This is a genomic window from Pseudomonas sp. Pse79 (genome assembly GCF_024519615.1).
Lineage (GTDB): Bacteria > Pseudomonadota > Gammaproteobacteria > Pseudomonadales > Pseudomonadaceae > Aquipseudomonas > Aquipseudomonas veronii.
On the sequence record NZ_JALJRR010000005.1, the window covers coordinates 124,391 to 237,280 of the forward strand.

Annotated in this window: 106 protein-coding genes, 1 tRNA gene and 6 pseudogenes (1 of these 113 running past the window's edge); 46 read left to right on the forward strand and 67 right to left on the reverse strand. The window is 61.3% G+C overall.

Annotated elements, in window-relative coordinates:
* The 6 genes from NR164_RS08875 to NR164_RS08900 form a co-directional block, all read right to left on the reverse strand.
* Nucleotides 1-205, reverse strand: a 205-nt coding sequence (locus NR164_RS08875) for an Arm DNA-binding domain-containing protein (RefSeq protein ID WP_256822636.1), incomplete at its 3' end; no start/stop codon positions are given.
* 235 nt (nt 206-440) lie between these two features.
* Nucleotides 441-516, reverse strand: a tRNA-Gly gene (locus tag NR164_RS08880).
* Between the two features lie 63 nt (nt 517-579).
* Entirely contained in the window at nt 580-1,140 is a 561-nt protein-coding gene (pgsA, locus tag NR164_RS08885; protein ID WP_017847081.1) for a CDP-diacylglycerol--glycerol-3-phosphate 3-phosphatidyltransferase, read from the reverse strand.
* Between the two features lie 32 nt (nt 1,141-1,172).
* Nucleotides 1,173-2,996 (reverse strand): excinuclease ABC subunit UvrC, encoded by a 1,824-nt coding sequence (gene uvrC / locus NR164_RS08890; protein WP_017847080.1) that lies wholly within the window; start codon nt 2,994-2,996, stop codon nt 1,173-1,175.
* Nucleotide 2,997: 1 nt separating this feature from the next.
* Entirely contained in the window at nt 2,998-3,639 is a 642-nt protein-coding gene (uvrY, locus tag NR164_RS08895; protein WP_026140040.1) for a UvrY/SirA/GacA family response regulator transcription factor, read from the reverse strand.
* Nucleotides 3,640-3,804: 165 nt separating this feature from the next.
* Nucleotides 3,805-4,161, reverse strand: a complete 357-nt coding sequence (locus tag NR164_RS08900) for a helix-turn-helix domain-containing protein (protein WP_017847078.1) — start codon at nt 4,159-4,161, stop codon at nt 3,805-3,807.
* An 83-nt stretch (nt 4,162-4,244) separates the two neighbouring features.
* Here NR164_RS08900 and NR164_RS08905 point away from each other — a divergent pair, with 83 nt between their 5' ends.
* Nucleotides 4,245-4,484, forward strand: coding sequence for a DNA-binding protein (locus NR164_RS08905; RefSeq protein WP_046384003.1), 240 nt, complete (start codon nt 4,245-4,247; stop codon nt 4,482-4,484).
* Nucleotides 4,485-4,539: 55 nt separating this feature from the next.
* Here NR164_RS08905 and NR164_RS08910 read toward each other — a convergent pair whose 3' ends face one another.
* Both NR164_RS08910 and NR164_RS08915 read right to left on the reverse strand, forming a co-directional pair.
* Nucleotides 4,540-4,986: a GNAT family N-acetyltransferase gene (locus NR164_RS08910; RefSeq protein ID WP_046384004.1), complete on the reverse strand. Its 447-nt coding sequence runs from the start codon at nt 4,984-4,986 to the stop codon at nt 4,540-4,542.
* Between the two features lies 1 nt (nt 4,987).
* Nucleotides 4,988-5,755 carry a carbon-nitrogen hydrolase family protein gene (locus NR164_RS08915; protein WP_256822638.1) on the reverse strand — a complete coding sequence of 256 codons (768 nt, stop codon included), beginning with the start codon at nt 5,753-5,755 and terminating at the stop codon, nt 4,988-4,990.
* Between the two features lie 146 nt (nt 5,756-5,901).
* On the opposite strand from NR164_RS08915, the gene NR164_RS08920 reads away from it, so the two are divergent.
* A complete protein-coding gene (locus tag NR164_RS08920) occupies nt 5,902-6,036 on the forward strand; it encodes a hypothetical protein (protein ID WP_256350929.1) in 135 nt (44 codons plus the stop codon).
* Between the two features lie 338 nt (nt 6,037-6,374).
* On the forward strand, nt 6,375-7,451 hold the full coding sequence (locus tag NR164_RS08925) for a 3-deoxy-7-phosphoheptulonate synthase (RefSeq protein ID WP_046384006.1): 1,077 nt from the start codon (nt 6,375-6,377) through the stop codon (nt 7,449-7,451).
* A gap of 170 nt (nt 7,452-7,621) precedes the next feature.
* Here the strand turns inward: NR164_RS08925 and NR164_RS08930 are convergent, their stop codons facing one another.
* The 8 genes and pseudogenes from NR164_RS08930 to NR164_RS08965 form a co-directional block, all read right to left on the reverse strand.
* Nucleotides 7,622-8,044 (reverse strand): chemotaxis protein CheY, encoded by a 423-nt coding sequence (locus tag NR164_RS08930; RefSeq protein WP_177029747.1) that lies wholly within the window; start codon nt 8,042-8,044, stop codon nt 7,622-7,624.
* 134 nt (nt 8,045-8,178) lie between these two features.
* Nucleotides 8,179-11,796, reverse strand: coding sequence for a transporter substrate-binding domain-containing protein (locus NR164_RS08935; RefSeq protein WP_256822641.1), 3,618 nt, complete (start codon nt 11,794-11,796; stop codon nt 8,179-8,181).
* Nucleotide 11,797: 1 nt separating this feature from the next.
* Complete coding sequence (locus tag NR164_RS08940) at nt 11,798-12,424, reverse strand: response regulator transcription factor (protein WP_017847071.1); 627 nt, start codon at nt 12,422-12,424, stop codon at nt 11,798-11,800.
* 301 nt (nt 12,425-12,725) lie between these two features.
* Entirely contained in the window at nt 12,726-13,442 is a 717-nt protein-coding gene (locus tag NR164_RS08945) for an MgtC/SapB family protein (protein ID WP_017847070.1), read from the reverse strand.
* Between the two features lie 86 nt (nt 13,443-13,528).
* Nucleotides 13,529-16,234: a magnesium-translocating P-type ATPase gene (gene mgtA / locus NR164_RS08950; protein ID WP_046485891.1), complete on the reverse strand. Its 2,706-nt coding sequence runs from the start codon at nt 16,232-16,234 to the stop codon at nt 13,529-13,531.
* Nucleotides 16,235-16,801: 567 nt separating this feature from the next.
* Nucleotides 16,802-17,056 (reverse strand): annotated as a pseudogene (locus tag NR164_RS08955) (GNAT family N-acetyltransferase); the annotation flags it as partial.
* 3 nt (nt 17,057-17,059) lie between these two features.
* Nucleotides 17,060-17,404: an FKBP-type peptidyl-prolyl cis-trans isomerase gene (locus tag NR164_RS08960; protein WP_017847066.1), complete on the reverse strand. Its 345-nt coding sequence runs from the start codon at nt 17,402-17,404 to the stop codon at nt 17,060-17,062.
* Nucleotides 17,405-17,688: 284 nt separating this feature from the next.
* A complete protein-coding gene (locus NR164_RS08965; RefSeq protein WP_046384010.1) occupies nt 17,689-17,940 on the reverse strand; it encodes a hypothetical protein in 252 nt (83 codons plus the stop codon).
* 469 nt (nt 17,941-18,409) lie between these two features.
* Between NR164_RS08965 and NR164_RS08970 the strand changes: the two are divergent.
* Nucleotides 18,410-18,703, forward strand: a pseudogene (locus NR164_RS08970) (hydratase); the annotation flags it as partial.
* A gap of 12 nt (nt 18,704-18,715) precedes the next feature.
* On the opposite strand, the gene NR164_RS08975 reads toward NR164_RS08970, so the two are convergent.
* The gene (locus NR164_RS08975; protein ID WP_046384012.1) at nt 18,716-19,336 is read right to left on the reverse strand and encodes a transglycosylase SLT domain-containing protein; all 621 of its coding nucleotides are present in this window, start codon (nt 19,334-19,336) and stop codon (nt 18,716-18,718) included.
* 185 nt (nt 19,337-19,521) lie between these two features.
* Here NR164_RS08975 and NR164_RS08980 point away from each other — a divergent pair, with 185 nt between their 5' ends.
* On the forward strand, nt 19,522-21,018 hold the full coding sequence (locus NR164_RS08980; protein ID WP_046384013.1) for a helix-turn-helix transcriptional regulator: 1,497 nt from the start codon (nt 19,522-19,524) through the stop codon (nt 21,016-21,018).
* Nucleotides 21,019-21,148: 130 nt separating this feature from the next.
* The gene (locus tag NR164_RS08985; protein ID WP_017847058.1) at nt 21,149-21,421 is read left to right on the forward strand and encodes a DUF1652 domain-containing protein; all 273 of its coding nucleotides are present in this window, start codon (nt 21,149-21,151) and stop codon (nt 21,419-21,421) included.
* On the opposite strand, the gene NR164_RS08990 is transcribed toward NR164_RS08985, so the two are convergent.
* Nucleotides 21,384-22,577, reverse strand: coding sequence for an MFS transporter (locus tag NR164_RS08990; protein WP_079443312.1), 1,194 nt, complete (start codon nt 22,575-22,577; stop codon nt 21,384-21,386). The genes NR164_RS08985 and NR164_RS08990 overlap by 38 nt on opposite strands.
* Before the next feature lie 208 nt (nt 22,578-22,785).
* Here NR164_RS08990 and NR164_RS08995 point away from each other — a divergent pair, with 208 nt between their 5' ends.
* Genes NR164_RS08995 through NR164_RS09005 form a run of 3 tightly spaced genes read left to right on the forward strand, consistent with a single transcriptional unit; the run spans nt 22,786 to nt 25,817 of the window.
* Entirely contained in the window at nt 22,786-23,343 is a 558-nt protein-coding gene (locus NR164_RS08995) for a helix-turn-helix domain-containing protein (RefSeq protein WP_017847055.1), read from the forward strand.
* 11 nt (nt 23,344-23,354) lie between these two features.
* Nucleotides 23,355-24,701, forward strand: coding sequence for a glutamine synthetase family protein (locus NR164_RS09000; protein ID WP_256822643.1), 1,347 nt, complete (start codon nt 23,355-23,357; stop codon nt 24,699-24,701).
* A gap of 18 nt (nt 24,702-24,719) precedes the next feature.
* Entirely contained in the window at nt 24,720-25,817 is a 1,098-nt protein-coding gene (locus NR164_RS09005) for a DNA alkylation repair protein (RefSeq protein ID WP_177032214.1), read from the forward strand.
* 702 nt (nt 25,818-26,519) lie between these two features.
* Here NR164_RS09005 and NR164_RS09010 read toward each other — a convergent pair.
* Nucleotides 26,520-27,413, reverse strand: coding sequence for a LysR family transcriptional regulator (locus tag NR164_RS09010; protein WP_017847052.1), 894 nt, complete (start codon nt 27,411-27,413; stop codon nt 26,520-26,522).
* 129 nt (nt 27,414-27,542) lie between these two features.
* On the opposite strand from NR164_RS09010, the gene NR164_RS09015 reads away from it, so the two are divergent.
* The 6 genes from NR164_RS09015 (at nt 27,543) to NR164_RS09040 (ending at nt 35,338) form a co-directional block, all read left to right on the forward strand.
* Nucleotides 27,543-29,210, forward strand: coding sequence for a GMC family oxidoreductase (locus tag NR164_RS09015; protein WP_256822644.1), 1,668 nt, complete (start codon nt 27,543-27,545; stop codon nt 29,208-29,210).
* A 115-nt stretch (nt 29,211-29,325) separates the two neighbouring features.
* Entirely contained in the window at nt 29,326-30,948 is a 1,623-nt protein-coding gene (locus NR164_RS09020) for an MFS transporter (RefSeq protein ID WP_108525649.1), read from the forward strand.
* 166 nt (nt 30,949-31,114) lie between these two features.
* On the forward strand, nt 31,115-33,064 hold the full coding sequence (locus NR164_RS09025; protein ID WP_256822646.1) for a DNA topoisomerase III: 1,950 nt from the start codon (nt 31,115-31,117) through the stop codon (nt 33,062-33,064).
* A gap of 131 nt (nt 33,065-33,195) precedes the next feature.
* Nucleotides 33,196-33,636: a CBS domain-containing protein gene (locus NR164_RS09030; RefSeq protein ID WP_017847048.1), complete on the forward strand. Its 441-nt coding sequence runs from the start codon at nt 33,196-33,198 to the stop codon at nt 33,634-33,636.
* A gap of 8 nt (nt 33,637-33,644) precedes the next feature.
* The gene (locus tag NR164_RS09035; protein ID WP_046384020.1) at nt 33,645-34,490 is read left to right on the forward strand and encodes an NAD-dependent protein deacetylase; all 846 of its coding nucleotides are present in this window, start codon (nt 33,645-33,647) and stop codon (nt 34,488-34,490) included.
* A 518-nt stretch (nt 34,491-35,008) separates the two neighbouring features.
* Complete coding sequence (locus tag NR164_RS09040) at nt 35,009-35,338, forward strand: hypothetical protein (RefSeq protein WP_017847046.1); 330 nt, start codon at nt 35,009-35,011, stop codon at nt 35,336-35,338.
* Between the two features lie 57 nt (nt 35,339-35,395).
* Here NR164_RS09040 and NR164_RS09045 read toward each other — a convergent pair whose 3' ends face one another.
* A complete protein-coding gene (locus NR164_RS09045) occupies nt 35,396-36,298 on the reverse strand; it encodes a LysR family transcriptional regulator (RefSeq protein ID WP_256822647.1) in 903 nt (300 codons plus the stop codon).
* A gap of 133 nt (nt 36,299-36,431) precedes the next feature.
* Here NR164_RS09045 and NR164_RS09050 point away from each other — a divergent pair, with 133 nt between their 5' ends.
* Genes NR164_RS09050 through NR164_RS09060 form a run of 3 tightly spaced genes read left to right on the forward strand, consistent with a single transcriptional unit; the run spans nt 36,432 to nt 39,019 of the window.
* Nucleotides 36,432-37,130: a CoA transferase subunit A gene (locus NR164_RS09050; RefSeq protein ID WP_017847044.1), complete on the forward strand. Its 699-nt coding sequence runs from the start codon at nt 36,432-36,434 to the stop codon at nt 37,128-37,130.
* 36 nt (nt 37,131-37,166) lie between these two features.
* A complete protein-coding gene (locus tag NR164_RS09055; RefSeq protein ID WP_010566045.1) occupies nt 37,167-37,826 on the forward strand; it encodes a CoA transferase subunit B in 660 nt (219 codons plus the stop codon).
* Nucleotides 37,827-37,837: 11 nt separating this feature from the next.
* Nucleotides 37,838-39,019, forward strand: coding sequence for an acetyl-CoA C-acetyltransferase (locus tag NR164_RS09060; protein WP_046384023.1), 1,182 nt, complete (start codon nt 37,838-37,840; stop codon nt 39,017-39,019).
* 59 nt (nt 39,020-39,078) lie between these two features.
* Here NR164_RS09060 and NR164_RS09065 read toward each other — a convergent pair whose 3' ends face one another.
* Nucleotides 39,079-39,495 carry a PaaI family thioesterase gene (locus NR164_RS09065; RefSeq protein WP_079443303.1) on the reverse strand — a complete coding sequence of 139 codons (417 nt, stop codon included), beginning with the start codon at nt 39,493-39,495 and terminating at the stop codon, nt 39,079-39,081.
* Between the two features lie 126 nt (nt 39,496-39,621).
* Nucleotides 39,622-40,707 carry a DUF1615 domain-containing protein gene (locus tag NR164_RS09070; RefSeq protein WP_256822648.1) on the reverse strand — a complete coding sequence of 362 codons (1,086 nt, stop codon included), beginning with the start codon at nt 40,705-40,707 and terminating at the stop codon, nt 39,622-39,624.
* Between the two features lie 145 nt (nt 40,708-40,852).
* Between NR164_RS09070 and NR164_RS09075 the strand changes: the two genes are divergently transcribed.
* Nucleotides 40,853-41,467, forward strand: coding sequence for a LysE family translocator (locus tag NR164_RS09075; RefSeq protein WP_046384025.1), 615 nt, complete (start codon nt 40,853-40,855; stop codon nt 41,465-41,467).
* Nucleotides 41,468-41,522: 55 nt separating this feature from the next.
* Here the strand turns inward: NR164_RS09075 and hemB are convergent, their stop codons facing one another.
* The 3 genes from hemB to NR164_RS09090 form a co-directional block, all read right to left on the reverse strand.
* On the reverse strand, nt 41,523-42,497 hold the full coding sequence (gene hemB / locus NR164_RS09080) for a porphobilinogen synthase (protein WP_017847039.1): 975 nt from the start codon (nt 42,495-42,497) through the stop codon (nt 41,523-41,525).
* Between the two features lie 116 nt (nt 42,498-42,613).
* Nucleotides 42,614-43,456 carry a PhzF family phenazine biosynthesis protein gene (locus NR164_RS09085; RefSeq protein ID WP_046384026.1) on the reverse strand — a complete coding sequence of 281 codons (843 nt, stop codon included), beginning with the start codon at nt 43,454-43,456 and terminating at the stop codon, nt 42,614-42,616.
* Nucleotides 43,457-43,460: 4 nt separating this feature from the next.
* A complete protein-coding gene (locus NR164_RS09090) occupies nt 43,461-44,159 on the reverse strand; it encodes a glutathione S-transferase N-terminal domain-containing protein (RefSeq protein ID WP_046384027.1) in 699 nt (232 codons plus the stop codon).
* Nucleotides 44,160-44,407: 248 nt separating this feature from the next.
* Here NR164_RS09090 and NR164_RS09095 point away from each other — a divergent pair, with 248 nt between their 5' ends.
* Together NR164_RS09095 and NR164_RS09100 are read left to right on the forward strand one after the other, a co-directional pair.
* Nucleotides 44,408-45,109, forward strand: coding sequence for a hypothetical protein (locus NR164_RS09095; RefSeq protein ID WP_026140035.1), 702 nt, complete (start codon nt 44,408-44,410; stop codon nt 45,107-45,109).
* Nucleotides 45,110-45,167: 58 nt separating this feature from the next.
* The gene (locus tag NR164_RS09100) at nt 45,168-46,223 is read left to right on the forward strand and encodes a permease (protein ID WP_026140034.1); all 1,056 of its coding nucleotides are present in this window, start codon (nt 45,168-45,170) and stop codon (nt 46,221-46,223) included.
* Between the two features lie 38 nt (nt 46,224-46,261).
* Here NR164_RS09100 and mnmH read toward each other — a convergent pair whose 3' ends face one another.
* From mnmH to NR164_RS09120, 4 genes are all read right to left on the reverse strand, one after another.
* Nucleotides 46,262-47,365 carry a tRNA 2-selenouridine(34) synthase MnmH gene (mnmH, locus tag NR164_RS09105; RefSeq protein WP_256822650.1) on the reverse strand — a complete coding sequence of 368 codons (1,104 nt, stop codon included), beginning with the start codon at nt 47,363-47,365 and terminating at the stop codon, nt 46,262-46,264.
* A complete protein-coding gene (gene selD / locus NR164_RS09110; protein WP_057004903.1) occupies nt 47,365-48,399 on the reverse strand; it encodes a selenide, water dikinase SelD in 1,035 nt (344 codons plus the stop codon). The genes mnmH and selD overlap by 1 nt, the downstream gene beginning before the upstream one ends.
* Nucleotides 48,400-48,495: 96 nt before the next feature.
* Nucleotides 48,496-49,245, reverse strand: a complete 750-nt coding sequence (locus tag NR164_RS09115) for a TerC family protein (protein WP_017847032.1) — start codon at nt 49,243-49,245, stop codon at nt 48,496-48,498.
* A gap of 28 nt (nt 49,246-49,273) precedes the next feature.
* The gene (locus tag NR164_RS09120) at nt 49,274-49,525 is read right to left on the reverse strand and encodes a hypothetical protein (protein WP_017847031.1); all 252 of its coding nucleotides are present in this window, start codon (nt 49,523-49,525) and stop codon (nt 49,274-49,276) included.
* Between the two features lie 134 nt (nt 49,526-49,659).
* Between NR164_RS09120 and nhaR the strand changes: the two genes are divergently transcribed.
* Nucleotides 49,660-50,562, forward strand: coding sequence for a transcriptional activator NhaR (gene nhaR / locus NR164_RS09125; RefSeq protein WP_017847030.1), 903 nt, complete (start codon nt 49,660-49,662; stop codon nt 50,560-50,562).
* Nucleotides 50,563-50,566: 4 nt separating this feature from the next.
* Here nhaR and NR164_RS09130 read toward each other — a convergent pair whose 3' ends face one another.
* Entirely contained in the window at nt 50,567-51,721 is a 1,155-nt protein-coding gene (locus NR164_RS09130; protein ID WP_046483161.1) for an MFS transporter, read from the reverse strand.
* A gap of 230 nt (nt 51,722-51,951) precedes the next feature.
* Here NR164_RS09130 and sstT point away from each other — a divergent pair, with 230 nt between their 5' ends.
* Nucleotides 51,952-53,172: a serine/threonine transporter SstT gene (gene sstT / locus NR164_RS09135; RefSeq protein ID WP_256822651.1), complete on the forward strand. Its 1,221-nt coding sequence runs from the start codon at nt 51,952-51,954 to the stop codon at nt 53,170-53,172.
* A gap of 83 nt (nt 53,173-53,255) precedes the next feature.
* Here sstT and NR164_RS09140 read toward each other — a convergent pair whose 3' ends face one another.
* Complete coding sequence (locus tag NR164_RS09140; RefSeq protein WP_017847025.1) at nt 53,256-53,765, reverse strand: DUF1993 family protein; 510 nt, start codon at nt 53,763-53,765, stop codon at nt 53,256-53,258.
* Nucleotides 53,766-53,881: 116 nt separating this feature from the next.
* Here NR164_RS09140 and NR164_RS09145 point away from each other — a divergent pair, with 116 nt between their 5' ends.
* Nucleotides 53,882-54,532, forward strand: coding sequence for a YceH family protein (locus NR164_RS09145; RefSeq protein WP_017847024.1), 651 nt, complete (start codon nt 53,882-53,884; stop codon nt 54,530-54,532).
* 60 nt (nt 54,533-54,592) lie between these two features.
* Here the strand turns inward: NR164_RS09145 and NR164_RS09150 are convergent, their stop codons facing one another.
* Nucleotides 54,593-55,411 carry a shikimate 5-dehydrogenase gene (locus NR164_RS09150; protein ID WP_046384034.1) on the reverse strand — a complete coding sequence of 273 codons (819 nt, stop codon included), beginning with the start codon at nt 55,409-55,411 and terminating at the stop codon, nt 54,593-54,595.
* A 156-nt stretch (nt 55,412-55,567) separates the two neighbouring features.
* Between NR164_RS09150 and NR164_RS09155 the strand changes: the two genes are divergently transcribed.
* From NR164_RS09155 to NR164_RS09165, 3 genes are all read left to right on the forward strand, one after another.
* Nucleotides 55,568-55,921, forward strand: a complete 354-nt coding sequence (locus tag NR164_RS09155; RefSeq protein ID WP_046384035.1) for a hypothetical protein — start codon at nt 55,568-55,570, stop codon at nt 55,919-55,921.
* Nucleotides 55,922-56,166: 245 nt separating this feature from the next.
* Entirely contained in the window at nt 56,167-56,361 is a 195-nt protein-coding gene (locus tag NR164_RS09160) for a hypothetical protein (protein ID WP_017847021.1), read from the forward strand.
* A 91-nt stretch (nt 56,362-56,452) separates the two neighbouring features.
* The gene (locus NR164_RS09165) at nt 56,453-56,626 is read left to right on the forward strand and encodes a hypothetical protein (protein WP_046384036.1); all 174 of its coding nucleotides are present in this window, start codon (nt 56,453-56,455) and stop codon (nt 56,624-56,626) included.
* Nucleotides 56,627-56,629: 3 nt separating this feature from the next.
* On the opposite strand, the gene NR164_RS09170 is transcribed toward NR164_RS09165, so the two are convergent.
* Nucleotides 56,630-57,697: an AI-2E family transporter gene (locus tag NR164_RS09170; RefSeq protein WP_017847019.1), complete on the reverse strand. Its 1,068-nt coding sequence runs from the start codon at nt 57,695-57,697 to the stop codon at nt 56,630-56,632.
* Between the two features lie 160 nt (nt 57,698-57,857).
* On the opposite strand from NR164_RS09170, the gene yegQ reads away from it, so the two are divergent.
* Nucleotides 57,858-59,180, forward strand: coding sequence for a tRNA 5-hydroxyuridine modification protein YegQ (yegQ, locus tag NR164_RS09175; RefSeq protein WP_079443293.1), 1,323 nt, complete (start codon nt 57,858-57,860; stop codon nt 59,178-59,180).
* A 6-nt stretch (nt 59,181-59,186) separates the two neighbouring features.
* Here the strand turns inward: yegQ and NR164_RS30520 are convergent, their stop codons facing one another.
* The 3 genes and pseudogenes from NR164_RS30520 to NR164_RS09185 all read right to left on the reverse strand — a co-directional run bounded on the left by NR164_RS30520 (nt 59,187) and on the right by NR164_RS09185 (nt 62,258).
* Nucleotides 59,187-60,008 carry a methyl-accepting chemotaxis protein gene (locus NR164_RS30520; protein WP_370737509.1) on the reverse strand — a complete coding sequence of 274 codons (822 nt, stop codon included), beginning with the start codon at nt 60,006-60,008 and terminating at the stop codon, nt 59,187-59,189.
* A 36-nt stretch (nt 60,009-60,044) separates the two neighbouring features.
* Nucleotides 60,045-60,866 (reverse strand): annotated as a pseudogene (locus NR164_RS30525) (cache domain-containing protein); the annotation flags it as partial.
* Nucleotides 60,867-60,938: 72 nt separating this feature from the next.
* Nucleotides 60,939-62,258: a Na+/H+ antiporter family protein gene (locus tag NR164_RS09185; protein WP_164887027.1), complete on the reverse strand. Its 1,320-nt coding sequence runs from the start codon at nt 62,256-62,258 to the stop codon at nt 60,939-60,941.
* A 1,372-nt stretch (nt 62,259-63,630) separates the two neighbouring features.
* Between NR164_RS09185 and NR164_RS30530 the strand changes: the two are divergent.
* Nucleotides 63,631-63,777 (forward strand): annotated as a pseudogene (locus tag NR164_RS30530) (HAMP domain-containing protein); the annotation flags it as partial.
* Nucleotides 63,778-63,879: 102 nt separating this feature from the next.
* Entirely contained in the window at nt 63,880-64,635 is a 756-nt protein-coding gene (locus NR164_RS30535; protein ID WP_370737510.1) for a methyl-accepting chemotaxis protein, read from the forward strand.
* A 246-nt stretch (nt 64,636-64,881) separates the two neighbouring features.
* On the opposite strand, the gene NR164_RS09195 is transcribed toward NR164_RS30535, so the two are convergent.
* From NR164_RS09195 to NR164_RS09210, 4 genes are read right to left on the reverse strand one after another with little or no spacing between them, the layout of a single operon-like run.
* A complete protein-coding gene (locus NR164_RS09195; protein ID WP_256822654.1) occupies nt 64,882-66,195 on the reverse strand; it encodes a sensor histidine kinase in 1,314 nt (437 codons plus the stop codon).
* The gene (locus tag NR164_RS09200) at nt 66,192-66,860 is read right to left on the reverse strand and encodes a response regulator transcription factor (protein WP_046384042.1); all 669 of its coding nucleotides are present in this window, start codon (nt 66,858-66,860) and stop codon (nt 66,192-66,194) included. Before NR164_RS09200 ends, NR164_RS09195 begins: the two co-directional genes overlap by 4 nt.
* Nucleotides 66,860-67,171, reverse strand: coding sequence for a PepSY domain-containing protein (locus tag NR164_RS09205; protein ID WP_017847012.1), 312 nt, complete (start codon nt 67,169-67,171; stop codon nt 66,860-66,862). Before NR164_RS09205 ends, NR164_RS09200 begins: the two co-directional genes overlap by 1 nt.
* Nucleotides 67,171-67,473, reverse strand: a complete 303-nt coding sequence (locus NR164_RS09210; RefSeq protein WP_017847011.1) for a PepSY domain-containing protein — start codon at nt 67,471-67,473, stop codon at nt 67,171-67,173. The genes NR164_RS09205 and NR164_RS09210 overlap by 1 nt, the downstream gene beginning before the upstream one ends.
* Before the next feature lie 159 nt (nt 67,474-67,632).
* On the opposite strand from NR164_RS09210, the gene NR164_RS09215 reads away from it, so the two are divergent.
* The 6 genes from NR164_RS09215 to codA all read left to right on the forward strand — a co-directional run bounded on the left by NR164_RS09215 (nt 67,633) and on the right by codA (nt 73,726).
* Entirely contained in the window at nt 67,633-68,712 is a 1,080-nt protein-coding gene (locus NR164_RS09215; RefSeq protein WP_079443289.1) for a hypothetical protein, read from the forward strand.
* Between the two features lie 77 nt (nt 68,713-68,789).
* Nucleotides 68,790-69,146 (forward strand): 6-carboxytetrahydropterin synthase QueD, encoded by a 357-nt coding sequence (gene queD / locus NR164_RS09220; protein WP_017736453.1) that lies wholly within the window; start codon nt 68,790-68,792, stop codon nt 69,144-69,146.
* A gap of 31 nt (nt 69,147-69,177) precedes the next feature.
* Nucleotides 69,178-69,801, forward strand: coding sequence for an NUDIX hydrolase (locus tag NR164_RS09225; RefSeq protein ID WP_017847009.1), 624 nt, complete (start codon nt 69,178-69,180; stop codon nt 69,799-69,801).
* 191 nt (nt 69,802-69,992) lie between these two features.
* Nucleotides 69,993-71,261, forward strand: a complete 1,269-nt coding sequence (codB, locus tag NR164_RS09230; protein WP_256822655.1) for a cytosine permease — start codon at nt 69,993-69,995, stop codon at nt 71,259-71,261.
* Nucleotides 71,258-72,463, forward strand: coding sequence for a PucR family transcriptional regulator (locus tag NR164_RS09235; protein WP_046384045.1), 1,206 nt, complete (start codon nt 71,258-71,260; stop codon nt 72,461-72,463). Before codB ends, NR164_RS09235 begins: the two co-directional genes overlap by 4 nt.
* A 27-nt stretch (nt 72,464-72,490) precedes the next feature.
* A complete protein-coding gene (gene codA, locus NR164_RS09240; RefSeq protein ID WP_256822656.1) occupies nt 72,491-73,726 on the forward strand; it encodes a cytosine deaminase in 1,236 nt (411 codons plus the stop codon).
* Between the two features lie 43 nt (nt 73,727-73,769).
* Here the strand turns inward: codA and NR164_RS09245 are convergent, their stop codons facing one another.
* Complete coding sequence (locus tag NR164_RS09245) at nt 73,770-74,765, reverse strand: diaminopimelate epimerase (protein WP_256822657.1); 996 nt, start codon at nt 74,763-74,765, stop codon at nt 73,770-73,772.
* A 352-nt stretch (nt 74,766-75,117) separates the two neighbouring features.
* Here NR164_RS09245 and NR164_RS09250 point away from each other — a divergent pair, with 352 nt between their 5' ends.
* A complete protein-coding gene (locus NR164_RS09250; RefSeq protein WP_256822658.1) occupies nt 75,118-76,269 on the forward strand; it encodes an MFS transporter in 1,152 nt (383 codons plus the stop codon).
* 561 nt (nt 76,270-76,830) lie between these two features.
* On the opposite strand, the gene NR164_RS09255 is transcribed toward NR164_RS09250, so the two are convergent.
* From NR164_RS09255 to NR164_RS09320, 14 genes and pseudogenes are all read right to left on the reverse strand, one after another.
* Nucleotides 76,831-77,583, reverse strand: a complete 753-nt coding sequence (locus NR164_RS09255) for a hypothetical protein (protein ID WP_079443285.1) — start codon at nt 77,581-77,583, stop codon at nt 76,831-76,833.
* Between the two features lie 371 nt (nt 77,584-77,954).
* Nucleotides 77,955-79,025: a chemotaxis response regulator protein-glutamate methylesterase gene (locus NR164_RS09260; RefSeq protein ID WP_046384049.1), complete on the reverse strand. Its 1,071-nt coding sequence runs from the start codon at nt 79,023-79,025 to the stop codon at nt 77,955-77,957.
* A complete protein-coding gene (locus NR164_RS09265) occupies nt 79,022-79,543 on the reverse strand; it encodes a chemotaxis protein CheD (protein ID WP_046384050.1) in 522 nt (173 codons plus the stop codon). The genes NR164_RS09260 and NR164_RS09265 overlap by 4 nt, the downstream gene beginning before the upstream one ends.
* Complete coding sequence (locus NR164_RS09270) at nt 79,536-80,339, reverse strand: protein-glutamate O-methyltransferase CheR (protein ID WP_017847000.1); 804 nt, start codon at nt 80,337-80,339, stop codon at nt 79,536-79,538. The genes NR164_RS09265 and NR164_RS09270 overlap by 8 nt, the downstream gene beginning before the upstream one ends.
* A gap of 21 nt (nt 80,340-80,360) precedes the next feature.
* A complete protein-coding gene (locus tag NR164_RS09275) occupies nt 80,361-80,885 on the reverse strand; it encodes a chemotaxis protein CheW (protein WP_026140027.1) in 525 nt (174 codons plus the stop codon).
* 55 nt (nt 80,886-80,940) lie between these two features.
* The gene (locus tag NR164_RS09280) at nt 80,941-81,453 is read right to left on the reverse strand and encodes a chemotaxis protein CheW (protein ID WP_227778821.1); all 513 of its coding nucleotides are present in this window, start codon (nt 81,451-81,453) and stop codon (nt 80,941-80,943) included.
* A gap of 3 nt (nt 81,454-81,456) precedes the next feature.
* Nucleotides 81,457-82,296 (reverse strand): annotated as a pseudogene (locus tag NR164_RS09285) (methyl-accepting chemotaxis protein); the annotation flags it as partial.
* Nucleotides 82,297-82,356: 60 nt separating this feature from the next.
* A pseudogene (locus NR164_RS09290) lies at nt 82,357-83,874 on the reverse strand (MCP four helix bundle domain-containing protein); the annotation flags it as partial.
* Between the two features lie 25 nt (nt 83,875-83,899).
* A complete protein-coding gene (locus NR164_RS09295; protein ID WP_256822659.1) occupies nt 83,900-86,041 on the reverse strand; it encodes a chemotaxis protein CheA in 2,142 nt (713 codons plus the stop codon).
* A gap of 4 nt (nt 86,042-86,045) precedes the next feature.
* On the reverse strand, nt 86,046-86,363 hold the full coding sequence (locus NR164_RS09300; RefSeq protein WP_017846995.1) for a lipid asymmetry maintenance protein MlaB: 318 nt from the start codon (nt 86,361-86,363) through the stop codon (nt 86,046-86,048).
* A gap of 33 nt (nt 86,364-86,396) precedes the next feature.
* Entirely contained in the window at nt 86,397-86,765 is a 369-nt protein-coding gene (locus tag NR164_RS09305) for a response regulator (RefSeq protein ID WP_017846994.1), read from the reverse strand.
* Between the two features lie 13 nt (nt 86,766-86,778).
* The gene (locus NR164_RS09310) at nt 86,779-88,056 is read right to left on the reverse strand and encodes a methyl-accepting chemotaxis protein (protein ID WP_372340280.1); all 1,278 of its coding nucleotides are present in this window, start codon (nt 88,054-88,056) and stop codon (nt 86,779-86,781) included.
* Nucleotides 88,057-88,126: 70 nt separating this feature from the next.
* Entirely contained in the window at nt 88,127-88,756 is a 630-nt protein-coding gene (locus NR164_RS09315) for a response regulator transcription factor (RefSeq protein WP_017846992.1), read from the reverse strand.
* On the reverse strand, nt 88,756-91,653 hold the full coding sequence (locus NR164_RS09320) for a PAS domain S-box protein (RefSeq protein WP_256822660.1): 2,898 nt from the start codon (nt 91,651-91,653) through the stop codon (nt 88,756-88,758). Before NR164_RS09320 ends, NR164_RS09315 begins: the two co-directional genes overlap by 1 nt.
* 432 nt (nt 91,654-92,085) lie before the next feature.
* On the opposite strand from NR164_RS09320, the gene NR164_RS09325 reads away from it, so the two are divergent.
* The 4 genes from NR164_RS09325 (at nt 92,086) to NR164_RS09340 (ending at nt 96,343) form a co-directional block, all read left to right on the forward strand.
* On the forward strand, nt 92,086-92,709 hold the full coding sequence (locus tag NR164_RS09325; protein WP_256822661.1) for a hypothetical protein: 624 nt from the start codon (nt 92,086-92,088) through the stop codon (nt 92,707-92,709).
* A 574-nt stretch (nt 92,710-93,283) separates the two neighbouring features.
* The gene (locus NR164_RS09330) at nt 93,284-94,939 is read left to right on the forward strand and encodes a methyl-accepting chemotaxis protein (RefSeq protein WP_256822662.1); all 1,656 of its coding nucleotides are present in this window, start codon (nt 93,284-93,286) and stop codon (nt 94,937-94,939) included.
* A 42-nt stretch (nt 94,940-94,981) separates the two neighbouring features.
* Nucleotides 94,982-95,515 (forward strand): chemotaxis protein CheW, encoded by a 534-nt coding sequence (locus tag NR164_RS09335; protein WP_017846989.1) that lies wholly within the window; start codon nt 94,982-94,984, stop codon nt 95,513-95,515.
* Nucleotides 95,516-95,536: 21 nt separating this feature from the next.
* On the forward strand, nt 95,537-96,343 hold the full coding sequence (locus NR164_RS09340; protein WP_017846988.1) for a protein-glutamate O-methyltransferase CheR: 807 nt from the start codon (nt 95,537-95,539) through the stop codon (nt 96,341-96,343).
* A 21-nt stretch (nt 96,344-96,364) separates the two neighbouring features.
* On the opposite strand, the gene NR164_RS09345 is transcribed toward NR164_RS09340, so the two are convergent.
* The 9 genes from NR164_RS09345 to NR164_RS09385 all read right to left on the reverse strand — a co-directional run bounded on the left by NR164_RS09345 (nt 96,365) and on the right by NR164_RS09385 (nt 105,551).
* Complete coding sequence (locus NR164_RS09345) at nt 96,365-96,802, reverse strand: response regulator (protein ID WP_017846987.1); 438 nt, start codon at nt 96,800-96,802, stop codon at nt 96,365-96,367.
* 2 nt (nt 96,803-96,804) lie between these two features.
* The gene (locus NR164_RS09350; protein ID WP_017846986.1) at nt 96,805-98,133 is read right to left on the reverse strand and encodes an ATP-binding protein; all 1,329 of its coding nucleotides are present in this window, start codon (nt 98,131-98,133) and stop codon (nt 96,805-96,807) included.
* Between the two features lie 12 nt (nt 98,134-98,145).
* Entirely contained in the window at nt 98,146-98,757 is a 612-nt protein-coding gene (locus NR164_RS09355) for a chemotaxis protein CheC (protein WP_046384059.1), read from the reverse strand.
* Nucleotides 98,757-99,116 carry a response regulator gene (locus NR164_RS09360; protein ID WP_017846984.1) on the reverse strand — a complete coding sequence of 120 codons (360 nt, stop codon included), beginning with the start codon at nt 99,114-99,116 and terminating at the stop codon, nt 98,757-98,759. Before NR164_RS09360 ends, NR164_RS09355 begins: the two co-directional genes overlap by 1 nt.
* Before the next feature lie 251 nt (nt 99,117-99,367).
* On the reverse strand, nt 99,368-101,503 hold the full coding sequence (locus NR164_RS09365) for a TonB-dependent siderophore receptor (protein ID WP_256822663.1): 2,136 nt from the start codon (nt 101,501-101,503) through the stop codon (nt 99,368-99,370).
* 221 nt (nt 101,504-101,724) lie between these two features.
* A complete protein-coding gene (locus tag NR164_RS09370) occupies nt 101,725-102,573 on the reverse strand; it encodes an alpha/beta fold hydrolase (RefSeq protein ID WP_169881450.1) in 849 nt (282 codons plus the stop codon).
* A 34-nt stretch (nt 102,574-102,607) separates the two neighbouring features.
* The gene (locus NR164_RS09375) at nt 102,608-103,900 is read right to left on the reverse strand and encodes an FAD-binding oxidoreductase (protein WP_256822664.1); all 1,293 of its coding nucleotides are present in this window, start codon (nt 103,898-103,900) and stop codon (nt 102,608-102,610) included.
* Nucleotides 103,901-103,957: 57 nt separating this feature from the next.
* Entirely contained in the window at nt 103,958-104,380 is a 423-nt protein-coding gene (locus tag NR164_RS09380) for a RidA family protein (protein WP_017846980.1), read from the reverse strand.
* Between the two features lie 31 nt (nt 104,381-104,411).
* Nucleotides 104,412-105,551 carry a tyramine oxidase subunit B gene (locus NR164_RS09385; RefSeq protein ID WP_026140023.1) on the reverse strand — a complete coding sequence of 380 codons (1,140 nt, stop codon included), beginning with the start codon at nt 105,549-105,551 and terminating at the stop codon, nt 104,412-104,414.
* Between the two features lie 185 nt (nt 105,552-105,736).
* Between NR164_RS09385 and NR164_RS09390 the strand changes: the two genes are divergently transcribed.
* The 5 genes from NR164_RS09390 (at nt 105,737) to NR164_RS09410 (ending at nt 110,148) form a co-directional block, all read left to right on the forward strand.
* Nucleotides 105,737-106,564: a helix-turn-helix domain-containing protein gene (locus tag NR164_RS09390; RefSeq protein ID WP_026140022.1), complete on the forward strand. Its 828-nt coding sequence runs from the start codon at nt 105,737-105,739 to the stop codon at nt 106,562-106,564.
* Nucleotides 106,565-106,755: 191 nt separating this feature from the next.
* Nucleotides 106,756-107,484 (forward strand): response regulator, encoded by a 729-nt coding sequence (locus tag NR164_RS09395; protein ID WP_046384079.1) that lies wholly within the window; start codon nt 106,756-106,758, stop codon nt 107,482-107,484.
* Nucleotides 107,481-108,584 carry an ATP-binding protein gene (locus tag NR164_RS09400; protein WP_177032489.1) on the forward strand — a complete coding sequence of 368 codons (1,104 nt, stop codon included), beginning with the start codon at nt 107,481-107,483 and terminating at the stop codon, nt 108,582-108,584. The genes NR164_RS09395 and NR164_RS09400 overlap by 4 nt, the downstream gene beginning before the upstream one ends.
* A 293-nt stretch (nt 108,585-108,877) precedes the next feature.
* Complete coding sequence (locus NR164_RS09405) at nt 108,878-109,240, forward strand: hypothetical protein (RefSeq protein ID WP_017846975.1); 363 nt, start codon at nt 108,878-108,880, stop codon at nt 109,238-109,240.
* Nucleotides 109,228-110,148, forward strand: coding sequence for an ABC transporter six-transmembrane domain-containing protein (locus tag NR164_RS09410; RefSeq protein ID WP_046384082.1), 921 nt, complete (start codon nt 109,228-109,230; stop codon nt 110,146-110,148). The genes NR164_RS09405 and NR164_RS09410 overlap by 13 nt, the downstream gene beginning before the upstream one ends.
* Nucleotides 110,149-110,155: 7 nt before the next feature.
* Here the strand turns inward: NR164_RS09410 and NR164_RS09415 are convergent, their stop codons facing one another.
* The 3 genes from NR164_RS09415 to NR164_RS09425 form a co-directional block, all read right to left on the reverse strand.
* Nucleotides 110,156-111,097, reverse strand: coding sequence for a helix-turn-helix domain-containing protein (locus tag NR164_RS09415; RefSeq protein WP_046384083.1), 942 nt, complete (start codon nt 111,095-111,097; stop codon nt 110,156-110,158).
* 76 nt (nt 111,098-111,173) lie between these two features.
* Entirely contained in the window at nt 111,174-111,953 is a 780-nt protein-coding gene (locus tag NR164_RS09420; protein ID WP_256822665.1) for a 2-keto-4-pentenoate hydratase, read from the reverse strand.
* Nucleotides 111,950-112,890 carry the 3' portion of a bifunctional 3-(3-hydroxy-phenyl)propionate/3-hydroxycinnamic acid hydroxylase gene (locus NR164_RS09425; RefSeq protein WP_256822667.1) on the reverse strand. 667 nt of this gene lie beyond the right edge of the window, so only the last 941 of its 1,608 coding nucleotides appear in the window; the start codon falls outside the window, past its right edge; the stop codon is at nt 111,950-111,952. The genes NR164_RS09420 and NR164_RS09425 overlap by 4 nt, the downstream gene beginning before the upstream one ends.

The window sequence follows — 112,890 nt, forward strand, 5'->3', positions numbered from 1 at the left end:
CACGTCGCGCACGGGCTTCTTTGAGGCTGATTTGCGGATAACTACCGAGAGACATGCGCTTCTGCACGCCCGCCCAGCAGTATTGAAACTGCCAGATTTTCCCACCGCGGGCCGTCACGTTGAGCGCAAGCCCATCCGTGTCGCCTAGCGTGTAGTCATTGCCGGTGATTCGGGCTTGCCGAACGGTCGTATCCGAGAGTGCCATAGCGAGCTCCTGAACAGAGTCAGGAGCGGATGCTCGTCTCGCTATCCAAGCTGCTCCAGCAAAAAACCGATTCAGTGCATATCCAAATCCAAGATCCTCATTCGGGACTTAAATCGGGACTTAAAAGCACTGGACGGTGCTGGATGTCAGCGGTTCCCGCCGGAACGAAAAAAGGACCCGAAGGTCCTTGTTTCGATCGCTGACAGAATTCAGTGAAACTCTGTAGCGCTATGTTTGGAGCGGGAAACGAGACTCGAACTCGCGACCCCGACCTTGGCAAGGTCGTGCTCTACCAACTGAGCTATTCCCGCGTCTTGGTGAGGCGCATTCTATAGAATCCTCAGCACCCGTCAACCCCTTGATTCAAAAAAGTTTTATTTTTTTTCAACCGTGGTGCGCAGATGAGGCCAGGCAGCGCGTAAATACTGGAGCATGGACCACAGCGTCAGGCCGGCAGCGATGAGCAGCAAGGCGTAGCCCAGCAAGACCCAGAAGGAAAAGTCCGACGGGTTGGCCAGCAGGATCACCAACGCGAGCATTTGCGCGGCGGTTTTCCATTTGCCCATGTTCGACACGGCGACGTGGGCGCGGGCGCCGATTTCGGCCATCCATTCGCGCAGGGCCGAAACGACGATCTCGCGGCCGATGATCACCGCAGCCGGCAAGGTCAGCCACAGGTTGCCGTGTTCCTGCACCAGCAGCACCAGGGCCACGGCCACCATCAGTTTGTCGGCCACCGGGTCGAGGAACGCGCCGAACGGCGTGCTCTGTTCCAGGCGCCGGGCCAGGTAGCCGTCGAGCCAATCGGTGGCGGCCGCAACGGCGAACACCGAACTGGAGGCCATGTAGCTCCATTCGTAAGGCAAATAGAACAACAAAATGAAAATCGGAATAAGCAGGACGCGTAGAACGGTGATCAGATTAGGGATATTCATCGGCACAACTGGCTGCGAGGTGAGAAGGCATTCTACTCGCTGTGCAGATTTGCATAAATCAACTCAGCGAGCTTTTTACTGATACCGGGTGCTTTGGCTATTTCGTCAATGCTGGCACGGGAGAGCTCTTGCAAGCCACCAAAATGTTTAAGCAGGTCGCGTCGGCGTGTCGGGCCTACTCCGGCCACACCTTCCAGGGTTGAGGTTCGCCGGGTTTTGCCGCGACGGGCGCGATGGCCGGTAATGGCGAAACGGTGGGCTTCGTCGCGGATCTGTTGGATCAGGTGCAGCGCAGGCGAGTCGCCCTTCAACGTGAACTCATGGGCGGCATCATTCAAGTACAACGTCTCGAAGCCGGCCTTGCGCGTGGCGCCCTTGGCCACGCCGAGCAGGATCAGGTCGGGCACCGCCAGTTCGTTGAGCACGTCGCGAGCCATGGACAGCTGGCCCTTGCCGCCGTCCACCAGCAGGATATCGGGGAGCTTGCCCTCCCCCTCCTTCAATTTGCTGAAGCGGCGCGTCAAGGCCTGGTGCATGGCGGCGTAGTCGTCGCCGGCGGTGACGCCTTCGATGTTGTAGCGCCGGTAATCGGACTTGATCGGCCCCTCCGGCCCGAACACCACGCAGGACGCCACCGTGGCTTCGCCGCTGGAGTGGCTGATGTCGTAACACTCCAGGCGCTGGGGCGGTTCGTCCAGGTTGAGGACTTCGGCCAGGGCCTCGAAGCGCGCGGCCACGTGCTGTCGATTCGCCAGGCGCGCGCTCAGGGCCTGCTCGGCGTTGGTCACGGCCAGTTGCTGCCAGCGCGCCCGCGTGCCGCGCACGCGGTGGCTGATGTCCAGTTCACGGCCACGCAACGCGTGGATGGCCTCGATCAACGTCGGGAAGTCTTCATGCACCACGTTGACGATCAGTTCCGACGGCAAGTCGCGCTCGGGGCTGCTGACGTAATACTGGCCCAGGAACGCGGCCATGACTTCAGCGACCTCCTCGTCGATCCCGGTCTGCGGGAAGAAGTTCTTGCTGCCCAACACCCGACCGCCACGCACACTGATCAGGTGGACACAGGCGCCACCCGGGTTGACGAACGCAGCGATCACATCGACGTCGCCGGTTCCGCCTTCCATGCTTTGCTGGTCCTGCACACGCCGCAGCAGGGAGATCTGGTCGCGCAACTCGGCGGCTCGCTCGAAATCCAGGGTGCTCGCGGCTTGTTCCATGGCGCCGGAGAGTTCGTCGGTGAGGGCGTTGCTGCGCCCTTCGAGGAACATCACCGAATGGCGCACATCCTCGGCGTACTCCGCCGGTTCAACCAGGCCGACACAGGGTGCCTTGCAACGCTTGATCTGATATTGCAGGCACGGCCGGGTGCGGTTCTTGTAGAAGCTGTCTTCGCACTGCCGCACGAAAAAGGTCTTTTGCAGCAGGCTCAGGCTTTCGCGGATCGCACCGGCGCTGGGGTAAGGTCCGAAGTATTTGCCCTTCTGCTTCTTCGCGCCCCGATGAATACTCAGGCGTGGGAAGTCGCCGTCAGATAAAAACACGTAGGGGTAGGATTTATCGTCACGCAGCAGGATGTTGTAAGGCGGCCGCCATTCCTTGATCAGCGTCTGCTCAAGCAGCAGCGCCTCGGTTTCGTTGGCGGTGATGGTGGTTTCGACCTGGGCGATACGCGCCACCAGGGCCGCGGTTTTCGGCGCGAGGCCGGTCTTGCGGAAGTAGCTCGCCAGGCGGTTTTTCAGGTTCTTGGCTTTGCCCACATACAGCAGGCGCGCCTCGCTGTCGAACATGCGGTACACGCCGGGGCGGCCGCTGCAGGTCGAGAGAAAGGCACTCGGATCAAACGGTGTGGTCATGTCAGGCGCTGGCGTCCACCATGCCGTGGCGCACCGCGAGCAGGGTCAATTCAACATCACTGCTGATGGCGAGCTTCTCGAAAATGCGATAGCGGTAGGTGTTGACGGTCTTGGGGGACAGGCACAGCTTGTCGGAGATGGCCTGCACCTTCTGGCAGCCGACAATCATCAAGGCGATCTGGATTTCACGCTCCGACAGCACGTCAAACGGCGAATCGCTGGTGGGCTGGAAGGACTTGATCGCCAACTGCTGCGCGATCTGCGGGCTGATGTAGCGCTGGCCGGCAAATACCAGGCGAATGGCTTGTACCATCTCCGCCAGGCCTGCGCCCTTGGTCAGGTATCCCGCCGCCCCCGCCTGCAGCAGACGTGTAGGAAACGGGTCTTCTTCGCACACGGTGACCACCACGACTTTGATGTCCGGGTGGCTGCGCAACAATTTGGTAGTGGCGCCAAGGCCGCCGATCCCAGGCATCTTGACGTCCATCAACACCACATCGGGTTTCAACTCCCGGGCCTTGATCAGGGACTCTTCACCCGATTCAGCCTGGCCGACTACTTGCAGGCCATCGATGTCAGCCAGCATTCGTGTAATGCCTGTACGAACGAGATCATGGTCATCGACTACTAGCACCCTAATCAAGCAGACACCTCGCGATATGGTCTTATAGGTTGCTGAACACCTTAGCAAAAAACCAAGGCGCAGACCTAGTTGCAAGTGTCATATATATAGCGCTTGACGCCGGGAAGCGCGCCCGTCGAACGACGCGCAACGCTATTTCCTGGGGGAAAGGTCAGGAATCCCGGGCTACAGCTTGGATTTACCATTCATTATCAACATTGACGAATGTTCAGCCAAGGTTGAGGTCAATCGGTGGATCGCGTCCTGGTCCTCTTTGAACATCGCCCGATAGTTGCCCAGCACCTTTTCTTCGATCTGACTCAAGTTATCCATTTGCGCCGGCGTGGGAGCGCCTGTTAATACGTACAGAAGATCCACGCCTCTTTCGGCCACACGCGATAAATAATCGGCCTTCGGCGCCCGCCCGCCGTTTTCGTATTTGCCTTGTGCGTTCGCTTCAACGCCTCCAATTTCACCAAACACTTTTTGCGACAACCCAAGCCGCTCTCTTTCCTGCCTTAGACGCAAACCGATTCCACTCATTTGGATGTATGATCCTAAATTGGCACACCCCAAGAGGTGATACGCTGATCCCTTGGTTACACAAACTTGAACGGTTTTGAACTATGCCCGGAATTCGTACTGCTGCACAAGCCAAGGCTTGGCTTGAACACCAAGGTAAGTCGGTTCAAGCGTTCGCCCGGGAACACGGTGTCGACCCGGCAACCACGTATCAGGTGCTCGCTGGGCGCAAGAAAGGACGGCGGGGAGAGGCCCATAAGGTAGCGGTCCTTCTGGGCATGAAAGAAGGCATCATCCTTGCCGAGAATGAGCCTCTGAGGCAGGAACAAGAAATATTGCCCTAGGTTCAGTATGCGCTTATTAAGCCGTTGTGCCTGTTTTGCGCAAATGAGTCACTTATTAGTCTGCGGACATGGGCCGACAATCGCGTTCCATGCACCAGAAGCACGCTTCCTCACCCGCAACTTGCAAGCCCTTGCGCTGATAAAGCCTTTTTGCCGGATTGGTTTTAAACACGGTCAACCGTAAAAGACCGCGACCTTGACCGCACGCTTTGAGTGCCATTTGCTCCAGTACCCAGCTGCCTGCTCCACGGCCACGGAACGGTTCGAGAATATGCAACTCGCGAATGTACAGCGCCTGGCTGTCGCGACTCAGGCTGATAAAGCCCACCACGGTATCGTCGCTGCAGATCAGCCAATTCTCGCGCCCCGCCCAGGCCACGTCGAAACCATCGTTGGACCACAGCAAACGGTATTGCGCGTAGTAGCCGCGCATGGCTTCGTAGGTCAGCGTCCGGGCAAATGAGCGGTCCTGGTCAGTCGCCGCGCGCAAGTGAAACGTCATGTCATCGCGCCCCTTCAGCCCACAGTGCTACCGCTTGACCGGTCCAGCGCCCGCCATCGCGACGGGCAATGACCAGCGCGTCGCCCACCCCTGGCGCGGCGGCAAGCACCTGCCCATCGGCGCCCCAGATAGCACTGCGTCCCGCGCACGCCCAGCCGCCCGAGGGGCCACCGTGATTGGCCATCAATACCACCAGGCCATGCTCGGCGGCGTAGCTCTGGAGCAACGCACTGTCCGTTGCGTAGCCGCCTTCACTGATCAGCACGCCGGCGGCGTATACAGTGGCGCCCGCTTGCGCAGCCTGACGTGCATGGCTGGCGTGGGAAAAGTCGGCGCAGACCGCCAGCGCGATCCGATCATCCCGCCACTCAAGCACGTCACCGCCCTGCCCCGCGACAAACGCCACCTCTTCGCCGGGATGCAGATGCTGCTTGGTGTAAACCGCAAGCGAACCGTCTGCTCCCAGCACCAACGCGGCGATCGACACGTCCGCCCCTGGCGCCAAGCGGATCGGCATGCCCACCACCGCCGTCAAGCGCAGCTCCCGCGCCATCTCGCGCAGCGGCGTCAACAGCGCGTCCTCGGGGGCGATTGCCAGCTCAGCCGCCAAGGACGGCTCATACCCGCTCAACGACAGCTCCGGAAACACCAGCACTTGCACACCCTGCTCAGCCGCGGCGCGCATGAACGCCAGGTGCCGCAGGATATTGGCCGGTACGTCGCCGGCGATGGAAATGGATTGAGCAGCGGCAAGAGTCAAGGCAGTCATGGTCGCGTCCCGGCAAGCATTATTGAGTGGCCACCAGCATATCGGCACTCCCCCCATAGTCGTAAGTACCTCCACACAATAGAAATTACCGATTGAATCCACCCGTGCGCCTCTAGTAAGCTGCCACCATCATTTGGAGAGCCACCATGTTGCAACTCACCCACACCCAGGTTTGCCCTGCTGCCAGCGCCTCGCGCTCGGTATCGGCTACCCGTGTGAACGGTTTGAGCGCACTGGTCAGCTTTTATTTTGGGTATTGGTTTAGCCACTGGCGCGCCTGATACCTGAAATCGGCGCCCACTGCTCAAGGGGTCGCCTACCAGAGAAATCTAACCCCCGGTCGGCTCCCCGATCGGGGGTTTTGTTTTTTCAGCCCTGAATACTTTGTTTGATCAAGACCATTTAAAGGAATCACGACATGAACTACGCCACCTATTACCGCTACGACACCAGCACTGCATGGCGATTTAGCAAGCTCCGCTCGGGACAGCCTGCCGCCTCCGATCGGTCACCTATCGGTGGCAAGCCAACACACGTAGCCACTACGGCCAATTGTCGAACACCCCAGTAGGGCAGAGCGTGCGGGAATCGCCCGCCGCTTGCCCAGGAAGCCTTGAAGATGAACTCCTCCGTCGCCGCTCTGCCCGTCTCTACCCTGACCAGCGCCAATGAAGCGCTGACCCTGCGCTTGCCCAGCTCCCTTGAACTCAAGCACCAGTTACCTCTCAGCCCATTCCTCAATGAGCAAATCCACGCCCATCGCCAAGCCGTGCGCGCCATTCTCAATGGCGAAGATTCACGTTTGCTGGTGATCGTCGGTCCGTGTTCGATCCACGACCCGGAATCGGCCATGGAATACGCACGCAACCTGAAGAAACTGGCGTTGGACGTCAGCGACCAGATGCTGCTGGTAATCCGCGCCTACGTCGAAAAACCGCGCACCACCATTGGCTGGAAAGGCCTGGCCTACGACCCGCACCTGGATGGCAGCGATGACATGGCCGCCGGCCTCAGCCTGTCCCGCGAACTGATGCGTGAGATGCTGCGCCTGGGCCTGCCGGTCGCCACCGAGTTGCTGCAACCGATGGCCGCCGGCTACTTCGACGACCTGCTCAGTTGGGTCGCCATCGGCGCACGCACCACCGAGTCGCAGATCCACCGCGAAATGGCCAGCGGCCTGGGCATGCCCGTCGGCTTCAAGAACGGCACCGACGGCGGCGTCGCCATTGCCTGCGATGCGATGCGCTCGGCGTCCCACCCGCACCGGCACTTCGGCGTCGACAGCCAGGGCCACCCGGCGATCATCCAGACCCCGGGCAACCCCGACACCCACCTGGTGTTGCGCGGCGGTCACCGTGGGCCGAACTACGATGCGCAGAGCGTGGCCCAGGTGAAACAGGACCTGGCCAAGTCCAAGGTGACCGCGCGGATCATGGTCGATTGCAGCCATGCCAACAGTGGCAAAGACCCGCTGCGTCAGCCGGCAGTGTTCAATGAAGTGCTGGAGCAACGCCTGCAGGGCGACACTTCGCTGATCGGCATGATGCTCGAAAGCCACGTGTTCGAAGGCTGCCAACCATTGGGCCCGGCGATGAAATACGGCGTGTCGGTGACCGACGGTTGCCTGGGTTGGGACAGCACCGAGCAGCTGTTGCGCAGCGCAGCTCAACGCTTGCGCGAACACGCCATCGGCTGAGCAATGGACACCGGCTTGCCTGCAAAGCGCGGGCAAGCCGGACGGCCGCCAACCTGGAGAGCAACCTCAAGGCCCTGTAACTGACCTTGAGCGCTGCCGACATGTTGCAGGTTGCGGGCCGTGACGGGGCCAGCGCCTGATAACCCCAATGGCATCGCGCCGACGCGGAACTAAACCCCGGCCACCGGCGTGCGCGATAATTCCCGCAGCCAGGGCAATACCCGCAGGCCCGCGGCGGCCTCGGGTGGGTCGATGATGTCCATGAAGTGCTCGAGGTTGATGTTATCCGGTACGCCGGGCAAGCGGACCAGTACCTGCGGTGTCGAGCCGACGGGTACGCCCAGGTCCAGGTGATCGTAGACCAGCACGTGGCGTACCTGGGCCTGCGGCCCACCGGCGTGGGCCGCCAAGCCTGCATTGACGATCAGCACATCAAAGGGTTTGGCCGGGATCGCCGTGAGGATCTGGACCTCTTCAAAGGTTTGCACCGGCACAATCCGGTGATACCCCAATCGGTTGAGCATTTTTTCGATATACAACCGTTGCAGGTGCTGTTCATCGGCAATCAGGATGGTCAGTGCTTTGTTCGGCATGGCAAACCCCTGGCAGGCTGTGCTCGTTGAGTGAGAGCAGCCCATTTTCCAGACATATCCCGCAGACAAAATCAGGCATGTTCCCCCTTCATGTAGGAGTTGTCCCAAATCCACCGAATAACCACCCAACCGCGTCAAGGTTGATTGCAATAAACGCTCAAGCTGTGATGCAAATCATCGATCGCCTGCTCGACGTCCTCAACCGCTGCCCCCAATGCCTGGAGGTCCTGCCGTTCGCACACGGCCTCCAAGGTTTCGCAACAAGCGATCAGCGCGTGCGCCTTGACCATCCGCGCGCCGCCTTTGGCGCGGTGTGCCAGGTCATGCAACTGGGCAAAGTCGGCCTGGCGTCGCAATGACGGCAATAGCCGTTGATCGGCTTCCAGACTGTCGAGCAGCGGCATCAACAATTCGTTGAGCGCGGCATGATCGTCCCCCGTCAGCATGATCAGCGCTCCCAGATCGAACGCCGGTTCGGCTTGCGGCTCGCATAGGCTCGCCATGCGCGGCGCCAGGGCCGATCGCAAGTCTTCGAGCCCGGTGGGCTTGAACAGGCACCCGTCCATGCCCGCCTGGCGGCAGCGCTCGGCTTCTTCGGGTTGAGCATTGGCGGTAAACCCCAACAGCAGGCACGGCACCAGGCCTCGCTCGTGCTCTTGAGTACGAATATCCCGCGCCAATGTGTAACCGTCCTTCAGAGGCATATTGCAATCGGTGATCACGCCATCGAAGTGCCCGGCCTGCCACAGCGCGAGCCCCTGCACACCGTCCTCGGCCGTGGTAATGCGATGCCCCAGGAAGCTCAACTGCCGGGCCAGCAGCAAACGGTTGGCCGGGTAGTCATCCACCACCAGGATACTCAACGCGCGTGTCGGTGGGCTGTGCGGAGCAGGCGCCGAAGCCGGCGCCGGCAGCGCGGCCGCCAGGCTCAGCGCCACACTCACGTCCACCCGGGTGCCCTGCCCCAGCACGCTGCTCAGGTGCAACTGACCGCCCATCATTTCGCACAGACTGCGACTGATCACCAGCCCCAGGCCGGAACCGCTGCGCGCCGATTGTTCAGCGTTGCTGCCCTGGCTGAACGGGTTGAACAGCCGCTGCTGGTCCTGAGCACTGATGCCCATACCGGTGTCTTGCACCCACAACCTGAGCCGCAGTTGATCCTCGGCGACATCGCCCTGGGCGCCCAGTTGCACCTGGCCTTTGCTGGTGAACTTGATGGCATTGCTGAGCAGGTTCGAAACCACCTGCTTGAAGCGCAGCGGGTCGATCAGCACCGGGCGATCGAGCGCCGGATCGAGCGTCACGCGCAGCGCCAGCCCTTTGGCCCGCGCGAGGCCTTCGAAAACCCGCACCACCGAGGCCAGCAGCTCACGCAGGTTGGCGGGCTCCTGGGCCAGGGACAGGTGGCCGGATTCGATCCGGGCGATGTCCAGGATGTCGCCGATCAATTCCAGCATGCCGCGCGAGGCCACCGACGCCACTTCCAGCGCATCGCGATCCGCCCGACCTTGCTCGGCGCTTTTGAGCGCCAGCTCGATCATGCCGATCACCGCGTTCATCGGCGTCCGGATCTCGTGGCTCATGGTGGCCAGGAACGTCGTCTTGGCGCGGTTGGCGGCGTCGGCATCGTCCTTGGCTTCCTGCAACTGGCCCAGCAAGCGGTGGCGCTCACTCACATCCACCCAGCCGGCAATCATACCCACGACCTTCTCGTCGCCGTCGCGGTACGGCAGCATCCAGTGGTAAATCGTGAGGACTTCGCCGCCCGGCACCCTGAGGATCCGGTCATGAATCTGCGGCTCGCCCCGCGCCATCAACTTCAGGTAGTCGTCATGGTACGACTGGGCTTGCGGCGGGTTACCGGTGTCGGTTTCCACCACGGTCTTGCCGATCACGTCTTCGAGCTTGAAACCGAACACGTCGAGGTAGGCATTGTTGCAGGCCATCAACCGCCCCTGGCGATCGCGCACGTAAATCGGGTGAGGCGTGCCGTCGATCAACACGCTCATAAAGCGCATCTGATCGCTCAACGCCCGCTCGGCCTGGGCGCGCTTGCGAATCAGGCTGCGCAGGTAAAAGGCCCAGCACAGGGTGATCAACAACAGCACCGCGGCGAGACTGAAACCCTGGATGATTGCGTTGCGATGGCGCAGCCAGTAGCTGTCTTCAATGATGATCTCGCTGCGCCAGTGATTGGTCAGCTCATCCAGTTCCTCAGGTGTGATGCTCAACAATGCCTTGTCTAGGATCGAATACAACTCAAGTTGGCTGCGGTTGACGCCAAACGTGATCCGCGCCGGCTCCGTGCCGACGGTGCTGGTCATACGCAAGCGGTCGCGGTAATGACGCGCGATCATGTAGCGCGCACTGATGAGCGAAATAACAGTCGCATCGGCCCCGCCATTGGCCACCAACTCCATGGCGGCTTCGGGGTTTGCGCTGTCGATAAACTCAATACCGGGGTAATCCCGCGCGATTTGCTCACCCAGGCTGTTGCTGCGAATGAACGCCAGGCGCTTTCCGGGCAAGTCTTCCAGGGTAACCAGCCGCTCGTCTTCGGCGCGCACCACCAGCACATACGGGTTGGACAGGTAAGGCCGGGTGAAGCGCAACTTCTCGGTCCGCTCGACGCTGGGGGTAATCACCGCCAGCATGTCTGCCTGGCCAGCATTGACCTCATCGATTTGTCGAGGCAACGAACTGCCCTTCACCACATCGAACTTCAGGCCCGTGCGCAAGCTGATCCGCGCCAGCACCTCCGCGCTCAGCCCTTCGAATTGCCCTTGCTCATTGAAAAACGACAATGGCACGAACTTGTCGAGCACCGCCACTTTCACCCGCGGGTGTTTCTCCAGCCAGCGCTGCTCGCTGTCACTCAGGCGCAGCCGTTCGGCTTCCATGAAACCGCTGCCGCCAGCACTCCAGCGGCGCAGAATATCCATCTGCTGGTTGACCGGCACGATGGCCAACGCGGCGTTGATGATATTGCGCAGGCGAATATTGTCCTTGGTGAACGCAAACCCGAAAGGGTTGACCTCCAGGCCGGAAAAATCCGCCACGCGCACATTATTGAGGTGGTTCTTGTTGATCAGGTACCGGGTGCTGATGGCATCGCCCAGGTACGCATCGGCCCGGCCGAACGCCACCGCACCGATGGCTTCGAAGGTCGAGGCAAACAGTTGCAACTGCGCGTGGGGGTAGAACCGCTGCACGGCATCGGGCTGCATGTAGTGATACAGCATGGCCACGCGTTTGCCGGCCAAGTCCGCGCTCAGGGCCTGGGTGTCTCCGATGCGGGTGACCAGGGTGGGTTGATCGTTGGCGTAAGAGCGTGACAGCTCCAACTCAGGGTCTGCGGCTTCATAGCCGTTGGCCGAGCCAACGAAATCCACCGCGCCCTGCTTGAGCGCTTCAATCACTTCATCGCGGGTGTCGTAGCGTCGCACCTCGATGATGATATTCAACGCCTGCGCCACCAGCGCCGCATAATCGGCGGTAATGCCCTCAAGCTCGTCGTTGTTGTTGCTCAGGTCGAATGGCGCGTAATCCGGCGCCGACACCCCCATCACCAACGTGCGCCGCTCACGTAGCCAGCGCCAGTCGGTTTCATCCAGTATCAGGCGGGGGTTTTCGAGCTGAGAGTGCCCCAACAGGCGCAGCGCGTGTGGCTGATCGACGGCCACTGCGAGCATGGGCAACAGGCCCATCAACAAGATAGCGGCGAGCCGCTTAAACGCAGTGGCAGTCATTTCAGATCAAGTGATTGCGCTGGGCGAACTTGGATAAATGCACGACGGAGGACATGCGCAACTTCTCCTTCAGGCGGGTTTTGTACGTGCTGATGGTCTTGTGGCTCAGCAGCATGTCCTCGGCGATTTCCTTGTTGCCCAGGCCCAGGGCCAGCTTCTGCAGCACCGTCAACTCGCGGTCCGAAAGAGCTTCCACCAACTCGTGCTCGGAGGTCTGCAAATCATCGCGGCGCACCGAACTGGTGGGCAGGCTGGGAAAGCAGCTGTAGTTGCACATCACAGCCTTGATTGCTTTTTGCAGCTCGTCCAACTCGCCGGTCTTGGCGACAAACCCCATGGCACCGGCCCGCATGCACCGGGTCGAAAAAAACACCGCCAAGTAGGACGTGAGCACCAGGATCTTGCACGGCAGGCCCAAGGCCTTGATCCGACTGATGACCTCCAGGCCACCCAACTTGGGCATCGCCAGGTCGAGAATCACCAGGTCCGGGCGCCCTTCTCTGGCCTTCTGCACGGCATCCGCGCCATTACCCGCTTCATCAATTTCAGTAAAACCTTCCTGCTTCAACAGAAATTTGACAGTGGCACGAATAAACGGGTGGTCATCCACTACTAACGCTTTGCTCATAAAACACCCCTGAGAGGACAAAGTACGCTGACACATCACACGGGACCCAGCCACCTGTGAGAATTGACAGTCCCGACGAACGGTACAGTCCCTCAGAGCGCCAACAGACGGGTGCCTGGTCCCTTCCCTTGAAAATCACCACGAACATATGAAGCCATATCATTGCTGCCGGCCAGCCGCAGCGATCAACCTTAGCAATGGGGTGATGTTTCTTACGAAGGGATAATCCTGACTGCGTGTAGGACTTTTCCTTACAAAAGCATAGCCAATCCTGGGTATGCCTAGGCTTGACCAGGGTGGATCAGTCGGTGGTACTTGGGCTCCAGAAAGCCTGCACCACCAGGCTCGACATGGAAATGCGCGTCACCAGGGCGTCCAGTTCATCACCGTCCACGGAAGTGGCCGCCAGCGTCGCCTCGATCTCCACTTCTTCGCTGCCAAACGGGCGCACATCAACATCGCTGGCGGGGTAGTTGCAACGTGCCAGCTCGGCTTCCAGCAACACCATGACCGCCTGTTGCTGGCTACGCCGTGCAATCACATAGAGGATGTTGGTCACCTCCGCCGACACCACATCCAGCGGCTGGCGGTTGATGTTATTGACGATCGGCCGCAGCAGCGTATTGGCCGCCAGTACGAACAGCGTGCCCAGCAGCGCTTCGAGGATCAGGTCGGCACCGGCACAGGCGCCCACCGCGGCCGAGGCCCAGAGGGTGGCGGCGGTGTTGAGCCCGCGCACGTTGCCTTCTTCGCGCATGATCACGCCGGCCCCCAGAAAGCCGATGCCCGACACCACATAGGCGACCACCCGCACAGCACCGTCTGCACCGCCCAGGCGGTTGGCCATGTCGACGAAAATCGCTGCGCCCACTGCGACCAGCACGTTGGTGCGCAAGCCCGCCGTGCGCTGGCGGTACTGGCGCTCGAAGCCGATCAAGCCGCCGAGGATAAACGCGGCGGTCAGGCTGACCACGGTATCGATCAGGGAATCGAGGTTGATGTTGTTGATTGCCTGCATAAAAACTCCATGAATGCGGCGGCAGCCCCACTGCCATCGCGGGCAGGCCCGGCTCCCACCGGGCCCAGGGGCGTTCGATACAACTGTTATTGCCAGCCAAACTTACGGATGTAGTAGCCCTTCACCGCTTGGGTCAACGCCATGTACCCCAACAGAATCACGGGCAGGAACACAAAGTACAGCGACGGCAACGCCTGCAGTTTGAAGTAGTGCGCCAGCGGCCCCATCGGCAGGAAAATCCCTACAGCCATGATCACCCCCGTCATCACCATCAGCGGCATTGCCGCACGGCTTTGCAGGAACGGGATTTTCGGGGTGCGGATCATATGTACGATCAGCGTCTGGGTCAGCAACCCCACCACGAACCAACCCGACTGGAACAGGGTCTGGTGGTCCGGGGTGTTGGCATCGAACACATACCACATGAGTGCGAACGTGGTGATGTCAAAGATCGAACTGATCGGCCCGAAAAACAGCATGAAACGGCCCACATCCCCCGGTTGCCAGCGTTGCGGCTTGGCGAGCATTTCTTCATCGACGTTATCGAATGGAATCGCGATCTGCGAAATGTCGTACAGCAGGTTCTGCACCAGCAAATGCATGGGCAGCATCGGCAGGAACGGAATGAACGCACTGGCGACCAGCACCGAAAACACGTTGCCGAAGTTGGAGCTGGCGGTCATTTTGATGTACTTGAGCATGTTGGCGAAGGTGCGCCGGCCTTCGAGCACGCCCTCCTCCAGGATCATCAGGCTCTTTTCCAGCAGGATGATGTCAGCCGCTTCCTTGGCGATGTCCACCGCGCTGTCCACCGAAATACCGATATCGGCCGTGCGCAGCGCCGGTGCGTCGTTGATCCCATCGCCCATGAAGCCCACCACATGGCCGTTGGCCTTGAGCAGGCGCACGATGCGTTCCTTGTGCGACGGCGTCAGCCTGGCGAATACGTTGGTGGTTTCCACGGCCTTGGCCAGTTCGGCGTCGGTCATGTCCTCGATGTCGTTGCCCATCAGCAGGCCTTGCTGCTCCAGGCCCACTTCGCGGCAGATCTTGGCGGTGACCAGTTCGTTATCGCCCGTCAGCACTTTGACGGCCACGCCGTGGGCTTTGAGGGCCTTGAGGGCAGGCGCGGTGCTTTCCTTGGGCGGATCGAGGAAGGCCACATAACCGATCAACGTCAGGTTTTTTTCATCCGCCAGGTTGTAGGTATCGCGCCCCGCTGACATCGGCTGCGCGGCGACCGCGACCACCCGCAAGCCTTCTTCGTTGAATGCCGCGGTCACTTGGCGGATGCGCGCCAGCAACTCATCGGTCAGCGCTTCGTTGGAGTCACCGTGGCGCACCCGGTTGCACACCGACAGAATCTCTTCCACCGCGCCTTTGCAGATCAACAGGTGCGGCTGGCCTTGCTCGGCCACCACCACCGACATCCGGCGCCGGTTGAAGTCGAACGGGATCTCATCGACCTTCTGGAACGCGGTGGCGACTTTCAGCTCGCGATGCACTTCCACGTGTTCCAGCACCGCCACGTCCAGCAGGTTTTTCAGACCGGTCTGGTAGTAACTGTTGAGGTAGGCCATTTCCAGCACGTCGTCGGACTCTTCGCCCCACACGTCCACATGGCGCGCCAGGAAAATCTTGTCCTGGGTCAGCGTGCCGGTTTTGTCCGTACACAGTACGTCCATGGCGCCGAAGTTCTGGATCGCGTCCAGGCGCTTGACGATGACCTTCTTGCGCGACAGAAACACCGCGCCCTTGGCCAACGTCGAGGTGACGATCATCGGCAGCATTTCCGGGGTCAGGCCCACGGCAATCGACAGCGCGAACAGCAGCGCTTCGGTCCAGTCGCCCTTGGTGAAACCGTTGATGAACAACACCAGCGGCGCCATCACGAACATGAAGCGGATCAGTAGCCAACTGACTTTGTTGACGCCCTGCTGGAACGAGGTGGTCGCGCGATCCGTGGCGGTGACGCGCTGGGCCAACGCGCCGAAATAGGTGCTGTTGCCGGTGGTCAGAATCACCGCCGTCGCCGCGCCGGACACCACGTTGGTACCCATGAACAGGATGTTTTCCAGGTCCAGGGGGTTGCGCGTCTTGGCATCCTTCTGCTGGGCGAACTTCTCCACCGGCATCGATTCGCCGGTCATCGCCGCCTGGCTGACGAACAGGTCCTTGGCATTGAGCACGCGGCAGTCGGCGGGGATCATGTCGCCGGCCGACAGCACGATCAGGTCGCCCGGCACCAGTTGCTTGATCGGCAGCTCGATGGGTTTGGCCGCCTCGCGGCGCAACACCGTCGCGGTATTGCTCACCATGTCCTTGAGTGCGTCGGCAGCCTTGTTCGACTTGGCCTCCTGCCAGAAACGTAGCAGGGTCGACAGCACCACCATGGAAAAAATCACCGTGGCGGCCTTCATGTCTTCGGTCAGCCAGGAGATCACCGCCAGCAAGGTCAGCAGCAGGTTGAAGGGGTTCTTGTAGCAATGCCACAGGTGGACCCACCAGGGCAGCGGCTGTTCGTGTTCGACTTCATTGAGGCCGTATTGCTCCCGCAACGCGTCGGCTTCCTGGGCGTCCAAGCCTTCGGCGTGACTGCCCAGGGTGCCCAGCAACTGTTCCGCGCCGCTGTTGGCCGCAGCCACCAGGGTTTGCGCCAGGCTCGGCGGGACTTCGCGGCTGACGCTGGCGTCGGTGACGCTGTCGAGCAGTGCCAGGCGACGGAAATGCCGAGCGATATGCCGGGTCCGCAGGAAGCCGGCAAAGAACTCTTTCAACAGAGTGAAGTTCATGGTGTTACTCCTGCGCGAGGAAACCGTCGTGCAGGTACGGCCAACTGCGCCGCGCCCGATCAAAAAGGCACAGCCAGCCTGGCCCGCCCGCCGCAAAAAGGCAGGCGCGTCCGTAGCAACCTGAGGTGAGTCAGGTGCTGATCAGCGTCGATGAGAGTGGATCGAGGCAGGCGCCAGGACTGGTCGCTGCCGGGATGCCGCTTCTCGCTGTTTGGCGAGACAACGGCATCGGAAGAATGCGCGTTACCTTGCCAAGTCTGTGCCGGTTACCGAAACCGGCCGACGACTGTCACTTGAACAAGTACCCACTGAGGGTCTCCGCTATTGATGAAAACGCGCGAAGCTTACGCCCCGATTACAGGAGAGTAAACCGTAGGAAAGTACCTGCATGATGAATAAGAGGATTCTTCAGGATGGGTTCAGGAACCCCTATCTTGAAGCCCTCCGAGGCATAAATGTGGGAGGGAGCTTGCTCCCGATGGCGGTGGGGCAGTTAGCTTATCTCTAGCTGCACCATCGCCATCGGGAGCAAGCTCCCTCCCACAGGTTGAATGTGTCTATCCGCAGCTAAGGTGCAACAGGTCGATCTAGCGGCACCCGTATCAGGTAATCATCCACCTGCCCACCCACCAGCGCCTTGACCTGAATCGACACCGTATTCAGCTGTCGCCCCATCCTGATCCCCTCGCGAATACGCACCGGCACATACCCCAGTTTCGGCCAGAAACGCTCGGCCTTGCGATTACCGACCACCACCGTCAGGCGCAGCCACTCGGCACCCTGCGTGACGGCCCATGCTTCGAGGTCGGCGTGTAACCGCCGCCCTCAATCATCACGCGTCAGTACTTCCAGCAATTCAATTTCAAAGCGCAAAGGGCTGTTCGGCTTGATATGCGCGCCCATCGAACGTTCGCCATACGCCAGGTGCGCAGGTACGAACAATGTGCGTACACCACCGACTTGCATGCCCATCAACCCCTGGTCCCAGCCCTTGATCACCCGGCCCGTTCCAATCACACACTGAAACGGCTTGCCCCGTTCCCACGACGAATCGAACACCGTGCCATCTTCCAGGGTGCCGGTGTATTGAGTGGTGATCAACGCGCCCTTGACCACGGCCTTGCCGGTGCCGGGGCGGATGTCGGTGATCTGGAGTTGTTCGTCGCTCATGGGGGGGCTCTCGTTGACTGCGCAAAGGCTGGGGTTTTCCCAGAATTGGGTGGGTTTGGCAAGTGGAGGAAGCGTCGGCTCAATGACATTTCTCTTTAACCTGCGGGGCGTTTCCGCCGGCTGGGCAGCACCTCGCGCACAGGCGCTATTTCGAGATCGCACTCGGTGAACATAATCGGAGGGGGCGGTGAATTGATCGCTGGAGTGCATGCTGCCGAGCTGAACCGGCGGCACGCGTTGTGATGAGGGACGATTGCCTCACCACAACAAAAGCAATCACCGCCTCAAAGCTCAAGGCCGGATAGTAAGGTTTTGTCGCGAGAGAGCAGACCTAGTGTCTGCAACACGTCATTGACGGCGCCGACAACGCCCACATTTTTAGGCTGGGGCTTCCCATCGACAACATCCTTCAACGCTGTCAAAAACTCCACCCGGCCCGAATCGACCTTATCGGACTTGCTGTCCTTGGATGAGATACGGCCCTGGGCAGTATTAATCTCTTTATCAAGGTAAGCGCTAAATTCAGACTTTTTCATTGTCAGTTTCCTTCTTCAACAATGCGTGAGGGCACACGCAACAGCTTAAGAAGCTCACTGCATCCTGCCTACTGTCAGAGTTCACAGGTCTGTACCAGTTGCCGGGTGTCGTTCTCACAACCAACGCTAGTGCATGTCGATCCAATTTCGCTGGGACCAAAAGACCTGACCTCTCTCCACGAATAGGGGCAGCGAACTATCAAGAGCCCACTGACACCTCAACCGGAAGCGCCCGATTTTCTCCCGCCCGTCAAATCACCTCTTATGGAACGCCAGCCACTTTGGCTGTAGCCATCCAAAGAGATCACCCCGCAATGAACCAAGCCACAAGCCCTGTACGTGTTTCTGTTGTGCAATTCGATCCCCAGGTCGGTGTGGACCACCGTACCGCAAACCTGCGACGTAGCCTGGAGTTGGCAGCCGCGGCAGCGAACGGCGGCGCCAATCTGATCGTGCTGCCGGAGCTTTCCAGACGATGACGGCAGCACACGTCAATAACGTGTTTATTGCCGCCGCCAGTCGAATCGGCGAAGAGCGCGATGCCCGTTACCTGGGGTGTTCGCTGATTGCCGGGACCAATGGGTGGCCTATCGGCAAGGTGGCGTCGGCCAATCGCCAGGAAATCCTGTTCGCCGATATCGACCTGAGCAACGCGCGCAGTGCGCCCATCTGGAACAGCCTCAATGATCTGCAAAGGGATCGGCGGGTTGACCTGTACGATCAGATGCTGGGCTATATGCAGCATCGAGCATTGCCGCGTTGAGCACGAGCGGCCTCACAACCAATGCCAAAACCGGCTCCAGAACCCACGCCCCAAATCATTCTTGCAACCCGCATATTGCTGCGCATACAGCTGCGAGCGAGCCTGCACTTTGCTGGCCACGGGGGGTAGCCAGGCTTTGCTGGCGTAGGTGCGCTGGCGATAGCCGCCCCAGCCTTCGTGGTAGTTCAGGTATTGGCCGTAGGCGTCGTACTTGTAAACGCCGTTGATGGTGTAGGTCTTGTCCATGTACCAACCGACGAAGTCGATGGCGTCGTCGAAGTCCTGACGGCTGGCGCCGCTGCGGCCGGTGCTTTTGCGGTAGTCGTTCCACACTTCATCCTTGGCCTGGGCGTAGCCGGCGGCGGTGGAGACGCGGCCCCAGGGGATGATCCACAACAGGTAGTTACGCGGAGCCTTGGCGTCCTGCCGAAAGGCCGATTCCTGGTACATGATGGCGAACGGTAACTGGATCGGCACGCCCCAGCGCTTTTGGGTGACTTGGGCGGCGTCGTACCAGTCGGCCTTTTCGCGAAAGATGCCGCAGAGGTCGTTGGGCGTGCGGGGTGGCGAGGTGCCGCAGGCCGCCAGCAGCGAAGTGAGTAATAACAAGCCGACAGCTTTGCCTGCGTTCAAGATGCACCTTTGCGGGATACGCGTAAAAAGCCGGCATTTTACCCATTCAACGCGGCAGGTGAAGAAAGGAAACGTTCAGCGCCGTGCGCAACAGCAGCGTGCGCCAGATCGCACGGGGCAGTTGCGCTGCACTATCGCGCAGCCTGGGTGTCGTAACTCGCATGCGCCCATTCCCAGGAGAAACCATGAGCCAGGACGTCCTCGCCAAAGAAACCAACCGCCGCCAATTGCAGCAGATCATCTCCGGGTTGTCCGACGGGGTGATTTTGGCCGAGCTAGACCAAACCATCCTCTGGGCCAACGAGGCCGCGCTGACCATGCACGGGGTCAGCGCGGTCGAACACCTGGGCGCCAACAATCAGGCCTATGCCGAGCGGTTCGCCTTGCGCTATCGCAATAACCACCCGCTGTTGCCGGACAACTACCCGCTCAGCCGGGTGGCGGCCGGCGAAGCGTTCAGCGACGTGATCGTGGAAGTCAGCCCCACCGGCGACGACGAGCGCAGTTGGGTCCATCGCCTGCGCAGCCTGGTGCTGACCGATTCACGCGGCGAACCGGAGCTTTTGGTGTTGATCCTCAGCGACGCCACCGAATGGGCGAGTGCCGAGCAGCGCTTCGAAAAAACCTTCAACGCCAACCCCGCGCCCGCCGTGATCTGTCGCCTCAGCGACCTGCGCTATATCAAGGTCAACCAGGGCTTTCTGGAGATGACCGGCTATAACCGCGACCAAGTGATCGGCCGCTCGGTGTATGAACTGGACGTGCTGGAACACGCCGAGCGCAAGGACCTGGCCATCCAGCGCCTGGCCGAAGGCGCGACCATCCCGCAGATGCAGGCCGAATTGAGATTGCCCGAGGGCGGCAGCAAGTTGGTGATCGTGGCCGGCCAGCCGTTGGACATGAACGAGGAAGACTGCATGTTGTTTTCCTTCACCGACCTGGAACCGCGGCGTAAGGCAGAAATCGCCCTGCGCCAGAGTGAGGAGCGCTTCGCCAAGTCGTTCCGCCTGACGCCGGTGCCAACTCTGGTGTGCAACGCCGACAACCGTCAGGTGGTGGATATCAACGAAGCCTTCATGAGCATTACCGGCTACACCAGTGAAGAACTGATCGGCAAAGCCATCGAAGACATCGACTTCATCGACAGCGCCCAAGCCTGCGCGCAGTTGTTCGCCACTCTGGAAAAAGCCGGCAACCTCGACGGGCTGGATCTGAAGGTGCGCAAGAAAGGCGCTGAGGTGATCGACTGCGTGGTGTCCGCCGATACCGTGAGCATCCAGGACGTGCCCTGCTACCTGCTGGTGCTGATGAACATCACCGAACGCAAGCGCTCGGAGCTGGAGCTGGTGGCGGCCATCGAAGAAGTGATGCAGGACGCCTCCTGGTTCAGCCAGACCCTGATCGAAAAGCTGGCCAACGCCAAAGGCGCCAACCGACCCAATGTGCCGGGCATTGCCTTCACCGATCTCACCACCCGCGAGCGCGATGTGCTGGGTTTGATTTGCGAAGGCCTGGCCGACAAAGAGATCGCCTCGCGCCTGAAGCTGGCGCCCAACACGGTGCGTAACCATGTGGCCACGGTGTATTCCAAACTGGGGGTGCATAGCCGTAGTGCAGCGATCGTTTGGGCCCGTGAGCGCGGGCTGTTCGCCGGTGAACTGCGTCTGAAAAACAAGCGCTGAAAGTGCAAATGCACTAGTGCGGCTAGTGCGAATTCGCCTTATTGCGCCTAGGTGTAATGCTTAACCTTCCTGAGGTGGGCACAGGCTTTCGATCCTGTGTCGTCGTATTCCACACCCGGAAGGAATTAGCATGTTTACCCTGTCTCAATTGCGAAATTGCATCGAAGAAGGCCTGTCGCCGCTGACGTGCGAATTCACCCTGTGCCGGGACGCGTCGCTGACCCTCAAAGTCTTCGACGCCGAAACCGGCCGGGTCGACCTGGTGGTCACCGGGATCAGCACCAATCGGCTGCAGACCCCGCAAGAAGTGGACAAGATGGTCGAAGAATTACGCTACGAGCTGCACAGCAACCACCTGGGCAAACTCACTCTGGATGACTTGCCTTCAGCCTCGCACCCATGAAATAGAACACCCCGCCACCGACGATAAACGCCCCCAGCATGTAGAACATGTAATGCGCCGGCAGGCTGGCCAACACCAACCCGCACAGCACCGGCCCCAGCGCGGCGCCGAGGTTGGACAGGTTTTGCGCGCCGTAATACATGCCGCGCAGGTGGTCCGGGGCAATACGGTCGATAAACATGTACTCGGCCGGGAACACGACGATTTCCCCCACGGTAAACACCGCCATCGCCAGCACCCACCACAGTACGCTGGTGGACAGCGCAAAGCCGATCAACCCCAGCATGAACATGCTCAAGCCGAAGATCAGCCATTGGCTCAGGTAACGGTGCGAGATGCGCCGACCGATCACGTATTGCAAGGCAATCACCAACACGGCGTTCGTCGTAAGCACCGCGCTGATGACCTTGTAGGTGTATTCAGCAGTGGTGGTGGTCACCAGGTATTGCGACAGGTAAGCCGTGAACTGGCCGAACACCACCGCACTGAGCACGCCGCCAACGGTGAAGCACACCAGGCGCCGATCCTTCAACAGCACGCGGCCGACAGCCAGGAACGACACCGGCTTTTGCGTGGCATCGACAGTGGCCAGCGCACGATCACCCCAGCGCCAGTACAGCAGGAAAAAACCCGCCCCCAACAGCGCCGACAGCATAAACGGCAAGCTGATATCCAACCTGGCCACCATCGCACCAAAGAACGGCCCCACCGCATAGCCGATATTGGTCAGGGTGTACTTGATGGAAAACACCTCGCTGCGCGCGTCTTCCGGCAACAGGCTGGCAAAGCCGGCTTTGATCGCAATATCGATGACCGCGTAAGCCAGGTTGATCAGGATCAGGCAGCCATAGAACGCCCAGATAGTCTGCGCGAGCACCGTACCGATAAAGCCCACGACAAACAGCGCACTCAAGCCCAGCAGTAACCGATAGCTGCTGATGCGATCGACGAGAAACCCGCCATACACGCTGAGCAACGAACCGACGATCAGCGAACTGCCGATCACCAGGCCGACCTGGGTGATGTCCAGGGTAAAGTGCCGGGTGAGGTAGATAACCAGGTACGGAAAGGTGATCGCCTTGGCCAGCGTCAACATCAACGTGGCGGACAGCAACAGCTTCACTGTGCGGGGGTAGTGTCTTAGGGTGGCAAGCATCCTGCTCTCATTCCATGAAGGTAACGCGGCCATTGCAGCCGGTCACCTTACCTCAGTAACCCGAAAAAAAGCAGACGTTGCCAGCGGATTATTGCTTGACCGGGGTGATCTCGAGGATGGTGCCGTTAGTGGTTTTGAGCAGCACAAACCTATTGCCCTCGTGAAATTTATCCTGTAATTTTTCATGAAATTTAACGAAATAAATTTCATGAACCAACAAGAAGAACTCGAAGCCCTGGCAATCCTGATCCACGACCTGCGCAAGTACAAGAAACTCACCCTCGCGCAATTGGCGCAAAAGATCGAGCGTTCGGTGGGTTTCCTGTCTCAGGTCGAACGAGGCCTGTCACGCCCGACCGTGGCGGACCTGACCGCGATCAGCCACGCCCTTGACGTGCCCACCACCTATTTCTACAGCCTGAGCAAGCCCAAGGCCATCAACTGGGTGACGCGCCCCAACGAGCGGCGCACGGTGTATTACGCCAATGGCATCACCGACATCCTGGTCTCCCCCAACATGAACGGTGCGTTTTCGATGCTCGACAGCCTGCTGGCCCCCGGAGCCAATAGCGGTGAGCAGACCATGAGCGACCGCGCCGAGCAGGCCGGGTTTGTGCTGGAGGGTGAGTTGACGCTGTGGGTGGAAGGGGAAGCCGACTCGGTCACCCTGCACCAAGGCGACAGCTTCCACCTGGCCAGTTTCGCCCGTTGCCGCTACGCCAACCTGACCGAACTGCCCGCCCGCGTGCTGTGGGTTTACAACTAGGAGCTACACCCGTGAAAAGCCATTCCTCCACGCTGCTGGCCGAAGTACGGAGCTTTCGCCAGAACCACCCCGACGTGCGTTATGTCGACCTGATCGCCCTGGACATCCCCGGGCATTTCTACGGCAAGCGCTACCCGGTGGAGATGCTGGAAAAAGTCGCCGCCGGCGGCCCCTTGAAGCTGCCGCAGAACGCCGTGCTGCTGGGGGTTCAGGGCGGGTTGTTCAAGATCGGTGATTACTGCTTCAACGACGGCGACCCCGACGCCAACCGCCGCCTGGTACCGGGCACGCTCAAGCCGGTGAGCTGGGAGTCGCAGCCGCTGGGCCAGATGCTGATCACCTCGGACGGTACGCAAGCACCGATCGAATTCGAACCGCGGGAAGTATTGGCCAAGGTCCTGGAACGCCTGCACCACAAAGGCATTCACCCGGTGGTGGCCTTTGAACTGGAGTTTTACCTGTTCGACAAGCAGCTCGACAACGGCCTGCCGCAATTCGCCCGCGACCCGCTGAGTAACGACGCCGACGACCAGCCCAACCTGCATATCGAGCGACTGTCGCGCTTCAGCGAGGTGCTCGACGATATGGCGCAAACCGCCAAGGACCAAGGCATCGACATCACGGTGATCACCGCAGAACTCGGCCCCGGCCAGTTCGAGATCAACTTCGGCCACTTGGACGATGGCCTGCGCGCTGCCGACTGGGCCGCCCTGTTCTGCCGCAGCACCCGCGGCGTGGCGCTCAAGCACGGCTACCGCGCCAGCTTCATGGCCAAGCCCTACCTGCAATTCCCCGGCAGCGGCATGCACGTGCATGTCAGCCTGTACGACGGCGCCGGCAACAACATACTCGCGGCCCATCAACAGCAACCCCTGCGCCACGCCGTGGCCGGCTGCCTGGAGTTGCTGCCGCACTGCATGCCGATCTTCTCGCCGAACCACAACGCCTTCCGCCGCCTGGGCGGTACGGTCAACGCCGCCACCCGTGCCAGCTGGGGCTTCGAAGACCGCGATGCGTGCGTACGCATCCCCGAGTCCGACCCGCGCAACCTGCGTATCGAACACCGCCTGGCCAGCGCCGATGCCAACCCGTACCTGGTGTTGGCGGCGATTCTGGTGGGGTTGGAGCATGGGCTTGACGCCAAGCGCGACCCCATCGCCCCACTGAACGACGACCGCAACAGCGGCACCGACTTCCCCCTGGAAATGCTCGAGGCCGTGCGCGCCATGCAACATCAAGCGGTATTGCGCGATAAGCTGGGCGCGGAATTTGTCGACGTGTACTGCGAGAACAAACGCCAGGACCACTTGGCGTTTCAGCAGGAGATCAACACGCGGGAATACCGCTGGTTTCTCTAACCCCCCATGGAATCACCGATGACCGACCAAAGCGCCCCGGCCCTCAAGGAAATCTTCAACGTCGAACGCCTGCAACACATCGCCACCGAAATGACGGCGGTGTACCCGGCGTTCGACGCCCAGGGCTTTCTCCAGCACGCCAAGGCCGGGCTGGCCGAGTTGTCGGTGATGCAGCGCGTGGCGCGGGTCAGCGACAGCCTGCATGCGGTGATCCCGCTGGATTACCCACAGACTCTCACGCGGCTCTATGCCCTCGCGCCGCGCTTGAACAGCGGCTTTGTCAGCCTGTTCCTGCCGCACTACGTGGCGAGTCATGGCCGGGATGACTTCGAGCGCTCCATGGCCGCGCTCAAATATTTCACCACCTTTGGCTCCGCCGAATTCGCGATCCGGCACTTCTTGCTGCACGACTTCCAACGCACCCTGGCGGTGATGCAACAGTGGTCGCTGGATGACAACGAACACGTGCGCCGCCTCGCCAGCGAAGGCTCGCGACCGCGCCTGCCGTGGTCATTCCGCCTGGCCGACGTGCAGGCCACCCCCGCGCTGTGCGCGTCGATCCTCGACAACCTCAAGGCCGACAGCAGCCTCTACGTGCGCAAGTCCGTGGCCAACCACCTCAACGACATCACCAAGGACCACCCCGATTGGGTCCTCAGCCTGATCGAAGGCTGGTCGCTGGATAACCCGCACACCGCCTGGATCGCCCGCCATGCACTGCGCAGCCTGATCAAGCAGGGCAACACCCGCGCGCTGACGATCATCGGCGCGGGAGCCAAGGCCGAGGTCAAGATTCATCACCTGCGCGTCACGCCGGCGGTGATCACACTGGGGGAGCGGATCAACCTGACCTTCAGCCTCGAATCCACCGCCGCCGCACCACAAAAACTGGTGGTGGACTACGCCATCGACTACGTAAAAAGCGCCGGCCACCGTGCGGCCAAAGTGTTCAAGCTAAAGGCCTTTACCCTTGGCGCAGGCGAGCAGCAGCACATCAGCCGCGAACAACATATCCGTGAACTGACCACGCGCAAGCACTACCCGGGCAAGCACGCGGTGCATGTGCTGGTGAATGGAGAACGGCTGGGCAGCGCGGAATTCGTCTTGCGCGATTGACTCAGTTCAAGCAACACCACAGATCCAATGTGGGAGGGGGCTTGCCCCCGATAGCGGTGCTTCAGTCATGCATGTTTGGGCTGACACACTGCTATCGGGGGCAAGCCCCCTCCCACATTTGGATCTCCATAGATCAGATAGACCCTGATATGCTTTTGTTCTTGCTTGGCCTTATAGCCGACCTGATCTTGGAAGCTGAATCCGGTCAAAAGTGTGGGAGGGGGCTTGCCCCCGATAGCACTGCTTCAGTCATGCATGTTTTGGCTGACACACTGCTATCGGGGGCAAGCCCCCTCCCACATTTGGATCCCCATAGATCAGATAGACCCTGATCTGCTTTTGCTCTGCTCTTGCTCTTGCTTGGCCTTATAGCCGACCTGATCTTGGAAGCTGAATCCGGTCAAAAGTGTGGGAGGGGGCTTGCCCCCTCGACCTGATCTTGGAAGCTGAATCCGGTCAAAAGTGTGGGAGGGGGCTTGCCCCCTCCCACATTTGGATCCCCATAGATCAGATAGACCCTGATCTGCTTTTGCTCTGCTCTTGCTCTTGCTTGGCCTTATAGCCGACCCGATCTTGGAAGCTGAATCCGGTCAAAAATGTGGGAGGGGGCTTGCCCCCGATAGCGGTGAATCAGTCATGCATGTTTTGGCTGACACACTGCTATCGGGGCAAGCCCCCTCCCACATTTTTGATCCAGGTTCTTCAGGTGGACCCGCCGAGCAACAGTGCCTGCTCCCGCGCGCACAACTCCACCACGTAATCCCACAACACCCGCAGCCGCACCGACTTGTGCAGTTCCCGGCGCGAGCTGATCCAATAGCTGCGCTGAATCCCCTCCCCCGGCAACAACGCCACCAGGTCCGGATCACCGGCCGCCATGAAGCACGGCAACACCGCAATCCCCAGCCCGGAACGCGCCGCCTGGTGCTGGGCGATCACGCTGGTGCTGTGGAACACCACTTTGGGGTTGCGGCAGAAGCTGCTGAGCAGTTTCAGTTCCTGGCTGAACAGCAGATCGTCGACGTAATCGATCCAGGCATGGGCGGCGAGGTCTTCGCGTTTTTCAATCGGCGGGGTGCGCGCCAGATACGCGCGGCTGGCATAGAGCGCCAGGCGGTAGTCGGTGAGTTTGCGCGTGACCAGTTGATCGACGCTGGGGCGTTCGAGGTGGATGCTGATTTCGGCTTCGCGGTTGAGGATACTGACGAAACGCGGCACGGCCACCAGCTCCACTTCCAACCCCGGATAGCGCTCGAACAGCCCGCCCATGCGGCTGGCGAGGAACATCACCCCCAGCCCTTCGGCCACGCCCAGGCGGATCTTGCCCAGGGGCGCGGCGGTGTGGGTCAGTTCGTCTTCGGCCAGCAGCGCGACGTTTTCCATGGCTTCGGCGTGTTTGAGCAGGGCCTCGCCGGACGGCGTCAACTCATAGCCGTGGGCGTGCTGCACGAACAACGCGGTGCCGAGGCTTTTCTCGATCGCCTCGATATGCCGCGCCACGGTGGCGTGGGTGGTTTTCAGGCGTTGCGCGGCGGTGAGCAGGCGGCCGCTGCGCTGCAACTCAAGAAAAAACCGCAGGTCATTCCAGTCGAACATAGCGCCTCCAATCCGTGAGCCTGGGCCGCGCTGTTTAAAAACGCACAGCCGCTGGGTAAAAACTAACATTTTTAAGACGAAAACTAACAACTAGGATGGAGCCAATAAGAAAAACAAGCGAGACCTCAGATGCCCACTGCAACTGCTGAATACGATTACATCGTCGTAGGCGCCGGCCCCGCAGGCTGCCTGCTGGCCAATCGACTGTCCGCCAACCCCGCCCACCGTGTGCTGTTGCTTGAAGCCGGTGGTCGCGACAATTACCCCTGGATTCACATCCCCGTCGGCTACCTGTTCTGCATCGGCAACCCACGCACCGACTGGTGCTTCAAGACCGAAGCCCAGGCCGGCCTGCAAGGCCGCGCCCTGAGTTACCCGCGGGGCAAGGTGCTCGGCGGTTGTTCGTCGATCAACGGCATGATCTACATGCGCGGCCAGGCTCAGGACTACGACGGCTGGGCGGCGGCAGGCAACCCGGGCTGGGCGTGGGAAGACGTGCTGCCGCTGTTCAAGCACAGCGAAAACCATTTTGCCGGCGGTTCGGCATTTCACGGCGACGGCGGCGAGTGGCGCGTCGAGCAACAGCGATTGCATTGGCCGATCCTGGATGCCTTTCGCGAGGCCGCGGCGCAAAGCGGCATCGCCAACGTCAGCGACTTCAACCAGGGCGATAACGAAGGCTGCGGTTACTTTCAGGTCAACCAGAAGGCCGGCGTCCGCTGGAATGCGGCCAAGGCGTTCCTCAAACCGATCCGCCATCGGCCGAACCTGACGGTATTGACCGAAGTCGAAGTCGACCGCGTGTTGCTGGAAAACGGCCGCGCATCGGCAGTGGTCGGGCGTCAGCACGGCCAGTCGCTCCGTTGGAAGGCCCGTAAGGAAATCGTGTTGTGTGCTGGCGCCGTGGGTTCGCCCGGCATTTTGCAGCGTTCGGGGATTGGCCCCGCCAACGTGCTCAAACCGCTCGGCATCAATGTGTTGCATGAACTGCCGGGGGTTGGCGGCAACCTGCAGGACCACCTGCAACTGCGGCTGATCTACAAGCTGGAAAACGCGCGCACCCTGAACCAGATCGCGGGCAGCGTGTGGGGCAAAATGGGCATGGGCCTGCGTTACCTGTATGACCGCAGCGGCCCGCTGTCGATGGCGCCCAGCCAGCTCGGTGCGTTTGCCCGCTCGGGCCCGGAACAAACCTCGGCCAACCTTGAATACCATGTGCAGCCGCTGTCCCTGGAGCGCTTCGGCGAGCCGTTGCACGCGTTCCCGGCGTTTACCGCGTCGGTCTGCGACCTGCGCCCGCAAAGCCGCGGGCGTATCGATATTCGCTCGGCCAACCCGGCGGATGCGCCGTTGATCCAGCCCAATTACCTCAGCCATCCGCAAGACCTGCGGGTGGCTGCCGACGCGATTCGCCTGACTCGACGGATCGTCGCCGCGCCGGCCCTGAGCCCGTTCAAACCGGTGGAATACTTGCCCGGCGATGCGCTGCAAACCGAAGAGCAACTGCACGAAGCCGCGGCGCGCATCGGCACAACGATCTTCCATCCGGTGGGCACCTGCCGCATGGGCAGTGACCAGGACGCGGTGGTCGACGCGCAGTTGCGGGTGCATGGCGTGCCGGGGCTGCGCATCGCCGATGCCTCGATCATGCCCCGCATCACATCCGGCAATACCTGCTCACCGACGCTGATGATCGCGGAGAAAGCCGCGCAACTGATCCTTTCACCGAACACTGTAGGAGCGAGCTTGCCCGCGAAAAACACAAAGGCGCCGCGTTCATCCAGATTTCCCGCGTAATCGTTGGCGATTTTCGCGAGCAAGCGCGCGCCTACAGAGGAACGGAAAACAGACCGGTGCTGAGGTTGGCACCGACAGTGGAACAACAATAAATAATCACTGTGAGGGATACCCGATGTCAGAACATGCTCAAACCCTGGGCTCGGCGGTCAGCACGAGCACCGTCAGCGAATCGAGAAAAGTCATCTTCGCCTCGTCCCTGGGGACGGTATTCGAGTGGTATGACTTCTTCCTCTATGGCGCCCTCGCGGCGGTGATCAGTAAACAGTTCTTTGCCGGGGTCAACGACACCACGGCGTTTATCTTTGCCTTGATGGCCTTCGCGGCCGGCTTTGTGGTGCGCCCGTTCGGCGCGCTGGTGTTTGGCCGCCTGGGCGACATGATCGGGCGCAAGTACACCTTCCTCGTGACCATTATCCTGATGGGTGTGGCGACGTTCTGCGTCGGCCTGTTGCCGACGTATGCCAGCATCGGCATCGCGGCGCCGGTCATTCTGATCGCCCTGCGCATGCTGCAAGGCCTGGCGCTGGGCGGTGAATACGGCGGCGCAGCCACCTATGTGGCCGAACACGCCCCCGCCGGCAAGCGCGGCCTGCACACCAGTTGGATTCAATCCACCGCCACCCTGGGGTTGCTGTTGTCATTGCTGGTGGTGCTGGCCTGCCGCTACTTCACTGGCGATCAGTTCGAAGTGTGGGGCTGGCGCATTCCGTTCCTGTTTTCCATCGTGCTGCTGGGCATTTCCACCTGGATCCGCATGAGCCTGCATGAATCGCCGGCGTTCCTGAAAATGAAGGAGGAAGGCAAGGCCAGCAAGGCGCCGATCCGCGAGTCCTTCGGCAAGTGGGAAAACCTCAAGGTGGTGCTGATTGCGCTGTTCAGCATCAACGGCGGGCAAGCGGTGACCTTTTACGCGGCGCAGTTCTATGTACTGTTCTTCCTCACGCAGTTCCTGAAGATGGACCCGGCCCTGGCCAATATGCTGCTGATCATCAGCGTGGTGATTGGCGCACCGTTCTTTATCTTCTTCGGCTGGCTGTCGGACAAGATCGGGCGCAAACCGGTGCTGATGCTCGGCCTGCTGCTGGCGACCGCGCTGTACTTCCCGATCTTCAAGGGCCTGGCGCACTACACCAACCCGGCGATGGACCAGGCCAGTCGCCAGGCGCCGATCACCGTGCTGGCCGACCCGGCCACCTGCACCTTCCAGTTCGACCCGGTGGGCAAGGCGCGTTTTGACAGCCCGTGCGACAAGGTCAAGACCTTCCTGGTCAAGCAAGGCCTGCCCTACAGCAGCGCCGCCGCCCCCGCGGGCAGCCCGGTGCAGGTGAGCGTGGGCGACGTGCACATCGATGGCTTTGACGAGTCGGCCCTGCGCGCCGCCGTGACCCTGGCCGGCTACCCGACATCGGCGGATGTGGCGCAGGTCAACAAGGTGATGGTGGTGGTGCTGATCGTGGTGCTGATCCTGATCGCGGCCATGTGCTACGGCCCGCTGGCGGCGTTGATGGTGGAACTGTTCCCGACACGCATCCGCTACACCTCGATGTCCCTGCCCTATCACATCGGCAACGGCTGGTTTGGCGGCTTCCTGCCGACCGTGTCGTTTGCCCTGGTGGTGTACACCGGCGATATCTTCTATGGCTTGTGGTATCCCGTGGTCGTGACCGGGGTGAGCCTGGTTGTCGGGATGTTCTGCCTCAAGGAAACGCGGCATGTGGATATCGACAACAACTGACCCGACCACCTGAACACCGCAGGTCCCCTGTGGGAGGGAGCAAGCCCCCTCCCACATCTGCTCTGCGGCGCCACACAAATTGCTGTACATCCATACAGATAATGGTTGCTCAAATCCCTCGGACTACGCATCCTGCAAGGCATCAACCCGATCTGATGTGATGACCATGCGGCTGTTCCTCTGTGAAAAACCCTCCCAGGCCAAGGATATTGCGGCCGTGCTCGGCGCCACGCGCCGTGGCGACGGTTGCTGGCTGGGCAACGGGGTGACCGTCACCTGGTGCATCGGTCACCTGCTGGAAACCGCCCCGCCCGACGCCTACGACGCCAAGTACAAGCGCTGGGTGCTCGCCGACCTGCCGATCGTCCCGGACAAATGGAAGATGCGCGTCAAGCCCAAGACCGCCGCCCAGTTCAAGGCGGTCAAGCGCCTGCTGGGGGAAGCCTTGGAACTGGTGATCGCCACCGACGCCGACCGCGAGGGCGAAATGATCGCCCGCGAGCTGGTGGAACATTGCCGCTATCGCGGGCCGATCCAACGCCTGTGGCTGTCGGCGCTGGACGACGCCTCCATCCGCAAGGCCCTGGCCGCGCTCAAACCCGGCGCCGAGACCTTCAGCCTGTACCACTCGGCCCTCGGCCGTTCCCGCGCCGACTGGCTGATCGGCATGAACATGAGCCGCCTGTTTACCTTGCTCGGCCGCCAATCCGGTTACCAAGGCGTGCTGCCGGTGGGCCGGGTGCAAACCCCGACCCTGCGCCTGGTGGTCGACCGTGACCGCAGCATCGCCGATTTCGTACCGGTGGCCTACTGGGCCATCGATGTCGACCTGCGCCACGCGCACATGACCTTCACCGCCCAATGGCGCGCCGTCGACGATGCCTGTGACGATCAAGGCCGCTGCCTCAACCCGCAACTCGCCCGGGACGCCGCCGACGCCATGACCCACGCCGCCAGTGCGCGGCTGGTGAGGTTGCGCACCGAACGCATGCGCGAGGTCGCGCCCCTGCCCTTCGACCTGGGGACGTTGCAGGAAATCTGCTCGAAGAAGCTCGGTCTTGGCGCCCAGGAAACCCTGGACATCGCCCAATCGCTGTACGAAACCCACAAGGCCATCACCTACCCGCGCAGCGATTGCGGCTACCTGCCATTGAGTCAGCATGGCGACGCGGCGAAGATCCTTGCCGCCCTGGGCCGGGCCGACGCGGCCGTCAACGAACTGATGCCGCATCTCGATCCCCAGCGCCGCTCGCGGGCGTGGAACGACGCCAAGGTCAGCGCCCACCACGGCATCATTCCCACCGGCGCCGGCAAGGATGCCGGGCAGCTCACCGGCAAGCATCGGGCGGTCTATACACTGATTCGCGCGCGCTACCTGGCGCAGTTTCTGCCCAACCATGAATACGACCGCACCCAGGCGGATTTCGACTGTGCCGGTCAAGCGCTGCGCGCGGTGGGCAAAGTCGTCATCGAGCCAGGCTGGAAACGCGCGCTGCCCGAAGCCCTTGCACCCGCCAAAGGCCGTGAGGCGCCGGTGCCGCAAGCCCTGCCGGCGCTGGTGCAGGGCCAGGATTACGCCGTTGCCAAGGTCAACCTCAAGGACCTGTGGACCCAGCCGCCCAAACCCTTCACCGAGGGCGACCTGATCAAGGCGATGAAAAACGTCGCCAAGCTGGTGGAAGACCCATTGCTCAAGCAAAAGCTCAAGGACACCACCGGCATCGGCACCGAAGCCACCCGCGCCGGGATCATCCAGGGCCTGCTGGACCGAGGCTACCTGGTGAAGAACGGCAAGGCCCTCTCGGCCACCCCGGCGGCGTTCAGCCTGATCGATGCGGTGCCGCGCGCCATCGCCGACCCGGGCACCACGGCGATCTGGGAACAGGCGCTGGACATGGTGCAAAGCGGCGAAATGAGCCTGGAAGAATTCGTCGCCAAGCAAGCGGCCTGGATGAGCAAGCAAATCGCCCGCTGCAACGGTATGCGTATGACCATCACCGGCCCCGCCAGCCCGGCAGGCCGCGGCGCCACCCCGTGGAAGAAGAAACGCACGGCCGCGCCCCGCAAGACGGCGGCCAGCCCAAAGCGGGCGAAAAAGCCGACAAGTACCGGGTAAACCATGAATAAATCCGGCGGATGACGTTTTTCGACAGTTTTAACGCCGCTTTGGTCCTTGCTCCGGCGCCGGCGGTCTAGGATTCTGTAGGGGATTGCTGACTTCCTAACAACAACACCGGAGTGGCCACCATGAAAACCGTCTCAGAAGTACTCAAAGCCAAAGACAAGCAAAACCAGGAAGTCCACACCATTGAATGGGACCACACCGTATTCGAAGCGTTGGTGGTGATGTCATCAAAAAATGTCGGGGCCTTGCCGGTCGTCAAGCAGGGTGAGGTGGTTGGCATCATCAGCGAGCGCGATTACGCACGGAAGCTGATACTCAAAGGCCTTTCTTCCGTCACCACCAAAGTCCACGAGGTCATGAGCTCTCCAGTCATCACGGTCGATGCCCACAAGACAGTCGAAGCCTGCATGAACATCATGACCGACAGTCACCTGCGCCACCTACCGGTGGTCGTCGACGGAAAACTGCTGGGCCTGCTCTCCATCGGTGACCTGGTCAAGGAAGCCATTGCCGAACAAGCCAACCTGATCAAGCAACTGGAGCAATACATTCGCGGCGAATAGGAGAGCCCATGCTCGACATGCTCGAACATCAAGAAGACCACCTCGAGACCCTGCACCGGGCCATGGCCGCACGGCGTTTTCTGGTGCTGACCGGGGCGGGGATCAGCACGTCATCAGGTATCCCGGATTATCGGGACAGCGAAGGCGTGCGCCGAGGCAAGGCGCCGATGATGTACCAGGAGTTCCTGGCCACCCCGCAAGCGCGGCGCCGTTATTGGGCACGGGCGATGCTGGGCTGGCCACGGGTACGGATTGCGCAGCCGAACCAGGCCCACCTGGCGCTGGCCGCCTTGCAACATCGCCAGCGTATCAGCGGGCTGATCACACAAAACGTCGACACGCTGCATGACCAGGCCGGTAGTGAGGATGTGATCGAGCTGCATGGCAGCTTGCATCGCGTGCTATGCCTGGATTGCCATCGGCCCAGCGCACGCGATGTGATCCAACGGTTGATGGAGGCCGAGAACCCGTACCTGGCGGGCGTCGACGCCGTGCAGGCACCCGACGGCGATACGCTGCTCGACGCAGCGTTTGAACAACGTTTTCGCGTGCCCCGCTGCCCCCATTGCGACGGTGAACGGCTCAAACCGGACGTCGTGTTCTTCGGCGAAAACGTTGCCCAGGCCACCGCCGCCAGGGCGATGGCGGCGGTGGAACACGCCGAGGGGCTGTTAGTGGTGGGGTCGTCGCTGATGGCCTATTCGGCGTTTCGCCTGTGCAAGGCGATGGTCGAGCAAGGCAAACCGGTGATTGCCATCAATCTGGGCAAGACCCGTGGGGATGAGTTGTTGCAGCTGAAGATCGCGGCATCCTGCGAGCGGTTGTTGCCGCTATTGGCAGAGCGCCTGGGATAGCCAGGGCACTGCCCCTCAAAAATCAGCGGGAGACCCGGGCAGGCCAACGAACTGCAGCGACCCACCGCACAAAAAATGACGCCTGAGTCACACCTCCTCGCATGCCCCCGTCCCCACGGCGATTTATGTAGTGATCAAAAATAATCACTACATAACCGTTGACGTAACCTTTTTGTCCTTGCATGATCTAGACGTCTCCCGGATCGGGAGCGTTGGTAACAAGCGTTTTGAACAAGCTCGTCTGACCGCCGAGCTGTTTCTTCCGGATGTGCACTGCCCACAAGGCAGATTGATGAAGCTGACCGACCCGAAGGGTTCGGTACAAGGAGCTCAAACGCTGCTTGTCTTCGTTATGAAACCATTGCGTAGCAGTTCATCAGCAAGACTACATGCATCAGGTTCAAGACCCTGCCCGTATTCGGCAGACCGTCACTGACGCCCGGTTTTCGGAACCGGAGACAACTAAGCAGTTTTAACGAATCAATTGATAGATCGCCAACTGGTCAAGGGGCTTACACATGAATCTGAACAACCAACCAACTATCGAAGAATTGGCTGAGATGTTCGCAGCGCAGAAAGACACACTCGACGACCATATCCTGTGGATTGGCAAATCGGGCAAAGTCCAAATTGACTGCCTGGCGCCCCACACCGAAGAAGCCGAGTTCGACAAAAACAACCGTGAACTGGCGGCGCGCCTGAAGATGTACCGCCGTGGCCAGGGTTATGTCGGCAAGAAAGCGGCGGCCGATCGCAATTTCATCGAGCAAGTGTTCGACACACTTAACCATGCGTGGGAGTCTTTCAAAGACAACTCGCAAGTTAAAGTAATCGACCGCTACTACTAAGTACTTCTCAACTAATGTGGGAACTGGCTTGCCAGTTCCCACATTTTTTATGCAACTTCAAAAGTTGGGGTAACGCCCTTTCCCTGCTTCATCGCGGAAAATATCAAACAACACCTGTGCCGCCGCCGACAGTTCATGCCCCGGTTTGGTCAACACACCAATCGGCCGCTCGATCACCGGATCGGTCAAGGTGATGCAATAGGCGCCCGCCTCCTGCATCTGCTGCGCACATAATGCCGGTACGGCGCTGACCCCCAGGCCACTGGCAACCATCTTGCCCACCGTCGCCAATTGATGACTCTCCAGCGCCACCGGCAATTTCATCTGCAAGGCGCCCAGATGCTCCTCCAGCATCACCCGTACCGTCGAGGGTCGTTGCAGGGCAATGAACGGTTGTTCCAACAGGCTTTTCCAGTCGATTTCAGCACGCAGTGCCAAGGGTGAATCCATGGGCACCACGGCAATGAAGCGGTCCAGGTATAACGGCGTAAACGCCAGCGACGACCCCTCGGACGGTTCGAACGCCACGCCCAACTCGACCTGGCGATCACGGACCATTTCCAGCACCTGTTCGTTGATCAGGTCATGCACCGTCACGTTCACATGGGGGTAACGCGCGCGGAATATCTTCAGGATCGGCGGCAGCAGGTTGCCCGCAAACGACGGCATCGCCGCCACCGTTACGCGCCCGCGCTGCAGGGTGAAGCGCTGGCGCAGTTCATCCTCGGCGTTGTCCCAATCGGCAATCAGCCGACGCGCCAGCGGCAATAAGGATTCCCCTTCAGGGGTCAGCGCGACATTCCGTGTATTGCGGCTGAACAAGCGCCCGCCCAGCCCTTCTTCCAGGCCTTTGATGGTCAGGCTCAGCGCCGACTGAGAGAGGTGCAGGCGCTCGCAGGCGGCGGCAAAACTCAGGCTCTGCGCCACAGCCAAAAAGGCACGCATCTGTTTGACGGTCATGACATTACTCCGGACGACGGCTCGACTATGCAGTTTTTTAAATCAATCAACCTTAAAAAACAACTTAACAAATCAATCCGTCGGCGCAACACTCGAGGCATTGGCTGGCCCACTAACAATAAAAGAGGTGCATATGGCAGGTTTCGATAAACGCGTGGCGTCCTATGAAGAAGCCCTCGCAGGCCTGGAAGATGGCATGACCGTACTCGCTGGCGGCTTTGGCCTGTGCGGCATTCCGGAAAACCTCATCGCCGAGATCAAGCGCAAAGGCACCCGCGACCTGACCGTGGTTTCCAATAACTGCGGCGTCGACGGCTTTGGCCTGGGCGTGCTGCTGGAACAAAAGCAGATCCGCAAAGTGATCGCGTCTTATGTGGGCGAAAACGCCCTGTTCGAGAAGCAACTGCTCAGCGGCGAAATCGAAGTGGTGCTCACCCCCCAAGGCACCCTGGCGGAAAAAATGCGCGCCGGCGGTGCTGGCATTCCGGCCTTCTTCACCGCCACCGGCGTCGGCACCCCGGTGGCCGAAGGCAAGGAAACCCGCGAATTCAACGGTCGCCCGTACCTGATGGAAGAATCCATCACCGGCGACTTCGCCATCGTCAAAGGCTGGAAAGCCGACCACTTCGGCAACGTCATCTACCGCCACACCGCCCAGAACTTCAACCCGCTGGCCGCCACCGCCGGCAAGATCACCGTGGTCGAAGTCGAGGAAATCGTCGAACCGGGCGAGCTGGAACCGTCGCAGATCCACACCCCTGGCATCTACGTCGACCGGATCATCTGCGGCACCTTCGAGAAGCGCATCGAACAGCGCACCGTCCGCAAATAATCCCTCCAGCCCGAAGAGAACAAGAGGAACAGCACAATGGCTCTCACCCGCGAACAAATGGCTCAACGCGTCGCCCGCGAAATGCAGGACGGTTTCTACGTCAACCTGGGCATCGGCATTCCGACCCTGGTGGCCAACTACATCCCGGAAGGCATGGAAGTGATGCTGCAATCGGAAAACGGCCTGCTCGGCATGGGCCCGTTTCCCACCGAAGACACCATCGATGCCGACATGATCAACGCCGGCAAACAAACCGTGACCGCGCGCATCGGCGCCTCGATCTTCTCCTCCGCCGAGTCCTTCGCAATGATTCGCGGCGGCCATGTCGACCTCACCGTGCTCGGCGCGTTTGAAGTGGACGTACAGGGCAACATCGCCTCGTGGATGATCCCGGGCAAGCTGGTCAAGGGCATGGGCGGCGCCATGGACCTGGTGGCCGGCGCGGAAAACATCATCGTGATCATGACCCACGCCTCCAAGGACGGTGAGTCCAAATTGCTCAGCCAATGCACCCTGCCGCTGACCGGTGCCCACTGCATCAAGCGTGTGCTGACGGACCTTGCATACCTGGAAATCGACAACGGCGCCTTTATCCTAAAGGAGCGTGCCCCAGGGGTCAGTATTGAAGAGATTGTCAGCAAGACAGCCGGTAAACTAATCGTCCCCGACCACGTTCCAGAAATGCAATTCCAGTGAGGACACATTCCATGCAAGACGTTGTGATTGTTGCTGCCACACGTACCGCCGTAGGCAGTTTTCAAGGATCGCTCGCGAGCATCCCGGCACCGGAGTTGGGCGCTGCCGTAATCCGTCGCCTGCTGGAGCAGACCGGCCTCGACCCGGCCCAGGTGGATGAAGTGATCCTCGGCCACGTACTCACCGCAGGCTCAGGCCAGAACCCGGCGCGCCAGGCGTCGATCCTCGCCGGCTTGCCCCATGCCGTACCCGCGATGACCTTGAACAAGGTCTGCGGTTCGGGCCTCAAGGCCCTGCACCTGGGCGCCCAGGCCATCCGTTGTGGCGATGCCGACGTGATCATCGCCGGCGGCATGGAGAACATGAGCCTGGCCCCCTACGTATTACCTGGTGCGCGCACCGGTTTGCGCATGGGCCACGCCAAGATGATCGACAGCATGATCACCGACGGCCTGTGGGATGCATTCAACGACTACCACATGGGCATCACCGCCGAGAACCTGGTGGACAAGTACGGCATCAGCCGTGAAGCCCAGGACGCCTTCGCCGCCGCGTCCCAGCAAAAAGCCGCCGCCGCCATCGAAGCCGGCCGCTTTGCCGATGAGATCACGCCGATTCTGATCCCGCAGCGCAAGGGCGATCCGGTGGCCTTCGCCGTGGATGAACAACCGCGCGCCGGCACCACCGCCGAGTCGTTGGCCAAACTCAAACCCGCGTTCAAGAAAGACGGCAGCGTCACCGCGGGCAACGCATCCAGCCTCAACGACGGCGCCGCCGCGGTGCTGCTGATGAGCGCCGACAAGGCCAAGGCCCTTGGCCTGCCCGTTCTGGCGCGTATCGCCAGCTACGCCAATGCCGGCGTCGACCCGGCCATCATGGGCATCGGCCCGGTCGCGGCCACCCGCCGCTGCCTGGACAAAGCCGGCTGGAGCGTCGGCGACCTGGACCTGGTCGAAGCCAACGAAGCCTTTGCCGCGCAATCCCTGGCGGTGGCCAAAGAGCTGGAATGGGACGCCGACAAAGTCAACGTCAACGGCGGCGCGATTGCCATTGGCCACCCGATCGGCGCATCAGGCTGCCGCATACTGGTGACCCTGCTGCACGAAATGATCAAGCGCGACGCCAAAAAAGGCCTGGCGACACTGTGCATCGGTGGCGGCCAAGGCGTAGCCCTGGCCCTTGAGCGCAGCTGATTCAAGAGCAACACACGAAAAGGCCCGGTTCCACGAAAAACCGGGCTTTTTTTCGCCTGTCAGTCCGCACGCGGCACCGCAAACACCGCGTTCGCCCGCGCCACGACTTTCTCCTCCACCTGCAGACTCACCGTGGCAAACGCCATTTGCCGGCCACGCTTGTGATGCTCCAGTCGTACCACGATCCACTCCCCCACTTGCACCGCGCCCAGGTAATCGACAGTCATGCTCGCGGTAATCAACGGCAATGGCGGCTCACTGGAAAACGCCATCGCGTAGCCCATGCCGATATCCGCCAGGGTCGCCAACACCCCGCCATGCACCGTGCCGCGGCCATTGGCATGACGGTTGTCGGCGCGCAGGCCGATTTCCAGTTGCAGACCTTCACCCCGGCAATACGCCGGGCCCAACAAGTCGAGCAGCGGGCTGCTGCGCGGCAGTGAGACAAAACCTTCGGGCACGGCGTGAGCGATCATCGCGGAGTCTTCCTTGGAGTCAGGCATGAGGTGTACCCCAGGCCCCACACGGCGACCATTACCATCAGCCGCACATATCCTCTGCAATGCCTGGGGCTGATTCGCCAACCCCGCTCAGGACCGGCCTCAGCGCTTCATACAGCGCTGATAACGCTCATCCACCCGCTGGGCGAACCAGGCAGTGGTCAGGTTGCGGGTGATCTTCGGACTCTTGAGCACGATGCCCGGCAGGATCGCGCGCGGCAGCGGTTTGCCGGCCGCCGTGTCGGCCAGGGCAAACACGCGGGTGTAGAGCGTGGTCTGCTCAAAATCCAATTGCTCGCCCTGCTCCAGCTGACTGCGGATGCTGGGGTTGCGCATGCCCAGCCGGGCGCCGAGGGAACGCACCGCCAATTCGGTGCTGCCGGGCAGCAGCGAGCCGTAGCGGATCAAATCCCCGTCCAGCGCCAACTCGGTGCCTGAGACGCGGCTGACGGCGGCCTGGAACGCAGCGTTGCGGCTGGCGTACCAACCGGCGTTGAAGTCGGCAAACCGGTACAGCGGCCGGTCATAACTCACTGGGTAACCAAGCAAATGGGCGACGCCAAAGTACATGCCGCCACGTCGCGTGAACACTTCCCGACGGATCGTGCCGTCTACCGTGTAGGGATAACCCTGCGCCTGCTTCTGCGCAAAGTCGATGCTGACTTGCATCGGGCCGGCGGTGTGTACTGGGTTGAAACCGCCAAACAGCGTGTTGCCCAAGGGCACCATGCTGATGAAGTCATCGAAGATCCCGCTCAAGTCTTTCTCCGTGCGGGCGGCATTCAAGCGATCGGCGTAGGACTTACCAGTGGGCGAACGCAGTTGCAGTGCCGTGCGGACCAACACCGCCGGCACATGCACCTTGCCAGCACGGCGCAGGATTTCATCCTGGGCGATCTTGCCCATGTTCGGCACAGGTGGGTCGACCTGGTAAGTGGACTCTTGCTCAGTCACCGCCAGCACGGCGCAGATGTTTTCGGTACTCGGGTAGATGTGCTGGGTGTCGAAAGCGGTGTAGATATCCTGGGCCCAACCGTTGCGATCGGCGACCTTGGCGGGCAGCAAACGCACGATCTGCGCCTTGACCTCGGCTTCACTGCGCTCCGGCTGTTGCGGGCCGCGTGCGGTCGAGCAACCGGCCAGCACCAGCAAGGGCGTGAGACACAGGATCAGGCGGCGTAGGTGCATGGGGCTTCCTTGAGGGGCGATGGGCCGGGCGATGCAGATATCGACCGATAAGTCTAACGCGGGTTCGCCCTGTGGCCCCCTCGCCAACACAATGCGAATATGACAGGATCTTTCACCGACCATTCGTACAAGGAGTTTGAATGCCATGCTCAGCATGAACTTTCTCATCACCTGCCTGATCGTTGTGCTGATTCCCGGCACCGGCGTGATCTTTACCGTGTCCACGGGGCTCATGGCCGGCAAGCGCGCCAGCGTGTTCGCCGCGCTGGGCTGTACCGCTGGGATCATCCCGCACTTATTGGCATCCATACTCGGCCTTTCCGCCCTGCTGCACACCAGCGCATTGGCATTCGAAGCGCTGAAATTCGCCGGAGCCGCCTACTTGCTGTACCTGGCCTACGCCACGTGGCGCGATCGTTCGGCCTTCGCGGTGAATGACACGCCAACGGCAACCACGGCTCGTGGCCTGATGCTGCGCGGTTTTTTGCTGAATATTCTCAACCCCAAGCTGACGATTTTCTTCCTGGCCTTCCTACCTCAGTTCGTCACACCGGCCAGCACGGCGCCGGCCTTGCAAATGCTGGTGCTGAGCGGCGTGTTCATGGCCATGACGTTTGCGGTGTTTGTGGTGTATGGCCTGCTGGCCAATGTGTTTCGCCGCGCAGTGATCGAGTCACCACGGGTACAGAACTGGCTGCGGCGCAGTTTTGCGGCGGCCTTTGCGGGGTTGGGCTTGAACCTGGCGCTCGCACAGCGCTGAAAAACGCTGCAACCCACTGTGGGGACGGGCTTACCCGCCCCACAGGTTGGGCGCTTTAGATCCCTGCCAGCGCCAGGTCCATGGCGAAGTAAGTGAAGATCAGGTCCGCGCCGGCGCGCTTGATCGAACCCAGGGTTTCCCGCACCACGCGGTCCTCATCGATCGCGCCTGCCTGAGCACCGAATTTGATCATCGCGTACTCGCCGCTGACCTGATACGCCGCCACCGGCAGGCGCGAGGCTTCGCGGATGTCACGGATGATGTCGAGGTAGGCACCGGCCGGTTTGACCATCAGCGCATCCGCGCCTTCCTGCTCGTCCAGCAGCGATTCACGCACGGCTTCGCGGCGGTTCATCGGGTTCATCTGATAGCTTTTGCGGTCTCCCTTGAGCGCGCTGCCACCCGCTTCACGGAACGGGCCGTAGAGGGCCGAAGCGAATTTGGTGGAGTAGGCCATGATCGGAATATGGGTAAAACCGGCGTCATCCAACGCCCGGCGAATCGCCTGAACCTGGCCGTCCATCGCCGCCGACGGCGCGATCACATCGGCACCGGCACGAGCCGCCGCCACGGCTTGCTTGCCGAGGTTGACCAAGGTCGCGTCGTTGTCGACATGGGCGCCATGCATCACACCGCAATGGCCATGATCGGTGTATTCGCAGAAACAGGTGTCGGACATCACGATCATTTCCGGCACGGCGTCCTTGATGATCGAGGACATGCGCGAGACCAGGCCGCGCTCCTTCCAGGTGTCGCTGCCACTGGCGTCCAGGTGGTGGGACACGCCAAAGGTCATCACCGATTTGATCCCGGCGCGGGCATAGCGCTCGATTTCCCCGGCCAGCTTTTTCTCAGGGATGCGCAACACACCCGGCATGCTGGTGATCGGTACGAAGTCATCGATTTCTTCTTCGACGAAAATCGGCAGCACCAGATCGTTGAGGGTGAACTCGGTTTCCTGGAACAAGCTACGCAACTCCGGGGAGCGGCGCAGACGGCGTGGGCGGGCTTGAGGGAACTGGCTGGTCATGGCTGTCCTGAATAAGGCTAAAAACGTTGGGGCGAAAGCGTATGCCCCCCGACCCCGGCAGCGCAAATGCCAGGCAGGCAATAGTTTATGGCAAGGCCCACAACAATTGCATTGATCTAGAGCTGTAGACGCCCTTCGATGCACACCGCCACAGCACCGCCGACCCAGATCTCATCGCCCTGGCGCTCGATGCGGATACGCCCCGCGCGCCCCATGGCCGTGCCCTGGCTGACCACGTAACAGTTCGGTGCCAGGCCTTCGTCCAACAACCATTGGGCCACCCCGGCATTCAAGCTGCCGGTGGCCGGGTCTTCCGGGGACCCGTCGCCGGCGATGAACGCGCGCACTTCAAAGTGCGTGTCTACAGCGTCGCGTTCGGGATCGCAGGGGGCAATCACGCCCACCGCCAGACCGAGCAACTGCGAGTAATCGGGCTGCAGATCGAGCACCGCCTGGCGGTCGGCCAGCATCACCGCCAGCCAACCTGCGCCGTTGTCCACCCACTGACTGCGCACAATAGCCTCCGGCGCCAGGCCCAACCCCAGCCGCACGCGCTCCAGCAACGCCGCCTCCAGCGGGCCCGAGCGCAACAACGGCGGCGCGATGAACGCCAGCTCATCGCCTTGGCGACGGATACGCACCAGGCCGATTTCGCACTCCTGGATAATTTCCTCCCCTCGCGCAATGCCCCCCGCCTGCAACCATGCATGGCAACTGCCCAGCGTCGGGTGCCCGGCGAACGGTAGCTCCTGCAAGGTGGTGAAGATTCTTACCCGGTAGTCAGCCCGTGGATCGCGGGGCGTGAGTAAAAACGTGGTTTCGCTGAGGTTGGTCCATTTGGCGAAGTCGGCCATCTGTTGCTCGCTGAGGCTGTCGGCCCCCAGCACTACTGCCAGCGGGTTGCCTTTGAGCGACACACTGCTGAAGACATCCAGTTGTTTGAAATCGAAAGTCGGCATGGGCTCAGCTCGGAATGTTCAGGCCACGGATCACTGCCGGACGTGCGACAAAGCCGTCCAGCGCGCGCAGCACATTGGGGAAATCGGCGATGCCGACCAGGTCACCGGATTCGTAGAAACCGATCAGGTTACGGATCCACGGAAACGTCGCGATGTCCGCGATGCTGTAGTCGTCGCCCATGATCCAGGTGCGGCCCAGCAGGCGTTTTTCCAAGACTTCCAGCAAGCGCCGCGACTCGGCGACGTAGCGGTCACGCGGGCGCTTGTCTTCGTAGGCCTTGCCGGCGAACTTGTTGAAGAACCCCACCTGGCCAAACATCGGGCCGATGCCGGACATCTGGAACATCAGCCACTGAATGGTTTCATAACGTGTCGCCGGGTCTTCGGAAAGCAACTGGCTGGTTTTTTCCGCCAGGTACAGCAGGATCGCACCGGACTCGAACAGCGCCAACGGCTGACCGCCGGGGCCGTTGGGGTCGATGATCGCGGGAATCTTGTTGTTGGGGTTCAGCGACAGGAACTCGGGCGACATCTGGTCCTGGGTCTCGAAGCTGACTTTGTGCGCCTCGTAGGGCAGGCCCAGCTCTTCGAGCATGATCGAGACTTTTACCCCGTTGGGCGTGGGCAGCGAATACAGTTGCAGGCGTTCCGGATACTGGGCGGGCCATTTACGGTTGATCGGGAAAGCGGCGAGTGAATTCATCGGGATATCCCTCGGCGGAAACCCCCATGATAATCATCTGTCCGGCATCCTGCATGGGTCATCATTGCGCAACATGCCCTCGCTACTCTCCCCCACGAGCGAACCAAAGTGGCCGAGTGGACTCTTAAGTGCGCTGAACGGTGAATGGAGGCACCCTGTTAATAAGACACGGAACCCGCAGGACGCCGCGTGTGTCACTGGGGCCGGGCTTGTCCGCCTTAATCCGATGCACTGAAGACTCGAGCCCAATGACAATAAAGCCTCTGTGCCTTGCGCAACGCCTCAAACGATATTCATACATCATATTACCGCTGTTGCTGGTCGGCGGCGCCCTCGACCTGACCTTGCAATCGCGCATCAGCCGCGCCGAATCGGTGGACGGCGTGCAAACCCTGGTGTTCCTGCGCCACGGCGAAAAACCCGTCGGCGGCCTGGGCCAACTCAATTGCCAGGGCCTGAACCGTGCGATGAACCTGGCCACCGTACTGCCGGAAAAGTTCGGCAAGGCCAACTTCGTCTTCGCCGCCAACCCGACGCGCAATGTCGAGGAAGGCGAAAAAGATAATTCCTACAGCTACATTCGCCCACTGATGACCATCAGCCCCAGCGCGATCAAGCTCGGCTTGCCGGTGAACATCACGTTTTCGGCGAATGACACCAGCGCCCTCGCCGACGAACTGGTGGAAAACAAGTACCACAACGCCATCATCTACACCGCCTGGTCCCACGGCTATCTGCCGGAATTGATCAACAAGGTGGCCAGCGAAGCGGTGGGCGAAAAGCACACCATCACCCAAGACTGGTCCGGCAATGACTACGACACGTTGTATGTGTTGACGCTCACCTGGCATAACGGCAAGGCCTCGCTGCTGAGCCGCAACTACAAGCAGGGCCTGAACAACGGCGAACAAACCTGCCCACCGGCGACGCAGATCAGCGCAGATATCTGAAGGATGGGCGATAGCGGCGTATGATGCGCGGCTATTGACTCATCTGCGGATCAACACCATGTCCAACCTCGTCTCCACCCAGCCCAACCGGGGCTGGTCGTTCTGGTGGAAACCAGCGCTGTTCCTGCTGGTCGCCTGCATCGGCCTCTACTACGTGAAGTGGTCGCCCTACTACTTCAAGGCGTTCGTCGCCGCCGACAACCACAGCATCGGCGCGTCGATTCTCAATGACCAGCAAACCTCGCCACTGGCCGCGGCGCTGGCCTACGCCCAGGTGTATTTCCTGGCGATCTGGAAAGCCGCCGTTTTGGCGGTGATCTTGGGCTCGTTGCTGCAAGTGTTGATCCCCCGCGACTGGCTGCTGCGCCTGTTCGGGCGTGCCGGGCTGGGTTCGACCCTGCGCGGCGGGCTGTTCGCGCTGCCCGGAATGATGTGCAGTTGCTGCGCGGCACCGGTGGCGGCGGGCATGCGCCGGCAGCAAGTGTCGGTGGGCGCGGCGCTGGCGTTCTGGATCGCCAACCCGGTGCTGAACCCGGCCACCCTGGTATTCATGGGGTTTGTGCTGGGCTGGGGCTTCACGGCGTTAAGGCTGGTGGCGGGGATTGTGCTGGTGGTGGGCGTGTCCCTGGTGGCCCAGCGCATCGCGCGCCCGGAACAAGTGCCGGAAGCAGCGCTGGGCGCGGTGGCCGAGGCCAGCGTGATCGAGTCGCAACCGTTTTTCAGCCGCTGGTTGCGCACCCTGTGGCAACTGTTCTGGAGCACGATCCCGGTGTATATCCTGGCAGTGCTGGTGTTGGGCGCGGCGCGGGTCTGGCTGTTTCCTCATGTGGATGGGGCGATGGCCGACAGCCTGCTGTGGCTGGTGCCGCTGGCGATTGTCGGCACGCTGTTCGTGATTCCGACCGCCGCGGAGATTCCTATCGTACAAACCATGATGACGCTGGGCATGGGCAGCGGCCCGGCTGTGGCCCTGTTGATGACCCTGCCGAGCGTGAGCCTGCCGTCGCTGCTGATGTTGCGCAAGGATTTCGACGCGCGGGTGCTGGTCACCGTGGCCGGCTTGACCATGCTGGTAGGCGTGGTCTGCGGCTTGATTGGAGCGGCGATTCTGTAAGTGGCAGGCGGGGTTGAGGGCCTTATTGCAGGCAAGCATCAACCTCGCAACGCACCACGCTCGCGCAAATACTCCACCACCGCTGCCTGCTCCCCGACAAACTCGATGCGCGCGCCTTTGCTTTCACGCTGGAAGGCGTACATCGGGTCGTAGTACTCGCGCAGCAACCCTTCGATCCACACCCGGTGCAGGTCCACAGCGCCGCTGCGGGTCTGTTCCGCCAGGGCGTCCTGCAGAATCGCCTGCAACCGCTGGAAACGCTCGCCGCCCAGGCGCTTGTGGATATTGGCCAGGCTCTGGGTCAGGCGCTCGCCAAACAGGACGTAGCCGGTTTCGCCAAATACCGCGATGAATTCGGCGCAAAGGTCGACCACGTAATCGCGCAGGATACGTTCGACCCGACCTTCGACAGTGTCTTCCAGCCACACCATCGCAAAGGTCTGCATGCCCTTGTGCAACGGCAACGGCAGCGCACAACTGCCGATCATGCGGCTCTCATCCTCGACCACAAACTGCTCGACGCCGCCCGCGCGTTTTTTTAGCAGGTCCACCGCCAGGCGGTTCTCGAAGTCGATGTTGGACGGTTGCACCGTGGCCCGCTTGCCGAAGCTGGAACCGCGATGGTTGGCGTGGCCCTCCAGGTCCAGGGCGTTGCGCAGTTGGCCGAGCACTTCGGTCTTGCCAGTGCCGGTCATGCCGCCCAGCAACACGAAATCACACTCGGCGACCGCCTGTTCGACGGTCTCCAGCAAAAAACCACGCATGGCTTTGTAGCCGCCGCCGACGCGGTGGTACTCGATACCGGCTTCGGTTTTCAGCCATTGCTGCACGATCTGCGAGCGCAGCCCGCCACGAAAACAGTACAGGTAGCCATCGGGATTGGCCTGGGCGAACCGCGCCCATTGCTCGATACGCCCGGCCTTGATCGCCCCGGACACCAGTTCGTGCCCGAGCACGATAGCCGCTTGCTGGCCCTGCTGTTTGTAACAAGTGCCGACCCGCTGACGCTCGTCATCGGTCATCAGTGGCAGGTTGACCACGCCCGGGAACGCGCCCTTGGCGAACTCGACCGGCGCGCGGGTATCCATCATCGGCCGGTCGTTGAGGAAGATGTCGCGGTAGTCGGTGATGTCAGTCGCCATCAAAACACCTCTACCGCGTGGGTCTGTCGCTCAACCAATTCACCGATGGGCTCAAGGGTCAGGCCCAGTTCGCTGGCGACCGCATGAAACTCGGCGTCGCCCGCGGGCGTAACGGCGATCAGCAGGCCGCCGCTGGTCTGCGGGTCACACAGCACGCGCTTGTGCAGCTCCTGCAGGCGCCCGAGCTTGCTCGCGTAGCTGTCGAAGTTGCGCAAGGTGCCGCCCGGCATGCAGCCCTGGTCCAGGTAGTCCTCGATCCCGGGCAGGCGTGGGACTTTGTCGTATTCGATGCGTGCCGTCACGCCGCTGCCGTCAGCCATTTCCACCAAGTGGCCCAAAAGCCCGAAGCCGGTGACGTCGGTCATTGCCGTGACGCCGGCCAGTTTGCCGAAGCGGCTGCCAGGCTTGTTGAGGGTACACATCCAGTCACGAGCCAGGCCGATATCCGCCTCGCGCAATTTGCCCTTCTTTTCGGCAGTGGTCAGGATGCCGATGCCCAGGGGCTTGGTCAGGTACAAACGGCAGCCGACGGTGGCGGTGTCGTTGCGCTTCATATGGCGCTTTTGCACGATGCCGGTCACGGCCAGGCCGAAGATGGGCTCCGGCGCATCGATGGAGTGGCCACCGGCCAGGGGAATGCCGGCCTCGTCGCACACGGAGCGGCCGCCACGGATCACTTCGCGGGCAACCTCAGGCGCCAGGACATTCACCGGCCAGCCCAGAATGGCGATGGCCATCAACGGGTCGCCGCCCATGGCGTAGATGTCGCTGATCGCGTTGGTGGCGGCGATCCGGCCGAAGTCGAACGGGTCATCGACAATCGGCATGAAAAAATCAGTGGTGGAGACCACGCCGCGCTCGTCGTCGATGGCGTACACCGCCGCATCATCCCGCGAGGCGTTGCCCACCCACAGGTTGGGGTCAAGGTTCTGTGCGCCGCTGCCGGCGAGGATCACTTCCAATACCTGGGGCGAAATCTTGCAGCCACACCCCGCGCCATGGCTGTACTGGGTAAGGCGAATCGGCTCGTTCATGGTGGACCTCAAGCTATCAAGTGCGCGGATTCTAACAGACGGCAAAAAGCCGGCGGGGCTCTTACGAGCACAGCCGGCCTTTTTGGGGTGCTGCGATTACTGGCGGGCGGCCAGCAACCGCTTGTGGCGGTTGCGCCGGGCGATGTTCAAGCACTCGATCGCCGCCGAGAACGCCATGGCCGCATACACGTAGCCTTTTGGCACATGGGCGCCGAAGCCTTCGGCGATCAGGGTCATGCCGATCATGATCAGGAAGCCCAGGGCCAGCATCACCACGGTCGGGTTGTCGTGGATGAACTTGGCCAGCGGTTCAGCCGCCACCAGCATCACGATGACCGAGGTCACCACGGCAACGATCATGATCGGCAAATGCTCGGTCATGCCCACGGCGGTGATGATGCTGTCGATGGAGAACACCAGGTCGAGCATCAGGATCTGGCCGATGGCCGCAGCAAAACCGATGGACACGGCATTGCCGCTGCTGGCCTTCTCTTCAGGCTCCGGGTCCATGCTTTGATGGATCTCGGTGGTTGCCTTCCAGACCAGGAACAGGCCGCCGGCGATGAGGATCATGTCCTTCCACGAAAACGCCTGGCCGAGGATCTCAAACACTGGCGTGGTCAACTGCACGATGAACGCAATGGTGCTCAACAGGCCCAGGCGCAACACCAACGCCATGCTGATGCCGATGCGCCGCGCCTTGGCCCGGTGCTGCTCGGGCAATTTGTTGGTGAGGATCGAGATAAAGATCAGGTTATCGATGCCCAGCACGATTTCCATCACGATCAAGGTCGCCAGTGCGACCCAGGCGGTAGGGCTGGCGGCCAGTTGTACAAGGTAGTCCATAGATCAATCCTGACGTTGTGCTGGGAAATTAGGCTTCTTTACGCGTCGATTCAGACTCGTTTTGCGGCTGATCGTCTTTTTTCTGCGGACTGATCAGGCCTTGGGTCGCTTCACTCAATGCCTGCTCGGCGGCCTTGTGGGTGTCATCGATCACTTGCTTGGCCGATTCGCTGGCCTTGCCCATCACCTGCTGTGCGCTTTTTTCGACCTGATCACAACCGCTGACCACTACTAATGAAAGCGCAAGCAACGATGCCGCGCCCAGAGAATTGAGTTTCATGATGTTTTCCTCATTAGAACCATTGGGTCCAAATAGTGGCCCCTCGATAGCGATGCATTCTATGCAGGGGAACACTTCAGGAAAATTCGTATTTTTCTCGCGTATACTTCGGTTTTAACGAAGTGTAGGCCGGCATGCTCAATTACCGACAATTGCATTACTTCTGGGTGGTGGCCAAGACCGGCAGCATCGTGCGCGCCTGTGAGCAACTGAACCTCACCCCCCAGACCATCAGCGGGCAGATCAGTCTGCTCGAGCAAACCTTCGGTATCGCCCTGTTTCAGCGGGTCGGCCGTCAGCTCGAGCTGACCGAAGCCGGGCGCCAGGCGTTGCCCTATGCCGAGCAGATGTTCCAGACCGGCAACGAGTTGGAGGCGATGTTGCGCGCCCAGCCGAATGAGCAGCAGATTCTGTTTCGCGTCGGGGTGGCGGATGTGGTGCCCAAATCCATCGTCTACCGGCTGATCGCGCCGACCATGGAGCTCAGCGAGCCGATCCGCATCACCTGCCGCGAAGACAAACTCGAACGCCTGCTCGCCGACCTGGCGATCCAGCGCCTCGACCTAGTGATTTCCGACAGCCCCATGCCCACGCATCTGGACATCAAAGGCTACAGCCAGAAGTTGGGTGAATGCGGCATCAGTTTTTTCGCTACCCAAGCATTGGCTGACCGACACCGCGGCGTTTTCCCACAGTGTTTACAGGGCGCGCCGCTATTGATTCCGGGGGCGGAGACCGTAGTGCGCAGCCGCTTGCTGCGCTGGTTTGCCGAGCAACAGATCCAACCGAAGATCATCGGCGAGTTCGACGACAGTGCCTTGATGCAGGCATTCGGCCAATCCGGCAGCGGGATCTTTATCGCCCCCAGCGTGATCGCCGATGAGGTGGTGCGCCAGTACGGCGTCGCGCTGATTGGCCAGACCGAGGCAGTGACCGAATCGTTCTATGCGATTTCGGTGGAACGCAAGGTCAAGCATCCCGGCATCGTGGCGATTACCGAAGGCGCCAGGCGAGAACTGTTCACCGCCCTGCCCTGAGGGTTCAAGCGCCAGTCGGCAGCGGTTTGGCGCTCATCAGCCACAGCGCCAGCAGCATCGACACCAGGATGAACCCGGACGCAGCCAGGCCCAGGCTGGCCAGGCCGAGGGTGTCGATCACATGCCCACCGACCAAGGCGCCGAGACCGATACCGAGGTTTCCACCGGCAATATTCAGCGACGCGGCAAACGCCGGCGCATGCGGCGCGGCCTTCATCAGCCGCACATGGCTGACCAGGAACATCGCCGCCTGGGTCACGCCCCACACGGCCATCGCCGCCGCCAGGCCGATGGTGGAGTGAATCGCCGGCACCAACGCGACCATGCCGCCGATCATGAACCCGCAGAACACCATCGACGCAATCAAGGGGTGGCGATCCACCGCGCGGCCGCCCAGGGAGTTGCCGATCAACCCGACCGCGCCAAAGCCCATCAGGCACCAGCCGACCAGCGTGCCGTCGAAGCCGGCCAGGCGCTCAAGGATGTCGGCAAGGTAGGTGTAGGCGGTGAACATGCCGCTGAAGACCAGGATCGACAGCAGGATATGCCCCTGCATCAATGGACTGCGCAGCAGCTTGAATTGCGAGCGCAACGTCACCTGCGCGTTCTTCGCCTGTGTCACCGGCAGGTAGACAAACAGCAGCAGCGCCTTGGCCAAGGCAATCACCGCGAGGACCGCAAACGCGCTGCGCCAGCCGAACATATCGGAAATCAACGTGCCCACCGGAATGCCGAAGACGGTGGCGCAGACGATCCCGAAGCCGATCTTCTCGATGGCGCGACCGGCGTATGCCGGGCCGACGATGTCCACCGCCGTTTCACTGGCCAGCGCCCAGAACACCGGCAAACCCAACGCCGGAATCAAGCGCGCCAGGGACATCACCCAGATATTCGGCGCCAGCGCCGCCACGCCATTGGCCACGGCGAACATGATCAAAATCGTGATGAACAGGCGCTTGCGCTGGAACCGCGCGCAGTAGGCCGTGAGAAACGGGCCGAACGCCGCCACGGTGAACGCAAACAGCGTCACCAGCAGGCCGGCCTGGGACACGCTGACATTCAGGTCCCGGGCAATCGACGGCAACAGGCCGACGATAATGAATTCTGTGGTCAGCACGGTAAAACCGGCGGCCGACAGCAGCAGGATGGGAAACAGCATGAAAACTCCAGAAACGACAACATCAACGAAAGCCCGGAGGCCCGCTGACGAAGAAGAAAGATGAGAGACGGCGATATTAACAGGATCTGTGCGAATTGGCCGCAAATGGGTGACGGAATGCCGCATCAACAGGGACATTTCCTACAGCATGATAGACTCCGCGCCCGCTTCCTACAGCGCGCTCCACCTGCAATGCTGCGTCCTACTAAAAAAACCAGAGACAACCGTTTATGACTGCTGCCCCTTCCCTTTTCCAACGACTCACGCGCGTCAGCCTGGTCACGCAAATCGTCATCGGCCTGATCGCCGGCATTCTGCTCGCCTTCGTGTCGCCCGACGCCGCCAGGGCCACCGGTTTCATTGGCAAAGTGTTTGTCACCGCGCTGAAGGCCGTGGCGCCGATCCTGGTGTTCGTGCTGGTGATGGCGTCGATCGCCAACCACAAACACGGCCAGGAAACCCACATCAAGCCGATCCTGTTCCTCTACCTGCTGGGCACCTTCGCGGCCGCCGTGGTTGCAGTGATCGCCAGCACGCTGTTTCCCTCGCCGCTGGTGCTCGCCACCCACGACGCCACCGTGAGCGCCCCCGGCGGCATAGGCGAGGTGTTGCAGAGCCTGTTGCTGAGCGTGGTGGACAACCCGGTGAGCGCGCTGATGAACGCCAACTTTATCGGCATTCTGGCCTGGGCCATCGGCATGGGCATCGCGATTCGCCATGCCGGCGAAACCACTCGCACGGTGCTCGATGACCTGTCCAACGGCGTGACCTTGATCGTGCGCGTGGTGATCCGCTTCGCGCCCCTGGGGATTTTCGGCCTGGTGGCCTCGACCCTGGCCACCTCCGGCTTCGGCGCCCTGCTCGGTTACGCCCACCTGTTGGTGGTGCTGATCGGCTGCATGCTGTTCGTGGCGCTGGTGATCAACCCGGCCATCGTGTTCTGGAAACTGCGCCGCAACCCCTACCCACTGGTATTGATGTGCCTGCGCGAAAGCGGCATCACGGCATTCTTCACCCGCAGTTCGGCGGCGAACATTCCGGTGAACCTGGCGTTGAGCAAACGCCTGGGCCTGCATGAAGACACCTACTCGGTGTCGATCCCGCTGGGCGCCACCATCAACATGGCGGGTGCGGCGATCACCATCACCGTGTTGACCCTGGCCGCCGTACACACCCTGGGCATCATCGTAGACCTGCCCACCGCCGTGCTGCTCAGCGTGGTCGCCGCCATTTGCGCGTGCGGTGCGTCGGGCGTGGCCGGCGGTTCGCTACTGCTGATCCCGCTGGCGTGCAGCCTGTTCGGCATCTCCAGCGATATCGCCATGCAGGTGGTGGCCGTAGGTTTCATCATCGGTGTGTTGCAGGACTCGGCGGAAACCGCGCTCAACTCGTCCACCGATGTGCTGTTTACTGCGGCGGCGTGCCTGGGCAAGGAAGAGCAGCCGGTTTAAACAGCGCTCGCAAAAAAGCCCGGGGCCGTTCACAGCGGAACGACCCCGGGCTTTTTTATTTTATGCGCTCAGTACACGGTTATTCAGAAAGCACCCATGTAATCACGCTTGCCCACTTCCACACCGTTGTGACGCAACAGCGCGTAGGCGGTGGTGACGTGGAAGAAGAACTGCGGCAGGCCGTAGGTCAGCAGGTAGGACTGGCCGCTGAAGCGTTTCTCTTTCGGCGTGCCTGGGCGAGTGATGATCTCGATGCCTTCTTTGCCGTCGATTTGCTCGGGCTTGATGCTGTCCATAAACGCCAGGACCTTGGCGATCAGCGCTTGCAGGTCGGCGAAGGTCACTTCGTTGTCTTCGTATTTCGGCACTTCGATCTCGGCCAGGCGCGCGGAAACGCCCTTGGCGAAGTCGACGGCGATCTGCACCTGGCGCACCAGTTGGAACATGTCCGGGAACAGGCGCGCTTGCAGCAAGGCGTTGGGTTCGATGTTCTTCGCGGTGGCGTGGGCTTCGGCTTTGTCCAGCACACCGCTCAGGGCGGTGAGCATTTGCTTGAAGACTGGGACGGAAGCGGCGTACAGGGAAATAGTCATGACAGTCTCATCGGTAAGGGCTGGGTTGGAACCAGCAGCGATTATAGCCATGCCGGCCGCTTGTCTTTTATTTTTTCAGGATTAGGCTAGTGCGTTCACTGCATAGGGAAAGCGCGATGACCGCTGAGCACGATACCGACACCCCTGAGCCGCGCCTGAACAGCACGGAAATCCGCATCCTGGGCTGCCTGATCGAAAAACAGGCGACCAACCCGGAAACCTACCCCCTGACCCTCAACGCGCTGGTGCTGGCGTGCAACCAGAAGACCAGCCGCGAGCCGGTGATGAACCTCAGTCAAGGCCAGGTCGGCCAAAGCCTGCGCGTGCTGGAAGGCCAGGGTTTCACCCGCCTGGTCATGGGCAGCCGCGCCGACCGCTGGGAACACCGGGTCGACAAGGCCCTGGAATTGGTGCCGGCCCAGGTGATCCTGACCGGGCTGCTGTTTCTGCGTGGGCCGCAGACGGTCAACGAACTGCTGACCCGCAGCGGGCGCATGCATGACTTCGAAGACGCCGACCAGGTCGTACACCAGTTGGAACGCCTGATTGCGCGGGGGCTGGCCGTGCTGGTGCCGCGCCAGGCGGGGCAACGCGAGGATCGCTATACCCACGCGCTGGGCGACCCGGCGGATATCGAGGCGATTATCGCGGCGCGCGGCAACCCGGTGGAACGCGGGGCCGGCGGGGTCTCAGTCGAGCGCATCGAAGAGCTGGAAGCGCGGATTGCCGCGCTCGAAGAACGGCTGGCACAGCTGGAACAGGCCTGACACGCTCAACCCCCTGTAGGAGCCGGCTTGCCTGCTCCTACAGGTGATTGGCCGCGCTGTTCAGCCTCGCGCAAACGCGACGGCGCTTTCGAACTGCTCCTGGGTCGGCCGCACCCCGGTGTACAACACAAACTGCTCCAGCGCCTGGATCGCGATCACTTCCAGCCCGGTGATCACGCGCTTGCCTTGGGCACGTGCGCGCACGATCAACGGTGTTTCCGCCGGGATCGCCACCACATCGAACACAGTCTGCGCCTGGTCCACCGCGTCAGCCTCGAAAGCCAACTGATCGGCCTCGGCCCCGCCGGTCATGCCGATCGGCGTGACGTTGATCAACATCTGCGGGCGCAGATCGCCCAATTGCGCCTGCCATTGATAACCCAGGCTCTGCGCCAGCGCCCTGCCCGCCGCTTCGTTACGCGCCACGATCACGCCATTGGCATACCCGCCGTCGCGCAGGGCACTGGCCACGGCTTTGGCCATGCCGCCGCTGCCGCGCAGGGCAAAGGTCGAATCTGTCGGCACTGCATGCTTTTTCAACAGTTGCGCGATGGCGATGTAGTCGGTGTTGTAGGCCTTGAGATGGCCGGCCGTGTTGACGATGGTGTTCAGGGACGCGATGGCTTTGACCGAACTGTCCAGTTCGTCCACCAGGGCAATACTGGCCTCCTTGAACGGCATCGACACCCCGCAACCGCGAATCCCCAACGCCCGGATACCGCCGATCGCGCCGGCTAAATCCTGGCTGCTGAAGGCTTTATAGTAGAAATTCAGACCCAGTTGTTCATACAAATGGTTATGAAATCGCAGGCCGAAATTCCCGGGACGCGCCGACAGTGACATGCACAGTTGGGTATCCTTGTTGGGGTGCATCTGCATGGGTAACTCCTTGAAGTAAGCAAATCGGTACAGACCTTACACAATCTTTACCAATCGGCCGTGCTGTTTTTCAGAAATACGTTGTCTTAAAAGTATCCCCGCGACATTACTTGAGCCAATTGATTGCAGGCCACAAGCGCAGGGGCTAACCGAGGAATGACCATGATTCGTAAAATCCCCAAGATCGCCTTGCTTATCGGTGCACTCGCTATGGCAGGCCAAGCCTCCGCCCACGGTGGTGGATGGGGTGGTCCGGCCGTCTTGGGTGCGTTAGTCGGCGCCGCCGTCGTAGGCTCCGTGGTTGCCAGCCAACCCCGTGAAGTCTATGTGCAGCAGCCGGTGTATGTGCAACCGCAACCGGTTTACGCCGCACCGCCGCCTGTGTACTACGCACCACCGCCGCCGGTGTATGTGCAACAAGAAGTCTATTACCGCCCGGCGCCGGTGTATTACGGGCCACCGCGTGGCTATTACGGCCACCCCCACGGCTACTATGGTCGCGGTTGGTAAGCTTGAACCGATCTGCCTGAACCGGCCTCGCCCACCCGCGGGGCCTTTTTTTGCATGGCGTTTTATCGCACCTCGTGCGGATTGATCGTACCAAGGTCGCTATAAGGACAATGGCCGAGTCGTAATCCCACATCATCGAAGCCGAAAGTCTACTTGCCCGACCGGGTCTAGCGCTGTCATGTTTGTGTCACGACTCACTTTCACTATCCCACCTCTGAACCCGATAACAACAAGGACGGCTGACCATGCCCACGCAAAACCCACACCACGTAGCCGGACTCTGTACGTCCAGCAAGGTCTACAGCGCACTGACCGAACTCAAGCACCTGGAAGGCCACCGCAGCGCAAAATTCCTCGCACTGCTGACCGAAAGCCTGGTGCGCAAAGGCCTGCTCAATGAGCAAGAAGTGGTACACATGCTCGATCAAGTGGTGGAGTGACGCCTGGCGTTGATGTCGACTATCAAGCCGGGTGATTTTTCCTCGACGCTGGCACCCCGTAAGGTGACCCTCATAGCGATTGGAGGTCCATATGCCCACTATTCAGATCATGTCCGTCATCGGCAGCGCCGTTCCTGCCCCCCTGCGCAAGCTGGGTATACTCGCCTGCTGGTACCTGATGCACGATGGCGAACCCGTCAGCGGCCCGCTCACGTCGTTATCGGCTGCCGAGCAACAAGCGGCAACCTTCAGGCTGCGCGCCTGAGGCCTAGGGCAACGGCAACTTGAGCCGCGGCTTGCTTTCGACAAACAACGCCCAGCTGGACATGAACAACGCCGCCACCAGCGGCCCGATCACGAAGCCGTTGAGGCCGAACACCGACAAGCCGCCCAGGGTCGAGATCAGAATCAGGTAGTCCGGCATCTTGGTGTCCTTGCCCACCAGAATCGGGCGCAGCACGTTATCCACCAGGCCGATGACGAACACACCGAACAGGCTCAGCACCACGCCTTGCCAGATCGCCCCGCTCAACAGGAAGTACGCCGCCACCGGCCCCCACACGATCCCCGCGCCCACCGCCGGCAGCAGCGACAAAAACGCCATCAGCACCGCCCAGAGCAACGCGCTGGGAATGTCCAGAAACCAGAAGATCAAACCGCCCAACGCCCCTTGGGTCACGGCAACCAACACGTTGCCCTTGACCGTGGCGCGCACCACGCGGTTGAACTTGAGTTGCAGGCGGCGCTTTTGCGGCTCGGCCAGCGGCACCGCCGTGCGGACTTTTCGCACCAGCTCCGGGCCGTCACGCAGCAGGAAAAACAGCAGATACAGCATGATGAAAAAACTCACCAGGAAATCGAACGTGCCCTGGCCAAAGCTGAACGCCTGACTGGCGAAGAACTGGCTGCCCTGCATCGCACTCTTGACGATTTTCTCGCGCAGGCTTTCCAGGTTGCCCATGCCGAAGCGGTCCAGAAGGTGCTGAAAATAAGGTGGCAGGAAGTTCTTGAACTGTTCGATATACCCGGCCACGTCCAGCTTGCCGCTTTCGACATTTTTGTACAGCGTGGCCCCCTCCTGCACCAGCAAGGCGCTGGTGATGATCACCGGCAGAATCGCAATCACCAGGCACACCGTCAGGGTGGCCAGGGAGGTCAGGTTGCGGTTCCAGCCTGATTTCACCTGCAGGCGCCGCTGCATCGGGGCAAAGATGATGCCCAGGATGACCGCCCAGAACACCGCGCCGTAAAACGGCAGCAATATCCAGATAAAGGCAACGGTCACCAGGGCCAGCAGTAACAGCAGAGTCTTGAATTGCAGGTTGGTTTGATTCATGTCCGATCCAGGTCAAAAAGCCGGGCGCACGCTTGCGTCCACGTGCTTAGTCCGTCGCAAATCCCGGGAGTGCCTTTTTTGTTGCAGCAAGCGTAGACCTGGATCAATAAATCCCTGCACGCGTTCGGCTACGCTCGCGGCCTTTTGGGCCCCACTCCCCATGTCTCTCGTCCTTGCACCCGAACTGCTCGCCCCCGCCGGCACCCTGAAAAACATGCGCTACGCCTTCGCCTACGGCGCCGATGCGGTATACGCCGGCCAGCCGCGCTACAGCCTGCGCGTGCGCAACAACGAATTCGACCACGCCAACCTGGCCCTGGGCATCGAGGAAGCCCATGCACTGGGCAAGCGTTTCTACGTGGTGGTCAACATCGCGCCGCACAACGCCAAGCTGAAGACCTTCCTCAAGGACCTGGCCCCGGTGATCGCCATGGGCCCGGATGCGTTGATCATGTCCGACCCCGGGCTGATCATGCTGGTGCGTCGCCACTTCCCGATGATGCCCATCCACTTGTCGGTGCAGGCCAATACCGTGAACTGGGCCAGTGTGGAATTCTGGCAACAGCAGGGCATCTGCCGGGTGATCCTGTCGCGGGAATTGTCCTTGGAAGAGATCGGCGAAATCCGCGAGCAAGTGCCGGCCATGGAGCTGGAAGTGTTTGTCCATGGCGCGTTGTGCATGGCCTATTCCGGGCGCTGCCTGCTCTCCGGCTATATGAACAAGCGCGACGCCAACCAAGGCACCTGCACCAACGCCTGCCGCTGGAAATACCAGGCCACGCCGGCGGTGGAAAACGTCACCGGCGATATCGTCCAGGAATATCAGCCGGAACCCACACTGGGCATTGGCGCGCCGACCGATCAGGTGTTCCTGTTGCAGGAGGCCAACCGCCCGGATGAACAGATGCCCGCCTTCGAAGACGAGCACGGCACCTACATCATGAACGCCAAGGACCTGCGCGCGGTGCAGCATGTGGAGCGCCTGACCCGCATGGGCGTGCATTCGTTGAAGATCGAAGGCCGCACCAAGTCCCACTTCTACTGCGCGCGCACCACCCAGGTGTATCGCCAGGCCATCGATGACGCCGTGGCCGGTCGCGAATTTGACCGCAACCTGATGACCAACCTGGAGTCACTGGCCCAACGCGGCTACACCGAAGGTTTCCTGCGTCGCCATGTACACGACGAGTACCAGAACTACCAGAACGGCAGTTCGGTGTCGGAACGTCAGCAGTTCGTCGGCGAATTGACCGGCGAGCGCCGGGGCGAGCTGGCGGAGGTCAAGGTGAAGAACCGCTTTGCGGTGGGCAATCACCTGGAACTGATGACCCCCGCCGGCAACTTTCACTTCGACCTGGCCACCCTGCACAACGCCAAGGGCGAAGCCATCGAGGTGGCGCCGGGGGATGGGCACACGGTGTATGTGCCCTTGCCGGCGCAGATGGATCTGCGTTTCGGCCTGTTGATGCGCGACGTCGAGTAACCCCGTTCAGATCCTGAACTGAGCCACCAGTTGGCCCAAGCGCTGGCCGAGGTCGGCCAGGCTGCGCGACGTCTGGGCGCCCAACTGGGTTTCATCGGCCACGCTGTCGACCGCCACGGCAATCTGATGCACGCTGCGGTTGATCTCTTCGGCCACCGCGGTCTGCTCTTCGGCGGCGCTGGCAATTTGCGCGTTCATCGAGTTGATGGTGCCGATCAACTGCGCCATGGTGTCCAGCGACGCCCCGGCTTCGTTGGCTTGGGCCGAGGTGCCGTCCCCGGCATCGCTGGAGCGGCGCATGGCCTCCACGGCGGCGACGGTGCCTTTTTGCAGGCGATCGATCATGCCCTGGATTTCCTGGGTGCTGGTCTGGGTACGACTGGCCAGGGCACGCACTTCGTCGGCGACCACGGCAAAGCCGCGACCGGCCTCCCCCGCCCGCGCCGCTTCGATCGCGGCGTTAAGGGCCAACAGGTTGGTCTGCTCGGCAATCGAGCGGATAACGCCGAGCACGCTGACAATCGACGACACATCCTGCTGCAAGCTGTCGAGGGACACGCCGCTGCTGCGGATATCGTTCACCAACGCATGGATCTGCGCGATGCTGCCGTCCACCACGCGCTTGGCGGCCTGGCCCTCGGCGTCGGTCTGTTGCGCAGCCACGGAAGCGCCTTGGGCACTGCGCGCCACTTCCTGGGCGGCGGAAGACATTTGATTGATCGCGGTGGCCACCTGGTCGGTCTCGTGACGCTGACGCTCCATGGCCTGCTCCGAACGCTGCGCCTGGTCGGACACCTGGCCCACCAGCCCGGTGAGTTGCGCGGTCATTTCGGTGATCTGGCGCACCAAACCGTGGATCTTTTCGACAAACCGGTTGAAGGCCCCGGCCAGATCGCCCAGCTCATCCTGGCTGGTGATAGCCAGGCGCCGCGTCAGGTCGCCCTCACCGGCAGCGATATCGTCGAGGTTGGCTTTCATCAGATGCAGCGGACGCAGGATGGTATTGGCCAGGACCATGCCCGCCGCCGCAATCACCAGCAGCACCAGCACGGCCACACCGAAGATACTCAGCAATACGCCCTCCATGCGCTTCTTGACCTTGGCCTCGACCACCGCCACCTGGGCATCGATGCCATCCAGGTTGACCGAGGTGCCGAATACCATGTCCCACTTGGGCAGGTATTCGGTGTAGCCGAGCTTGGGCACCAGTTCGGTCTGGCCGGGCTGGGTCGAGCTGTATTGCAGGTAGTGGGTGCCGTCCTTGCCGACCTTGACCAGGTCGCGGTTGACGTAGACGCCATTGGGGTCGCGGTTGTCCTTGAAGCTCTTGCCCACGCCGTCTGGGCTGTTGCCCTTGAACAGGCGGATGGTTTCGGAGTCGTAGCCGAAGAAGTAGCCATCCTTGCCGTAGCTGGTATTGGACAGCAGCTTGACCACCTTGGCACGCGCCGCCGTATCGCCCGGGGCGGCGGCGTCGTAGAGCGGTTTGATGGTGGTCATGGCCACTTCCACATAGCTCTGCAGAGTGGCCTTGGCGGCGTCGAGCAAGTGCTGGCGGGTCTCATCCACCTCGTTGCGCGCTTGCCCCTTGAGGATCCACACCGTGGTCAGGCTGATCACCAACGCAAACAACAGCACCGGCACTATGGCCAGGCACAGGACTTTGACCTTCAGGCTCAGACGCATGGCTTTTCTCTCTTATTAGTGGCGGCTTGAGAGGTTAACGGCCAGTTGCGCGGATTCTGTAGGACGACCTCGTCAGAGCGTCATCGCCGCCACCCAGCCAAACACCAGCAGCGGGATGTTGTAATGCAGGAACGTCGGCACCACGGTGTCCCAGATATGGTGGTGCTGGCCGTCGATATTCAGGCCGGAGGTCGGGCCCAGGGTCGAGTCCGACGCCGGCGAACCGGCATCGCCCAAGGCGCCGGCCGTGCCGACGATGCACACAATGGCCAGCGGGCTGAAGCCCAGTTGCACACACAGCGGCACGAAAATCGCGGCCAGGATCGGCACCGTGGAAAACGACGAACCGATGCCCATGGTCACCAGCAGCCCCACCAGTAACATCAGCAACGCCCCGATTCCACGGCTATGGCCGATGAACGCCGCCGACGTTTCCACCAGCGAGCGCACGTCACCGGTGGCCTTGAGCACTTCGGCGAAGCCTGAAGCGGCAATCATGATGAAACCGATCATCGCCATCATCTTCATGCCTTCGGTGAACAGGTCGTCGGTCTCGCGCCAGCGCACAATGCCCGATACCGAGAAAATCAAAAACCCGGCCAGGGCGCCGATGATCATCGAGTCCAACCACAACTGAATGATGAACGCCGAGGCGATCGCCAGGCCGGCCACCAGCAGGGTCAGTGGGTTGTATTGCACCGCGACCTGTTCGACCCGCTCGATTTTCTCCAGGTCGTACACGCGCTTTTTACGGTAGCTGACAAACACCGCCACCAGCAGGCCGACCACCATGCCCAGCGCCGGCAGGCCCATGGCGTGGGTCACATTGACCTGGCTGATATCCACGCCGCTCTTGGCCACGTTGGCCAGCAGGATCTGGTTGAGAAAGATGTTGCCGAAGCCCACCGGCAGGAACATGTAGGGCGTGATCAAACCGAAGGTCATCACGCAGGCGATCAGGCGACGGTCCAGTTGCAGTTTGGTCAGCACGTACAGCAACGGCGGCACCAGCAGCGGGATAAACGCGATATGAATCGGCAGGATGTTTTGCGAGGCAATCGCCACCACCCACAGCAGGCCGATCAGTAGCCATTTGACATGGCTGCCGCCGCTGGCTTCCTGGCGATCGACCAGCAGCAGCGCCTTGTCCGCCAGGGCATGGGCCAGGCCGGACTTGGCAATCGCCACCGCGAAAGCGCCGAGCAATGCGTAGGACAAAGCCACTGTCGCGCCACCACCCAGCCCACCGTTGAAGGCCTGGAGCGTGGCGTCGATGCCCAGGCCACCGGTCAGCCCGCCCACCAGGGCGCCGACGATGATGGCGATGACCACATGCACGCGGGACAAGCTGAGCACCAGCATGGTGCCGACCGCGGCGATGACTGCGTTAATCATGGTTACCTCAAGCAAAAAACAAAATACAGGCATGCCCGCACCGGCATGACTGCCGGTGTGCAGGCTGGAAGGAGGTCTTATTAGAGGGCGCGCACTTTGCAGCAGGCGCGGTCGCATGTCAAAAAACGACGTCGTCTGCAAATTTAAATTGAACGTTTGAATAAAGAAAAAAATACAGCCGCCGATATAAAGGCTCTCTATGTTTTCAGGTAAAGGATGCTCCGCGATGTCCCTCAGACAGCTGTCCATTCAATGGAAAATCACCCTGCTCGCCGGCCTCTGCCTGCTGGGGATCGTGACCCTGCTGGTGGGTCTGTCGCTGTATCGCATGGAACAGAGTTCGCAGCAGGTCAAAGCCTCCAGCATGCACATGCTCGACGAAGCGGCCCGGGCGCGTATCGAAGCCCAGGGCGAAGCGCAGGCGCTGGGCATCCGCCAGCAGTTCATGGATGCCTATCAATACGGTCACGGGTTTTCCCGCCAGGTGCTGTTCCTGCGCGAACAGGCAGAAAAGCGCTTCCTTGACGCCTTCGACACCCGTGAAGACTTGACCCGCCAGGTCAAGGCCGCCTTGCAGGCCAACCCCGACCTGCTCGGCTTGTCCCTGGTGTTCGAAGCCAATGCCCTGGACGGCAAGGATGAGCTGTTCGTCAACCAGCCAGAGCTGGGCAGCAACGACAAAGGCCGATTCGCCCTCTATTGGTCACAGCCGACGCCCGGCAAACTCACCGCCATGTCGCTGCCCGAAAGCGACATGTCCGACACCAGCATCGGCCCGAGTGGAGAAAAGGCCAACGCCTGGTTCACCTGCCCACGCACCACCCTCAAACCGTGTGTGATCGAACCGTACTTCTATGTCATCGACGGCCAAAACGTACTGATGACCAGCCTCGTGTTCCCGCTGATAGTGAATGGCAAAGTCATCGCCTCGCTGTCGGTGGACATCAACCTCAACAGCCTGCAGGCGGTGAGCCAGCAGGCGAGCCACACGCTGTATGACGGCCAGACCCAGGTCAGCATTCTCAGCGCCACCGGCTTGCTGGCCGGCTACAGCCCGGATGCGAGCAAGCTCAGCCAGCGTCTGGACCAGGTCGACACCGCCAGCGGCGCGCAATTGCTCAGCGCCCTGGCCGGCAGTACGCGGATCAGCAGCCTGCGCGCCGACCATCGACTCAAGGTCCTGGCACCGTTCACGCCGATCCCCGGCGGCAAGCCGTGGGGCGTGTTGCTGGATGTGCCGGAAAAAATCCTGGTAGGCCCGGCCGAAGCGCTCAAGGCGCAACTGGACGCCGACAACGCCCGCGGCACCCTGCTCGAGTTGAGCCTGGGCCTGCTCGCCGCCGTGATCGGCCTGGGACTGGTGTGGCTGATGGCGCGCAGCGTGACCCGGCCGATCCTGAGCGTGGCGCACATGCTCGAAGACATCGCCAGCGGCGAAGGCGACCTGACCCGTCGCCTGGACTACGCCAAACAGGACGAGTTGGGGCAACTGGCCGGCTGGTTCAACCGCTTCCTCGACAAACTGCAGCCGATCATCGCCGAGGTCAAACGCTCGGTGCAGGACGCCCGCGGCACCGCCGACCAATCCGCCGCGATCGCCAGCGAAACCAGCGCCGGCATGGAGCAGCAATACCGCCAGGTCGACCAGGTGGCCACCGCCTCCCATGAAATGAGCGCCACCGCCCAGGACGTCGCCCGCAGTGCGGCCCAGGCCGCCCAAGCCGCGCGCGATGCCGACCAGGCCACCCGTGACGGCCTGCAGGTGATCGACCGCACCACCACCAACATCGGCCATCTGGCGGCGGACATGAGCACCGCCATGGCCCAGGTTGAAGGCCTCGCGACCAACAGTGCGCAGATCGGCTCGGTGCTCGAAGTGATTCGCGGCATCGCCGAGCAGACCAACCTGCTGGCCCTCAACGCCGCCATCGAAGCGGCCCGGGCCGGTGAGGCCGGCCGTGGGTTTGCCGTGGTCGCCGACGAAGTGCGCAACCTGGCGCGTCGCACCCAGGAGTCGGTGGAAGAAACCCGCCTGGTGATCGAGCAACTGCAAAGCGGCACCACCGATGTGGTCGGCGCCATGGGCAACAGCTATCGCCAGGCCCAGAGCAGCGTCGAACAAGTCGGCGAGGCGGTCACCGCCCTGCGCCAGATCGGCGCCGCGGTCACAGTGATCAGCGACATGAACCTACAGATCGCCAGCGCCGCCGAAGAGCAAAGCGCAGTGGCCGAGGAGATCAACAGCAACGTGGCGACAATCCGCGATGTCACCGAGTCGCTGTCGGAACAGGCCAACGAATCGGCGCGCGTCAGCCAGGCGTTGAACCACCTGGCCAATCAGCAACAGGGGTTGATGGATCATTTCCAGGTGTGAGTGACCGACACCGACTCTGAAGGAAATCCAATGTGGGAGGAGGCTTGCCCCCGATTGCAGTGGGTCAGTCAAAGGCTACATCGACTGATTCACCGCTATCGGGGGCAAGCCCCCTCCCACACTTTTGATCGGCTGGTCATCGCCTGGCCATGATTAATACATGTAAACGATGTCTCCGGTTTCAAACGTAAAGGATGTCTCCGGTCTGTACCGGAGCAAGCCCCCTCCCCCCCTTTTTGATCGACCTCAGCGTTTGGGCAGTTCGATCAGCACTTTGAGCCCGCCCAGTTGGCTTTCCTGCAACTGCAACACCCCGCCCCACACCTCAACGATATCGCGCACGATCCCCAGGCCCAGGCCATGGCCGTCGGTCTGTTCATCCAGGCGCGTACCACGGCTGAACACCCGGTCGTGTTGGGCTTCGGGAATGCCGGGGCCGTCGTCTTCCACCGCCAGCAGGTAACTGTGCGGCGTCTCGCCGATGCTCAGGCGCACCTGCGCATCCGCCCATTTGCAGGCGTTATCCAGCAGGTTGCCGAGCAGCTCCAGCAGGTCTTCGCGGTCCCAGGGCAATTGCAGGCCAGGGACGGCGTGGTGGCTCAAGTCCAGGTGGTCGCCGTGGACCATGTTCAGGGTCGCCAGCAGGCCCGGCAGTTCGTTCGCGCAATCAAACAAGGCGCCGGGCAGGGTGTCGCCGGCCAGGCGTGCGCGGTTGAGTTCGCGGTCGAGGCGCTGTTGCACCTGTTCAAGCTGTTGGCGCAGCAGCGTGCGCAAGCGCGGCTGATCCTTGAGCGCTTCGCTCGACGCCGCGCTCAACAGCACCGACAGCGGGGTTTTCAGCGCGTGGCCGAGGTTGCCCAGGGCATTGCGTGAACGCTTGAGGCTGTCTTCAGTGTGAGCCAGCAGGTGGTTGATCTGCGCCACCAGCGGTTCCAGCTCCTGCGGCACCTGGGTGTCGAGTTGCGAGCGCTGGCCCTGTTGCAGCTGGGCGATCTGGTTGCGCGCAACTTCCAGCGGGCGCAAGGCGCGACGGACCGTGACCCGTTGCAGGATCAACACCAGCAACAGGGCCGCCACCCCCAGCACCAGGCCGATCTGACGCATCAGCCGAAAGCTTTCACGCACGGGCGTGTAGTCCTGGGCCACGCTGATGGAAATCAATTGGCCGAAGCGCTTGTAGTCCGAACGCAGTACCAACAGTTGCTGGCCTTCCGGCCCCAGCTGCAGATTGCCCTTGAGCCCGGCCGCGGGCAGGCGTGGCAGCTCCTGGTCCCACAACGAGCGGGAGCGCCAGTGGATGTCGGCGAAATCGATACGGAAATAATGCCCCGAGAACGGCCGCTGATAGGCCGGCGCCAGGCGTTGCTCGTCGAGTTGCACGCCATTCGGCCCGCGCACCAGCGCCACCAGCAGGTTCTCGCTGTCGTTGCGCAGACCGGCCTCCAAATAGCGCTGCAAACCGGCTTCGAACAACCACAGGCTGGTTTGCGCCAGCACCACGCCGACCACCACCATCACGCTGATCAGCCCCAGGCTCAGGTGCCGCTGGATCGACTTCATGCAGGACTGGCGCCGAACCGGTAACCCTGGCCGCGCCGGGTCTCGATCACGCTGCGGCCCAATTTGCGGCGCAGGTGGTTGACGTGGACTTCGAGCACATTCGAATCGCGCTCGGTCTCACCGTCATACAAATGCTCGGCCAGATGGCTTTTCGATAGGATCTGTTGCGGGTGCAACATGAAATAGCGCAGCAAGCGAAACTCGGCGGCGGTCAGCTGGATTTCGTCGCCGTCGCGCAGCACGCATTGGCGCCCTTCATCCAGGTGCAGGCCGGCCGCTTGCAAGGTCGGCTGGTTGGCCTGGCCATGGGAGCGGCGCAACAGCGCCTGGACACGCAGGTGCAGTTCTTCGGGGTGAAACGGTTTGCTCAGGTAATCGTCGGCGCCGGCCTTGAGCCCTTCGATGCGCTCGGCCCAGGAATCGCGCGCGGTGAGGATCAGCACCGGGGTGGCCAGCGCGGCCGCGCGCCATTGCGCCAACACCTCAAGCCCGGGCAAGCCGGGCAGGCCGAGGTCGAGGATGATCAAGTCATAGGGTTCGCTGCGGCCCTGGTACGCGGCATCGCGCCCATCGGCCAGCCAATCGACGGCATAGCCCTGGCGCTGCAGGCCGGCCAGCAGTTCATCGGCCAGCGGTACGTTGTCTTCCACCAACAGCAGGCGCATCAGTCTTCCTCGTCTTTGATCAGCGCACCGCTGGTGGCGTCGAGTTTGATCTCGCGCACCACACCGTCGGTCGTCACCAGTTCCACTTCATAGGCATATTGCTCGTCCTTTTTCTCAAGCTCCGCTTCCAGCAGCCGCGAGCCGGGGTGGCGCGCCATGGCCTGCTGCAACAGTTGCTCGAGCGGCAGGATCACCCCCTGCTGGCGCAGTGCCAAGGCTTCGTCCTGGTTGAGGTCGCGGGCTGACAGGCTTGAGCAAAACGCCAGGAGCACCAGCCCCGCCCAGCCAGCGGCGCGTCGATATACCTTCATTACGTATCCTGATGATTCTTGAGCACATGCCCGGTGAGCGCGTCCAATTCAACCTCCCATTCGATGCCGTCGACATCCTCCAGTTCGACCTCGTAGAGGTACTTGCCGTAGACCTCGTCCAGGTCGGTGTCCAGCAGGGTCGAACCGGGATGCAAGGCCAGGGCCGTAGCGTCCAGCTGATCGAAGGCGACAATAGTAACAGTGCCGGGCCCGCGGAGTGACTTGTCGGGGTCGACTGCCTGGGCCTGTGCCGCCAAAGAGGCAATGAACCCGGCGGCGACCAGCATTGTAAGACGCTTCATGCTGAGTCTCCGTTTCACGATATTTGTCCTACACCCGACAGCGTATCCGCGGCAACTTAACTGAAACTGAATTGCCACCATGGCAATTCGCGTCACCCGCGTTTTCCTTCACCCGGCGAGATTTTCTATACTGCCCCGCTCGCTTCAACAGAGACCGGTATGACAGCCATCCACATCAAGTTTCCCGCCCTGACCCTCAAGGCCGGCAAACGCGCCTTTGCGCGCATTCGCGAGCAAGGCCTCAAGCCTGCCGATGTCGGTATCCTTCCCGGTGCGGCAGGCGGGCCCAAGGCCTTGGGCATCCAGGGCCTGGACCTGGCGCTGTTCGGCGAGTGGCTGCCCCGAGCGCCACGCGAACGTGCGCTGATCGGTGCCTCCATCGGTTCCTGGCGGTTTGCCAGCGCCTGCCTGCCCGACCCGGTGCAAGGCCTGCTCGACCTCGGCCGCCTGTACAACGAACAACGCTTCGCCAAAGGCGTGACCATGGCCGAGGTCAGCCAGAGCTGCCGGCGCATGCTCGATGACCTGCTGGCCGGGCGCGATGCGCGGGTACTGGACAACGCCGGCTATCGGCTGAACATCATGGTGGTCAAGAGCCACGGCCTGCTCGCCGATGACCACCGCGGGCGGCTGGGCCTGGGCCTGTCGTCGGTGATTGCCGACAACCTGCGCGGCCGCGCGCGGCTGTCGCGGCATTTCGAGCGGCTGATCATCCATGACCCGCGCCAGGCGCCGCCAGTGCATGCGCTGCGGGATTTTCCGTCGCGCTTCCTCAACCTGAACCTGGGCAACCTGCGCCAGGCGCTGCTGGCGTCCGGCTCGATTCCCCTGGTGATGCAAGGCGTGCGCGACCTGCCTGGCGCCGGTGCCGGCACCTACCGCGACGGCGGCCTGCTGGATTACCATCTCGACCTGCCCTACCACGGCGATGACATCGTGCTATACCCGCACTTCACCGACCGCGTCATCCCCGGCTGGTTCGACAAGGGCCTGCCGTGGCGACGCAGCAATCAACAAGGCTTGCAGGACGTGTTGCTGCTGGCGCCGTCGAAGGACTACCTGGCCCGCCTGCCCCACGGCAAACTGCCGGACCGCAGCGACTTCAAGCGCTTTCTGGGCGATGACGCGACTCGCAACAAATACTGGCAAACCGCAATGAGCGAGAGCCGGCGCCTGGGCGATGAGTTTCTGCACCTGGCCGACCAGGGTGGCCTGGGCGAGCGCTTGCAGGCGCTTTGACCCAGCGGTATGCGCGAGGCGCAATGTAGCTGTTAAACTCGCCGCCTGCCAGAAACCTGACCGAGCTGAAAAATACTGTGGAAATCTTCAAGGAATTTACATTCGAATCCGCCCACCGCCTGCCCCACGTGCCAGACGGCCACAAATGCGGGCGCCTGCATGGGCATTCGTTCAAGGTGGCGATCCACCTGAGCGGCGACCTGGACCCCCATACCGGCTGGATTCGCGACTTCTCGGAGATCAAGGCGATTTTCAAGCCGCTCTATGAACGCCTCGACCACAACTACCTGAACGACATCCCCGGCCTGGAAAACCCCACCAGCGAAGTACTGGCCAAGTGGATTTGGACCGAATTGAAACCCCTGCTGCCCGAACTCAGCGCGATTCGCATCCATGAAACCTGCACCAGCGGCTGCATCTATCGCGGCGAGTAACCCTCACGTCAACGCCCTGCGGGAGCGCCCCATGGAAAACACCTGGCTGGCCCAGGCCAAACGCTTGCAGGCATTGGCTTCCACGGGGCTGCACTTTTGCACCGACGACTTCGAACGCGAGCGCCTGGAAGAAATTGCCGAGATCGCCCACAGCATGCTCGCGCAATTGGGCAATGTGCCGCTGGAGCGCATCAGCGGGCTGGTCCCGGATTTCGCCCAGCGCTATTCGACGCCGATGATCGATGTACGCGGCGCGGTGATCGACGGCGAGCGCATTCTGCTGGTGCGCGAGGCGACCGATGGTTGCTGGGCGCTGCCGGGGGGCTATGCCGATATCGGTCTGTCGGCCGCAGAAAACATCGTCAAGGAGATCCGCGAGGAAGCCGGGCTGACCGTGACGGCGCGGGCGCTCTACAGCGTCACGCACAAGGCCAAGGGCTTGTATCGCCCGGATGTGCGGGACTTCTACAAGCTGTATTTCCTGTGTGAACGGGTCGACCAACTGGCGCCGACGGCCGGGTTCGAAACCACCGAGGTGGGCTTTTTCGCCCTCGACGACCTGCCGCCGCTGTCCCGTGGGCGCACCATCGAAAGCGATCTCGAGGCGGCCTTTGCGTTTCATCGCGGCGAAACCACGCTGACGCTGTTCGACTGATCCAATTTGTATCACCGCTGCACCGCTTTCGTGCCCGATTGGGCACCGCGACCACTCCCGCCCGCGTTCCGCGCCTGTCTGGCGATAAATCCTGTGCATACTGCACAACACCCACCGTGCGCCCGTCACTGCTGCTCAATTGGCACGCGCGGTGCAATAGGCCTGCGTCACTCATTCAGGGAGCAAGGCACATGACGCAGCAAGAACCGGGCAACGATTACCCCCTCAGCGAAGTCCCGATGCACGCACGCAAGGGCCTGGCGTCCACCGCCATGGTGCTGCTGGGCTTCACCTTTTTCACCGCGACCATGTTTGCCGGCGGCAAGCTGGGCGTGGCGTTCAGTTTCGTCGACATGCTCGGCGTCGTGGCCTTGGGTAACCTGCTGTTGGGCATTTATGCCGCAGGCTTGGGTTACATCGCGTTCAAGAGCGGCCTGAACTCGGTGCTGATGGGGCGCTTCTGTTTTGGCGAAGTCGGCAGCAAGCTCAGTGATTTGATCCTCGGTTTCACCCAGATCGGCTGGTACGCCTGGGGCACCGCCACCGCCGCCGTGGTGCTGGGCAAATATTTCGGGCTGAGCCAGGGCAGCGTGCTGGTGCTGATGGTGCTGTTTGGCCTGCTGTTCTGCGCCACGGCCTACGTGGGCTATCGCGGGTTGGAGATTCTGTCCTACATCGCGGTGCCGGCCATGGGCATTCTGTTGTGCCTGTCGATGTGGGTCGCCACGGTGAAAGTCGGCGGGCTGCAAGGCTTGCTGGCGGTGGTGCCGACGTCGGAACTGGACTTGTCGACGGCGATCACCCTGGTGTTCGGCACCTTTGTCAGCGGCGCGACCCAGGCCACCAACTGGACGCGCTTTTCGCGCTCGGCCAAGGTCGCGGTGCTCGCCAGCCTGATCGGTTTTTTTGTCGGCAATGGCTTGATGGTGCTGATCGGGGCTTATGGCGCCATCGTCTATCAACAGCCCGACGTGGTGGAGGTGTTGCTGCTGCAAGGCTTTGCCACGGCCGCGATGGCGATGTTGCTGCTCAATATCTGGAGCACCCAGGACAACACCATCTACAACTTCGCCGTGGCCGGTTGCAACCTGCTGCGCACCCGCCGCCGCAAGACGGTGACCCTGGCAGGTGCGGTGATCGGCACGCTGCTGGCGCTGCTCGGCATGTACGACATGCTGGTGCCGTACCTGATCCTGCTGGGCACGGTGATTCCACCGATTGGCGGGGTGATCATGGCGGACTTTTTCTATCGCTACCGCGGCCGCTATCCGCGCCTGGCCGATGCGCGCCTGCCGGCGTTCAACTGGCCGGGGCTGACCGCCTACGCCGTGGGCACCGTACTGGCGTTCAATTCGCCCTGGGTGGCGCCGTTGGTGGGGATCGTGGCCGCGTCGCTGACCTACATGCTACTCAGCGCCGTACTGCGCGTGCGGGCACCGTTGGCTGACGCACAGGCATGAGCCTGACCATCGCCGATGTGCTCGCCCTGCCGGGGCTGGATTCCCTGTGCCTGCGCGCCGGGGCGGCGGGCCTGGAGAATGCCGTGCGCTGGCCGTATGTCGCAGAGAACAGCGGCATCGCCGAGTGGGTGCTGGGTGGCGAACTGGTGTTCGTCACCGGTATCAATCACCCACGAGACGAAGCGAATTTGCTGCAACTGCTGGAGGAAGCCTGCCTGCGTCAGGTGGCCGGGTTGGTGATTCTCACCGGGCCGGCCTATATCCAGGCGATTCCCCAACGCTTGCTGGACGCCGCCGAAGCCGCCGACATGCCGCTGATCGAACAGCCTTACTCACTGAAAATGGTGCTGGTGACCCAGGCGATCGGTTCGGCGTTGATCCAGTCCGAACAATTGGGCCGCTCGCGGCACGATGTGCTGGAGCGGTTGCTGGCCGGTGACTATCAATCGTTGGATCTGCTGCTGCACCGCGCCGCCCAGTTGGGCATGCCCCTGGCCGGCCATTGGCAAATCGTGCAGTTGCAGTTGGAGGGCAGCGACGCGTTATTTGCCCAGGGTGAGGCCGCGCAGATGGAAGCGCAGTTGGCGCGGCAACACGACAGCATTACCCGGCGCCTGCGGCAGTTGTCGGCCGCGGTGCCGGTACTCGGGCGCGCCGGCCAATGGACGTTGCTGCTGCCGGCCGCCGATGCCGTCGCAGCGCTGGCTAACCGGGAGCAACTGGCCAATTGGTTGAAGCCGCTGAACCTGCGCCTGGCGCCGCTGAAACTGTTCATCGGCCTGAGCGCCGCCGCCCACCCGCCGGCGCGCCTGGCCCAGGCGCAGGATGAAGCGCGCCAGGCGTTGGCCGCTGCGCGGCGCTTCAGCGAACGCGCCGGGCTCTGCGTGTATGACGAACTCGGCGTATTGAAGCTGCTCAGCGGCGTGCGCGATCGTGCGCTGCTCGACCAGTTTCTCAATGACCGCCTGGGCCCGTTGCTGCGCCACGACCTGCACCATGGCCCAAGCCTGCTGCCGACCCTCGAAGCCTGGTTCCACGAGAATGGTAACCTGGTGGCCGCCGCGCAGCGCCTGGCCGTCCACCGCAATACCCTGACGCACCGCGTCCAGCGCATCGAAGCCCTGTGCGGGCTGAGGCTGGATAATTCGTATGACCGCCTGGACATCGGCATCGCGCTGATGATCTGGCGGCTGTCTGCCTGATTGTTTTTAGCCAAGAGGAACTTGCCCATGCACATCATCAACGCCCGCCTGCGCAACCGTGAAGGCCTGCATGATCTGCACCTGGAACACGGCCGGATCGCCAGCATCACGCCGCAAACCACAGCCCCCACGGCGGGGCCCGACGACCTCGACGCGGCCGGCAACCTGGTGATACCGCCCTTCGTCGAACCGCACATCCACCTCGACGCCACCCTCACCGCCGGCGAGCCGCGCTGGAACATGAGCGGCACCCTGTTCGAAGGGATCGAGTGCTGGGGCGAACGCAAAGCCACCATCACCCACGAAGACACCAAGGCCCGCGCCAGGAAAACCATCCAGGCCCTCGCCGCCCACGGTATCCAGCATGTGCGTACCCACGTCGACGTCACCGACCCGGACCTCACCGCGCTCAAAGCCATGCTCGAAGTGCGCGAGGACACTGCGCACCTGATCGACCTGCAAATCGTCGCCTTTCCCCAGGAGGGCATCGAGTCGTACCGCAACGGCCGCGAGCTGATGGAAGAAGCCGTCCGCCTGGGCGCCGACGTGATCGGCGGCATCCCCCACTTTGAATACACCCGCGACCAGGGCGTGAGTTCGGTGAAGTTCCTGATGGACCTGGCCGAACGCAGCGGCTGCCTGGTCGACGTGCATTGCGACGAAACCGACGACCCGCACTCGCGTTTCCTCGAAGTGCTCGCCGAAGAAGCGCGCAGCCGCGACATGGGCGCCCGCGTCACCGCCAGCCACACCACGGCCATGGGTTCCTACGACAACGCCTACTGCGCCAAACTGTTCCGCCTGCTCGGGCATTCCGGTATCAGCTTCGTCTCCTGCCCCACCGAAAGCATTCACCTGCAAGGGCGCTTCGACAGTTTCCCGAAACGGCGCGGCGTCACCCGCGTCAACGAACTGCTGGAAGCCGGCATGAACGTGTGCTTCGGCCAGGACTCCATCGTCGATCCCTGGTACCCCCTGGGCAACGGCAACATCCTGCGGGTGCTCGAAGCCGGGTTGCACATCTGCCACATGCTCGGCTACCGCAACCTGCAAAACGCCCTGGACCTGGTCACGGACAACAGCGCCAAGGCCATGGCCCTCGGCGATCGCTATGGGCTGGAACCCGGCCGGCCGGCCAACCTGTTGATCCTCTCGGCCGACAGCGACTACGAGGTGATTCGCAGCCAGGGCCTGGCGCTGTACTCGATCCGCAACGGCAACGTGTTGATGAAGCGCCAGCCGGCGCAGGTGACGTTTTTGTAGCACGCGGGGTTCGATGGACAGCCGCTGATACGACTCGACGCGATCAGCCGCGCGGCCCCGCATTGAGCTGCGGCCGCGCAGCCCCGAACAGGCTGACGCTCAGCACTGTCGCATCCTGAATCTGCAACCGAACCGGCACCGTACCGCCCGGCATCACCACCGCGACCTCCCCGCCCGCGACCCAACCGGCGCGCCACGCGGCGCACGCCACGGCACAGGCGCTGGTCCCGGAGGACGCCGTCGGCCCCTCTCCCCGCTCGAACACCCGCGCAAGCACTCGATTGCCGGACGCCTGGGCAGCCCATTGCAAGTTGACCCCGGCCACACAGGGCTGGCCACGCCCGGCAGGTGGCGCAAATGCAATCGCCTGCAAGGGCTCGAACAGTACGCTCTGGTGCATCGGCAGATTGTCCGGCAGCGCAGCGGCCTGGTGCACCAACGTCACGCAATGGGGGTTGCCCACCCGCACAAACTGGCTGCGCGTCCATGCCGGGTTGATCGCCGCCAGCGCGGGCACATGGCTGAACGCCCCCTCTTCGGCGCCAGGCAGGTCCGCGCCGACCGCCAGCGGGCCGAACGCCGGCTGCCCCAACGCCAGCCAGAACCCACGCACCTGCTCGTGCAGTGCCGGTTCGACATAGGTGGCCAGCGGCGACTTCGCATCCTGTTTATCGTGATGCACCCGCAGCTCGCAGCCCTGCGTCATCAAGCCCTGATCGCTCAGCGCCTGGGCGAAGATGGTCAGGCCATTGCCACTGCGCTCCGCAAGGGAGCCGTCAGTGTTGACGATCAACAGGTCGAACGGCGGCGCCGCCTGGAACGGCCCGACCAACAACCCATCACAACGGTGCGCCTTGGCGCCAGCCGGACGCGGCGAAGGCCCCCAGCCACATTCGGCGGCAATGGCCGGCAGTGCCCAAGCGTCGCGCCGGCTCGCCGCGAGGGCCGCAGTGTCGGGCACCTCGACCCCGTGGCGACGCAAACAGGCCGGGCTGACCACCCCATAGATATTGCCGCGGGCATCGTAGAACCGGGTCATGGGGTCGCCTGACTGAAAGTCCTTCATCGCTTCGTCCGTCCAATCGTCTGCACACAGAAGCAGCAGCGTATTACAGAACGGTCGGCGCGTGGGAAGTGGTCTGGAAGGTGCGTCATCCGCCGCAGGAAGCCTGGGGTTCAGCAATTCTCACGGGGATTACGCACCTTCCAGACCACCTCCTACACGTCGATGTCCTCTAGGTGGCAGCCAGTGTCCAGAGCGTTCCGTGCTGGCGAAAATAAAACCCGGCGCCAGCGCGAACGCCGCGTGAACCTGGCTCGCTCGATCAGGCTTGATGTGTAAGGATGTCGCGCCGGACATCGTTCGTTGAACGCAAAACCAAGGATTCTCCATGACTGCCATCCCCACCCCAGCGCCCGTGGTTCCCGGGCGGCTGGAGCAAATGTCGACGCGCATCGCCTTCTTCATCGCCGGCTTCGGCATCGCCGCCTGGGCGCCGTTGGTGCCGTATGCCAAGGCCCGCGTCGAACTCAACGAGGGCACCCTGGGCCTGTTGCTGCTGTGCCTGGGGGGCGGCTCGATCATCGCCATGCCGGTGGCCGGCGCACTGGCCTCGCGCTATGGTTGCCGGCGCGTACTGAGCGCCGGGACGGTCCTGATCTGCCTGGCGTTGCCCATGCTCGCCACGGTCAGTTCGATCCCGTTGCTGATGGCCGGTCTGTTCCTGTTCGGTGCGGGCCTGGGTACGGTCGACTCCACGGTCAACCTGCAAGCGGTGATCGTCGAGCGCGCCAGCGGCAAAACCATGATGTCGGGCTTCCATGGGTTGTTCAGCCTGGGCGGCATCGTCGGCGCAGCGGGGGTCTCCGGGTTGCTGGGGCTGGGGTTTTCGCCGCTGCAGGCGACCCTGGTGGTGATCGTCATCATGGCGCTGGCGCTGTTCAAGGCCGCCCCCCACTGGTTGCCCTACGGCAGTGAAAGCGTCGGGCCGCCGTTTGCCATTCCCCACGGCGTGGTGCTGTTTATCGGCGGCTTGTGTTTCATCGTGTTTTTGGCCGAAGGCGCCGTGCTCGACTGGAGCGCGGTGTTCCTCAGCGCCGAACGCGGCCTGGATGAAGCCTACGCCGGCCTGGGTTATGCGGCCTTTGCCCTGACCATGACCGCCGGGCGCCTGACCGGCGACCGGATTGTCCGTCGACTGGGGGCTGCCCGGGTGATCGTCACCGGCGGGGCGCTGGCGGCGGCCGGGATCTTCCTCGCGACCCTGTCACCGGCCTGGGCCATGTCCCTGCTGGGCTATGCGCTGGTCGGCGCCGGATGTTCAAATATCGTCCCGGTGCTCTACACCGCTGTCGGCAAGCAGACCGTCATGCCGGAACACATCGCCGTGCCGGCCATCACCACCCTCGGCTATGCCGGTATTCTCGCGGGGCCCGCGGTGATCGGTTTCATTGCCCATGGCAGCAGCCTGGCGACTGCCTTCCTGTTGATCGGGGGATTGCTCGCAGCGGTGGCGGTCAGCGGCAAAATACTGCAGGTATGAGCAAAGGACATGAGCGGCCTGAATCCTTCAAGTAGCTCATGTACGCCTGATCGTTTCTTCCCTGCCTTATCGTTTCCCGTCCGCAGCGCTGTGCCTGGCAGAACGGTTCAGTGGTTAGCCCAGATGCCGCTCGGTGTCATTGGCCAGACGGCAAGACAACTTGTGCCATAACCCGGCGAGCGTGGAAAACACAGGGCTGGACAACGGTTCCTCCGTGAATGTTCGAGAACCTTTATCGAAGTCTTCGGCGGTGGGCGCCCTGAAGCTGAACTTCGGCGAAGACATGAGGTTGAGTGCCTGCGAACGGGATGTGCTTGGGAGGCCTGCTTCCCGTGCAGGCATCGCCAGGCTCGCAACCGTGTACTGGGAGGGCTGAGATTCAAAGGATGTCGAATTCATAGTCCAGACCTGATTCGGTAGGTGAAGACACCGGCAGCCATTCAACGGCCGATGGCAATCTCTTCGTGGTAAACCCCTTCCTCCCTGACTGAAGTGGTGCTTCCTGCTCACTACGCTTACCAACCTATGCCGCGAGTGACGCGGCATTCGGCTGTGCCCGAGTTAACGCAGCAGTTTCAGCAGTTCGCGTCGCGAAATCTTGCCGTCGCGCTGCCACTCGTCAACATTGTCCATCCGCCCCTGCAGAATCGAACGGGCCATGACTTCCTTGGTCAATTGGATGAGATGGTCAGTGAAGGGGTTGCCCGTCAACGCTTGCGCCGCAAACTCTTTGAGCTTGTCGAGCTTGATGCTGTCGCCCCGACCGTTGCCCTTCAACTGTTGGAAATGGCCGAGCATTTCCTTGATCAGCTGTTTGTCGTCTTTGAGTTTAAAGGGGTTATCGGAACCGATGACGCTCATAATGTCGTCCCTGGACAAGCGGCCATCCGAAGCACCGGTGCTCATGTTTCGATCGAGCGCGCGTACCAGCTCGGGACGCCGCAGCAGTTCCTTCGCCAGGCGGATATTGGCGTCCATCTGCGGGTTGCCGGTCAACGGTCGCTCGGCCATTTTTTTCAGGCTTTCGAGGGTGACTTGCCGCGAAAAATGCCCTTCCCTGAACGCGCCGTAATTGCTCAGCAGCGCCTGGGCCAGTTGCTGATTGCTTTGCTTGGAGTAATGCGGGTCCGGCCGTTCGGGGGTTGGGCGCGGCGGCGGGCCGGGGTTCGGGCGCACATTATCGGGCAGCGGACGTTGCGGCGGCCCCGAGTGATAATGACCGTGGCCGAAGTACGGGCGCGACGACGTGCTGCCGAATGCTGAGCCGAAGTGATACGAATCCCAGAACAGGCTCTGGCTGGCCGATGAGCTCATAGACCGCTCGGCAATGGACATGGGGTCTCTGAAAGACTTGTCATCAGAGGAGTGAGCGACAGACTGCATGAATACTGATGCCGACATTTAGTTCTCCAGTTCGGTTTGATCAGACGCCTTGCCTCAGCGCTCCAGGCGCCCCGACGATCGATAAATCGTCAAGCAAACCAGCGGAAGCAGGCTTATCCTGTGTGGCAGAACTGTGGGAGTCGGTTCCTGATCGCGCTGAAAGTTTCCAGCGCCCAGGTAGGAAGAGCATCTGCTGAGATACGGAACTCATCACCTTCCCGAGCCGTTTCGGCGCAGCCAGCCCCCTCGCCGCCCAACCCGACCCAGGCGCGCAAAAAACCTCGGTTCACCAGCATCAACCGTCAGCGGCGCAGGTGCATGGACTGCAGAATCGCGGCTGGAATTTGTTCGAGCGGCAACTCGCGCTCCACCGCACCGAGCTTGAAGGCCTCCTTAGGCATGCCGTACACCACGCACGACTCTTCATTCTGGCCCAGCGTCAGCGCGCCGTTGTCGTGCATCTCCTTCAACCCGCGAGCGCCATCGTCCCCCATGCCCGTCATGATGATGCCCAGCGCGTTGCCGCCTGCGCTGCGGGCGACCGAACGAAACAGCACGTCCACCGAAGGGCGGTGCCGGCTGACAGGGGGCCCGTCAACGATTTCAACCAGGTATTGGGCACCGCTGCGCTTGAGCAACATGTGCCTGCCGCCGGGAGCAATCAACGCACAACCGGGAATGACGCGGTCGCCATTTTTCGCCTCCCTGACTTCGATCTCGCACAGGCGGTTGAGCCGCTCGGCAAATGCCGCGGTGAAGTGCTCCGGCATGTGCTGCACGATCACGATTCCCGGGCACACCCTGGGCAAGGCGGTCAGCACCAGTTCCAGGGCTTGCGTGCCGCCGGTGGACGTACCAATGGCGACGATGTTTTCGGTGGTGCGCGCCATGGCATGCGTGCTCGCCGGCAGTATGACGTCGGCAGTCAGCTTGACCGGGGCTCGCTCGCTGGACGGCACCATGCGTTTCATGTTGGCACGGGCTGCGGCCTTGACGGCACCGGCCAATTCATCGGAACTGTCGGTCAGGAACTGACGCAAATTGAGTTGCGGCTTGGTCACGATACTCACCGCACCGGCGGCCAGCGCTTGCATGGTGGTGGCCGCGCCCTTCTCGGTCAGCGTGGAACAGATGACCACTGGCGTCGGATGTTCGGCCATCAGTTTCTTGAGGAACGTAATGCCATCCATCCGCGGCATCTCGACGTCCAACACGATGACGTCCGGCCATTGCTTGTTCATCTTGTCCATGGCGAACACCGGGTCCGCCGCCGCGCCGATCACTTCAATGGCCGGGTCTTGCCCAAGGGTCGCCGTCAGCACTTGGCGAACCACCGCGGAGTCGTCAATGATCAGTACTTTGATAAGGCTCATATCGCACGCTCTCCATGAGGGCTGCTGAGTGGCCAATGCAGGGCCAGGTAGTTGAGTTCGATGTTGCCATTGGCCAGATCGAACACCACGGTTCGATAACCCACGCCTTCCACATGAAAGTTGTGACACCGCAACTGATGCGAATCGAGCAGGTGCCTGGCTTGCTCGACATTGCGCTGGCCAACGTAGTGATTGTCCGAACGCGCCAGCCCCGGAAACATGTCCCCGCCGCCATACACGCTGATTCTGAACTCCGTCGGCGGCACCTTGATCGCGTGCATTCGGCCGAGCAGCAATTGGAGCGCCTCATCGCCGTAGCGACCATCCAGTGCAGCCGATCTCTTCACTGCGCGCCGGGGCAACAGGTAGTGGCACATGCCGCCCAACAAGCGCCGCGGATGCCAGACCACCAATGCAACGCATGAGCCCAGCACGGTGCGCAGCCGAATAGCGCCTGAACCGAAAAACCACTCGCCGGGATTCAGGTACACCTCGCGGGACGGTGGGGTGTCAGGCATGCGGCCTCCGATAGATCGAAGGCTTGACCAGTCGCAGTTCATCGGTCACGCCATTGAGACTTTCCGAATGGCTGACCAGGAAATAGCCGCCGGGCTTGAGGTGGCTGACCAGGCGCTTGACCACTTGCACTTTGGTCTCGCTGTCAAAATAGATCATCACGTTGCGCAGGAAGATCACGTCAAACATTCCCAGCTTCGGCAACGGATTGTTCAAGTTGATGGCCTGGAAATCGATCCTCGACGCCAGCGCCGGTTCGACCATGAAGCAACCGTGGTTGGCGCCGACGCCCTTGAGGCAATATTTGTTGAGCAACGCTTGGGGAATGCCGCGCGTGCCTTCGAGGGGGTAGCGCCCCTGGCGGGCCGTTTCCAGTACCCGGCTGCTGATATCCGATGCGACGATTTCCCAGGGCCGGCCGCCGAGGCTGTCCGCCAGGACCATGGCCAGGGTGTAGGGCTCTTCACCGCTCGAGCAGGCGCCGCTCCATACACGCAAAGGCCCGCTGCCACGCAGTTCGGGCAGTGCGACATCGCGCAGGAAATCAAAATGCTTGGGCTCGCGGAAGAAGTAGGTTTCGTTGGTGGTCAGCATATCGACCGCCACTTGTAGTTCCGTCGCGTCCTTCATCAGCACTTTGTAGTACGCGCCGTAGGTATTGAGCTTGAACACTTGCAGGCGCTTGGCGAGCCGAGCGCTCACCAACTGTTTTTTGGCATCCGACAGGCTGATGCCGGCGATTTGATGAATGAGAGTGCGAAACTGCAGGAACTCCGCATCGGAGAGAATCACGTTCATGAGGACACTCCCAAAAAACAATCAGGCAGTTGAAGGCAGCAAGGGATCAAGGGTTGCCAGCACATCGACCTGTTCCAGGGACAACACACGACCGATATCCAGCAACAACACAAAACCGCTCTCCAATTTGCCGATGCCCAACAGGAAGTCCGCTCTGACATCGGTCCCGAAATTCAAGGACGGTTCGATATCCTGATCGGCGATTTCAAGGACCTCGCTGACCGCATCCACAATGATGCCCACCGGCTTGCCCCCGGCATTGGCCTGTACCTCAAGGATCACAAAGCAGGTCCTCGAGGTCTGCACCGTGCGCTCGCCGCGAAAGCGCACGCCCAGGTCCAGCACCGGAACCGCCGCGCCGCGCAGATTGATCACGCCGCGGATGCTGGGCGGTAACAACGGCACGCTGGTGATCGGTCCGTATTCGATGATCTCTCGCACGTTGAGCGTGCCGACGGCGAACATCTCATCCCCCAACTCGAAGGTGAGGTATTGGCTAGGGCTCGAGACCGTGGCTTTACCTGGACTTGCGATGGATAACGCCATGACTCACCTCGCATCGATTACTTTGCGGCCGCGCCGGGAGGCGCGGTCGTATACGTCAAGCTCGCATCAAGCCGGCCATCTCATCGACACACAACACCTGCTCGATTTGCAGCAGCGTGACAAACGCACCTCGCACCTTGGTCATCCCCCGGATGAAGTCGGTACGGATCGGGTTACCAAAGGCCGGCGCGGGCTTGATATCGATATCGAGGATCTCGATCACTTCGCTGACCGAGTCCACCACCACCCCCAGCACCTGGGACTCGCCCTCCTTCGCCGCTTCAAGAATGACGATGCACGTTCGGCTGCCCAGCACCGTCACACCCTTGCCAAACCGCGCCTTGAGGTCCACTAACGGCACCACTGAACCGCGCAGGTTGATCACCCCGCGCAGGAATGTCGGCATCATCGGCACCGTGGTCACCTGGTTGTATTCGATGATTTCGCGAACGTTCAGTGTATTGACCGCATACATCTGCTGGTCAGCCAAGAAGGTCAGGTACTGCAAGGGCTCATCGACCTGCGGCGCTGACTCCAAAGTGCTCGGCATAACGGCTGTGGCGCTCATGGGTCAGCTCCCGAAGCGGACGAAACCGCTCTCCACCGCACGGCTATCCTGGTCGAACGTGGATGCCGCGCGATTGATCACGGGCATCGAGGCGGTCCGCCCGGCGCGCTTGCTCTGTACGCTGAAAAAGCCCATGAGTTCCTGCAACTGCTCGGCCTGGCCGCTCATTTCCTCGGCCGTCGCCGCCAGCTCTTCGGAGGCCGAAGCGTTTTGCTGGGTCAGTTGGCTCATCTGCGACATCGCGCTGTTGATTTGCTCAGAGCCGATGGATTGTTCTTCCGAGGCGGCCGCGATTTCCTGCACCAGGTCAGAGGTCTTGGCGATCGAGGGCACAATCTCGTCAAGCAGGTTGCCCGCCCGTTCCGCCAAGGCCACGCTGTTCTTGGCCACTTCACTGATTTCCTGCGCCGCGATCTGGCTGCGCTCGGCCAGTTTGCGCACTTCGGCCGCCACCACCGCGAAGCCTTTGCCGTGCTCGCCGGCACGCGCCGCTTCGATCGCCGCGTTGAGCGCCAACAGGTTGGTCTGGTAAGCGATGGAGTCGACGATGCCGATTTTCTCAGCGATGGTCTTCATCGCCGCCACCGTGTCCTTCACGGCGCGACCGCCTTCCGAGGCTTCCTTGTTGGCTTTACCCGCCATGCCGTCGGTCACCTTGGCATTTTCGGTATTTTGAGCAATGGACGCCGACATCTGCTCCATCGATGCCGAGGTCTGCTCCACCGACGCGGCCTGTTCGGACGCCGACTGCGCCATGCTTTGCGCAGTGGCGGAGATCTCCTCGGAAGCACTGGACAGCGAATCGGCTGAGCCGCGCACTTCGCCGATGATTTCCGAGAGTTTTTCCACGGTACCGTTGACCGAGTTTTTCAGTTCCAGGAACTTGCCTTGATAGTCGCCGTTGATGGTCCGGGTCAGGTCGCCATTGGACATCGCCGACAAGACATCCATGGCTTCAGTAATCGGCACGATGATCGCATCCAGCGAACCGTTGATCCCCAGGATGATGCGGCGGAAATCACCTTGATGCCGAGCGGCGTCAGGCCGGGTATCGAGTTTGCCGATCAGCGCGCTGTCGCTGATCTGGCTGGTGTCTTCGACGAGCGCCAGGATATTGGCCCGCAGTTGCTCGATGTTCTCGTTGATAAAGGCTTTTTTGCCGGGAAATTGCTCAAGCGGTGCCGACAGATTGCCTTCGCCGAACGCGCGGATACAGGCCATGGCTTTTTTCTTCACGCTGATATGGCCACTGACCATCTGATTGATGCCCTGACCGATATCGCGGTACGAACCCGAGAAGCGATCGACGTCGATCATGACGTCAATGTCGCCTTTTTCATGCTCGCTGGACATGTGCTGCATCTCATGGATCAACGCCAGCACATTGCTGCGCAGCAGCTCGATGTTTTCATTGATAAAGGCTTTTTTGCCCGGGAATTTTTCCAGCGACGCCGACAGATCACCTTCACCAAAGGCGCGGATACAGGCCATGGCTTTTTTCTTCACGCTGATATGGCCGTTGACCATCTCGTTGATGCCCTGGGCCATGGAGCGGTAACTGCCGTGAAAGCGGCCAGCATCGATCTGTGCATCGATGTCGCCCTTGTCGTGTTCACTGGACATGCGGTTTATCTCCGCGACCAGCCCATGCAGGCTCGCGCCCAGTTGTTGCATGGACGCCATCAAGCTCGTGGTGTCACCGGGCTTGAGCGTGGCTTTGGCATCCAGCTCCCCCGCTGACAAGCGAGCGGCGAAAGCGCGCACGGCCACCGGTTCGCCGCCGAGTTGGCGCATCAGGTTGCGTCCCAGAAGTGCGCCCACCAACGCGGTGGCTAAAAATGTCAGCGCGCTGACCAGCAGGATGAGGGAGCGGGCATTCTTCTCAGTGGCGGTGGCAACCAATTGGCCCTTGCGCCCCAGTTCCAGGTTGTATTCGCGCAGCTCACCGATCGTCGTCAGCACCGCGCTCTGCAATGGCTGGCTCGCCTCGATCAATGCGCGGGCCGAGGCTTGATCACCGTCGTCGATGAACTTGTCGAAATGCGCCTGCAGGGTCGCGAATTCACCCAAGCGGCCACGTAACTGCTTCAACAGTGCTGCGTCATGGTCGTCGGAGACCAATGCGGCCTCATAGTGATCCAGGGCTTTGCCAATCGCGCTGAAGTTCTGTGCCACGTTCTGTGCATAGCTGGACACGAAGTTTTTTTCGGAATCGTTCAGACGTTGCCATTCCAGGGTGTGAAGGTCGGTGAACGCAGCCGCCGCACGGTCGATTTCCAGCAAGCTGGGCACGGTATTGGTGTTGGCATAACTGGCGCTCGTATTGATTTCACCGGCCAGGTAAAGGCTGGTACCACCCAACACGACAACGCCGAGCGCTGCGGTGAAAACCAACAGCATGATATTTCTGATAACGGTCATGGCGAGGAACTCCTGATGACGCTCATTAAGTCGATAACGGACTTGGGATCGAACGGTGGGTGGCGTCCTTGGCAACGTGTCCTAACAAATTGGGTATATCCAGAATCAGGGCGACGGCTCCACTGCCAAGGATGGTGAACCCGCCGAGCCCATGGGCCTCACCAAACACTTTGCCCAATGGCTTGATCACGGTTTGAAACTCCCCCTGCAAGCGATCGACCACCAAGCCAGCACGCAGGCCGGCGTATTGCACGACGACCACGTTTTCTCGACTGCCCCGGGGTTCTTGCACATCGAACATGTCCCGCAGGCGCAGGATCGGCAGCACATCTCCACGCAGGTCCAGGTAGCCGGTGTCTGCGCCCTGTCCAGGCGCCAGTTCGATGCACTCCTCCACCATGTTCAGCGGGATGACATAAGAGGCCTTGCCCACCCCGATCAGAAAGCCGTCGATGATGGCCAGGGTCAGCGGCAGACGAATCCGTACCGTTGTGCCCTGCCCTTCTTCGCTCTCGAGGCTCACGCTGCCGCGCAACGCGGTGATATTGCGCTTGACCACATCCATGCCCACCCCGCGGCCGGACAGGTTGCTGACCTGGTCGGCGGTGGAGAAGCCCGGCTCGAAAATCAAGTTCAGGATGTCTTTATCCGCCGGTAGCTGGCCGTCCCCCACCAGGCCACGCTCGCGGGCCTTGGCCAGGATTTTGTCCTTGGCCAGGCCACCGCCGTCGTCCGACACTTCGATCACGATACTGCCGGACTCGTGGTAGGCATTCAGGCGTACCGTGCCCTGGGCCGGCTTGCCCCGTTGAAGGCGCGTCGACACGGCCTCGATGCCATGGTCCATCGCGTTGCGCACCAAGTGCGTCAACGGGTCGCCGATACGTTCGACGACGGTCTTGTCCAACTCGGTCTCGCCACCGCCGATCTGCAGCACGATGTCCTTGCCCAGTTCCTTGGAGACGTCGCGCACCACCCGCTGGAAGCGCGTGAATGTCGCGCCGATCTGCACCATGCGCAGGGTCAGTGCCGAGTCACGCACCTCTTCCACCAAGCGCGATAACAGGCTGGTGGCTTCGATCATCTCGCCAATTCCGCTACGCACTGCCACCAGGTTGGCTCCGGCGCCGGCGATGATCAGCTCGCCAACCAGGTTGATCAGTTGGTCCAGCTTGGCGGCATCGACGCGGATCAGGTTGCCTTCGTTGCTCGCCGCGCCCTTGCCGGCCTTGATCAACGGCGCGACTGAATCGGGTGGTGCGTCCAGCTCGCCGCGCATCTCGACCGGAGCTTGCTCACCCTCGTGGGTGACGAGCAGGGCCTGGGACTCCGTCAATGTGCCGCAACGCACCAGCAGCTCAAGCAGCACGGCATTGTCTTCCGGCAATCCGTCGAGATGCGCGCGACAGGCTTGGACAGAGGCTTGCGGTGCAAGGATCTGGACGAGCGCGTCATCGCGCACAAAATCAAAGGCCCCGTCGATGACCTCCCGCGAGGCATCGCTGAGCAGCGCGAGTTCAAAGCCCAGGTAGTTGGTTTCCGGGTCCATCGACGCAAACGGCGGCAACCCCTCGCACAGTGTGACGGTATGCAGCAACTGCCCCAACGTGCTCAGGTAACGCAGGAACGCCAGCGGGTCCATGCCGTTGCGCAATACATCCGGACCAAAGCGCAGGGACAAGTGCCAGTGGCCGGGACTTGCGCCCGGCTCGTCCGCCGGCAACGTGGCTGGAGCGGGCGAAGCGCTCGGCACCGAGCCTTCCAGGTACTGCGCGAGCCGCTCGCCCAGGCATTGGCCCTGGACCCGCAGCGGTTCGTCCAATCGGTCAAGGTTGCCATCCTCGGCCAGCAGGTCGATCAACTGGCCGATATGGTCACGGGCATCGAGAAACAACGCACTCAATGCCTCGTCGACGCGCACTTCCAGGCTGCGGACCCGGTCCAGGACGCTTTCGGCGACATGGGTGAACTCAACGATGGGCATCAAGCCAAACAAGCCGGCCGAGCCTTTGATGGTGTGGGCCACGCGGAACAAGCCGTTGATGGTGTCGAGGTCCTGCGGCGACCTCTCGATCTGCAGCAGTGCGTCTTCCATTTGCAGCAGGAGCTCGCGACTCTCGGCAATGAAAGTCTGCAGCACGTCATCCATGTTCATGGGCTGGGCCATACGATCATGCTCCAAGCGACTGGGCGAAAAGCGGATTGGCGAAGTAGTCGTCAAGACCGCTGAGCCGTATTGCTTCGATTACGGTCGCGCTCGGGTTGCTCAGCAACAGCTGCGTTCCGTCCTTGAGCGACTCGCGTTTGATGAGGATCAACAGTTGCAGACCGGCGCTGTCCAGTTCGTCGACATTGGACAAGTCCAACTCAACCTCATGCGCCAGCGGAAACAACGACAACAACAGGTCTTTTTGTTCAGTGGCGGTGTAGATCGTCAGGGGGCCTTCCATGACCTGGATTCGACGTAGCATCGGTACGGTGCTTTTCATGGAAACCTCCTGGCCAGCGGTCGCTGGTCATTGCTATGGCAGGATCAACTTGGAGACGGCAGTGAGCATTTGCGCCGGCTGAAAGGGCTTGACCATCCACGCCTTGGCACCGGAGGCCTGGCCTTGCTGCTTCATCGCATCACTGGCCTCGGTGGTCAGCATGATGACCGGCGTGAACTTGTAGGCCGGCAATAGCTTGGCCGCCTTGACGAAGCTGAAGCCGTCCATGTTGGGCATGTTCACGTCGCTGACAATCAGGTGGATTTTGCGTCCGTCCAGTTTGCTCAGCGCATCTTTGCCATCACAGCCTTCGATCACGTCATAACCCGCGCCTTTGAGAGTGATGCTGACCACCTGCCGGATGGAGGCAGAGTCGTCGACGATCAGAATGGTTTTGCTCATCGGAAAAGCTCCTCTAGAAAAAGGTGATTTCGCTGTCATCGGACTTGGCGTGCGTGTTACCGCCATGGATAGCGTGTTGCTCCGGCATGGTGTAGGCCGTTGAAAGCTCTTGCAGCCAACGATCACTGACCATCGGGCTGAGGGTATGCCCGCTCAGGCTCGATGCCTGGCGCTCGTCCAATTGCTGCTGGAGCTTGTCCAGGTCGCGGGTAATCAGCGTCAACATCTGGCTGACGCGGTCCTGGAACTGCAAGGCGACCAGCACCTGGGCAATCTCGTCGGCGACGTTGGCGCTCTGCTGTTGCAGGTCATGGCTGTTGCGCACGAGGGTCTGGGCGGTACCGCGAAAATGTTCGATGACCTGCGAGACCACACGCTCCGAATCCGCGAGGGTCAAGGTGTCTTGTTCAGCGTGGTGGCGGGACATTTGCACCGTGCGGGCAATGGCCGCGTTGACGGTATTCACGGTTTCACTGATCTTGCGCCCGGTCTCGCCGGACATACTCGACAGCTTGCGCACTTCATCGGCGACCACCGCAAAACCTCGCCCCGCCTCACCGGCGCGCGCGGCCTCGATGGCGGCGTTGAGGGCAAGCAGGTTGGTTTGACTGGCGATGTCACCGACAAACTTGGCCATCTGCTGAAGTTGTTCGGTGAAGCCGGAGAGCTGCAGGACTTCTTTGAGTTCGCTCTCTTTATTGGAGAGCGCGGAGCGCAGGGCCAGCACGATGGAATTGAGGTCGCGCTGGCCGACTTCCAGCAAGTCGACCAATTGCTGGGAAGCATCTTGCCCGCCGTTGCTGGCCACGCTGTGGCTGATGTTCGATGACAGCGTGCCAAAGCGTTCGCTGAGCTTGAGGATGGACGTTTCGCTGATCACGCGCGCGGCTTCGATCTGCCTGGACCAAACGGGAAGCACGCTGAGGCACACGTCTGACAGGCCGTTATCGACGGCCAATGTCGCCGAGACCTCGGGCGGCTGATCGAGCTGGCGTTGCAGGCTGTTGCAATGCGCCTGGAAGCATCTGTTTGCCCAAAGGCCCAAGCCAACGCACAGCACCAACAACGCGCCCCCTGCCGCCACAGCCCATGCGCTGAAGTCATTGCTGTAGGCAACCGCAAGACCTCCGAGCAGACCGGCCAAGGCGACCGGAAACACTATCAAAGCAGCCGAGGGGGGTGTGGTCTGTTCGCTCACGGTCTGTCTCCCAATCGAAGCATCTCGTCGCCGGTTGATCGGCAGTTCGATTGCTTGAGAGGGATACTGGCCCAATAATGGCACCACGGCCATCGGACCATCCCTATTCCAGGGTAGGGATACCGGCAACCAAGGTAGGAAAATCCCTACACAAGGGGCTTGCTCACGAAATACCCAAGGTCATGGCGAAGCGCACAATGTCCGCCGTAGAGCCGAACCCCATCTTTTCCATGAGCCGGGTCTTGTGGGTGCTGACCGTCTTGTTGCTGATGACCAACTGTTCGGCGATCTGGTTGACGCTCATGCCATGAGCCAGCAAGCGCAGAATCTGAAACTCGCGATCGGACAGGCTTTCAACGTAGGTCTGTTGCTTCAGGCCACTGCTTTGCAGGGCAATCTGCTCTGCCAGCGCCGGGTCCAGGTAACGTTGGCCGCTGGCCACTCGTCGCATGGCAACCAACAGGGTCTCGGGGTCGCGGTCCTTGGTGAGGTAGCCGAGCGCACCGGCGCGCAGTGCGCGTTGCGCAATGTGGATTTCGTTATGCATGCTCAACACCAGGATCGGCAGCTCCGGGTACTGGGTATGCAGGCGGGCGATCAGGATTTCGCCGCTGATACCCGGCATGTTCATATCGAGCAGCAGCAGGTCGATCTCGACCTGGCGCAACAGCTCGATCACTTGCGTGCCACTCTCGGCTTCGGCCACCACCTGGACGTCGGCGACCAGCATGAACAACTGCTTGAGCCCTTCGCGCATGATGGTGTGGTCATCGGCGATCAGCATGCGAATCATTAATACGTATCCTTGTGCATCGGAATGAATGCCTGGACTGTTGTGCCCTGTCCGGGATGGCTGAAAACAATCACTTTGCCGCCCAACATCAGGCCACGCTCACGCATCCCGGCCAACCCCAGGGTCTGCCGGGTGACGGCGTCGGGGTCAAACCCCTTGCCGTTATCCTGGACCTCCAGCAGCCAGTTGGTTTCCTGCGGGCTCAGGGTGACGCTGACCTGTGTCGCTTCGGCGTAACGCGCGATATTGGTCAACGACTCCTGCACGATGCGAAACGCGGCGGTGACGTGGGTATCGGGGAGCGTCAGGGGAATCGACGGCAGGTGTAACACACAGGGAACCCGGGTCAAGGTGACGAACTCGGTGGTCAGCCACTCAAGACCGGAAACCAGCCCCAGGTTTAACGCGGACGGTCGCAGGCTGGTGGAGACATCACGCACGACCTGGATCGTCTTGTCGGTCAGCACCATCAGCCGCTCGACCTGCGGGGTCAGCTCGGGTGTCGAGGCGCCGAATTGAAACCTCAACAGTGATATCCCCATGCGCAGTGCCGTCAAGTGCTGGCCCAGCTCATCATGGATCTCCCTGGCGATCAGTTTGCGCTCCTCTTCCCGCGCCGTTTCGCGACGGGTCGACAGATCGCGCAATTGTGCATTGGAGTTGGCCAGGCGCCGCTCGGCAGCCCGCAGCCTGGAAATATCGCGCCCCACCGCCAACACGCTCACGACCCGCTGGCCGTCGACCTCTGGAACAAAGTGGATCAGTACCACTTTGGGTGCGCTCTTCAACCCCGAGAGCAGAAACTCCTGCTCCGTCGCTTTATTTTCCTGAATCACTTGGGCCACCAATTCGCGAAACAGCTGAGACTGGTGGTTCAGCGGCGCCACCGCGTCCATGGGCATGCCCATCAGTTCCGGCCAGGCCCCGCCCACCCATCTTCGCAGCTGCGCATTGACGTAGAGCACTTCGCCATGAGCACTCAACCGAGCGATAGCGTCCGGGCTGTTTTCGACCAGTGCGCTGATGTCGTGCTGGCGTCCGAGTTCTTTCTGCCGGGCCCTGATCAACAGGGTAATGTCGCGGCTGATCACCAATATCCGCGCCGCCACACGCCCTGAGTCCGCCACCGGCACCAGCGTAAAGTGCAGTTGACGGACTTCGTTGCGAAGCACCATGCCCTCATCCGACTCAACCACCCGCCCGGCGCTTGTGCATTGCTCACAGAGCGCCTGGATTTTTTGCGCGCCCAACCGACCAAAGATCAACTCCAGCGGCTCACCGATAACATCGGCATGCGGTTTGCCCAGCGCGCGCAACAACGCCGGGTTGACCTCGACACAACGCAGGCAACCGACCGCCGTCATTTCCAGCAGGCAAAGCATGTCCAGGGTGTGGTCGAAAATGTCACGGTAACGACGCTCGCGCTCGCGGAGCAACGACTCTGACTGCCAGCGTTCGATCGCGATCGCCGCAATATGACAGGTCTGGCGCACGCGCAGGATGTCGCTCTCATCCGGCCCGATGCCGGAGGCCTGGGACAACTCGAAAGTGCCGAGCACGTGGCCTTGTTTGTCCACGATCGGCTCGGACCAGCCTACGGCAGACGCCGTATTCATCACCGCGCCGGTGCCGAGCGGCGCTACCAGCTGCACCCGGCAGGACCGATGGGGCAAGGCCAATTGCAGATAGTCCACCAGGAGCCCGAGCGTTTCTTCCAGGGGCGCGCCCGTCGCCATTTTTTCGAAAATCCCCAAGCGCGCGTCTTCCAGGACCTGTTGTTTGCACAACTCGGTAATGTCGTGGGCCAGCGCCAACACGCCGATCACCTCGCCTGTCGGGCTGCGCTCGGCCGTCAGGCTGACCGCACAACTGACCAACTCGGTACTGTCCGCGAAGGTCCAACTGTCGAGGAATTGCGCGGTTTCGCCCGTCGCAACGACATGGCGCAGCTGGTTGATATAGTCACCCGCGTCCTCGTCGGGGCTTACCCCTATCGACTCGTCATAAGACATGCCGGTCAAGCGCAAAAAGGCCGGGTTGACGTAAGTGCGCAACAGGTTGCGGTTGTAGCGAACGATGATGTTGGGTGAACTTTCCGCGAGGGTGAGAAATTTGAGTTCGCTGCCCACCAGCGTTTCGCGCAGCTGCCAGTTCTCGGTGATGTCCTCCAGTTGGGACACAAAGCAGAGCGGCTGCCCCTGATCGTCCCGCACCATTCCCACGGTCAACCGCGCCCACACCACCCGCCCGTCGCGATGGATATAGCGTTTATGCAACGTCGCGCCCGACCTTGCACCGCGCTTGAGTTCGTCGATCAACTGCTTGCCGACCTCGCGATCCTCGGGGTGGGTCAGTGCCATGAATGTGGTGGTTTGCAACTGCGCTTCGCTATACCCAAGCAACCTGCAGATGACGCCATTGGCCCGTAGCCAACGACCGCCCAGCGACACCAGCGCCAGGCCGGTGCCGGAGGAATCGAAAATCGACCTGAGCGGGATCTGCGCGTAGCTTTCGGTTTCGGATGGCGGAGCCGACGCGCCCTGGCGGGCAACGACCTCGACAATAAAATACGCATCGCGCCACAACGTCAGGGAGACGTCCAGCCCGCACGCCCCTCTGCTCAACGCCGCGAAACCAGCCCGCGTGTTCCCTGTGGCCGTTTCCAGCGCGGCATAAAACAGCCCATGGTCTTCGGGCCGCAGGAGGGCGATGAACTCGCCGCCCGCTGCCGGAGAAACACCGTTTTGAACTTGCAGATGGGCGAACGCGGGATTGCCGGCGACAACCCGAGCGGCGCGGTCCAGCGCCACAACCGCAATGGACAGACAGCCGAGCACACTCTCGAGGGTTCGCAACGTATCGTCGTCAGCCACTGCCTGTGCGTCGCGAGCCATCATCCCTGTGCCCTCGGTCGTTGAACGGACTTAACGATATTTGCAAGGCGGGTAAAACGCCTAGCAACCTTCTACGCAGCGCTGGAAATCGGAAACGCCTGAACATTGACGTTTTTACGAGAGCACGGCCCCTCACCGCCAACTTGTCTATCTCGCGTTAAAGCGCCTTCAGACCCACGACTCAATCCTTTGCTCGAACTGTAGCCCAATATCAAGCTTCGAAGAGTTGCAGCACGATAGAAGAGAAGGCGCTACAGGAGCTGATCCAAGTCAATACACATGGGCCGTCGCGGGTTTTGCATCACCTCTTGTCTGTGCTCACCCGCAACGCCGAGGCGCAGACCGCTGAGCGTTGCAGCGAACGAAAAAATGATATCATAATGACATCATCACCTGATACCTTGTAGGTAGAACCAAGCAATTGCGAGGGTCATCATGGGCGAAGGCGCTCCTATTCCGTCGAATGAAGCTGAAAGGCTAAAAGAGGTCGCCAAATTTTGCCCCGCGGGCAGCGACTCCGACGAAGTCTTCGACAAAATCGCCGCAATGACCTCGGCGTACTTCAACGCGCCGGTCACGCGGGCCTCAATCGTCGATGAGCTCTGCATTATTGACACTGTCACGCGCGCGCCCATGAGCGAGTTGGACAGAGGCATACTCAATGGCTTCGCTGAACGGGTCATGATGCGTATCTGCAACATGCGCGCTCGTAACTTCGTAGACCAACCCACCGGGTTGTTTAATCGATTGAGGTTTGAGGAAGATATACATCAAACGAACCGGGTAAACAGCGCATGCGAGATTGACGCAGTCGACGTCATTATGCCGAAAGTCCTCAACGATATAGTCAAGGCACCGGGTTATATCTGTGCACAAGACTTGATCCTGGCGATAACGTCGCGCCTACAAAACTGCTACCCAATAATTGCTTGCTTTATAAAATCAGTCCGACGCGATTCGGCTTCATTCTCAATGAATGAGCCGGGCCCTGAGCAAATTTGCGAAACTATTCTGCATAACTTCAAAATATCGGCTACCGAGTCGTTGCAGAAGGCGTAGAAAACCAAGAAGTTCTGCAGCGTTACTTGATAGAAAAACCTATGAGTCCCAAGGCCTTAGAAACCTGGATAGGACAAAGAAACTAGGAGGCAATTATGACGTTGAAGGACTCGCACGCGGCGATTGCGCGCTATTTATATAACGCCACGCCTGCGTCAGTCGTCTACCGATTATATAAATCACCGCTGCCGGGCCGTTTTTTATTACAGCCCTTACTTACCGCCCCGGTAAAACCGAATTATTTTACCGCTGACCGACGACTGACCTGTTCTGCGCTCAAGTTGATCTTGGCCCGAGCCGATAGGCTGATGTGAGAAGGATCGCTATTTACTGATTCAGGGAGGAACCTATGTCGTCATACGGCAACTTGCAGCCGCTTCCTCAGGCTCGCACTTTTTTCCACTTATCGCTCGTAGCCGCTGCCTGTGGCGCGTGCGCCCTGCTATTGAGCGGCTGGCGCACCGACAACCAGACAACGCGCCCAGCAAACGCCTGGGCAAACCGCTGTTTATTCCTCGAACGATAGCAAACCCGGCAATTCAGCCAACCGCACCGCACATGGAGAGGCCTTTCAATGAAATGGTTCTACGATTTAAGGATAGCTACCAAGCTCATCACTTCGTTCTTGCTGGTGTTGGTGCTGACGGCCATGACGGGCGTGTTCGCCATCATCCAGTTGGGCCTGGTTAACGAAACTGCCGCTGAGATGCGCGACAACTGGTTGCCTTCGGTGCGGGTTGTCTCCGGCATTCGTTTTTTTGTCGCCAACTATCGGGTCAAGGAACTGCGCTATCTGATGGCCGAGAGCCCGACGGAACAGGCGCAATATGAACAGGAGATCGTCGACGCCCGCAAGGAAGTCGAGACCCGCATGGCGCGCTATGAAAAAGAGCTGATCTCAAGCCCGGCGGAACAGGCGTTGTTCGATACGCTCAAGACCAGCTGGAACAGCTACCTCAACACCAGCAAGAACCTGTTGGCCGAGTCGCGGCAGGGTTTGAAGGAACAGACCAGTGTCATTCTCAAAGGGGATTCGAAACGGGACTTCGAACAGATCTCCAGCGACCTGGTAAAACTCATCGACCTCAACGACGCCGGAGCCACGGCAGCCAATCAACGCGGTAACGAAATCTACGCCAATGCGCGACTGTCCATCATCGCCGCGGTACTCGTGGCTTTGCTGGTGGGTATCGCGCTGGCGTTGTTTATTTCACGCATCATTTCCACCCCGCTGAAAAGGGCCGTGGATGTGGCCAGCCAACTGGCCGAAGGTAACCTGGCCGTGAAGATCGAAGGTGGTTCCAAGGACGAAACCGGGCGTGTGCTCACGGCGATGCAGGCCATGATCGGCAAGCTTTCGCAGATTATCGGTGAGGTGCGCAATGCCGCCGACGGTCTGGCCAGCGCGTCGGAGGAAGTCAGCGCTACCGCCCAGGCCATCAGCCAGACCACCAGCCAACAAGCCGCAAGCGTCGAAGAAACCAGTGCGTCCATCGAACAAATGAGTGCCAGCATTAACCAGAACACCGAGAACGCCAAGATAACCGACGGCATGGCCAGCAAGGCGGCCAAGGAAGCAGGAGACGGCGGCGACTCTGTTCAGCAGACGGTGCAGGCGATGAAAAAAATCGCGCAACGCATCAGCATCATCGATGACATTGCCTACCAGACCAACTTGCTGGCCTTGAACGCCGCCATTGAAGCGGCGCGAGCCGGCGAACATGGCAAGGGCTTCGCGGTGGTGGCGGCCGAAGTGCGCAAACTGGCCGAGCGCAGCCAGGTGGCGGCTCTGGAAATAGGCGAGCTGTCCACCAGCAGTGTCGAAATGGCCGAACGGGCCGGCCATCTGCTTGGCGAGATGCTGCCGTCGATCAACAAGACCTCCGATCTGGTCCAGGAAATCACGGCCGCCTCCGAAGAACAGGCAGCCGGCGTGGCGCAGATCAATTCGGCGATGAACCAACTCAACCAGGTCACTCAGCAAAATGCCTCCAGCAGCGAAGAGCTCGCTTCCACCGCCGAAGAAATGAGTACCCAGGCCGAACAGTTGCAGCAGGCCATGAGTTTTTTCAGGCTGGACGCAAGCGATCAGGCATCGAACGTCACACTGGGCAAATCCAGCCAGGCAAGCAGCGTATCGCGTGCGGTGGCGCGGGCACCGCGAGCGGTCCCGCAGAAAACCTTCCTCAAGAGCGCAGGCCCCGACGAAAGCGAGTTCACGCGGTTCTGAGCGCAAACCGGACGCGGTGCTTTTTTCATGCAGGAGAGCGACATGGGCGCGTTAACCGATACCCGACAGCCGACGGCGATTCAAAAGCAGGAGGCGCAGTACCTGACGCTCCTGCTGGGCGGCGAAATGTTCGCCATCGATATCCAGGGCATCAAGGAAATCATCGAGTACGGACACGTGACTCCGGTGCCGATGATGCCCGACTTCGTGCGCGGCGTGCTTAACCTGCGAGGTGCCGTGGTGCCGGTGCTGGACCTCAAGGCACGGTTCGGGCAGCCCTGCACGAAGGTCTCTCGACGCAGCTGTGTGGTGATCCTCGAAGCCAGCAGCGAGGACCACCAGGCCCAGGATATCGGGCTTCTGGTGGACAGTGTGTCAGAGGTACTGGAAATTCCGGCGGACGAGATCAAGCCGGCCCCCAGCTTTGGCGCGCGCATTCGCCCTGACTTCATCAGCGGCATGGCCAAGGTCGCCGGCACGTTCGTCATCGTCTTGCAGGTGGACAAGGTGTTGTCGATGGATGAAATGTCTCAACTGGCGGACGCCGGTGACAGCCCCAGCCTCCAGGAGCTGTAAGTCACGAACAAGGAGTTCGGATTGAAACAGATCAATCTTGAAGATCGTGAATTCACCCAGTTCCAGTCCTGGCTCTATGGTGCAGCGGGCATCCACTTGTCACCCATGAAAAAAGCCCTGGTTGCCGGGCGTCTGTTCAAGCGCCTGCAGTTCCATGAACTGGAGAGCTACGGCGCGTATTTCAAAATGATAATGGGCAAGGAGAACCCCGACGAACTGCAGTTCGCCCTGGACCTGTTGACCACCAACGAAACGTATTTCTTTCGTGAACCCAAGCACTTCGAGTTCCTGCGCGAACGGGTATTGCCCTTCGCGTCGCCAGGCAAGACCTTCAGGGTGTGGAGCGCGGCCAGCTCCTCGGGCGAAGAACCTTACAGCCTGGCCATGACCCTTGCCGAAACCCTGCGCAGCACGCCCTGGGAGGTCATCGGATCGGACATCAGCACCCAGGTACTGGCCAAGGCCCGGAACGGGCATTACCCGATGGAACGCGCCAACAGACTGCCGCAGTCCTTGCTCAGTCGATACTGCCTCAAGGGCATCGGCCAGCAGGAAGGTACCTTCCTGATCGATAAATCCCTGCGCCAGCGGGTCAGTTTCGTGCAAGTCAACCTGATCGAAACCCTGCCCCAACTGGGCGAATTCGATGTGATTTTCCTGCGCAACGTGATGATTTACTTTGATCAGGAGACCAAGCGAAAAGTGGTCAGTCGCCTGCTCCCATTCCTGCGACGTGGCGGCTATTTCATGATCAGTCATTCGGAAAGCCTGAACGGCGTCAGCGATGCGTTCAAGCTGGTGGCGCCTTCGATTTATCAAAAACCGTGAGGCGCCGAAGCTGTCGAGCCACTATTCGCTGATGAGCTTCTTCGGGTTGTCACGTTCACGCAGCACACATTGCATTTCCAAAGCCTCATCGAGGGTGAGCTGAAGCTCTTCATCCTTCCAGGGTTTGCTGATGTAGCGGAAAATGTACCCATCGCTGAGTGCCTGCGTGATCATGCTCATGTCGGCATAACCGGTCAGCAGGATATTCATGCAGTGCGGATCGCGCTTATGCACCTCACGGAGCAGGGTCGGGCCGTCCATGAACGGCATGCGCGCGTCGCAGACGATCAGGTCTATGGGGTGCAGTTCGAAAAGGCTCAGCGCCTGCGCGCCACTGGTGGCCAGCAGCAAATCGTAAGGCTTGCCACGCAGTAAGCGGCGCAGGCTGTTGAGGATACTTTCTTCGTCGTCCACCAGCATGACGGTGTAGCGTTTTTCGCTCAACTCGGTGGTGTTCATGCTCAGCATCCTTCAACGGCAGAGGTAGCGTGGGCCTGTACCTGGGGCTGACGTAACGGGAGCCACGCGCGGAAGCAACTGCCCCGGCCCGGTTCACTTTCGACGGTGAGTCTTCCATGGTGCTTGACGATGATGCTGTACGACAGCGACAGGCCCAGGCCCGAGCCCATGCCTACCGGCTTGGTGGTGAAGAACGGTTCGAATATCCGGTTCTGGATGTCCAGCGGGATGCCGTGACCGTTGTCGACGACCTCGACGAACACACCGCCGTCTTCCCTGCCACTGTTGATGATGATTTCGCCATCAACGCCCACGGCATGGCTCGCATTGATGAGCAGATTCAAGAACACCTGATTGATCTGCGAGCCCATGCACTCGATAGGCTCGATATCGCCGTAGCGCTTGATCACCTGAGCCTTGAACTTGATCTCGTTCCAGATAACGTTGAGGGTGCTATCCAGCCCCTTGTGCAGATCGGCCAACTGCCATTCGTAGCTGTCGACATGGGAGAACTCGCGCAGGTCCTTGACGATACGAGTGACCCGGTCCAGCCCCTCGACCGACTCGACGATCAGCTCGTCGATGTCCTGCCGCATGAAGTCGTAATCCGCCTTGTCCCGCATGGCCGCAAGCTCGGGATGAGCCTGCGCATGTTTTTCGTCACTGGCCTGTTCGTAGGCGTCGAGCAATGCGAAAAGATCCACCAGGTAACGCCGCAGGCTGTTGACGTTGGAGCACACAAAGCCGATCGGGTTATTGATCTCGTGGGCCACGCCCGCCGCAAGCTGGCCTATCGCTGCCATTTTCTCGGACTGCAGCAACTGCGCCTGAGCCTCCTCGAGCCGTGCGATCAGCAGCGCCTGGGCGCTCTTTTCCTCTTCCAGCAACTCGTTGAGGTGCGTCAGTTCGAGTTGGCGGGCAGCGGTATCGGTCGTATCGCTTATCGCCAGGCCCACCCCCAGACTGCCGCCATCGGCGTCCTGCACCGGGAAGAACGTGCAGTTCTGATACATGTGCCCGACCAAGCCACTGATCGGCCGGGTGCTTTCGAAGTTGAACAGGTGCGGCCGTTGCTGCCAGGAGGTGAACGCAAAGTTCTGCAGCGTGACGACGCTGTTGATCTTCTGCCGGGTCCAGACCTCGGGCAGTTCCGGAAACACTTCGAACAGCGTGCGACCGACGAGCTCTTCGGCGCTGCGGCCGCTGTTGATGGACATGAAGTGGTTGGAGAACAGCACTTTGCAGTCATGGTCGACCAGCAGCACGCCCATGTTGATGGCCTTGAGCATCGACTCAAGGGTTTCCCGGGAAATTGCCTTGTTGTCTGTCATGAAGACGCCCCTTCAAAGCTCATAGAGCAAGCGATCGATGGCCCGGACCACAACGCCTGCTGTACGTTCGGTGATACAGATCAGCAGGTCGCAGGAGAATTGATGAGCCTGCACCTCGAAACGGATTTCCAACACCATCGCCAGGTGTTCGTTCAGGTTCAATTCATTCAGTGCGTTCGCGGACTCTTCTCTGTGGACCAGAATCGACGGCGCGTCATAACTCACTTGTATCGCCACCTGCTTGGCCAGGCCACTGATGCAGGCGCCGGACAGGATGTTGGTGACATCCAGCATCAGTTCTTCCTGCTGCGCAGGGCCGCCGTCGCTATAGCCGAGCAATTCGGCGAGCTTGTCGGCCCCCATGGAACCAAAGCAAACGAACACCTCTCCGCGTAACTCCCCCAGGAACGACTGGCGGGTGACGATCATGGAGCTTCGACGAAGATGGTCCGGAATCAACAGGTTGTCCTGCTCCCGGATCAGTGGGTGAATGAAAGGAACCGAAAGCGTAACCATGGTGTTGGTCAGCCGGGCCAGTCGTTCGGCGGCCTGCCCCATGGCAATGTTCATCAATTCCTGCAAGGCGTCACGTTGGTCTTCGGTTAGCGCGGCCAAGGTTTCCATCAAAGTACCCCTATGACGTGCAACGCATTGAGTACAGCTTGCGCCGTAACCGGCTTGGCGACGAATGCAGCAGCGCCCAGATCGGATACGCGCTGCCTGGCCAGCGGCTGGATGTCGGCGCTGATCACCACGACAACCACATTCGCGTCCTCGCGCTTGAGCGCCTCAAGGGTCTGGAAGCCATCCATGACCGGCATGGTCAGGTCGAGAAAAAGCAGGTCCACCAAACCGGCGTGATACGCCTCCATCACCTCGGCACCGTTACAGGCCTGGCGAACATCTTCGGTCAGTGATTCTGGCAGGGAACGCAAGACCAGCTTGCGGGACATGGATGAGTCATCAGCGATTAGGACTTTCATGATGCACTCCACATTATGAAGTGTCCTGCAGCCTCGGGAGGGGTCGCAGAAACGAAGATTCGCAAGAACCTTTTAATCACTCTAACCCGACATCTAGCAAAGAGCCATCATCCAATCCTGATATTGCGCGAGGGATTTTCGGAGCCTGTAGGGGTTTCCCTACAGGCCGCCAAAAAGTGTGGCTGCGTGACCTTCGCCCGGCATACCACCGGATCAACCGACGAGGCACATCGCGCCGGGCGCTGACCGCGCTACAGAGTGTAGGAAATACCCACTTGCACCGTGCGCGGCTCGCCAGGGTAGGCGTAGAAGTTCAAGAACGAGCCCTCTTCGTACTCGCGATTGAACAGGTTCTTCACGTCCAGGTTGAGCCTGACCTTTTCGTTGACCTTGTAGTAACCGAGCAGGTCGACGACCGTGTAAGCGTCCATCGCGAACGTGTTGTTGGCCGTCTGCCCGGCACGCTCGGCCACGTATTTGCCACCGGCGCCGAGGCCCAAGCCTTTGAGCGTGCCGTCCTGGAACTCATACACGTTGAGCAGGCTGAAGCTATTGCGCGGAATGTTGGCCAAACGCGTTCCGGTACGGACAGTGGTGTCCTTGGTGACGGCGGCATCCACATAGGCATAGCCGCCGATCATCCGCCACTCGGGCGTCAGGTTGCCGGCCACGTTCAGATCAAAGCCGCGGCTGCGGACCTGGCCCGTCGCGACATTGAAGTCGGAGTTAAAGGGGTCGACACCCTGGACATTTTTCTTCTCGATCTGGTAGATCGCCGCATCGACGCTCAACTGTCGGTCAAGCGCTTCCCACTTCACGCCCATCTCGTAGGACTTGCCCTTCTCCGGATCGAACCCGCCGCCCTGACGACTGGCGCCAGTGTTGGGCTTGAACGAGCGCGCGGCATCCGCGTAGAGCGCGACGGTGTCGGTGAGGTCATACATCACGCCGACGCGCGGGGTGACGGCGTTGTCGGCGGCGTTCCAGCTTCTGACACCGGGTACGTAGGACTCGTAATCGTGCTCGAAACGCTCGAAGCGCGCACCGGCGAGGACTTTCAAGCGCTCGGTCAGTGCCACCTGGTCCTGAACGAAGGCCGCGTAGGTCTTGAGGTTTTCTTTATCGTGTGTCGGCGTGCGGGTCAGCGCCGGACGAGGCTGGCCGTAGACCGGGTTGTAGATATCGATCGGAAAGGTCCCCGCCAAGACGGCGGAACGCTGGATGATCGACTTGTAGTCGTAGTCTTCGTATTCGATGCCAGTGAGCAAGGTGTGATCAAAGCCGCCGGTGGAAAAGTGCCCGGTCAGGTTGAGTTGGTAGTCCTTGTCGGTCCATTCCAGCTTGCGGTAGTTGAAGTTGCGCTGAAGTGTGCGGCCATCGGCATCCAGGCTGGTCGCGCCGTTGGCCTCGACACCGTTGCCCTTCATCGTCCCGTCCAGCCACTGGAAACCACCGCCCAGGGTCCAGTTGTCGTTGAGCAGATGTTCGAAGCGCAACTGGGCCATGTTGTTATCGTTGTGCAGGTCGCCGGCGTACTTCTCACCCCAGAAGGTGTCACGGGACGGCGTCCCACGCTGGTTGGCGAAGCGTGTCAGGCCGCGATCCAGCGGGCGATTGTTACGCATGAAGTCGCCCTCGAAGATCACCTTGGTGGCGTCATTGGCCTGCCAGGTCAACACCGGGGTCACGCCGTAGCGTTCGCTCGAGACATGGTCGCGGAAGGTGTCGCCGCCCTCGCCCACCACGTTCAGACGATAGGCCAGCGCGCCTTGCTCATCCAGCGGGCCGGACGCATCGAGGGTGCCGCGCTTCATGCCCTGATCATTCAATTGGCTACCCAGCGTGACCGTGGGCTCGGCCAGCGGCTGTTTGGATACCACGTTGAAGGTGCCACCGGGATCGCCACGGCCATACAGCATGGTCGCCGGCCCGCGCAGCACTTCAAGGCGCTCGATGCTGTTGGCGTCGGGCATGCTCGGGTAGCCGCGGTTGATCGGGAAACCGTTGCGGTAGAACTCGGCAGTGGTAAAGCCTCGCACGGTGAAGCTGGTAAGCCCTTGCCCGCCGAAGTTGTTCGCCCGGCCGACGCCGCCCGCGTAGTCCAGGGCCTCCTGCAGGCGAGTCGCACCAATGTCCTCGACCACGTCCTTGGGCACTACGCTGATGGACTGCGGCGTTTCATGAATCGATGTGTCGGTACGGGTCGCACTGGCTGAACGTGTCGCGCGGTAGCCCTTGACCGGCCCTTGAGCCGTCTCGTAGTCCATTTCGCCGGTGACCGTGGTCGCCTGCAACTCGAGGCTGCTTTGTTCAGAGGCGGCAACCTGCGCCCAGGCAAAAGGAGTAAACGCCTGAAGCACGCAGAGGGAAATCAGGGTGTGACGCATGGATGTTGGACCTCATGGATGAGCCGACGCGCAGGCAAACCTGCCAAGAATTCGCGGCGCATGATATACCAAACCATTCGCGCATGACATGGATTCTCATTAACTGCTTTTCGCGTATCAGCTTTGTATCAACCGCGTAAAAATCCAGGCAAAAAAAACCACTCGCTAGAGTGGTTCGCTTTTGCCATGGCCGCCTGCCACGGCAGTGCTGGCGCTTGCCTTCATGGGCCGGGAGTCGTGAGGCTGGCGAGAAAGTCAGCGACCAGCCGGTTGAACGTCTCGCCCTGATCGTCGTGGACATAGTGACTAGCGTGCGCGACTTCCACCGTCTGCACCTGCCGATTGCTGTCACGCATCGCCTGCAGCGTCGCGGTGGGCAGGAAGTCCGAACGCCCGCCACGAATGAACAGGGTCGGACAGTCCAAGGCCCGCACCGCCGGCCACAGGTCGGTCGGCTCGATGCTCAGGCGCGCCTCGGCGATGCCTTGCTGATCGTGCCGCCAGCTGATCAGCCCTTCGTGCGCTTTCATCGAATGCGCCAGCCTGGAAGCGAGGCCCTGCTCTGACAAACCCGGGCGCGACGCCTGCCAGAAAGCGCGGGCGCTCGCCCAACTGTCGAAGTGCAACGGCGTCTGGCTCATTTCACGGCGAATACGCGCCGCGCCGTCGCCCTGGCTCGAAGAGCCGGGACCGATGTCTTCGATGATCAGCCCGTGCAAACGCCCTGGGTTTTGCCGTGCATATTCAAGGGCATTGGCGCCACCCAGCGAATGCCCCAGCAACACGAAGCGTTGCAAACCGAGGTGGGCGACGAAGTCCTCCACATCCTCCACATAAGATTGCGTGTGGTAGCTGCTCGGCGTGGCCCAATCGCTCAACCCGCGACCGCGCTGGTCCAGGGCGTAAACGCAGTAACCGGGGCCCAACGCCTGCACCAGCGACTCCCAGGTCTGCGCATAGGCCCGCAAGCCGTGCAGCAGAACCAGAGGCACGCCGCTCGGCGCGCCCCATTGCAGAAAATGCAGGCGCAAGCCTGTGCGATTAGTAAAAAAACAGCTGGCAGGCGACATCGTTGTGCTCCATGAAGGCTGGGCTTGGGCCGGCTTAGAAACGATCGAAACGATACGGGCTCGGATCGATGATCGGGGTATGCCCGCTGACGATATCCGCCGCCAGATGGCCGGCCGCCGGCGAGGTACCGAAACCGTGCCCCGAGAAACCGGTGGCGACAGTCAACCCGGGAATTTGCGCGACCGGCCCAATCACCGGGTTCGAGTCCGGCGTCACGTCGATGGTGCCCGCCCAGGCCTGGGCGATCCGCGCCTGCTCGAATACCGGCCAGGCGGCCTTGAGGTTGTTCATCGCATCGTTGTTGAGCCGCGGGTTGGCGGCCGGGTCCTGCACCCGTACCCGTTCGAACGGGCTGACACTGTCGGCCGACCAACGCCGGGCCAGCGCCAGGTCGTTAAAGAAATACTTGCCCAGCGACACGTTCAACACGCTGCGCTGCGCGCGAAACTGCGGCATGTATTGCTTGGCGAGCAACAGGTGATCGAGGGTCAGGTAGGCGTCCAATTTGCCGCGTTGGGTAATGATGAAACCGCCGTCCTTATGCTTGCGAAAGGAAAAGTCCGGCGCGCCCACGGCGATTTCCGTAGGCCCGTCCATCGGATGCGTGCGCAGCACCGAACAGGTCAAGGCCAAGGTCGGCAACGCCACGCCGAGGTTGCCCAAAAAGCGCCGCGACCACATCCCCCCGGCCAGCAATACCTGATCGCAGCGAATCTCACCCTTTTCAGTGACCACCCCACTGACCTTACCGGCGGACATCTGCAGTGTACGCACCGCACACTGCTCGATGATCACCACGCCCTTGGCCATGGCCGCCTTGGCGATCGCACTGCTGGCCAGGGTCGGCTCGGCCCGCGCATCGGATGGCGTAAAAATACCGCCGGCCCAGTCAGCCACGCCGCCCGGCACCCGTTGCGCGATCTCGCGCTGGCTCAGCAACCGCGAGTCGAGGGACAGATGTTCGACCGATTTCAGCCAGCTTTCATGCATCGCCATCTGCGCCTCGTTGCGGCCCAGGAACATGATGCCCTCTTGCCGATACCCGACGTCGGCGCCGACCCGCTCAGGCATCTGCGCCCACAAGCGATCTGCGGCGAGGGCCAAGGGGATATCGGCGGCGTGCCGGCTGGTCTTGCGCACCCAGCCGAGGTTGCGTGAGGACTGCTCGCCGGCGATACGGCCTTTTTCCAGCACCACCACCGCGATATTGCGTTCGGCCAATGTCAGCGCAGCCGTCAAGCCGATAATCCCGCCGCCAATGATGACGACGGACGTCGCGAAGGGGAACGTGGTTGACGTGTTCACGGGCGCTATAGTCGGGGCCATGATCAAGACTCTGTGAGCGATTGAGGTCGGCCGCACAAGCGCACGGCCGCGTAGCGGTCATTGCGACAGGCGGATGACTTCGACCTGCGCCTTGGAGGCGTTGCGATAGGCCGTCACTTCCAGTTCCACCTTGTAGACCGTCGAGCCCAACGGCGGGCAGGTCACGGTACTGGCCGGATCGACACCGCGAAACTTCTCGCCGATCAGGCCCATGACCGCCGGAACGTCCTTGGGGTCCTGGATGAACACCCGCGAGCACACCACATCGGCCAGGCTGGCGTCGACGGCGGCGAGGGCCGTTTCGATGTTGGCGAATACCTGATGCGTCTGTTCGAGGATGTCCTCGGGGATCAACTTGGTTTGCGGGTTGCGGCCTGCGGTATTGGAGACATAGATCCAGTTGTCCACCACCACCAGGCGTGAATAGCTGGCTTGGTCTTCAAACGGGGAACCGGTCTTGAGCTTGATGATTTTGGTCATGTCGTTGCCTCTTCAGATGGATAAGGGTGGCTTAGCGCAACGCGGGGGTTTCCCACAGATTCAGTTTCACGCCGATGCCTTTTGCGATGGCATTGCGGTACACCACCGTGCCCCAGGCCACGTCTTCCACGGGCATGCCGCCCACCGACATGATGATGATCTCTTCATCGTTCCGGCGGCCCTGGGCATCGCCGGCAACGATCTTGCCGATGTCTTCGAGCTCGTCGCGCTGCATCTTGCCTTCGGCGATCATGTCCATGAACCGCACACCGATCACCGGCACGCAGTGGTGCGCGGGCTTGGGCAACTCTTCGAACCAGGCTTCATAGAGGCCGGTGTTATCCAGCACCTTGCGCACCTCGGAGCTCTCCATGCCTTCATCCAGGGAGCAGGACGCCGGCATCGCCATGAAGGCGCCCGGTTTGACCCACTCACGCTTAACGATTGGGTAGTTCGAGGGGTCGCCGACCTCACCGGAGCTACAATAAGTAACAAGGTCGGCGTCGCGGACCACATCTTCGAGGGTGTCGACGACTTTTATCGTGGTCACCTGTGGGTAGGTTTGCTTTACCCAGGCAATAAAATCGTTGAGGCTTTTCTCGCCGCGCCCCTTGATCTTCAAGGTATCGATCTGCGGGCACACCGCGATGAAAGCGGCCAGCGTGGTCTTGCCCATCACCCCCGGGCCCAGCAGGCCGACGACTTTGGCATCCTTGCGGGCCAGGTGGCGCGCGCCCACGCCGGGAATCGCGCCGGTGCGATACGCCGACAGCAGGTTGGCCGACATGTGCGCCAGCGGTGCGCCCGTGTCGGGGTCGTTGAGCGTGAACATCAGGATCGAGCGCGGCAGGCCTTTGTCGCGGTTGGCGATATTGGAGCCGTACCACTTCACGCCGGCGGTGCAGAAGTTGCCGCCCAGGTAGGCCGGCATCGCCATCATGCGTCGGTCAGCGGTGGGTTTGGGCATGTTCGGGAACGGTGATTCCTTGGGGAAAATCACCATCGCGCCGTGGGAATCGTTGTTCGGGCCCGCCATGCGGTAATCGCCGATATACAGCAGGCCGAACATCTCTTCCATGGTGTCGACACAGGCAAGCATGTCGGTGACGCCAGCGCGGATCATGTCCTGCTCGGACAGGTAGATGAAGTCTATTTTTGTAGTCGTGGACATAATTATTCTCGGGCTGAAGGTGATATCGCTGCGGTAGGCGCGGCTCCCACGCTGTCGAGTCCGAGTATCGGGCTGGGCTTATCGGCGGTATTGTAAATTTCGGACATCGGCGCTTGCCGCGGGCACCTGAGTTGGCGCGATAAATGCCTGAATATTCGCGCATATTGCCAATCGAAGGTTCCGTCATGGTCAACCTGTGTGCGCCGAGGCCGCGGCACCCAACCGCCTACGAACAACCCTGGTTCGTACTCAACTCATCGCGGTATTCGGTGATGCCTTCCGAACACCCGGCGATCTCGCATTTCTATGCCTTCGATGTCGCCCAATCGACCGACGTGCTGGCGGTGCCGGATGGCTGCGTGGACATCGTTTTCGACTGCGATGCCACACGTCCCACCGTGCGGATCTGCGGCACGCCGCTGGAGGCGCAGCGCGTCGAACTGCACCAGCATCATCACTACTTTGGCGTGCGCTTTTCACCGGGGGTCATTCCAGGCTTCATCAATGTGCTGGCCGCGGACCTGACCGAACAGGAGCTGGATCTGCTCAAGGTCTCGGGGTTTGCCCAGCGCATGTTCGAGAACATCGTGCAAACCCCACGGCTGGAAGAGCAGATGAGGCTGTTCAATGACTACCTGGCCCCGCGCCTGATGGGCAGGACCTCGAAACTGACGGCGATGGTGATTCAACAGGCCCTGGTGCATCGCGGTGACCTGCGCATTCAGCAGCTTGAAGACCTCAGCGGCTACACCAGCCGCACCATCCATCGCCAGTTCAGCCAGGACACCGGCATGTCGCCGAAGATCTTTTGCCGCATCATTCGCTGCCAGGCGGCCCTGGAAACATTGAACACCCAGCACGATGTATCCTTCTCGGAACTGGCGCTGGACCTGGGCTTCTCCGATCAGTCACACTTCCTGCGCGACTTCAAGAAGCTGGTCAGTACGACACCCTGTGACTACCAGCGCAAAATTGTGCAGAACGCCTACAGCGACCGCATCAGCTTCGCCTGAACGCGCCGCATCAGGCAGCGTTCCCCCCCCCCTCCTCCGCGCGACGAAAAATAAACCTGCGTCTCCATCATTTCTCCATAAAACCTACGCTGAAAGTGCATGCTTGCCGTGCATCATCCAACCCGTTGCCAGAAAACCGCGCGCCGTTGCAGCATGGCCCGGTAGCACAGGGCACATCGACCGAGCAGAACATGACCGAATCACTCGTTGCATCAACCGCTAATCAGGCACTGATCCTGATCGCCGAAGACGAACCGGAAATCGCCGACATCCTCACGGCCTATCTCAAACGCGCCGGCTTTCAAACCGCGCATGCGCAGGATGGCCGTCGCGCACTCGAACTGCATCAAACGCTCAAGCCCGACCTGGTGCTGCTCGATGTACTGATGCCGAAACTGGATGGCTGGATGGTACTGGCGGAGGTTCGTCACCGCGGCAACACGCCGGTCATCATGCTGACCGCACAGGACCAGGACGTGGACAAACTCATGGGGCTGCGTATTGGCGCCGACGATTACATCGTCAAGCCGTTCAACCCGGCCGAGGTCGTCGCCAGAACCCAGGCGGTGCTGCGCCGCTGCATCGACAATGGCTATTTGACGGGGCGCAGCGTGCTGCGCGTGGACGCCTTCGAAATCGACATCGACAACCATGACGTGAGCGTCAGCATCGATGGGCAGAAACACCCATTGAACCTGACCGTGACCGAATTCAAGTTACTCGCGCAATTGGCAAAGGCGCCCCGGCGCGTGTTCAGCCGCGCCGAGTTGCTGGCCCTCTGCTCGCCCGAGAGCGACAGCCTGGAGCGCACGGTCGACAGCCATATCAGCAAATTGCGCAGGAAAATCGAGGACCTCGGACTGCAAGGCGTACCGGCCAGTATCCGCGGGGTCGGCTACCGGTTCGGGAGCCTGCCATGAAAGGCGCCAACAGCTTGAGTCGGCAGATTATCCTGTCGATGTCGGCCGTGGTCCTGTGTGTGATAACCCTGGCGATTGTCGGGACCTATGTTTTTTATGGGTTGCTGTGGTCGTTTGCTCCGCTGAGCGACGCGGAAATGGATGAGTGGCTGCCCAGCGGCATGGAGTGGGCCTGGATGAGCCTGATCACCTGCGTCAGCCTGGGCGTCGGCGTCGCAGCGGCGATCAAGTTGTCCCGGCGCATTCTGATGCCCTTGAACTCGGTGGCGGCCAGCCTGCGCAGGCTGGCCGATGGCGACCTGGATGCCCGCGCAGTGGCGCCGGATCAATCCTTGGGCGAAGCCGCCTTATTAGTGGATGACTTCAACAGCATGGCCAACCGACTGAAACGCATGGCCGAAGAACAGGCGTTCTGGAACGCAGCGATCGCCCATGAGTTGCGCACGCCGCTGACCATCTTGCGCGGCCGCCTGCAGGGGCTGGCCGAAGGTGTGTTCGAACCGGACACCGCGCAGTTCTATAGCCTGCTGACGCAAGTGGAAGGGTTGACACGCCTGGTTGAAGACCTGCGCGTGGTCGGCCTGGGAGACAGCGGCTACCTCAAGCTCGAACCCGACTACGCCGACCTGGCCGCCGACCTGGAAGCCGAAGCACGGTTGTTCGAATCGAGCCTGCGCAGCGCCGGCTTCGTGCTGCACCTGGACCTGCTCAAGGGGCCGATACGCTGTGACCGCGCGCGGATTCGCCAGGCGTTGCTGGCGCTGCTGGACAACATCCGTCGGCATGCGACGCCGGGCAACGTCTGGGTGCAACTCGGCAGCCAACACTCGCGCAACTTCCTGAGAGTCACGGATGAGGGGCCGGGGGTGGACGACGCTTTCGCGACATATATTTTCGATGCGTTCCAGCGCGGCGAAAGTTCTCGCTCCCGTGCTCAGGGAGGCAGTGGGCTGGGCCTGGCCGTGGTGCGCGCGATTGCCATCGCCCATGGCGGCACGGTGAGCTGTCGGACATCGATTAATGGCGGCACCGTGTTTGAACTCAGTTGGCCAACAACAACGCAGAGCCTGGATACCGACACGGAGTCTACTGAGGTGTAACTGCATATAACGCCAAACCCGCTTGAATATTCAAACCGACAAAGGTGATGGCATGCGCCTCTCTATTTTTATAGTTAATAGAGCCACGAAATATCGCCACTTTGCCTTATTGAACTCACAAGGACGTTGTATCGCGTTCAAGAGCTGCGAAAGGATGCCAACTCAGGGCGAATGGGTCGAAGTCACAGCAATCAATCTTGCCTGGTTCAATCAAACCCTTCCAGGCCACGGGCGCCGGGATAATGAAGCAACACCTGGCAAATGACGTTCAATGTTTTACGCGGACAATTGTTATGCCGACTCTGCATTCCGCTCGCCCCCTTGTTGACTCGAAACAGCTGGAAGCGTCACTGACGCTCTACACACTCAAACTGCGAAAGTTGCAGCGCTTCTGGATTCCCCTGCAGAAGTACGCGCCGCATTGCGTATTGGCGTTGTGGTTGATTGGTGTGTGCGCGTCGTTGATCACACAGTCTTATTGTCACTGGCTGATTACAGCGCCGGCCATTTGCATATTGATCGCCATGGAAATCGTTATCGAAGAAGTGCAGATCAATTTGTTATTGATGACCGAGGAGGCGCGCTATCTGCTCGGCGTCGCCCGCGGTATCTATCCTCCCATGATGCGCTCGACAGGTGGCCCATGCCGTCCGTAACCCCTAGGATTGTGCTCGAAGAAAGCAAAAAGCTCGGTCAGCAATCCGCCAGCCAGACCCTCAAGGCCATTGCCAGGGCCTACCCCGGCAAGCTGTTTGCGACCTTGTCGCTGGTGGCGCTGGAAAATGCACTGCTGCTCGCCTACCCGCTGTTTGCCGGGTTTGCCGTGGACTCGATCATCCGCGGCGATGCCGCCAGCGCATTGCTCTATGCCGGCGTGGTGCTGGGGTTCTGGGTGGTGGGGGCGGCGCGGCGCGCGCTGGATACGCGCACCTTTACGCGCATCTACGCCGATCTTGCGGTGCCGGTGATCCTCAATCAGCGCCTGGAACGCCAGAGCACGTCCAAGGCGGCGGCGCGGGTGGTACTGGCGCGGGACTTTGTCGACTTTTTCGAGAAGCACGTGCCGATCATCGCCACCGCGCTGGTCTCGATCATTGGCGCGGCCGGCATGTTGCTGGTGATCGAGCCATGGGTTGGCGTGGCATGCCTGCTCGCGCTGCTGCTGTGCGTCACCGTGATGCCCGGCTTCGCCCGGCGTAACCAGCGCTTGCATGAGCGCTTGAACAATCGCCTGGAAAAGGAAATCGGCATGGTGGAAGCCGTCGGCGCGCATACCCTGCACCGTCATTATCACCTGCTGTCGCGACTGCGCATCCGCTTGTCGGACCGTGAGGCCATCGCCTTCCTGTTCATTGGCATCCTGGCGGCGCTGCTGTTTGTGGTTGCCATCACGCAACTGGCATTGTCGCCGGCCGTAAAAGCCGGGCATATCTATGCGGTGATGACTTACCTGTGGACTTTCGTCAGTTGCCTGGATGAAGCCCCCTCGATGATCGACCAACTGGCGCGGCTCAAGGACATCGGCAAGCGCGTGAACCCCGGGCTTGGCGAGGCGGCGGACTGATCGCGCATCAGCGCTCGGCCCTGCGCGTTTCCGAGGGCGACTCGCCAAACAATTCGCGGTAATGCGCCGCGAAGTGACTCAGGTGAAAAAAGCCCATGGCCACGGCGACCTCACCGACGTTTTTCTCGCTGGCCGCGGTCGCGATCAACCGCCGCCGGACCGCGTTGAGGCGCAGATTGCGCAGGTACTCGACCGGGCGCAGGCCGGTCACCGCCTGAAAACTGTTCTGCAGGGTCCTGCGGCTGACGCGCAATTGCTCGCACAGGTCGAGGATGCTCAATGGAGTATCGCCGCTGGCAACGATCAACTCCTGGCAACGCCGGACCAGGTAGGCACTGACGGCGAAATTGCCGCGCCGGCAACGCACCTCGTCGCTGGCATGGGTGAACAGGTCCAGGAAGGTGCCGAGCAGCTCATCTTCCAGGATCTTTTCCGAAACGGCGCTGATCGCGTCGGTATGTTCCAAAAGGTGACGAAACAACGGGTGAATACGCTGGTGTATACGCAGCAGTAACGCCTCATCCACACGCAGCTGAGACACGGTGGTCAGGCGTTTAAGCTGCTCGCCGGATAATTCGAAAGCCGCCAGTTTGGCAAAGCGTACCGCGTCAACGTTAATCGCGAAAAAATGCGTGCCTTCCGGAGCATGCAATACGAACTCCTCCGAATCGCGCAGCAGCACCACGCTCTGCGCGTCCACTTGCTGCCCTTGCACCACCGGCGAGCTGCCCAATGACATGGCGGCGCACAAACGGCCTTTGGGCGAGGAACCATGCTGCACCACTCGCTTGTCCAGCACCTCCTGGAAAATCTGGAAGCGATCGCAGGACAACTGGCGCAGTTCACTGGTGAGGCAGCCACGGCCCAGTTGGTCGTAGATCTGCTGCCAGCCCTGGATCGAGCCGGCGTGCTGTTGAGGATCATTGAAGGTTCGGACTTCAGCGAGCATATTCGTCGTTCCTCGGCGGCCTGTGTCTGGTCATTGGCCTGAAGGGGGCTCAGTCATCCCTGACGGCAGCTGGCATTCACACGGGCACAGTGTCCGCCTGGAAAACCAAAGCCAGTTCCGTGCCAAGCATCTGCAGACGATAGGTTCCCGGCTGTATATCGATCGGTGCCAGCAACGCGCCCGACAGCACCACCTGCCCAGCCTCGATACGGTGACCGTCCGCCAGGAGCCGGCGCACCAACCAGCACAGATTGAACAGGGGGTTGTCTTCCCGAGCCTGCGTATCGCCGCTGCCCAGGTGAACCCCTTCGTGCTCCAGACGATAGGGCACGCAGGCATGCTGTTGCGGCTCGAACGGCGACCTCGGCCCCACACAGTAAAGCCCCGCCGCCGCGTTATCGGCGAGGAAGGCGCCAAGCCCGAAACGCCAGCCTTGCCATCGGCAGTCGGCGATTTCGAACGCGGGCGCCACCTCGGCGATGGCCGTCAGAATGTCCTGGTCGCGGTAGTCCCCCGGCGCCAGCGCGTGCCCGAAGACGAACGCCAGTTCGACCTCCAGCTTGGGCTGGATCAGCCGCGCCAACGGCACCGCACTCCCCGGCTCGACCTGCATCGCCTCCGTGAGGCCGCCGTACACCGGTTCGTCGAGAGCAAAGCGTGCTTGCGCGGCTCGGCCAGCGAAGGCGACCTTCCAGCCGCTCGGTTTCTCCCCGGCGGCCACGCGTCGCTCCAGGGTCTGGCGCAACAGCGCGTAGCCTTGCTGCCGGTCCAGCGCCTGCGGTACCAAAGGTGCAATGGCATGAGCGCTGAGCCTCGCTTGGCGCAGTTGGCCGAGTACATCGTCGGGCGTGCTCATGACAGTTGCTCCGCCAGCTTGCGCAATACACCGTCAAGCCGCTCTGGGGTGGTAATGGCCGCGACAAAGCGGTCCGGACGCACCACGACGATGCAGTCGCGCACCTTGGAGAACCACTCGCCCAGCCGGTTATCCACGTCCTCCACACTGATCGCGTCCATCGCCGTCAGCGGTTGGTTGCGCTCCACGCCGCTGCGCGAACGGTTGACCTGGATAAAGCGCGTGTTCCAACGCGCCCAATACGCGGCCATGTCCTCGCTCAGTGGCGCCCGGGGATTGGTACGGTAACCCAGCACGGCATACGAGTTGCCCAGCATGTCGTCGAGGCGCCGACGTTGGCCCTGGGCATCTTCGATATAAGGCTGCACGAACAGTTGCCCGACCAGGTCGTCTTCGCGCAGCTCGGCACGCTCGTGATAGACCAGGCCTTGGGTGATGGTGGCCTTGGGTTTGAACTTGAATTCCAAGAGGTGCGAGCGCAGGTTGTCGACACTGTTGACCGCCTGGAACAGCCAGTCGCGCACGCCGGCCATCAGCGGGTTGGTCAACCCCAGCACGGCGCCCATGTTGTCGGCCAGCGCCACCAGCTCGGTGGCGTGGCCGCGGCGTTCCTGGTCGTAGCTGGCGAGGATCGACGGCGCCGCGCGGCCCTGAATGATCGCCGCCAGTTTCCAGGCCACGTTGGCCACGTCGCGCAGGCCGGAATTGAGCCCCTGCCCGGCCCAGGGCGGCGAAATATGCGCCGCATCGCCGACCAGCGCGACCCGCCCCTGGACAAACCGCGCCGCAACACGGGAGTGGTGGGTGTAAGCGCGGATCCGGATGACGTTCAACTGATCCACGGCCGCGCCGATATGGCCGCGGATCAGTTCACGAATCGTCGCCTCGTCGCACATCTTCGCTTCGTCTTCGCCCTCCAGCAGCATGAACTCCCAGC

Bases quoted from the DNA above. Each gene is read 5' to 3' on its own strand.
- NR164_RS09030 (WP_017847048.1), top strand. From the start codon at position 33,196: ATGAAAACCGTCTCAGAAGTACTCAAAGCCAAAGACAAGCAAAACCAG.
- NR164_RS09195 (WP_256822654.1), bottom strand. From the start codon at position 66,195: ATGAAGTCGATCCAGCGGCACCTGAGCCTGGGGCTGATCAGCGTGATG.
- NR164_RS09375 (WP_256822664.1), bottom strand. From the start codon at position 103,900: ATGGCCCCGACTATAGCGCCCGTGAACACGTCAACCACGTTCCCCTTC.
- NR164_RS09405 (WP_017846975.1), top strand. From the start codon at position 108,878: ATGCCGACTCTGCATTCCGCTCGCCCCCTTGTTGACTCGAAACAGCTG.
- codA (WP_256822656.1), top strand. From the start codon at position 72,491: ATGCACATCATCAACGCCCGCCTGCGCAACCGTGAAGGCCTGCATGAT.
- codB (WP_256822655.1), top strand. From the start codon at position 69,993: ATGACGCAGCAAGAACCGGGCAACGATTACCCCCTCAGCGAAGTCCCG.
- NR164_RS09215 (WP_079443289.1), top strand. From the start codon at position 67,633: ATGACAGCCATCCACATCAAGTTTCCCGCCCTGACCCTCAAGGCCGGC.
- NR164_RS09360 (WP_017846984.1), bottom strand. From the start codon at position 99,116: ATGAAAGTCCTAATCGCTGATGACTCATCCATGTCCCGCAAGCTGGTC.
- NR164_RS09305 (WP_017846994.1), bottom strand. From the start codon at position 86,765: ATGAGCAAAACCATTCTGATCGTCGACGACTCTGCCTCCATCCGGCAG.
- NR164_RS08900 (WP_017847078.1), bottom strand. From the start codon at position 4,161: ATGAGTGGAATCGGTTTGCGTCTAAGGCAGGAAAGAGAGCGGCTTGGG.
- NR164_RS09225 (WP_017847009.1), top strand. From the start codon at position 69,178: ATGGAAAACACCTGGCTGGCCCAGGCCAAACGCTTGCAGGCATTGGCT.
- NR164_RS09150 (WP_046384034.1), bottom strand. From the start codon at position 55,411: ATGCAGATGCACCCCAACAAGGATACCCAACTGTGCATGTCACTGTCG.
- NR164_RS08925 (WP_046384006.1), top strand. From the start codon at position 6,375: ATGAACTCCTCCGTCGCCGCTCTGCCCGTCTCTACCCTGACCAGCGCC.
- NR164_RS08960 (WP_017847066.1), bottom strand. From the start codon at position 17,404: ATGAGCGACGAACAACTCCAGATCACCGACATCCGCCCCGGCACCGGC.
- NR164_RS09035 (WP_046384020.1), top strand. From the start codon at position 33,645: ATGCTCGACATGCTCGAACATCAAGAAGACCACCTCGAGACCCTGCAC.
- NR164_RS08905 (WP_046384003.1), top strand. From the start codon at position 4,245: ATGCCCGGAATTCGTACTGCTGCACAAGCCAAGGCTTGGCTTGAACAC.
- NR164_RS09090 (WP_046384027.1), bottom strand. From the start codon at position 44,159: ATGAATTCACTCGCCGCTTTCCCGATCAACCGTAAATGGCCCGCCCAG.
- NR164_RS09275 (WP_026140027.1), bottom strand. From the start codon at position 80,885: ATGGCGTTATCCATCGCAAGTCCAGGTAAAGCCACGGTCTCGAGCCCT.
- NR164_RS09255 (WP_079443285.1), bottom strand. From the start codon at position 77,583: ATGAGCTCATCGGCCAGCCAGAGCCTGTTCTGGGATTCGTATCACTTC.
- NR164_RS09070 (WP_256822648.1), bottom strand. From the start codon at position 40,707: ATGCACCTACGCCGCCTGATCCTGTGTCTCACGCCCTTGCTGGTGCTG.
- NR164_RS09040 (WP_017847046.1), top strand. From the start codon at position 35,009: ATGAATCTGAACAACCAACCAACTATCGAAGAATTGGCTGAGATGTTC.
- NR164_RS09015 (WP_256822644.1), top strand. From the start codon at position 27,543: ATGCCCACTGCAACTGCTGAATACGATTACATCGTCGTAGGCGCCGGC.
- NR164_RS09075 (WP_046384025.1), top strand. From the start codon at position 40,853: ATGCTCAGCATGAACTTTCTCATCACCTGCCTGATCGTTGTGCTGATT.
- NR164_RS09010 (WP_017847052.1), bottom strand. From the start codon at position 27,413: ATGTTCGACTGGAATGACCTGCGGTTTTTTCTTGAGTTGCAGCGCAGC.
- NR164_RS09145 (WP_017847024.1), top strand. From the start codon at position 53,882: ATGACCGCTGAGCACGATACCGACACCCCTGAGCCGCGCCTGAACAGC.
- NR164_RS30535 (WP_370737510.1), top strand. From the start codon at position 63,880: ATGGAGCAGCAATACCGCCAGGTCGACCAGGTGGCCACCGCCTCCCAT.
- NR164_RS09140 (WP_017847025.1), bottom strand. From the start codon at position 53,765: ATGACTATTTCCCTGTACGCCGCTTCCGTCCCAGTCTTCAAGCAAATG.
- NR164_RS09415 (WP_046384083.1), bottom strand. From the start codon at position 111,097: ATGCTCGCTGAAGTCCGAACCTTCAATGATCCTCAACAGCACGCCGGC.
- NR164_RS09020 (WP_108525649.1), top strand. From the start codon at position 29,326: ATGTCAGAACATGCTCAAACCCTGGGCTCGGCGGTCAGCACGAGCACC.
- NR164_RS09395 (WP_046384079.1), top strand. From the start codon at position 106,756: ATGACCGAATCACTCGTTGCATCAACCGCTAATCAGGCACTGATCCTG.
- NR164_RS08985 (WP_017847058.1), top strand. From the start codon at position 21,149: ATGTTTACCCTGTCTCAATTGCGAAATTGCATCGAAGAAGGCCTGTCG.
- NR164_RS09095 (WP_026140035.1), top strand. From the start codon at position 44,408: ATGACAATAAAGCCTCTGTGCCTTGCGCAACGCCTCAAACGATATTCA.
- NR164_RS08920 (WP_256350929.1), top strand. From the start codon at position 5,902: ATGTTGCAACTCACCCACACCCAGGTTTGCCCTGCTGCCAGCGCCTCG.
- NR164_RS09315 (WP_017846992.1), bottom strand. From the start codon at position 88,756: ATGATTCGCATGCTGATCGCCGATGACCACACCATCATGCGCGAAGGG.
- mgtA (WP_046485891.1), bottom strand. From the start codon at position 16,234: ATGAACTTCACTCTGTTGAAAGAGTTCTTTGCCGGCTTCCTGCGGACC.
- mnmH (WP_256822650.1), bottom strand. From the start codon at position 47,365: ATGGCGACTGACATCACCGACTACCGCGACATCTTCCTCAACGACCGG.
- NR164_RS09245 (WP_256822657.1), bottom strand. From the start codon at position 74,765: ATGACCCGGTTCTACGATGCCCGCGGCAATATCTATGGGGTGGTCAGC.
- NR164_RS09270 (WP_017847000.1), bottom strand. From the start codon at position 80,339: ATGAACGTGATTCTCTCCGATGCGGAGTTCCTGCAGTTTCGCACTCTC.
- NR164_RS09365 (WP_256822663.1), bottom strand. From the start codon at position 101,503: ATGCGTCACACCCTGATTTCCCTCTGCGTGCTTCAGGCGTTTACTCCT.
- NR164_RS09385 (WP_026140023.1), bottom strand. From the start codon at position 105,551: ATGTCCACGACTACAAAAATAGACTTCATCTACCTGTCCGAGCAGGAC.
- NR164_RS08940 (WP_017847071.1), bottom strand. From the start codon at position 12,424: ATGAGCAAAGCGTTAGTAGTGGATGACCACCCGTTTATTCGTGCCACT.
- NR164_RS09100 (WP_026140034.1), top strand. From the start codon at position 45,168: ATGTCCAACCTCGTCTCCACCCAGCCCAACCGGGGCTGGTCGTTCTGG.
- pgsA (WP_017847081.1), bottom strand. From the start codon at position 1,140: ATGAATATCCCTAATCTGATCACCGTTCTACGCGTCCTGCTTATTCCG.
- sstT (WP_256822651.1), top strand. From the start codon at position 51,952: ATGACTGCTGCCCCTTCCCTTTTCCAACGACTCACGCGCGTCAGCCTG.
- hemB (WP_017847039.1), bottom strand. From the start codon at position 42,497: ATGACCAGCCAGTTCCCTCAAGCCCGCCCACGCCGTCTGCGCCGCTCC.
- NR164_RS09165 (WP_046384036.1), top strand. From the start codon at position 56,453: ATGCCCACTATTCAGATCATGTCCGTCATCGGCAGCGCCGTTCCTGCC.
- NR164_RS09380 (WP_017846980.1), bottom strand. From the start codon at position 104,380: ATGACCAAAATCATCAAGCTCAAGACCGGTTCCCCGTTTGAAGACCAA.
- NR164_RS09065 (WP_079443303.1), bottom strand. From the start codon at position 39,495: ATGATCGCTCACGCCGTGCCCGAAGGTTTTGTCTCACTGCCGCGCAGC.
- NR164_RS30520 (WP_370737509.1), bottom strand. From the start codon at position 60,008: ATGACCGCGCAACTCACCGGGCTGGTGGGCCAGGTGTCCGACCAGGCG.
- NR164_RS09390 (WP_026140022.1), top strand. From the start codon at position 105,737: ATGGTCAACCTGTGTGCGCCGAGGCCGCGGCACCCAACCGCCTACGAA.
- NR164_RS08910 (WP_046384004.1), bottom strand. From the start codon at position 4,986: ATGACGTTTCACTTGCGCGCGGCGACTGACCAGGACCGCTCATTTGCC.
- NR164_RS09320 (WP_256822660.1), bottom strand. From the start codon at position 91,653: ATGATGGCTCGCGACGCACAGGCAGTGGCTGACGACGATACGTTGCGA.
- NR164_RS09265 (WP_046384050.1), bottom strand. From the start codon at position 79,543: ATGCCTGACACCCCACCGTCCCGCGAGGTGTACCTGAATCCCGGCGAG.
- NR164_RS08980 (WP_046384013.1), top strand. From the start codon at position 19,522: ATGAGCCAGGACGTCCTCGCCAAAGAAACCAACCGCCGCCAATTGCAG.
- NR164_RS09055 (WP_010566045.1), top strand. From the start codon at position 37,167: ATGGCTCTCACCCGCGAACAAATGGCTCAACGCGTCGCCCGCGAAATG.
- NR164_RS09160 (WP_017847021.1), top strand. From the start codon at position 56,167: ATGCCCACGCAAAACCCACACCACGTAGCCGGACTCTGTACGTCCAGC.
- NR164_RS09115 (WP_017847032.1), bottom strand. From the start codon at position 49,245: ATGGACTACCTTGTACAACTGGCCGCCAGCCCTACCGCCTGGGTCGCA.
- NR164_RS09400 (WP_177032489.1), top strand. From the start codon at position 107,481: ATGAAAGGCGCCAACAGCTTGAGTCGGCAGATTATCCTGTCGATGTCG.
- NR164_RS09300 (WP_017846995.1), bottom strand. From the start codon at position 86,363: ATGAAAAGCACCGTACCGATGCTACGTCGAATCCAGGTCATGGAAGGC.
- NR164_RS09410 (WP_046384082.1), top strand. From the start codon at position 109,228: ATGCCGTCCGTAACCCCTAGGATTGTGCTCGAAGAAAGCAAAAAGCTC.
- NR164_RS09345 (WP_017846987.1), bottom strand. From the start codon at position 96,802: ATGAACACCACCGAGTTGAGCGAAAAACGCTACACCGTCATGCTGGTG.
- NR164_RS09420 (WP_256822665.1), bottom strand. From the start codon at position 111,953: ATGAGCACGCCCGACGATGTACTCGGCCAACTGCGCCAAGCGAGGCTC.
- NR164_RS09060 (WP_046384023.1), top strand. From the start codon at position 37,838: ATGCAAGACGTTGTGATTGTTGCTGCCACACGTACCGCCGTAGGCAGT.
- NR164_RS09250 (WP_256822658.1), top strand. From the start codon at position 75,118: ATGACTGCCATCCCCACCCCAGCGCCCGTGGTTCCCGGGCGGCTGGAG.
- nhaR (WP_017847030.1), top strand. From the start codon at position 49,660: ATGCTCAATTACCGACAATTGCATTACTTCTGGGTGGTGGCCAAGACC.
- NR164_RS09370 (WP_169881450.1), bottom strand. From the start codon at position 102,573: ATGTCGCCTGCCAGCTGTTTTTTTACTAATCGCACAGGCTTGCGCCTG.
- NR164_RS09045 (WP_256822647.1), bottom strand. From the start codon at position 36,298: ATGACCGTCAAACAGATGCGTGCCTTTTTGGCTGTGGCGCAGAGCCTG.
- NR164_RS09235 (WP_046384045.1), top strand. From the start codon at position 71,258: ATGAGCCTGACCATCGCCGATGTGCTCGCCCTGCCGGGGCTGGATTCC.
- yegQ (WP_079443293.1), top strand. From the start codon at position 57,858: ATGTCTCTCGTCCTTGCACCCGAACTGCTCGCCCCCGCCGGCACCCTG.
- NR164_RS09280 (WP_227778821.1), bottom strand. From the start codon at position 81,453: ATGAGCGCCACAGCCGTTATGCCGAGCACTTTGGAGTCAGCGCCGCAG.
- NR164_RS08965 (WP_046384010.1), bottom strand. From the start codon at position 17,940: ATGAAAAAGTCTGAATTTAGCGCTTACCTTGATAAAGAGATTAATACT.
- NR164_RS08915 (WP_256822638.1), bottom strand. From the start codon at position 5,755: ATGACTGCCTTGACTCTTGCCGCTGCTCAATCCATTTCCATCGCCGGC.
- NR164_RS09050 (WP_017847044.1), top strand. From the start codon at position 36,432: ATGGCAGGTTTCGATAAACGCGTGGCGTCCTATGAAGAAGCCCTCGCA.
- NR164_RS09325 (WP_256822661.1), top strand. From the start codon at position 92,086: ATGGGCGAAGGCGCTCCTATTCCGTCGAATGAAGCTGAAAGGCTAAAA.
- NR164_RS08995 (WP_017847055.1), top strand. From the start codon at position 22,786: ATGAACCAACAAGAAGAACTCGAAGCCCTGGCAATCCTGATCCACGAC.
- NR164_RS09335 (WP_017846989.1), top strand. From the start codon at position 94,982: ATGGGCGCGTTAACCGATACCCGACAGCCGACGGCGATTCAAAAGCAG.
- NR164_RS09210 (WP_017847011.1), bottom strand. From the start codon at position 67,473: ATGAAGCGTCTTACAATGCTGGTCGCCGCCGGGTTCATTGCCTCTTTG.
- NR164_RS09025 (WP_256822646.1), top strand. From the start codon at position 31,115: ATGCGGCTGTTCCTCTGTGAAAAACCCTCCCAGGCCAAGGATATTGCG.
- NR164_RS09350 (WP_017846986.1), bottom strand. From the start codon at position 98,133: ATGACAGACAACAAGGCAATTTCCCGGGAAACCCTTGAGTCGATGCTC.
- NR164_RS09260 (WP_046384049.1), bottom strand. From the start codon at position 79,025: ATGAGCCTTATCAAAGTACTGATCATTGACGACTCCGCGGTGGTTCGC.
- NR164_RS09170 (WP_017847019.1), bottom strand. From the start codon at position 57,697: ATGAATCAAACCAACCTGCAATTCAAGACTCTGCTGTTACTGCTGGCC.
- NR164_RS09355 (WP_046384059.1), bottom strand. From the start codon at position 98,757: ATGGAAACCTTGGCCGCGCTAACCGAAGACCAACGTGACGCCTTGCAG.
- NR164_RS09120 (WP_017847031.1), bottom strand. From the start codon at position 49,525: ATGAAACTCAATTCTCTGGGCGCGGCATCGTTGCTTGCGCTTTCATTA.
- NR164_RS08935 (WP_256822641.1), bottom strand. From the start codon at position 11,796: ATGACTGCCACTGCGTTTAAGCGGCTCGCCGCTATCTTGTTGATGGGC.
- NR164_RS09085 (WP_046384026.1), bottom strand. From the start codon at position 43,456: ATGCCGACTTTCGATTTCAAACAACTGGATGTCTTCAGCAGTGTGTCG.
- uvrC (WP_017847080.1), bottom strand. From the start codon at position 2,996: ATGACCACACCGTTTGATCCGAGTGCCTTTCTCTCGACCTGCAGCGGC.
- NR164_RS09330 (WP_256822662.1), top strand. From the start codon at position 93,284: ATGAAATGGTTCTACGATTTAAGGATAGCTACCAAGCTCATCACTTCG.
- NR164_RS09295 (WP_256822659.1), bottom strand. From the start codon at position 86,041: ATGGCCCAGCCCATGAACATGGATGACGTGCTGCAGACTTTCATTGCC.
- NR164_RS08990 (WP_079443312.1), bottom strand. From the start codon at position 22,577: ATGCTTGCCACCCTAAGACACTACCCCCGCACAGTGAAGCTGTTGCTG.
- NR164_RS09310 (WP_372340280.1), bottom strand. From the start codon at position 88,056: ATGGCCGTGGTGCCATTATTGGGCCAGTATCCCTCTCAAGCAATCGAA.
- NR164_RS09200 (WP_046384042.1), bottom strand. From the start codon at position 66,860: ATGCGCCTGCTGTTGGTGGAAGACAACGTACCGCTGGCCGATGAACTG.
- NR164_RS08945 (WP_017847070.1), bottom strand. From the start codon at position 13,442: ATGCAGGCAATCAACAACATCAACCTCGATTCCCTGATCGATACCGTG.
- selD (WP_057004903.1), bottom strand. From the start codon at position 48,399: ATGAACGAGCCGATTCGCCTTACCCAGTACAGCCATGGCGCGGGGTGT.
- NR164_RS08930 (WP_177029747.1), bottom strand. From the start codon at position 8,044: ATGCCGAACAAAGCACTGACCATCCTGATTGCCGATGAACAGCACCTG.
- NR164_RS09005 (WP_177032214.1), top strand. From the start codon at position 24,720: ATGACCGACCAAAGCGCCCCGGCCCTCAAGGAAATCTTCAACGTCGAA.
- NR164_RS09155 (WP_046384035.1), top strand. From the start codon at position 55,568: ATGACCATGATTCGTAAAATCCCCAAGATCGCCTTGCTTATCGGTGCA.
- NR164_RS09205 (WP_017847012.1), bottom strand. From the start codon at position 67,171: ATGAAGGTATATCGACGCGCCGCTGGCTGGGCGGGGCTGGTGCTCCTG.
- NR164_RS09130 (WP_046483161.1), bottom strand. From the start codon at position 51,721: ATGCTGTTTCCCATCCTGCTGCTGTCGGCCGCCGGTTTTACCGTGCTG.